95 protein-coding genes (1 of these 95 cut by a window edge) are annotated in these 115,343 nt (G+C 59.6%); 62 read left to right on the top strand and 33 right to left on the bottom strand.

Annotated features, from left to right (window positions below; translation table 11 throughout):
* Positions 1 to 55: the 3' portion of a cation:proton antiporter gene (locus PspCFBP13508_RS11245; RefSeq protein WP_110599748.1), read on the top strand. It extends 1,709 nt beyond the left edge of the window; the window shows 55 of its 1,764 coding nt (coding positions 1,710-1,764); the start codon falls outside the window, past its left edge; the stop codon is at positions 53 to 55.
* Positions 56 to 76: 21 nt separating this feature from the next.
* Here PspCFBP13508_RS11245 and PspCFBP13508_RS11240 read toward each other — a convergent pair whose 3' ends face one another.
* The 3 genes from PspCFBP13508_RS11240 to uvrD all read right to left on the bottom strand — a co-directional run bounded on the left by PspCFBP13508_RS11240 (position 77) and on the right by uvrD (position 3,978).
* Entirely contained in the window at positions 77 to 484 is a 408-nt protein-coding gene (locus tag PspCFBP13508_RS11240; RefSeq protein ID WP_038359443.1) for an SMI1/KNR4 family protein, read from the bottom strand.
* 136 nt (positions 485 to 620) lie between these two features.
* A complete protein-coding gene (locus PspCFBP13508_RS11235; RefSeq protein WP_016772449.1) occupies positions 621 to 1,496 on the bottom strand; it encodes a Tim44 domain-containing protein in 876 nt (291 codons plus the stop codon).
* A gap of 298 nt (positions 1,497 to 1,794) precedes the next feature.
* Positions 1,795 to 3,978 carry a DNA helicase II gene (gene uvrD, locus PspCFBP13508_RS11230; protein WP_137214455.1) on the bottom strand — a complete coding sequence of 728 codons (2,184 nt, stop codon included), beginning with the start codon at positions 3,976 to 3,978 and terminating at the stop codon, positions 1,795 to 1,797.
* Between the two features lie 257 nt (positions 3,979 to 4,235).
* Here uvrD and PspCFBP13508_RS11225 point away from each other — a divergent pair, with 257 nt between their 5' ends.
* The 3 genes from PspCFBP13508_RS11225 to PspCFBP13508_RS11210 all read left to right on the top strand — a co-directional run bounded on the left by PspCFBP13508_RS11225 (position 4,236) and on the right by PspCFBP13508_RS11210 (position 8,538).
* Positions 4,236 to 7,109: a GGDEF domain-containing phosphodiesterase gene (locus tag PspCFBP13508_RS11225; protein WP_137214454.1), complete on the top strand. Its 2,874-nt coding sequence runs from the start codon at positions 4,236 to 4,238 to the stop codon at positions 7,107 to 7,109.
* Positions 7,110 to 7,236: 127 nt separating this feature from the next.
* Positions 7,237 to 8,103, top strand: a complete 867-nt coding sequence (hexR, locus tag PspCFBP13508_RS11220) for a transcriptional regulator HexR (protein WP_007962240.1) — start codon at positions 7,237 to 7,239, stop codon at positions 8,101 to 8,103.
* Between the two features lie 231 nt (positions 8,104 to 8,334).
* The gene (locus PspCFBP13508_RS11210) at positions 8,335 to 8,538 is read left to right on the top strand and encodes a hypothetical protein (protein ID WP_081932351.1); all 204 of its coding nucleotides are present in this window, start codon (positions 8,335 to 8,337) and stop codon (positions 8,536 to 8,538) included.
* On the opposite strand, the gene PspCFBP13508_RS11205 is transcribed toward PspCFBP13508_RS11210, so the two are convergent.
* Positions 8,480 to 9,442: a LysR family transcriptional regulator gene (locus PspCFBP13508_RS11205; RefSeq protein ID WP_137214453.1), complete on the bottom strand. Its 963-nt coding sequence runs from the start codon at positions 9,440 to 9,442 to the stop codon at positions 8,480 to 8,482. The genes PspCFBP13508_RS11210 and PspCFBP13508_RS11205 overlap by 59 nt on opposite strands.
* 190 nt (positions 9,443 to 9,632) lie before the next feature.
* On the opposite strand from PspCFBP13508_RS11205, the gene PspCFBP13508_RS11200 reads away from it, so the two are divergent.
* Complete coding sequence (locus tag PspCFBP13508_RS11200) at positions 9,633 to 11,048, top strand: acetyl-CoA carboxylase biotin carboxylase subunit (protein WP_024014853.1); 1,416 nt, start codon at positions 9,633 to 9,635, stop codon at positions 11,046 to 11,048.
* A gap of 101 nt (positions 11,049 to 11,149) precedes the next feature.
* Positions 11,150 to 12,958, top strand: coding sequence for a sodium-extruding oxaloacetate decarboxylase subunit alpha (gene oadA / locus PspCFBP13508_RS11195; RefSeq protein ID WP_133335561.1), 1,809 nt, complete (start codon positions 11,150 to 11,152; stop codon positions 12,956 to 12,958).
* Positions 12,959 to 13,168: 210 nt separating this feature from the next.
* Here the strand turns inward: oadA and PspCFBP13508_RS11190 are convergent, their stop codons facing one another.
* Positions 13,169 to 15,406, bottom strand: coding sequence for an autotransporter outer membrane beta-barrel domain-containing protein (locus PspCFBP13508_RS11190; RefSeq protein ID WP_241669507.1), 2,238 nt, complete (start codon positions 15,404 to 15,406; stop codon positions 13,169 to 13,171).
* A 368-nt stretch (positions 15,407 to 15,774) separates the two neighbouring features.
* Here PspCFBP13508_RS11190 and PspCFBP13508_RS11185 point away from each other — a divergent pair, with 368 nt between their 5' ends.
* Positions 15,775 to 17,124, top strand: a complete 1,350-nt coding sequence (locus PspCFBP13508_RS11185) for a HipA domain-containing protein (protein WP_137214452.1) — start codon at positions 15,775 to 15,777, stop codon at positions 17,122 to 17,124.
* Positions 17,121 to 17,399, top strand: coding sequence for a helix-turn-helix transcriptional regulator (locus PspCFBP13508_RS11180; RefSeq protein ID WP_122506266.1), 279 nt, complete (start codon positions 17,121 to 17,123; stop codon positions 17,397 to 17,399). Before PspCFBP13508_RS11185 ends, PspCFBP13508_RS11180 begins: the two co-directional genes overlap by 4 nt.
* Positions 17,400 to 17,406: 7 nt before the next feature.
* Here the strand turns inward: PspCFBP13508_RS11180 and PspCFBP13508_RS11175 are convergent, their stop codons facing one another.
* Both PspCFBP13508_RS11175 and PspCFBP13508_RS11170 read right to left on the bottom strand, forming a co-directional pair.
* Positions 17,407 to 18,243, bottom strand: a complete 837-nt coding sequence (locus tag PspCFBP13508_RS11175) for an amino acid ABC transporter permease (RefSeq protein ID WP_016772457.1) — start codon at positions 18,241 to 18,243, stop codon at positions 17,407 to 17,409.
* Positions 18,240 to 19,058, bottom strand: a complete 819-nt coding sequence (locus PspCFBP13508_RS11170) for an ABC transporter substrate-binding protein (protein ID WP_137214451.1) — start codon at positions 19,056 to 19,058, stop codon at positions 18,240 to 18,242. Before PspCFBP13508_RS11170 ends, PspCFBP13508_RS11175 begins: the two co-directional genes overlap by 4 nt.
* Before the next feature lie 113 nt (positions 19,059 to 19,171).
* Between PspCFBP13508_RS11170 and PspCFBP13508_RS11165 the strand changes: the two genes are divergently transcribed.
* Positions 19,172 to 20,074 carry a homocysteine S-methyltransferase family protein gene (locus PspCFBP13508_RS11165; RefSeq protein WP_137214450.1) on the top strand — a complete coding sequence of 301 codons (903 nt, stop codon included), beginning with the start codon at positions 19,172 to 19,174 and terminating at the stop codon, positions 20,072 to 20,074.
* Between the two features lie 120 nt (positions 20,075 to 20,194).
* On the opposite strand, the gene PspCFBP13508_RS11160 is transcribed toward PspCFBP13508_RS11165, so the two are convergent.
* From PspCFBP13508_RS11160 to PspCFBP13508_RS11150, 3 genes are read right to left on the bottom strand one after another with little or no spacing between them, the layout of a single operon-like run.
* Positions 20,195 to 20,866, bottom strand: a complete 672-nt coding sequence (locus PspCFBP13508_RS11160; RefSeq protein ID WP_130911483.1) for a GNAT family protein — start codon at positions 20,864 to 20,866, stop codon at positions 20,195 to 20,197.
* A gap of 12 nt (positions 20,867 to 20,878) precedes the next feature.
* Positions 20,879 to 21,325: a GNAT family N-acetyltransferase gene (locus tag PspCFBP13508_RS11155; protein ID WP_137214449.1), complete on the bottom strand. Its 447-nt coding sequence runs from the start codon at positions 21,323 to 21,325 to the stop codon at positions 20,879 to 20,881.
* 10 nt (positions 21,326 to 21,335) lie between these two features.
* Positions 21,336 to 21,959 (bottom strand): FMN-binding negative transcriptional regulator, encoded by a 624-nt coding sequence (locus PspCFBP13508_RS11150; protein WP_137214448.1) that lies wholly within the window; start codon positions 21,957 to 21,959, stop codon positions 21,336 to 21,338.
* A 93-nt stretch (positions 21,960 to 22,052) separates the two neighbouring features.
* Between PspCFBP13508_RS11150 and PspCFBP13508_RS11145 the strand changes: the two genes are divergently transcribed.
* A complete protein-coding gene (locus tag PspCFBP13508_RS11145; protein ID WP_137214447.1) occupies positions 22,053 to 23,606 on the top strand; it encodes a PLP-dependent aminotransferase family protein in 1,554 nt (517 codons plus the stop codon).
* Here PspCFBP13508_RS11145 and PspCFBP13508_RS11140 read toward each other — a convergent pair.
* The 7 genes from PspCFBP13508_RS11140 to aspA form a co-directional block, all read right to left on the bottom strand.
* Positions 23,563 to 28,167: a DUF6543 domain-containing protein gene (locus tag PspCFBP13508_RS11140; protein ID WP_137214446.1), complete on the bottom strand. Its 4,605-nt coding sequence runs from the start codon at positions 28,165 to 28,167 to the stop codon at positions 23,563 to 23,565. The genes PspCFBP13508_RS11145 and PspCFBP13508_RS11140 overlap by 44 nt on opposite strands.
* A 140-nt stretch (positions 28,168 to 28,307) precedes the next feature.
* Positions 28,308 to 29,402, bottom strand: coding sequence for a polyamine ABC transporter substrate-binding protein (locus tag PspCFBP13508_RS11135; RefSeq protein WP_122705509.1), 1,095 nt, complete (start codon positions 29,400 to 29,402; stop codon positions 28,308 to 28,310).
* A complete protein-coding gene (locus PspCFBP13508_RS11130) occupies positions 29,399 to 30,424 on the bottom strand; it encodes a histone deacetylase family protein (RefSeq protein ID WP_137214445.1) in 1,026 nt (341 codons plus the stop codon). Before PspCFBP13508_RS11130 ends, PspCFBP13508_RS11135 begins: the two co-directional genes overlap by 4 nt.
* 200 nt (positions 30,425 to 30,624) lie before the next feature.
* A complete protein-coding gene (locus PspCFBP13508_RS11125) occupies positions 30,625 to 31,617 on the bottom strand; it encodes an AraC family transcriptional regulator (RefSeq protein ID WP_039757283.1) in 993 nt (330 codons plus the stop codon).
* Positions 31,618 to 31,862: 245 nt separating this feature from the next.
* A complete protein-coding gene (locus PspCFBP13508_RS11120) occupies positions 31,863 to 32,867 on the bottom strand; it encodes an asparaginase (protein WP_137214444.1) in 1,005 nt (334 codons plus the stop codon).
* Between the two features lie 171 nt (positions 32,868 to 33,038).
* Complete coding sequence (locus tag PspCFBP13508_RS11110; protein ID WP_016772471.1) at positions 33,039 to 34,487, bottom strand: alanine/glycine:cation symporter family protein; 1,449 nt, start codon at positions 34,485 to 34,487, stop codon at positions 33,039 to 33,041.
* A 484-nt stretch (positions 34,488 to 34,971) separates the two neighbouring features.
* Positions 34,972 to 36,396 (bottom strand): aspartate ammonia-lyase, encoded by a 1,425-nt coding sequence (aspA, locus tag PspCFBP13508_RS11105; protein WP_016772472.1) that lies wholly within the window; start codon positions 36,394 to 36,396, stop codon positions 34,972 to 34,974.
* 180 nt (positions 36,397 to 36,576) lie between these two features.
* Here aspA and PspCFBP13508_RS11100 point away from each other — a divergent pair, with 180 nt between their 5' ends.
* The 5 genes from PspCFBP13508_RS11100 to PspCFBP13508_RS11080 all read left to right on the top strand — a co-directional run bounded on the left by PspCFBP13508_RS11100 (position 36,577) and on the right by PspCFBP13508_RS11080 (position 40,391).
* Positions 36,577 to 37,485 (top strand): LysR substrate-binding domain-containing protein, encoded by a 909-nt coding sequence (locus PspCFBP13508_RS11100; protein ID WP_073470875.1) that lies wholly within the window; start codon positions 36,577 to 36,579, stop codon positions 37,483 to 37,485.
* Positions 37,486 to 37,819: 334 nt separating this feature from the next.
* On the top strand, positions 37,820 to 38,311 hold the full coding sequence (purE, locus tag PspCFBP13508_RS11095; RefSeq protein ID WP_007920220.1) for a 5-(carboxyamino)imidazole ribonucleotide mutase: 492 nt from the start codon (positions 37,820 to 37,822) through the stop codon (positions 38,309 to 38,311).
* 10 nt (positions 38,312 to 38,321) lie between these two features.
* The gene (locus PspCFBP13508_RS11090; RefSeq protein ID WP_041476593.1) at positions 38,322 to 39,404 is read left to right on the top strand and encodes a 5-(carboxyamino)imidazole ribonucleotide synthase; all 1,083 of its coding nucleotides are present in this window, start codon (positions 38,322 to 38,324) and stop codon (positions 39,402 to 39,404) included.
* 111 nt (positions 39,405 to 39,515) lie between these two features.
* Positions 39,516 to 39,761, top strand: a complete 246-nt coding sequence (locus PspCFBP13508_RS11085) for a GlsB/YeaQ/YmgE family stress response membrane protein (protein WP_016772475.1) — start codon at positions 39,516 to 39,518, stop codon at positions 39,759 to 39,761.
* Positions 39,762 to 39,854: 93 nt separating this feature from the next.
* Entirely contained in the window at positions 39,855 to 40,391 is a 537-nt protein-coding gene (locus PspCFBP13508_RS11080) for a DUF3299 domain-containing protein (protein ID WP_137214443.1), read from the top strand.
* An 83-nt stretch (positions 40,392 to 40,474) separates the two neighbouring features.
* Here PspCFBP13508_RS11080 and PspCFBP13508_RS11075 read toward each other — a convergent pair whose 3' ends face one another.
* Together PspCFBP13508_RS11075 and PspCFBP13508_RS11070 are read right to left on the bottom strand one after the other, a co-directional pair.
* Positions 40,475 to 41,374: a D-hexose-6-phosphate mutarotase gene (locus tag PspCFBP13508_RS11075; protein WP_137214442.1), complete on the bottom strand. Its 900-nt coding sequence runs from the start codon at positions 41,372 to 41,374 to the stop codon at positions 40,475 to 40,477.
* Between the two features lie 57 nt (positions 41,375 to 41,431).
* Entirely contained in the window at positions 41,432 to 41,836 is a 405-nt protein-coding gene (locus PspCFBP13508_RS11070) for an acyl-CoA thioesterase (RefSeq protein ID WP_003229628.1), read from the bottom strand.
* A gap of 377 nt (positions 41,837 to 42,213) precedes the next feature.
* Between PspCFBP13508_RS11070 and PspCFBP13508_RS11065 the strand changes: the two genes are divergently transcribed.
* From PspCFBP13508_RS11065 to PspCFBP13508_RS11030, 8 genes are all read left to right on the top strand, one after another.
* Complete coding sequence (locus tag PspCFBP13508_RS11065; RefSeq protein ID WP_073470879.1) at positions 42,214 to 43,512, top strand: MFS transporter; 1,299 nt, start codon at positions 42,214 to 42,216, stop codon at positions 43,510 to 43,512.
* Between the two features lie 234 nt (positions 43,513 to 43,746).
* Complete coding sequence (locus PspCFBP13508_RS11060; protein WP_016772480.1) at positions 43,747 to 44,745, top strand: phosphate ABC transporter substrate-binding protein PstS; 999 nt, start codon at positions 43,747 to 43,749, stop codon at positions 44,743 to 44,745.
* Between the two features lie 220 nt (positions 44,746 to 44,965).
* Entirely contained in the window at positions 44,966 to 47,251 is a 2,286-nt protein-coding gene (locus PspCFBP13508_RS11055) for an ABC transporter permease subunit (RefSeq protein WP_137214441.1), read from the top strand.
* Between the two features lie 16 nt (positions 47,252 to 47,267).
* Positions 47,268 to 48,938, top strand: a complete 1,671-nt coding sequence (gene pstA / locus PspCFBP13508_RS11050; RefSeq protein WP_137214440.1) for a phosphate ABC transporter permease PstA — start codon at positions 47,268 to 47,270, stop codon at positions 48,936 to 48,938.
* A gap of 93 nt (positions 48,939 to 49,031) precedes the next feature.
* The gene (pstB, locus tag PspCFBP13508_RS11045; RefSeq protein ID WP_016772482.1) at positions 49,032 to 49,865 is read left to right on the top strand and encodes a phosphate ABC transporter ATP-binding protein PstB; all 834 of its coding nucleotides are present in this window, start codon (positions 49,032 to 49,034) and stop codon (positions 49,863 to 49,865) included.
* 111 nt (positions 49,866 to 49,976) lie between these two features.
* On the top strand, positions 49,977 to 50,738 hold the full coding sequence (gene phoU / locus PspCFBP13508_RS11040) for a phosphate signaling complex protein PhoU (RefSeq protein WP_016772483.1): 762 nt from the start codon (positions 49,977 to 49,979) through the stop codon (positions 50,736 to 50,738).
* Positions 50,739 to 50,915: 177 nt separating this feature from the next.
* A complete protein-coding gene (locus PspCFBP13508_RS11035) occupies positions 50,916 to 51,848 on the top strand; it encodes a response regulator (RefSeq protein WP_130910101.1) in 933 nt (310 codons plus the stop codon).
* Between the two features lie 208 nt (positions 51,849 to 52,056).
* Positions 52,057 to 52,953: a M23 family metallopeptidase gene (locus PspCFBP13508_RS11030; RefSeq protein ID WP_122506249.1), complete on the top strand. Its 897-nt coding sequence runs from the start codon at positions 52,057 to 52,059 to the stop codon at positions 52,951 to 52,953.
* 172 nt (positions 52,954 to 53,125) lie between these two features.
* On the opposite strand, the gene PspCFBP13508_RS11025 is transcribed toward PspCFBP13508_RS11030, so the two are convergent.
* From PspCFBP13508_RS11025 to phoB, 3 genes are all read right to left on the bottom strand, one after another.
* A complete protein-coding gene (locus tag PspCFBP13508_RS11025) occupies positions 53,126 to 54,466 on the bottom strand; it encodes a hemolysin family protein (RefSeq protein ID WP_016772486.1) in 1,341 nt (446 codons plus the stop codon).
* A 123-nt stretch (positions 54,467 to 54,589) separates the two neighbouring features.
* Positions 54,590 to 55,876, bottom strand: a complete 1,287-nt coding sequence (gene phoR, locus PspCFBP13508_RS11020; protein ID WP_221264854.1) for a phosphate regulon sensor histidine kinase PhoR — start codon at positions 55,874 to 55,876, stop codon at positions 54,590 to 54,592.
* Between the two features lie 138 nt (positions 55,877 to 56,014).
* The gene (gene phoB, locus PspCFBP13508_RS11015) at positions 56,015 to 56,704 is read right to left on the bottom strand and encodes a phosphate regulon transcriptional regulator PhoB (RefSeq protein ID WP_007896474.1); all 690 of its coding nucleotides are present in this window, start codon (positions 56,702 to 56,704) and stop codon (positions 56,015 to 56,017) included.
* Between the two features lie 151 nt (positions 56,705 to 56,855).
* On the opposite strand from phoB, the gene PspCFBP13508_RS11010 reads away from it, so the two are divergent.
* On the top strand, positions 56,856 to 57,239 hold the full coding sequence (locus PspCFBP13508_RS11010; RefSeq protein ID WP_130910098.1) for a hypothetical protein: 384 nt from the start codon (positions 56,856 to 56,858) through the stop codon (positions 57,237 to 57,239).
* 117 nt (positions 57,240 to 57,356) lie between these two features.
* Here PspCFBP13508_RS11010 and ubiA read toward each other — a convergent pair whose 3' ends face one another.
* Together ubiA and PspCFBP13508_RS11000 are read right to left on the bottom strand one after the other, a co-directional pair.
* Complete coding sequence (gene ubiA / locus PspCFBP13508_RS11005) at positions 57,357 to 58,247, bottom strand: 4-hydroxybenzoate octaprenyltransferase (RefSeq protein ID WP_137214439.1); 891 nt, start codon at positions 58,245 to 58,247, stop codon at positions 57,357 to 57,359.
* A complete protein-coding gene (locus PspCFBP13508_RS11000) occupies positions 58,247 to 58,807 on the bottom strand; it encodes a chorismate lyase (RefSeq protein ID WP_137214438.1) in 561 nt (186 codons plus the stop codon). Before PspCFBP13508_RS11000 ends, ubiA begins: the two co-directional genes overlap by 1 nt.
* A gap of 201 nt (positions 58,808 to 59,008) precedes the next feature.
* On the opposite strand from PspCFBP13508_RS11000, the gene PspCFBP13508_RS10995 reads away from it, so the two are divergent.
* The 3 genes from PspCFBP13508_RS10995 (at position 59,009) to PspCFBP13508_RS10985 (ending at position 60,811) form a co-directional block, all read left to right on the top strand.
* Positions 59,009 to 59,176: a rubredoxin gene (locus PspCFBP13508_RS10995; protein ID WP_003177199.1), complete on the top strand. Its 168-nt coding sequence runs from the start codon at positions 59,009 to 59,011 to the stop codon at positions 59,174 to 59,176.
* 20 nt (positions 59,177 to 59,196) lie between these two features.
* The gene (locus tag PspCFBP13508_RS10990; RefSeq protein WP_137214437.1) at positions 59,197 to 60,345 is read left to right on the top strand and encodes an FAD-dependent oxidoreductase; all 1,149 of its coding nucleotides are present in this window, start codon (positions 59,197 to 59,199) and stop codon (positions 60,343 to 60,345) included.
* 190 nt (positions 60,346 to 60,535) lie between these two features.
* Positions 60,536 to 60,811: an HU family DNA-binding protein gene (locus tag PspCFBP13508_RS10985; RefSeq protein ID WP_003213368.1), complete on the top strand. Its 276-nt coding sequence runs from the start codon at positions 60,536 to 60,538 to the stop codon at positions 60,809 to 60,811.
* 97 nt (positions 60,812 to 60,908) lie between these two features.
* Here the strand turns inward: PspCFBP13508_RS10985 and PspCFBP13508_RS10980 are convergent, their stop codons facing one another.
* The 5 genes from PspCFBP13508_RS10980 to PspCFBP13508_RS10960 all read right to left on the bottom strand — a co-directional run bounded on the left by PspCFBP13508_RS10980 (position 60,909) and on the right by PspCFBP13508_RS10960 (position 67,344).
* Positions 60,909 to 61,265 (bottom strand): hypothetical protein, encoded by a 357-nt coding sequence (locus PspCFBP13508_RS10980; RefSeq protein WP_137214436.1) that lies wholly within the window; start codon positions 61,263 to 61,265, stop codon positions 60,909 to 60,911.
* Positions 61,266 to 61,359: 94 nt separating this feature from the next.
* Positions 61,360 to 63,690, bottom strand: coding sequence for a lipase family protein (locus tag PspCFBP13508_RS10975; RefSeq protein WP_137214435.1), 2,331 nt, complete (start codon positions 63,688 to 63,690; stop codon positions 61,360 to 61,362).
* Positions 63,687 to 64,478, bottom strand: coding sequence for a hypothetical protein (locus PspCFBP13508_RS10970; RefSeq protein WP_137214434.1), 792 nt, complete (start codon positions 64,476 to 64,478; stop codon positions 63,687 to 63,689). Before PspCFBP13508_RS10970 ends, PspCFBP13508_RS10975 begins: the two co-directional genes overlap by 4 nt.
* Positions 64,475 to 65,323, bottom strand: a complete 849-nt coding sequence (locus tag PspCFBP13508_RS10965; protein ID WP_137214433.1) for a DUF4123 domain-containing protein — start codon at positions 65,321 to 65,323, stop codon at positions 64,475 to 64,477. The genes PspCFBP13508_RS10970 and PspCFBP13508_RS10965 overlap by 4 nt, the downstream gene beginning before the upstream one ends.
* Positions 65,320 to 67,344: a type VI secretion system tip protein VgrG gene (locus PspCFBP13508_RS10960; RefSeq protein WP_137214432.1), complete on the bottom strand. Its 2,025-nt coding sequence runs from the start codon at positions 67,342 to 67,344 to the stop codon at positions 65,320 to 65,322. Before PspCFBP13508_RS10960 ends, PspCFBP13508_RS10965 begins: the two co-directional genes overlap by 4 nt.
* 701 nt (positions 67,345 to 68,045) lie before the next feature.
* Between PspCFBP13508_RS10960 and tssA the strand changes: the two genes are divergently transcribed.
* The 33 genes from tssA (at position 68,046) to PspCFBP13508_RS10790 (ending at position 107,786) form a co-directional block, all read left to right on the top strand.
* Entirely contained in the window at positions 68,046 to 69,608 is a 1,563-nt protein-coding gene (gene tssA / locus PspCFBP13508_RS10955) for a type VI secretion system protein TssA (RefSeq protein ID WP_056790892.1), read from the top strand.
* 32 nt (positions 69,609 to 69,640) lie between these two features.
* Positions 69,641 to 70,144 carry a type VI secretion system contractile sheath small subunit gene (gene tssB, locus PspCFBP13508_RS10950; protein ID WP_016772498.1) on the top strand — a complete coding sequence of 168 codons (504 nt, stop codon included), beginning with the start codon at positions 69,641 to 69,643 and terminating at the stop codon, positions 70,142 to 70,144.
* A 28-nt stretch (positions 70,145 to 70,172) separates the two neighbouring features.
* A complete protein-coding gene (tssC, locus tag PspCFBP13508_RS10945; protein ID WP_016772499.1) occupies positions 70,173 to 71,648 on the top strand; it encodes a type VI secretion system contractile sheath large subunit in 1,476 nt (491 codons plus the stop codon).
* Between the two features lie 9 nt (positions 71,649 to 71,657).
* Positions 71,658 to 72,065, top strand: coding sequence for a type VI secretion system baseplate subunit TssE (gene tssE / locus PspCFBP13508_RS10940; RefSeq protein ID WP_007920274.1), 408 nt, complete (start codon positions 71,658 to 71,660; stop codon positions 72,063 to 72,065).
* A gap of 11 nt (positions 72,066 to 72,076) precedes the next feature.
* A complete protein-coding gene (locus PspCFBP13508_RS10935) occupies positions 72,077 to 72,601 on the top strand; it encodes a PAAR domain-containing protein (protein WP_137214431.1) in 525 nt (174 codons plus the stop codon).
* Positions 72,602 to 72,670: 69 nt separating this feature from the next.
* Positions 72,671 to 73,603, top strand: a complete 933-nt coding sequence (locus tag PspCFBP13508_RS10930; RefSeq protein WP_137214430.1) for a DUF6402 family protein — start codon at positions 72,671 to 72,673, stop codon at positions 73,601 to 73,603.
* A gap of 70 nt (positions 73,604 to 73,673) precedes the next feature.
* Entirely contained in the window at positions 73,674 to 74,066 is a 393-nt protein-coding gene (locus PspCFBP13508_RS10925; protein ID WP_137214429.1) for a hypothetical protein, read from the top strand.
* Positions 74,067 to 74,115: 49 nt separating this feature from the next.
* Positions 74,116 to 75,903, top strand: coding sequence for a type VI secretion system baseplate subunit TssF (tssF, locus tag PspCFBP13508_RS10920; protein WP_024014825.1), 1,788 nt, complete (start codon positions 74,116 to 74,118; stop codon positions 75,901 to 75,903).
* Complete coding sequence (tssG, locus tag PspCFBP13508_RS10915) at positions 75,867 to 76,874, top strand: type VI secretion system baseplate subunit TssG (protein ID WP_137214428.1); 1,008 nt, start codon at positions 75,867 to 75,869, stop codon at positions 76,872 to 76,874. The genes tssF and tssG overlap by 37 nt, the downstream gene beginning before the upstream one ends.
* A gap of 11 nt (positions 76,875 to 76,885) precedes the next feature.
* Entirely contained in the window at positions 76,886 to 79,543 is a 2,658-nt protein-coding gene (tssH, locus tag PspCFBP13508_RS10910) for a type VI secretion system ATPase TssH (RefSeq protein WP_137214427.1), read from the top strand.
* Positions 79,544 to 79,553: 10 nt separating this feature from the next.
* Positions 79,554 to 81,074 (top strand): sigma 54-interacting transcriptional regulator, encoded by a 1,521-nt coding sequence (locus PspCFBP13508_RS10905; RefSeq protein WP_122612770.1) that lies wholly within the window; start codon positions 79,554 to 79,556, stop codon positions 81,072 to 81,074.
* Between the two features lie 297 nt (positions 81,075 to 81,371).
* Positions 81,372 to 81,512 carry a hypothetical protein gene (locus tag PspCFBP13508_RS10895; protein WP_003229566.1) on the top strand — a complete coding sequence of 47 codons (141 nt, stop codon included), beginning with the start codon at positions 81,372 to 81,374 and terminating at the stop codon, positions 81,510 to 81,512.
* Positions 81,513 to 81,530: 18 nt separating this feature from the next.
* A complete protein-coding gene (gene tagH, locus PspCFBP13508_RS10890) occupies positions 81,531 to 82,727 on the top strand; it encodes a type VI secretion system-associated FHA domain protein TagH (RefSeq protein ID WP_137214425.1) in 1,197 nt (398 codons plus the stop codon).
* 5 nt (positions 82,728 to 82,732) lie between these two features.
* Positions 82,733 to 83,233 carry a type VI secretion system lipoprotein TssJ gene (tssJ, locus tag PspCFBP13508_RS10885; RefSeq protein WP_016772509.1) on the top strand — a complete coding sequence of 167 codons (501 nt, stop codon included), beginning with the start codon at positions 82,733 to 82,735 and terminating at the stop codon, positions 83,231 to 83,233.
* Between the two features lie 2 nt (positions 83,234 to 83,235).
* Positions 83,236 to 84,567 carry a type VI secretion system baseplate subunit TssK gene (gene tssK / locus PspCFBP13508_RS10880; protein ID WP_016772510.1) on the top strand — a complete coding sequence of 444 codons (1,332 nt, stop codon included), beginning with the start codon at positions 83,236 to 83,238 and terminating at the stop codon, positions 84,565 to 84,567.
* Positions 84,568 to 84,572: 5 nt separating this feature from the next.
* Positions 84,573 to 85,448 carry a type IVB secretion system protein IcmH/DotU gene (gene icmH, locus PspCFBP13508_RS10875; RefSeq protein ID WP_016772511.1) on the top strand — a complete coding sequence of 292 codons (876 nt, stop codon included), beginning with the start codon at positions 84,573 to 84,575 and terminating at the stop codon, positions 85,446 to 85,448.
* Between the two features lie 14 nt (positions 85,449 to 85,462).
* The gene (tssM, locus tag PspCFBP13508_RS10870; protein WP_137214424.1) at positions 85,463 to 89,002 is read left to right on the top strand and encodes a type VI secretion system membrane subunit TssM; all 3,540 of its coding nucleotides are present in this window, start codon (positions 85,463 to 85,465) and stop codon (positions 89,000 to 89,002) included.
* Entirely contained in the window at positions 89,002 to 89,730 is a 729-nt protein-coding gene (locus PspCFBP13508_RS10865; RefSeq protein ID WP_137214423.1) for a PP2C family serine/threonine-protein phosphatase, read from the top strand. The genes tssM and PspCFBP13508_RS10865 overlap by 1 nt, the downstream gene beginning before the upstream one ends.
* Complete coding sequence (locus PspCFBP13508_RS10860; RefSeq protein ID WP_137214422.1) at positions 89,727 to 90,728, top strand: serine/threonine-protein kinase; 1,002 nt, start codon at positions 89,727 to 89,729, stop codon at positions 90,726 to 90,728. Before PspCFBP13508_RS10865 ends, PspCFBP13508_RS10860 begins: the two co-directional genes overlap by 4 nt.
* A gap of 28 nt (positions 90,729 to 90,756) precedes the next feature.
* Positions 90,757 to 92,793 (top strand): type VI secretion system tip protein VgrG, encoded by a 2,037-nt coding sequence (locus tag PspCFBP13508_RS10855; protein WP_137214421.1) that lies wholly within the window; start codon positions 90,757 to 90,759, stop codon positions 92,791 to 92,793.
* Positions 92,794 to 92,833: 40 nt separating this feature from the next.
* The gene (locus PspCFBP13508_RS10850) at positions 92,834 to 95,305 is read left to right on the top strand and encodes a M23 family metallopeptidase (protein WP_137214420.1); all 2,472 of its coding nucleotides are present in this window, start codon (positions 92,834 to 92,836) and stop codon (positions 95,303 to 95,305) included.
* The gene (locus PspCFBP13508_RS10845; RefSeq protein WP_137214419.1) at positions 95,305 to 96,048 is read left to right on the top strand and encodes a hypothetical protein; all 744 of its coding nucleotides are present in this window, start codon (positions 95,305 to 95,307) and stop codon (positions 96,046 to 96,048) included. Before PspCFBP13508_RS10850 ends, PspCFBP13508_RS10845 begins: the two co-directional genes overlap by 1 nt.
* Positions 96,049 to 96,448: 400 nt before the next feature.
* Positions 96,449 to 97,195, top strand: a complete 747-nt coding sequence (locus tag PspCFBP13508_RS10840; RefSeq protein ID WP_137214418.1) for a lysozyme inhibitor LprI family protein — start codon at positions 96,449 to 96,451, stop codon at positions 97,193 to 97,195.
* Between the two features lie 112 nt (positions 97,196 to 97,307).
* On the top strand, positions 97,308 to 98,438 hold the full coding sequence (locus PspCFBP13508_RS10835) for a hypothetical protein (protein ID WP_137214417.1): 1,131 nt from the start codon (positions 97,308 to 97,310) through the stop codon (positions 98,436 to 98,438).
* 56 nt (positions 98,439 to 98,494) lie between these two features.
* On the top strand, positions 98,495 to 99,862 hold the full coding sequence (locus tag PspCFBP13508_RS10830) for a lysozyme inhibitor LprI family protein (RefSeq protein WP_137214416.1): 1,368 nt from the start codon (positions 98,495 to 98,497) through the stop codon (positions 99,860 to 99,862).
* A gap of 204 nt (positions 99,863 to 100,066) precedes the next feature.
* Positions 100,067 to 101,461: a TIGR01777 family oxidoreductase gene (locus PspCFBP13508_RS10825; RefSeq protein WP_137214415.1), complete on the top strand. Its 1,395-nt coding sequence runs from the start codon at positions 100,067 to 100,069 to the stop codon at positions 101,459 to 101,461.
* A 9-nt stretch (positions 101,462 to 101,470) separates the two neighbouring features.
* Complete coding sequence (locus PspCFBP13508_RS10820) at positions 101,471 to 103,921, top strand: alpha/beta fold hydrolase (protein WP_137214414.1); 2,451 nt, start codon at positions 101,471 to 101,473, stop codon at positions 103,919 to 103,921.
* Positions 103,918 to 104,427, top strand: a complete 510-nt coding sequence (locus tag PspCFBP13508_RS10815; protein WP_224796879.1) for a hypothetical protein — start codon at positions 103,918 to 103,920, stop codon at positions 104,425 to 104,427. Before PspCFBP13508_RS10820 ends, PspCFBP13508_RS10815 begins: the two co-directional genes overlap by 4 nt.
* Before the next feature lie 86 nt (positions 104,428 to 104,513).
* A complete protein-coding gene (locus tag PspCFBP13508_RS10810) occupies positions 104,514 to 104,969 on the top strand; it encodes a hypothetical protein (RefSeq protein ID WP_137214612.1) in 456 nt (151 codons plus the stop codon).
* Between the two features lie 4 nt (positions 104,970 to 104,973).
* Positions 104,974 to 105,345 carry a hypothetical protein gene (locus PspCFBP13508_RS10805; protein WP_137214413.1) on the top strand — a complete coding sequence of 124 codons (372 nt, stop codon included), beginning with the start codon at positions 104,974 to 104,976 and terminating at the stop codon, positions 105,343 to 105,345.
* Between the two features lie 18 nt (positions 105,346 to 105,363).
* Positions 105,364 to 106,212 (top strand): tetratricopeptide repeat protein, encoded by an 849-nt coding sequence (locus PspCFBP13508_RS10800; protein ID WP_137214412.1) that lies wholly within the window; start codon positions 105,364 to 105,366, stop codon positions 106,210 to 106,212.
* 2 nt (positions 106,213 to 106,214) lie between these two features.
* Positions 106,215 to 107,288 (top strand): tetratricopeptide repeat protein, encoded by a 1,074-nt coding sequence (locus PspCFBP13508_RS10795; protein WP_137214610.1) that lies wholly within the window; start codon positions 106,215 to 106,217, stop codon positions 107,286 to 107,288.
* A gap of 66 nt (positions 107,289 to 107,354) precedes the next feature.
* Positions 107,355 to 107,786 (top strand): hypothetical protein, encoded by a 432-nt coding sequence (locus PspCFBP13508_RS10790; protein ID WP_137214411.1) that lies wholly within the window; start codon positions 107,355 to 107,357, stop codon positions 107,784 to 107,786.
* Positions 107,787 to 107,843: 57 nt separating this feature from the next.
* Here PspCFBP13508_RS10790 and PspCFBP13508_RS10785 read toward each other — a convergent pair whose 3' ends face one another.
* On the bottom strand, positions 107,844 to 108,215 hold the full coding sequence (locus PspCFBP13508_RS10785; RefSeq protein WP_016985802.1) for a DUF6124 family protein: 372 nt from the start codon (positions 108,213 to 108,215) through the stop codon (positions 107,844 to 107,846).
* A gap of 518 nt (positions 108,216 to 108,733) precedes the next feature.
* Between PspCFBP13508_RS10785 and PspCFBP13508_RS10780 the strand changes: the two genes are divergently transcribed.
* Positions 108,734 to 109,120 carry a helicase gene (locus PspCFBP13508_RS10780; protein ID WP_137214410.1) on the top strand — a complete coding sequence of 129 codons (387 nt, stop codon included), beginning with the start codon at positions 108,734 to 108,736 and terminating at the stop codon, positions 109,118 to 109,120.
* A gap of 153 nt (positions 109,121 to 109,273) precedes the next feature.
* Entirely contained in the window at positions 109,274 to 110,617 is a 1,344-nt protein-coding gene (locus PspCFBP13508_RS10775) for a hypothetical protein (protein ID WP_161984076.1), read from the top strand.
* Positions 110,618 to 110,676: 59 nt separating this feature from the next.
* Here PspCFBP13508_RS10775 and PspCFBP13508_RS10770 read toward each other — a convergent pair whose 3' ends face one another.
* From PspCFBP13508_RS10770 to PspCFBP13508_RS10760, 3 genes are all read right to left on the bottom strand, one after another.
* Positions 110,677 to 112,077, bottom strand: coding sequence for an aminoacyl-tRNA deacylase and HDOD domain-containing protein (locus PspCFBP13508_RS10770; protein WP_071172104.1), 1,401 nt, complete (start codon positions 112,075 to 112,077; stop codon positions 110,677 to 110,679).
* 79 nt (positions 112,078 to 112,156) lie between these two features.
* Entirely contained in the window at positions 112,157 to 114,232 is a 2,076-nt protein-coding gene (recG, locus tag PspCFBP13508_RS10765) for an ATP-dependent DNA helicase RecG (RefSeq protein ID WP_137214408.1), read from the bottom strand.
* A gap of 9 nt (positions 114,233 to 114,241) precedes the next feature.
* A complete protein-coding gene (locus tag PspCFBP13508_RS10760; protein WP_016772533.1) occupies positions 114,242 to 115,171 on the bottom strand; it encodes a hydrogen peroxide-inducible genes activator in 930 nt (309 codons plus the stop codon).
* Positions 115,172 to 115,343: the final 172 nt, after the last annotated feature.

Raw genomic sequence — 115,343 nt, 5'->3', positions numbered from 1 at the left:
GCAGGTGGCCTTGCTGGAAACCCTCGACAACCACAAGGAGTCGTCGGGGCATTGACCACCCGGGGCGTGTGGCGGATCAGCTTTCCAGCCAGACGTCCCGCGCCCAGTGCCACACCGATTCCCAGGTTTCTTCGGCAATCAGTTCTTCTTCGGCCTGCCACAGCACCACGGTGCCGTCTTCTTCGACACAGTAGTAGTCATCGCCGTCCTGACAGATCGGGATCAGGCTGCGATCAACACCCACGTCCCATGCATTGGCCGCCACGTCCGGCAGATAGGTGTGCGATTGCGGATCAGTGACGGTCACCGGCTCGAGGCTGCCGTAGACCACATCGCTGACGGTCAGCAAAAATTCTTTGAAGACGAACGGAATGTCGATGAACAGTTGTTCTTCGATTTCTACCAGTAGGTCTTCGTCAGGCAATTCCAAAGGAACCGGTACGGGTTCGTTGGCTTCGCGCAGTTGTTCGATGATTTCTTCCACGTCCGGGATCCTCTTGCTTGAATGGCGCGGTTTATATGGGCCGGTTTATACAGTAGCTCGCTATAGATGCAACCGTGAAATGAAAAACCCCGGCCGAGGCCGGGGTTCTGTTACCGCAAGTGAAGCGCAGCAGGGATCAGCCGTTCTGGCGGATACCGGCGACCAGCCAAGGCTGGTTGTCGCCCTGCGGACGTTCCATGTTCCAGCTTTCGCTGAACACTTCGCCCTGGTCGAAACGCGAGGTTTTCGACACGCCGGTGAAGGTCAGGGTGGCGATGGTCTTGTCGGCACGATCGTCGACGCCGTCCAGTTGCACCTGCAGGTTGTCGATGTAGGTCGACTGGAAGCCGTCGCCCAGATCCGCACGCTCACGCTTGAGGAACTCAAGCATTTGCGGGGTCACGAACTCGGCGATCTTGTCCATTTCGTTGGCGTCCCAGTGCTGCTGCAGCGACTGGAAGTGGCTGCGCGCGGCTTCAAGGAAGCGCTCTTCGTTGAACCAGGCCGGTGCGTTGATCACCGGACGGGCGGCAGCCGGAGCAGCCGAACCACCGAAGATCGAACCCATGGCGGCAGGCTTCTGCTCGAACACTTCACGCTGCATCGGCGCGCCGGCCGGAGCGAATTGCTCCTGCTGCTTGCGACGACGGGCGGCGATGAAGCGGAAGATCACGAACGCGATCAGGGCCATGATCAGGATGTCGAAGATCTGCATGCCCTGGAAGCCGTCGCCCATGAACATCGACGCGAGCAGGCCACCGGCGGCGATGCCCGCCAGAGGGCCGAGCCAGCGCGAAGCACCGCCGGCCTTGGCCGCGGCGCCAGCAGCACCGGCAGCGCCAGCGGTCGCTGCTGCGCCGCCCACGCCAGGAGAAGAAGGAGCCATCTGGCTGGTCTGGTGCGTCGGCGCAGCGCCGGCGCTTTTGCCACCACCAAAGCGCTTGGCGTTGGCGTCGAGGCTCATCGTCAGGCCGATGCACAACGCCATGGCGATGCTAAGAAAACGTTTCATAAAGGGTATTCCCGTTTTGTGGAGACACGCGCGCCATGTTGCACAGCTGAAGTGTTACTGGCTAGCGAGAGAGTGTTTCGGGCTTTTGCCTGACAGGTTGCGTTCAGCTTGGCGAGGCAATCAGCCGATGTACTTTTGTCTGTAGGAAAAGACGATAGGTTCAGAGGGATTGATGCCTTTGCGCCGCATAATCTGTGGGAGCGAGCCTGCTCGCGAAAGCTGCACCGCGGTGTATCAGATCAACCGCGGTGATTTCATTCGCGAGCAGGCTCGCTCCCACAGAAAAAACAAACCGGCGTCAGATGGCTTCCAGCTTTGCATAGCCGAGCATCAGCCACTTGCTGCCTTCGCTGAAGTTCACCTGCACCCGGGCTTGGGCGCCGGAGCCTTCGAAGTTGAGGATCACGCCCTCGCCGAAGATCGAGTGACGTACGGCCTGACCGAGCACAAAACCGGTTTCCGGAATCTCGCTGCCGCTGAACAGATTGCTGCCGCTCATCGACTGGTTGCCGCCGAACGGTCGGCTGACGCTGTTGGACAGACGCACTTCCTGAATCAGGCCTTTCGGCACTTCGCGGACGAAACGCGACACCTTGTTGTAGGTTTCGCTGCCGTACAGGCGTCGGGTTTCGGCGTAGGTCATCACCAGATTCTGCATCGCCCGGGTGATACCGACATAAGCCAGACGTCGTTCTTCCTCGAGACGCCCCGGTTCTTCCAGGCTCATCTTGTGCGGGAACAGGCCTTCTTCCATGCCCACCAGGAACACGTAAGGAAATTCCAGACCTTTGGCGCTGTGCAGGGTCATCAGTTGAACGCTGTCTTCGTGCTCGTCGGCCTGAGTGTCGCCGGCCTCCAGCGATGCGTGACCGAGGAACGCCGCCAGTGGCGTCAGTTCTTCGTCCTCTTCGGTGTTCTCGAAGTTGCGCGCGGCACTGACCAGTTCCTCCAGGTTTTCCACCCGGGCCTGGCCTTTCTCACCTTTTTCCGCTTCGTGATAAGCGATCAGGCCGGACTGCTCAATGACAGTTTGCGTCATCAGGTGCAGCGGCATCTCGGCGCACTTGGCGGCGAGGTTCTCGATCAGTTCGATAAACGCACCGAGCGCACTGGCGGCGCGACCGGTCAGGCCTTTGTTGGCGACCAGTTGGCGCATCGCTTCCCACATCGACACATCGCTGTGTCGCGCATGTTCGCGAATCGCTTCGACGGTTTTCTCGCCGATGCCCCGGGCCGGCACGTTGATCACCCGTTCCAGCGCCGCATCGTTGCCGCGACCTTCGAGCAAACGCAGATAGGCCATGGCGTTCTTGATCTCCGCGCGTTCGAAGAAGCGCTGACCACCATAGATGCGGTACGGGATACGCTCGCGCAGCAGGGCTTCTTCAAGCACCCGCGACTGGGCGTTGGAGCGGTACAGAATCGCGATATCGCTACGGGCCAGACCGGTTTTCAGCGCGCTTTCGATGGTTTCCACCACGTAACGCGCTTCGTCGTGTTCGTTGAACGCGGCGTACAGATTGATCGCTTCGCCGTCGCCACCGTCGGTCCACAGCTCTTTACCGAGACGCCCGGTGTTGTTGGCGATCAGCGCGTTGGCGGCTTTGAGAATGCCGGCGGTGGAGCGGTAGTTCTGCTCCAGACGAATCGTCTCGGAGTCCGGGAAATCGGAAGAGTACTGATGGATGTTCTCGATCTTCGCCCCGCGCCAGCCGTAAATCGACTGGTCGTCGTCGCCGACCACCATCAGGCTGTCGCCGCCCTTGCCGAGCAGGCGCAACCAGGCGTACTGCACGGCGTTGGTGTCCTGGAACTCGTCGACCAGAATATGCCGGAAGCGCTTTTGGTAGTGCGCCAGCAGGCCCGGGTGATCGCACCACAGATCGAGGGCGCGCAGCAGCAGTTCGGAGAAATCGATCACGCCGGCCCGCAGGCACGCTGCCTCGTAGGCTTCGTAGATGCCGCGCATGGTGGCCAGGAACAGGTCGCCGCTGGCTTGGATGTGTTGCGGCCGCAGACCTTCGTCTTTCTGGCCGTTGATGAACCACTGCGCCTGACGCGCCGGCCAGCGCTGCTCGTCCAGACCGAGCTCGCGGATCACCCGCTTGACCAGACGCTGCTGGTCATCGCTGTCGAGAATCTGGAAGGTCTGGCTCAGGCCCGCTTCCTGCCAGTGCGCCCGCAGCAAGCGGTGCGCGAGGCCGTGGAAGGTGCCGACCCACATGCCGGCCGGGTTGATGCCCAGCAACTGCTCGATGCGATGGCGCATCTCGGCAGCGGCCTTGTTGGTGAAGGTCACCGACAGGATGGAGTGAGGCGAGGCGTTTTCGACCTGGATCAACCAGGCGATACGGTGCACCAGCACTCGGGTTTTACCGGAACCGGCGCCGGCCAGGACCAACTGACGGCCAACGGGGGCTGCTACGGCCTGGCGTTGGGCATCGTTGAGGGAGTTCAGCAGAAGGGAGAGATCATCGCGCATCGGGGCATTCTAGGGTGCGCCGCAGGCCCGGGCAAACCGTGCGTTGCATTAGCCGATGAAAGTGCTGCCGATGACGACCGGTCGGTCACTGGCTGCAGGCTTCGGCCCGTCTCGCCTGAGGCGTTGCAGCGGTGCGCAAGCAGCGGAAAATTTCCCCGCAATTGTGATCCGCAGCAGTTTGGCATCGGGATCGGCTTGTGTATGCTCCGTCCACGTTTCGGGCGCACGCCCTCCTTATAAGAACAAGAACGTTGCCCATGATCCTCAGCGCCGAACTGTCGGGGCCCTCCATGGACCCCCGGGTGATCCGCAAGCACTATGCCGTCGAAATGGCGGTGGAGCGCACGCGTCTGCTGTATCAGGGCTCGTTGTTGCCCACGCTGTTCATGTTGATCAATGGTCTGGTCTGCGCCGCTTTGCTCTGGAGCCCGCAGCGCTACTTCGTGGTCAGCGTCTGGCTGGTGTGGCTGCTGTCGCTGGTCGCGCTGCGGGTGATTCAGGTAGCCGCGTTCGATTCGGCGATTCCCGATCGCCAGGCCCAGCCGATCTGGTTCCGCATGTTCCTGCTCGGTTCGACCATGACCGGCCTGACCCTCGCCGGTGCCGGCATTGCGCTCGTTCCCGCTGACAACTTCATGCAGCAAGCCTGGGTGTTCGGCCTGATCGGCGCGGCAACACTGTCCGCCAGCGTCGCCTACGCGGTGAGCCTGCCGGCGTTCCTGTCGTTTACCTTGCCGTGCCTGCTGCCAGCGATCGGCTACCTGTTCTGGGGCGGCGACGATCAGGCACGAGGCTGGGGCTGGCTGGGCTTGATCCTGCTCGGCTCGCTGAGTGTGGTGGCGTGGCAGGTCAATCGGCTGATTGACCGCGGATTGCTGCGGCGCTTCCAGAATCAGCACCTGATCGAGCATTTGCAGCAAGCGCAAACGCGCAGCGAACAACTCAATCAGGAGCTTGGTAAAGAGATCGAACAGCGCCGCTGTGCCGAAGCGCAATTGCGTGAAGCGCAGGTCGACCTCGAAGATCGCGTGGCCCAGCGCAGCCGCGAACTGGACGCGGCCAATCAGGCCCTGAGCAAAAGCGAAGCGCGCCTGGCGCTGGCGCTCAAGGCCAGTGAGCTCGGATTGTGGGACTGGAACCTGCAGACCGACGAAGTCCATCACACACAGATTCAGGAACTGTTCGGCCTCGCCCCGGAATACGTCACGGCGCTGCTGCGCGACCTCAAGCCGCGACTGCATCCTGAAGATGTGCCGTCACTCAAGTTCGCCCTGGTCGAGCATCTGAAGGGGCGCACCGAGGATTATCAGGTCGAATATCGCCTGCGCCATGGCGATGGCCACTGGGTGTGGATCGAGGACCGTGGCCGCGCCGTGGAGCGCAGCGCCAGCGGCCGAGTGATCCGCATGGTCGGCACCCGCCGCGATATCAGCGCCAGCAAAAGCCTCGAAGAACAGCAGCGGCTGGCGGCGACGGTGTTCGAAGCGGCCAGCGAAGGCATCGTGATTCTCGACCCGGACTACGCGCTGATTGCGATCAACCAAGCGTTCAGCCGGGTTACCGGTTACGAGATCGACGACATGCTCGGGCGCAACGTCGTAGAGTTGCCGTGCAGCCGCGATGCCCGTCGTCACTACGTGACGATCCGTCATGCGCTGGAGCAGCATGGGAGCTGGCAGGGCGAGCTGGTGGAGACGCGCAAGAACGGCGAGCTGTATCCGCAATGGCTGCAACTCAATGCCGTGCGTGATAGCCGTGGCAATGTCAGCCATATCGTCGGCTTCTTCGCCGATCTCTCGGCGCGGCGGGCCTCGGAAGAGCGTATGCGCTATCTGACCCATTACGACGAGCTCACCGGCCTGGCCAACCGTTCACTGTTCCGCGAGCGTCTGCACGAAGCCCATCAGCGGGTGCGCCAGGGCGGGCGCCGCAGTCTCGCATTGCTGCACATCAATCTCGATCGCTTCAAATTGCTCAATGACAGCCTCGGCCATGAAGTCGCCGATCAGTTGCTGCAGAAGATGGCGCGGCGGCTGGTCAATGCCTTGCCGGAAGCCGACACCATTGCGCGCTTGTCCGGTGACGAGTTTGCCGTGCTGTTCGATGCCTACGGCAATCTGTCGAGCCTGGCTCGGGTAGCGACGCGGCTGTCGGCCAAGCTGCGTTTGCCGCTGAGTGTCGACGGGCATGAATTGGTAGTCAGCGCTTCGATGGGCATCAGCCTGTTGCCGGACAACGCGCGGGAAATCTCGGCGCTGGTCAGCCAGTCGAACATGGCCATGCAACATGCCAAACATCTGGGCGGCAACAATTTCCAGTTCTACACCGACAGCCTGCAAGCCAGCACACTCGAACGTTTGCAGCTGGAAAACCACCTTCGCAGAGCTATTGAAGAACAGCAACTGACGGTGTTCTACCAACCGAAACTGTGCCTGCAAACCGGTCGCCTGAATGCCGCTGAAGCGCTGGTGCGCTGGGATCATCCGAGCATGGGCCAGGTGCCGCCGGCGGATTTCATTGGCCTGGCCGAAGAGACCGGTCTGATCGGGCCGATCGGCGAATTCGTTTTGCGTCAGGCGTGCTGGCAAGCGTGCGAATGGCAGCGCCAGGGCCTGGCGCCGATCCGCGTGTCGGTGAACCTGTCGGTGCATCAGCTGCGCCAGGGCAAGCTGGTCAGTCTGGTGCGGCAGGTGCTGGAAGAAACCGGGCTGGCGCCGCACTGCCTTGAGCTCGAATTGACCGAAAGCCATTTGCTCGACAGCGTCGAACACATCATTGCCACCTTCCAGCAGTTGCGCGATCTGGGGGTGAAATTGGCGATCGATGATTTCGGCACCGGTTATTCCTCGTTGAGTTATCTCAAGCGCATCCCGGTGGACTACGTGAAAATCGATCAGGCATTCATTCGCGGCTTGAGCGAGGGCAGTGCGGACGCGGCGATCACTCGCGCGATCATCGCCATGGCCCACGGACTGGCCCTGAAAGTCGTGGCCGAGGGCGTCGAGCGGCAGGATCAGTTGGAATTTCTGCGCGTCGAGCGCTGCGACGAAGTGCAGGGTTATCTGATCAGCCGGCCGGTGGATGCTGCCGGTCTGGCCGGGCTTTTGCGCGATCAGGGAAATCCGCAGTAAGGGCTACATACAGCTCAGCGTGCCTGATGCCGGGACATCGAGTTACGCATTGAGCAGGCAAAATGCCCATTCATGTAGTATAACTACAAGCTTGCTACATCCTTGCCCACAAGAAGAGTCCAGCCCCTTGAATCTGCTGCAACACATCGCCCAGTCACGTCACCTGTTACGCAAGTCGGAGCTCAAGGTCGCCGACCACGTGCTGCTTGACCCTGCGGCAGTGATGCACAGTTCCATGGCCGACCTGGCTCACAGCGTCGGCATCAGCGAGCCGACCATCGTGCGTTTCTGCCGCGCGATCGGTTGTTCCGGCTTTCAGGACCTCAAGCTGAAACTGGCGCAAAGCCTGGCCGCCGGCGCCAGCTTCGGCCAGTTCGCGATCCACGAAGACGACTCCGTCGCCGACTACAGCCTGAAGATTTTCGACACCACGCTGCACACCCTGATGGAAGTGCGCGAAAAGCTCGACCCGGTCGAGTTGCAGCGCGCGGTGACGCTGATGTCGCAGGCGCAACGCGTCGAGTTCTACGGCTTCGGTGCTTCCGGTGCGGTGGCCGCGGATGCACAGCACAAGTTCTTCCGTTTGCTGCTGACCGCGGCGGCATATTCCGATCCGCACATGCAGGCGATGTCGGCGGTAACGCTGAAGCCCACCGATGTGGCGATCTGTATTTCCCAGTCAGGGCGCTCCAAGGATTTGCTGATCACCGCTAACCTCGTTCGCGAAAGCGGGGCATCGCTGATCACCCTGTGCCCGAGTCAGACGCCGTTGGCGGAGTTGTCGACCGTCAATTTGGCGATCGATGTGCACGAAGACACCGAAATCTATACCCCGCTGACCTCGCGCATCGCTCACCTGGTGGTGATCGACGTGCTGGCGATGGGCGTGGCCATGGCCCGCGGGCCGAGCCTGGTCAATCACCTCAAGAGCGTCAAGCGCAGTCTGCGCAGTTTGCGCTTGTCGCCCAAGGCCGTGAAAGCGCTGGACGACTAAGTCCAAGGTCTGCCGACCTCTTCGCGAGCAGGCTCGCTCCCACAGAGTTCTGCTGTAAACACAAATTCTGTGTCTGCCGGAGATCAAAATGTGGGAGCGAGCCTGCTCGCGAAGGCGCACCTGCAAACACCGCACATTTGAAATTTTCATCAGTCTGTAACCCTGACGCAGCCAAACCGTCATCCTCCACGCCTATCGTAAAACTCCCGTACTCGCCCTGGGAGACTCGAAATGGCTCAGCCCTACGAAGAACGCAACAGCGCCGCGAAAACCCGTCGTCAGCAGGAAGACCAGCGCCGCATGGAATTCCGCCGCGCAATCGAGGATCGCTTCGAACTTCGCCAGCTTCAGGCCGAGATCGGCGATTTTCCCGAGATCACTCACTGGCAGGCGACGCCCGCAGCTTCCCGTCGAAACGCTCAACCAACGCAATAATCTGCGCCCGCTCGCTGCGGATAAACGCCAGGAAGGCGTGCGCCACCGGTGACAGCCGCTTGGCTTTGGCCTGCACCAGGCACCAGCTGCGCAGCAGCGGCAACTCTTCGACCGGCAGCTCGATCAGGCCGCCGGTCGCCAGCTCCAGGTTCAGGGCGTGGCGCGTCAACAGCGCCAGGCCCAGACCCGCCACCACGCATTCGCGCTGGGCTTCGGCGGACGCTACTTCCTGGGTCTGGGTGAAATGCACGCGCTTTTCCTTGAAGTATTCCTCGCAGGCCAGACGCGTGCCAGAACCCGGCTCGCGGATCAGCAGCGTATACGGTTCCAGATCCTGCAAGCGCAGCGGGCCCATGTGCGCCAGCGGGTGATCCGGGCGCGCCACGGCGACAATCGGATTGTTGAGAAACGGCAGGAATTCCAGGCCCATGTCCTGCGGCACCATCGACATGATCACCAGATCATCGCGGTTGTCCGAGAGGCGGCGGATGACCTGGCCACGGTTGACCACGGTCAGCTGCAAATTGACTTCCGGATGCTGGCGCTTGAACGCAGCAAACAGATGCGGCACGAAATATTTGGCGCTTGATTCCACTGCCAGTTTCAGCTGACCCTGCAGCGAACCCTGCATGTCCGACAGTTGCATATCGAGGTTTTCCAGCCGCCCGAAAATGTCGCGACTGGCACGCTGAAGCGCTTGCGCCGCCTCGGTCATGTAGAGTTTTTTGCCGACATAGTCGAATAACGGTTGGCCAATCAGCTCTTCAAGCTGACGAATCTGTAGGCTCACGGCCGGTTGTGTGAGGGACATTTCCTCGGCGGCGCGGCTGTAGGAACGTAAATCACACACCTCATTGAAGATCTGCAACTGACGCAATGTCATACGCATCAATGACTTACGCATTTTATTCAGGCTCTCACGGAACACGGATGTTCCGACTATAAGTGTTTACTTATGCCTGACCCAATTTTTATTCATTTTTGTTAATCCCTCAGCAGCGCTAGTGTGGACCTGCGACTGAATTGAAACATTTGGTCACGCGTCGACCTGGCTCCAGCAGGTCGTGGTGCCACCGGCTCAAGGGAATTTCCAAGTGATAAAAAAGATCCTGATCGCCAACCGTGGTGAGATTGCCGTACGCATCGTACGAGCCTGCGCCGAAATGGGCATTCGCTCGGTTGCGATTTTCTCCGACGCCGATCGACATGCCTTGCATGTGAAGCGTGCGGACGAGGCCCACAGCGTGGGTGCCGAGCCACTGGCCGGTTACCTGAACCCGCGCAAGCTGGTGAACCTGGCCGTGGAAACCGGCTGCGATGCGCTGCACCCCGGCTACGGTTTCCTGTCGGAAAACGCCGAGCTGGCGGAAATCTGCGCTGAGCGCGGCATCAAATTCATCGGCCCGTCGGCGGAAGTCATCCGGCGCATGGGCGACAAGACCGAAGCGCGGCGCAGCATGATCAAGGCCGGCGTACCGGTGACGCCCGGCACCGAGGGCAACGTCTCCGGCATCGAAGAAGCCTTGGTTGAGGGCGACCGCATCGGTTACCCGGTAATGCTCAAGGCCACCTCCGGTGGTGGCGGTCGCGGTATCCGTCGCTGCAACAGCCGCGAAGAACTCGAACAGAACTTCCCTCGTGTCATCTCCGAAGCCACCAAGGCGTTCGGTTCGGCGGAAGTGTTCCTGGAAAAATGCATCGTCAATCCCAAGCACATCGAAGCGCAGATCCTTGGCGACAGCTTCGGCAACGTCGTGCATCTGTTCGAGCGTGACTGCTCGATCCAGCGCCGCAATCAGAAGCTGATCGAGATCGCGCCGAGTCCGCAGCTGACCCCGGAACAACGCGCCTACATCGGCGACCTGTCGGTGCGTGCGGCCAAGGCAGTGGGTTACGAGAATGCCGGCACCGTGGAGTTCCTGCTCGCCGAGGGCGAGGTGTACTTCATGGAAATGAACACGCGGGTGCAGGTGGAACACACCATCACCGAAGAAATCACCGGCATCGACATCGTCCGCGAACAGATTCGCATCGCTTCCGGCCTGCCACTTTCGGTAAAGCAGGAAGACATCCAGCACCGTGGCTTTGCGTTGCAGTTCCGTATCAACGCCGAAGACCCGAAGAACAACTTCCTGCCGAGCTTCGGCAAAATTACCCGTTACTACGCCCCCGGCGGCCCGGGCGTGCGCACCGACACGGCGATCTACACCGGCTACACCATTCCGCCGTTCTACGACTCGATGTGCCTGAAACTGGTGGTCTGGGCGCTGACTTGGGAAGAGGCGATGGACCGTGGTCTGCGGGCGCTGGACGACATGCGTCTGCAAGGCGTGAAGACCACCGCCGCCTACTACCAGGAAATCCTGCGCAACCCGGAATTCCGTAGCGGCCAGTTCAATACCAGCTTCGTTGAAAGCCACCCGGAACTGACCAACTACTCGATCAAGCGCAAACCCGAAGAGCTGGCCCTGGCCATCGCCGCCGCCATCGCCGCCCACGCAGGCCTATGAATGAAGCAGCTGCGAGCTTTCAGCTGCAAGCGGCCAGTAAAAGCAGATTGGCTTTTTCTTGCAGCTCGTAGCTTGAAGCTTGCCGCTATGAGGAGATACCAATGACTAAGAAGATCTTCGTTACCGACACCATCCTGCGCGACGCTCACCAATCGCTGCTCGCCACCCGCATGCGCACCGAAGACATGCTGCCGATCTGCGACAAGCTCGACAAGGTCGGCTACTGGTCGCTGGAATGCTGGGGCGGCGCGACGTTCGACGCCTGTGTGCGCTTTCTCAAGGAAGACCCGTGGGAGCGCCTGCGCCAACTGCGCGCCGCACTGCCCAACACCCGTCTGCAAATGCTCCTGCGCGGGCAGAATCTGCTCGGCTATCGCCATTACAGCGACGACGTGGTCAAAGCCTTCGTCGCCAAAGCAGCGGTGAACGGCATCGACGTGTTCCGCATCTTCGATGCGATGAACGATGTGCGTAACCTGCGCGTCGCCATCGAAGCGGTGAAGGCGGCCGGCAAACACGCACAGGGCACCATCGCCTATACCACCAGCCCGGTGCACACCATCGACGCCTTCGTTACCCAGGCCAAGCAAATGGAATCCATGGGTTGCGATTCGGTGGCGATCAAGGACATGGCCGGCCTGCTGACCCCATACGCCACTGGTGAACTGGTGCGTGCTTTGAAAGCCGAACAGTCGCTGCCGGTGTTCATCCACTCCCACGATACTGCTGGCCTGGCCGCCATGTGCCAGCTCAAGGCGATCGAAAACGGTGCCGATCATATCGACACCGCAATCTCCAGCTTCGCCTCGGGCACCAGCCACCCGGGCACCGAGTCGATGGTTGCCGCGCTCAAAGGCACCGAGTACGACACCGGCCTGAATCTGGAACTGCTCCAGGAAATCGGCCTGTATTTCTACGCCGTGCGCAAGAAGTACCACCAGTTCGAAAGCGAATTCACCGCCGTCGACACCCGTGTGCAGGTCAACCAGGTGCCGGGCGGGATGATTTCCAACCTCGCCAACCAGTTGAAAGAGCAGGGCGCTCTGAACCGCATGAGCGAAGTGCTCGCAGAAATCCCGCGCGTGCGTGAAGACCTCGGCTTCCCGCCGCTGGTGACCCCAACCTCGCAAATCGTCGGCACCCAGGCATTTTTCAACGTACTGGCCGGCGAACGCTACAAGACCATCACCAACGAAGTGAAGCTGTATCTGCAGGGCGGCTACGGCAAGGCACCGGGCGTGGTCAATGAAAAACTGCGGCGTCAGGCGATCGGCAGCGAAGACGTCATCGACGTGCGCCCGGCCGATCTGCTCAAGCCGGAAATGACCAAGTTGCGTGCCGATATCGGCGCACTGGCCAAGTCCGAAGAAGACGTACTGACCTTCGCCATGTTCCCGGACATCGGCCGCAAGTTCCTCGAGGAGCGTGCCGCCGGCACCCTCACGCCGGAAGTGCTGTTGCCAATCCCGGAAGCGGGCGCCGTTGCCTCGGCCGGCGGCGAAGGCGTGCCGACCGAGTTCGTCATCGATGTGCACGGCGAGACCTATCGCGTCGATATCACCGGTGTCGGCGTCAAGGCCGAGGGCAAGCGCCACTTCTATCTGTCCATTGACGGCATGCCGGAAGAAGTGGTGTTCGAACCGCTCAACGAATTCGTTGGCGGTGGCAGCAGCAAACGCAAACAGGCCTCTGCGCCGGGCCACGTGAGCACCACCATGCCGGGCAACATCGTCGATGTGCTGGTCAAGGAGGGCGACACCGTCAAGGCTGGCCAGGCGGTACTGATCACCGAAGCGATGAAGATGGAAACCGAAGTCCAGGCCGCCATTGCCGGCAAGGTCACCGCGATTCATGTAGCCAAGGGCGACCGGGTCAACCCGGGCGAAATCCTCATCGAGATCGAAGGCTGAGATAACAGTCGCGATCCAACGCTTTAAACCTCGGGGGAGCATGTGCTCCCCTTTTTTTTGCCTGTGATTTTCGACCTTGTCAGGTCATTGCCAGGGATCACATGTGGGAGCGAGCCTGCTCGCGAATGCGTCAAGTCAGCCAACATCATCTTCGAGTGTTCCACCGCTTTCGCGAGCAGGCTCGCTCCCACAGGAGTGGTGTTCAGCCCGTCAGAACGCCATGCGCCATTGTCCCGCTACGCCATACGTTCGGCTGTCATTGCCCATTTCGCCCGTCAGGCCCACGCCCAGTGTGTGCACCGCCGAAAGACCAAGATCCAGCCCCGCATCTACTGACAGGCTATTCCGATCCAGCGCCGCGCCGGTCACTTCGAAAGGCTTGCCGCCCTTGCGCAGTTGCTGGCGGGTGTCGTTGTCGATCGTGCCGAAGGTATGTTTCCAGCCTGCGCTCAATCGCGGGGTCAAATGCATGCCGTTATCCAGCGAGTTGACCTGCGCTAGCCGCAGACCAAAAGTGCTGCTGAAGTTGTCGCGGGTCTGCCCGTGGATTTTCAGCGCGGCGTCGCCACCTTTTTCGTTGTAACTGTCGCGTTGATAGCGCTGATAGCCGAGGCTGGCGTAGGGCTCGAGGGTTACGCTATCCCGGCCCAGATTGAATCCGGCTTCGGCGAATGCCTGTTGAGTATTGGCGTCGTAGTTGCCCTTGAGGCGATCACTGAAACCCTTGAACGCCACCCGCCGTGTGCTGCTGCCGTGATGGCTGGCGTAGGTCGCGCCGAGGCGCAGTGACAGCGGGCCATCCTGACGCATGGCGTAGGCGCCGAGGTGCCAGCTGTCGAGGTCGCCGTCGTACTGGCGGGCATCGAGTTTGGTCTGCGATTTGCCACCGAGCAGGCCGACATGCCAGTGCTCGTCGAGTCGCCAGTCAGCGCCCATTACCAGACCCTGGGTGGCGTGTTTGAGGCTGCTGTCGAGATCGCGATCCACTTTGCCGCCGTGGCCCAGCGCTTGAATCCACACCCGACCGGAGTCTTTGTTGCCTGCGGCCTGACGAGGTGAACCGCGCGAGCCGTAGGTCGAGGCGGAATGATTGTCCAGCTGCCGCATTGCCGAAAGCATGCTCGCACTTACCGGCGTGATACTGCTCAGCGTGGCTTTGGCGAGATTGGCATTGCTGCCTGCGGCAAGTTGATCGAGGGCGACGGGCGCGGTGGTTTTATCGCTGGTCAGCAGTGCGGCGACGGCCCTGTTGGTGCCGATATCGAAAGCTCGAGTGGAAGCCCCTCGATTATCCATGCTCTGCGCAATCGAACGACCACTGCGCGTTTGGGCCAGGTCTTCGAACCCTACAGCGTTGCGCACGTAGTGCAGCTTCACGGCGTTTGGCTCATAGGAAAGCGTGGGCTTCATGTAGGCCAGATTGGTGGTGACCTCTCCGAACTCGCCATCAATGACGTTTGCAGACAGCAGCCGGTACTCATTGATACGAGCGTAGTCGCCCGGTACGCCGTAAATCTCGACACGCGCACCTCCCAGGCTAGCGGTGCCCTGAACATGCACGGGATCTGATCCGCGGTCGGCAGATACGGCGTAAGAAAACACCGCGTCCTGATGGAGCGTCAGATTGCCCTTGATATTGGGAGAGCCGTGTTGCTGGCTGGCAAGCAGTGTTCCTGCAACATACAGCCCCGTCACGTGTCCATAACCGCCAAACACCGCTCCCGGGTCGACATCGACACCATTGATCGATGCGTAGTTGAGCAGCACTGCGTCCGCTTTGACGTCGGCATCACCCTCGAAAGCGTGACGCAGGGTCCACTGCCCACGTGCGATTCGCATGGCCGAGAAATTGCGTGTTTTGCCGATCTCGCCGCCCTCCGCAGCATTGAACAACAGCCCGTTCGCACCTTCGCCGCCGTCCAGTAGACCGTCCCAACGGGCGCCCTTATTGATCACCAGCAAGTCATCTCCATGGCCCAGTTGCAGGGATACGCCGCCGACATTCTCGAGCGGGCTCGAGACAAAAGAGCGCTGCGTAGTGACCGCCAACATGTCGCGTTCAAACGGGTCGACGAGATCGAATTCCTCATCGCCGGTTTCCTCCACCACGAACTCCGGAAACTCCAACCCTTCATAAAAAGCCGGACTGAAATCCTCGATCGCAACCGTCGCGCGTATGGCATCGACCGAAGGCGCTTCAGAGGCCTGCCCGGGCGACGGAGAAGTGTGCTCCAGCGGGCCGATGAATTCCTTGATCGCAAACAAGTCATCAGGATCCGCTTTCGGCGCGGGTGTTTTCTTCTTTCGAGGCTTGGCGGTTTTGTCTTCGCTGATCTCTGCAGAAACCTGGACGTCAGGTTGCTGTTCGATGGACGCCTCGGCAGATCCGATCGTCAGCGCGATCGCCAGAGCGAGGTGATGGGGACGGTATTTGTGTAGGGCAGGCATCAAGTTCAACCTCCTTGTATGAGAGGCTCAACTCTATTGCTGCCTTGAAAAAAACGATGTCGGTCGGTTCCTGATGCTGTGCAGGCTACGTCGGATCGTTCTGTCGAAAATCCTCACGGGATTTCGCAAACAGAGCTTTTACGCAGCATCGCCGGTTCTTTTTCCTACGGCTTGGTACTGTTGGCGCATTCTTATCGGAATGAGGTCAGGCGCTTACCTGCATTATTTTGCATGCACCTTGCCAATGGCTAAGATAGAACTGCATTTTGTTGCAGAGATCCTGCAGCTGAAACTCCGCGAATGCACTATATTGCGTTTATTGACAGTTTTTTCGCGTTGAGCTGCATTTAAATGCATACGGAATCAACATGTACAACCTGACACTCCAGATCTTCACTGCCGGGCAATGGCACGACGCGATGACTCTTGATTTCGATGATCCGGAAAAAGGCTTCGAAAGCCGCTGCAGTTTTGGCTATGAAGCGGGCTATCTGGTCGAAAATATCGAGTTGATCGGGTCGCCTTTTTCCCAGGCCGTGAGTGCCCTGTATCCGCTGGATTGGGAAGGTCGGCGCGCGAAGACACCAGCCTTTGTCCACGATATCGCACCGGCAGGCGCAGCCAAGCGGTTTCTGCTCGCCCGCCTGGGTCAGGAAAGACCCGCCGAGATCAGCGCCGATCTGTTTCTGCTGGGTCGCAGTACACCGGCTCCCATTGGCAACATGCGAATAAAGGAATCGGCGGAAGCAGTTGATGAGAGGAAGCCGATCGGATTCAAGCGCGAGGAGGTCATTAGCCGCGACAACCGTTTTCTTGAATATGCCTACGAGCTGGGCGCGGCCATTGGTGGCGCGACGGGGGCAGGTGGTGAAGCTCCGAAGCTATTACTGGCAGAGAACAGCGCCGGGTTTCTGTATCCCGATGCGGTATTGGACGATGAAGAAGTGCGACAGCACTGGTTCGTGAAATTCGCCAGAAACAGGGGAGGGCAGACCGACCAGGACATCCTGCGCAGCGAATTCCATTACTACAAAGCGCTGCAGACATTGGGCATCGAAACGGTCGCGGCAGAAGGCCTGGCCTTGGAAGAGGCGAACAAACCGAGTTTGTGGATGCGGCGTTTTGATCGACAAGTGAAAGATGGGGCGGTGTCGCGTTTTGCCGTCGAATCGATTTATTCGCTGGCTGAAGTGACGACGCCAGGCAGCGCCATGAATCATCTGGAAGTGATCCGCATGCTCGCCGGGCTCTGGCGCAAAGCGGGTCAGGCCAGCCAGATTCCCGGCCTCGTCGCCGATTATCTGCGCCGCGACCTGATCAATAAAATCCTCGGAAACTCCGATAACCACGGTCGTAACACGGCGATCATCCGTCAAGAGAACGCTTTCCAGCTCGCGCCGATTTATGACCTCGCCCCGATGGTCATGGATGACGAAGGCGTGACTCGTACGACCAAATGGCCAAGAGAGTTGGAGCGGGCGGGAGATGTCGATTGGCGAGGTGTCTGCCGCGTATTGGCCGATAGCGCAGATCCGCACGATTCGTTGGCGGGGCTGGATGCCTCGGCGCTGTTCGAAGGCCTGCGCGCGGATGCCCGCCGTCTGGCCGCACTGCCGGATATTCTTGCGGCCAGCGGTTTGCCCGCCAGAACCATGAATCACCCGAGCGTTCACCTGAAAAACCTCGAGCAACGTTTGAAAGAGTGGGACCTGCAATGAGTCTGACCGTCCTCGAGCGCACGGCGCTCATCGAAAGCATTCAGCAATCACTGACCCAAGGCACTCTGGAAATCGGTGACGCCGTGCGCCGTTTACGGGTCGAAGTCACCGGTCTGCATCAGACTCAGTTCGCGAAGATGTGCAAGATTTCAGTGCGCACGCTGGTGCATATCGAACATGGCGAAGGCAATCAGACACTGAAGTCGCTGAACGCGGTGTTCCGCCCATTCGGCATGAAAATGGGCGTTGTGCGAATCCGCCGGGACACCGTTTGAATACCCTTCAGCCACGCCGCACATACGCCTTGCCGTAATGCCGCTCCATCCTTGCCTGAATCAGCTCCAGCCCGATCGACATCAGCCAGTAGATGATCGCCGCCGTGGTGAGCATTTCGATGTAGCGATAGCTTGAGCGGCCGTAGGACTGGGCGAGGAACATCACTTCCCAGACGCCCATTACCGAAATCAGCGACGAGTCCTTGAGCATCGAGATGAACTGGTTGGTGGTCGGCGGAATGATTGTGCGCATGGCCTGGGGCAGGGTGATGCGCCAGAAGATCACGCTTTCGCGCAGGCCCAGCGCCAGGGATGCTTCGCGTTGGCCGTGATCGACGCCGAGAATCCCGGCGCGGAAGATTTCGCTCAGGTAGGCGCCGTAATTCAGCGACAGGGCGATGATGCCGGCGACGATGGCGCCGGGCACGATGCCCAGTTGCGGCAAGCCGAGGTAGATCAGCAGGATCTGGATCAGCAGTGGCGTGCCACGGAAGAACGAGGTGTAGAAACTGGCGATGCCAAACGCCACGGCGCTGTTCGACAGGCGCGCCAGCGCGGTGATGAAACCGAGCAGCGACGAGGCGATGATCGAGCAGGCGCAGAGAAACAGGGTCAGCGCTGCGCCTTGCAGGAAGCCGTTCGGCGCCAGCTTCAGGCCAACCAGGTTGGGCAGCTTATCGAGGATGATCGCGAACTTCAGGTCGAAGCTGAGGAAGAATCCGGCGAACAGGCAGAACAGCGCCGCCCACGTCAGGTACAGGCGCGTACGGAAACCAAAGAGCTTTTGCAGGCGTGTTTCAGCCACCGGTTGCGGTGGCTGTGGCGGGGTCGGAAAGGAAGTCATTGGCTGATGTCGGCGCCGATCCATTTCTGCGACAGCTTGCTCAGGGTGCCGTCCTGTTTCAGCTGGGCAAACACCTCGCGCACCTTGGCGTCCCATTGCGGGTCACCCTTTTCGATGGCCACCGAATTGGGTTCCGAGTACAGCGGTTCGCCGGCCAGTTTGAAGCGCTTGTCCTGGTTCAGGCGCGGCTGCGCGGTGACCAGATTGGTGAGGATCGCATCCAGGCGCACGCCGGCGCCCAGGCCCAGATCCTGGAAGGCGACGTTGTCGGTGTCGTACGGAGCGATCTGCACATCCTCGAACGGATACTGCAACTGCGTATCCTCGGCGCCTTCGATGATCAGATTCTTGTTCAGGTAGCTTTCGTAGCTGGAGGCGCTGGTCAGGCCGACCTTTTTGCCGCTCAGATCCTTGGCGCTGTGGATGCGATCGTCCTTGGCGTTGACCACGATCACCGCTGGCGAAGCGTAATACTCGACCGGGAAGTCGAATACTTCGGCGCGGGCCTTGCTCGGGGTCATCGAGCAGATGCAGATGTCATAGCGCCCGCTCCAGCGGCCGGCGGCGATCACGTCCCAGGACGGCGTTTCCAGACGCAGCTTGACGCCGAGCTTATCCGCCACTGCTTTGGCAACGTCGACATCGAAACCGTCGAGTTGATTCTGCTCATTGAGAAACGAGAAGGGTGGATAGCTTTCCATGAGCACGCCGACCAGCTCTTTTTTCTGTTCGATACGGTCCAGCGTCGCGCCGCCGAAGGCTTGGGTGGAGGCCAGAATGGTCAGGCCCAGGGCCAATAGCGGTTGGAATTTCACAGTCGCGTCCTGTTGAAAAAAGAGGTTGTTATTAACCGAGTGGTGCGTATTAAATAGTTATAAGAACGACTCTGATAGTGAGTTATTTTCATAAGCATATGAGTGAAAAGCATATGGGCGCAGCGAACAGGGTCATTCTCGATGGCGGCATGGGCCGCGAGTTGCAACGCGCCGGCGCACCGTTTCGCCAACCGGAGTGGTCGGCACTGGCGCTGAGTGAAGCGCCGCAGGCGGTCGAGGCGGTGCATGCCGCGTACATCAACAGCGGCGCGGACGTAATCACCAGCAACAGTTACGCGGTGGTGCCGTTTCACATTGGCGAGGCGCGGTTTGCTGCTGAAGGCCAGGCGCTTGCGGCACTGGCGGGAGAACTGGCGCGGCGGGCGGTGCAGGCATCCGGCAAGCCAGTGCGTGTTGCCGGTTCGTTGCCGCCGCTGTTTGGTTCGTATCGTCCGGATCTGTTCGAAGCGGATCGCGTGACCGAGCTGCTGACGCCGCTGGTCAAGGGGCTGGCCCCGCATGTTGATCTGTGGCTGGCGGAAACCCAGAGTTCAATTATCGAGGCACGCGCCATTCACGCCGGGTTGCCGAAGGACGGCAAACCGTTCTGGCTGTCGTTCACCCTCAAGGATGAAGACACCGATGAAGTGCCGCGCCTGCGCTCCGGTGAGCCGGTAGCCGAAGCGGCTGCGCTGGCGGCTGAACTTGGCGTCGAGACCCTGCTGTTCAACTGCAGTCAGCCTGAAGTGATAGGCGCGGCCATCGACGCGGCGCGCGCAACCTTTGAGCGTCTCGGCGTCACGATCAATATCGGCGCCTATGCCAACGCGTTTCCTCCGCAACCGAAAGAAGCCACGGCCAACGACGGGCTCGACCCGTTGCGTGACGATCTCGATCCGCCGGGGTATCTGCACTGGGCGCTGGACTGGCAACAGCGCGGCGCCAGTCATCTGGGTGGCTGCTGCGGGATCGGCCCGGAGCACATTGCGGTGCTGGCGCAAGAACTGCGTCGTTAAGAAAAACCCCGCCAATTGTGGGAGCGAGCCTGCTCGCGAAAGCGGTCGGTCAGTCAATATTTCAGTGACTGACACAGCGCCTTCGCGAGCAGGCTCGCTCCCACAGGTGCTTTGTGACGATCAGCTACGGCACTCGGCCAAGCCTTTCACCTGGCCATCAGGCGTCTGGTTTTCATCGCTGAGCCAGCGCTCGAACCCGGCACCAATCGCTGGCCATTCCGAATCCAGAATCGAATACCACGCGGTATCGCGGTTCTGGCCCTTGACCACCATGTGCTGGCGGAACACCCCTTCGAAGCTGAAGCCCAGACGCTCGGCCGCGTATTTGGAGCGGGCGTTGCCGTTGTTGCACTTCCATTCCAGGCGCCGGTAACCCAGCTCGAACGAATACTTGGCCAGCAGGTACACCGCCTCGGTGCTTTTCGGCGAGCGCTGCATCGGCGCACCGAAAGTGACGTGGCCGATCTCGATGCGACCCTGCGCCGGGACGATCGACATCAGGCTGAGGATGCCTTGGACCTGACCAGTCGCACGGTCGATGACGCTGAAGAAATACGGGTCGCTGTTGGCCGCATGATTGTTCAGCCAGTCGTTGAACGCGCTGCGCTCGGGAAACGGCCCGTAAGGCAAGTAATCCCAGAGCTTCGGATCAGCACCCGGCCCTTCGAGGGCGGCGTAAAGCTGCTCGGCATGGCGCGCCGGGTCGAGCTTTTCCAGGCGGATGAAACGGCCTTCGAGCAGGGTGGCGGAGGGGGCGGGGACGCCTTTCCAGTCAGCGAGTGAAGCGGTCATGTGCGCGTCTCCTTAAAGGGCTTTACGAAACTGAATGAATCCCGGACGTTCGGCAATGCGCTCGTAGAGCTGGATCGCCGTTGCATTGGTTTCGTGGGTCAGCCAGTGGACTTTGCAGCAACCATCGGCTTTGGCGGTAGCGTAGACATGCTCAATCAACAGCCGACCGACACCGGTGCCACGGGACTCGGGCACCACCAGCAGATCCTGCAGATAACAGGAGTTTTCGATGCTCCAGTTCGAGCGATGATAGATGTAATGCACCATGCCCAGCGCTTTGCCATCGGCCCACGCGAGGGCGGCGTGGGTCGGTTCATTCGGGTCGAGAAAACGCTGCCAAGTGCTTTGGGTGACAGCGTCCGGCAGTTCCGTGTTGTAGAAGCGCAAATAGGCTTGCCACAACGGCAGCCAAGCGGCGTGGTCGTTGGCGCTGACCGGGCGAATATCGATCTGAGTCATGCGGATTTCCTTAGCGCATCAGGCGGGCGAGGGTTTGATCGTTGGCGTCGGGGCTGGCGGCAAGGCCTTCGCGCACCCCGGCAATATCTTCGGCGCTGCGGTTCTGGCTGAGCTTGCGTTTGCCCTCGAGGCGGTCGATGGGAATGGCAAAACCGACGATGGCCTTGAGCATGGTGTCGATGTAATCGGCCGGCGCATCGTCCACCGACCACGGCTGGGCACGGCCTGCCTCGTGACGGTCGGTGAGGGTGCTGACAATGTCGAGCAACCGGCCGCCGTCGTTGAAGGTTTCAGCGTGGCCGTAGGCGTGCACGGCGATGTAGTTCCAGGTCGGCACGACCTTGCCGTGCTCGGCCTTGCTCGGATAGAAGCCCGGGCTGACGTAGGCGTCGGGTCCGGCGAAAATCAGCATGGCCTCGGCGCCGTCACGCAGGTCTTTCCATTGCGGATTGGCCTTGGCCAGATGGCCGTAGAGCGTGCCGTATTCGCCCTGTTCGCGATGCAGCAGCACCGGCACATGACTGGCTTGCAATCCGCTCTCACCGTGGCTGACCAGAATGGCCAGGCGAGTGGCGAGGATCAGTTCGTGCAGTTGGGACAGGTCTTCGATGGCAAAGGCGCGTGGCGTGTACATGGACAGATTTTCCTTGGCGAATGCCTGCATCGTAGGCAGGCTATTGGTCCGTTGTAAGAGCCATTGTCGAGCCATTTCATAGGTCCATTCGCCATGCCTGATCTGCCACCGCTGTCGATGCCTTTCAATCCGGCCGGGATCGAGCTTGATCGCCGTCAAGGCTTGAGCCGCCAGCTTTATCAAGCGTTGCGCCTGCGTGTACTCGATGGGCGTCTGGCCAGTGGAACAAGATTGCCGGCCAGCCGTGACTTGGCCTCGGCACTTGGAATTTCTCGCAACAGTGTGGTGCGCGCCTACGATCAGTTGTATGCCGAGGGCTTTATCGAGGGGCGAGTGGGTGACGGCACTTATGTCGCGCAACTGGCTCAGGCATCGACACCAAAGAAAAAACTATCCACAAATCCATCCACAGGCTTGTCAACAGGCTTACCCACAGCCTTATCCACAAATTGGCTGGATTTGCCTGTGAATTCATCCAGTAAAGTTATCCACAGTGGCGGTTTTTCTCGTATTGAAAAGCACCATTTGGCCCGACCTCCGAGTGGTCCGCCACGAGCTTTTCGCGTGGGTGTTCCGGCTTTCGATCTGTTCCCGTTCGAGGTCTGGGCCAAGCTGAACGCGGCTTTCTGGCGCAAACCGGATTTGCAGCAACTGTGTTACGGCGATTCAGCGGGTGATGCTCGACTGCGCGGCATGATCGCTGCTTATTTGCGCAGTTCGCGTGGCATGCAGTGTACGGCTGAGCAGATTGTGATCACCAGTGGCGCGCAGCAGGGCATCAGCCTTTGTGCACAGCTGCTGGTCGAGCCGGGAGATGGCGTGGCGATCGAGAATCCGGGCTATCGCGCCGCTGGGCATGCCTTCGCTGTAGCGGGGGCGAAACTGCATGGCGTGGCGGTGGACAGCGACGGTATCGATTGCAGCGCAATGGCTGGACTCACTGACTGCCGCGTGGTCTACGTCACACCCTCGCATCAGTACCCGACCGGTGTGGTCATGAGTCTGGCCCGGCGCCTTGAATTACTCACCTGGGCCGAGCGTGTCGGCGGCTGGATCGTCGAAGATGACTATGACGGCGAATACCGCTACAGCGGCGCACCGCTAGCGCCGCTGGCGTCGCTTGATCGTCAGGGCCGCGTGCTCTATGTCGGCACATTTGGCAAAGTCGCCTTTCCGGCGCTGCGTCTTGGCTACCTGGTCTTGCCGCCAGCACTGGTCGACGCGTTCTCGCAACGGCGCGCGGTGGATGTGCGGCACTCGGAAGTCAGCACGCAAGCGGTGATGGCCGAGTTCATGGCTGCCGGGCATTTTCAGCGGCATATCCGCCGCATGCGCCGGGCTGCGCTGAGCCGGCGCAACTGCCTGCTCGAAGGCTGGCCGACGGCGATCGCCGGTGTCGGCCGGTTGCCTGCCGTGTCTGCCGGGTTGCACCTGACCGTGCCGGTCGGCAGCGTCGAGCGCGAGCAACAACTGATCGCGCAAGCCGCTGATGTCGATGTCGAGATCAACGGCTTGAGCAGTTACTGGCTACCGGATTCGTCCACGGCCATGGATCAGCGCGCGGGACTGGTGCTGGGTTTTGCCGCCGTGCCGGAGCCTGCGATCAGAACGGCGCTGACGCGGTTGCGACAGGCGTGGCGGGAGTGAAGAACAGTGCCTCGGCCGAGCGACTGGAAATCTCGCTGCGATGGATCTGGATCAGCGCCTGATTATCCAGAAGACCCGGCGCGTAAGCGCCACCCATTCGTTGTTGAGCGACTGTTTTCATGTGTCCGCGCACGAAGGCTCCAACGGTGGCGCCGACGCTGCTGTAGTGGAAGTGCGCGTAGCAAAGGACCTTGGCGGTGTGAGCATCACGAACCTCATATTCGTCGAGAAAGTCATGCTCATGGCGGCGCAGACGACGTCGGGTCAGGATTTTGGAGATCTTCACTTCCCCCTTGTCCTTGAGCCACTGGACCCCGGCCGCCGTCGGCGGTTGCTGCTTGACCAGCCGGATACGCGTGCTGGTGCCTTTTTCCTCCAGCGTCTTTGCCGCTTTGTCGAGCGCGTGGTTGAGCGTTTCAGAGGGTTCACGCAGGCTGGCGGTGAGGTTGCTGGCGGTCAGCGCCTCATCGATCGCGGCATTGGCTTTGCGCAGCAGCGCGGCCTGGTTGTGATATTCCTCTTCGACCTCCACGGGAATCCGCGAGCCACGTTTGAGGCGCGCCTCGATGCGCCGGTGAAATGCGGCCAGACCGTCAATCAGCGCCTGACCTTCGGTTACGGCTTTACTCAGGCTTACCGCGACTGTCGGCGGTGTCGCTGGCGCCGTGCGTTGCTCCACCCAGAGACCGGGGGTTTGCTCTTCGAACGTAGCGATGACGCCTGTCAGGCTGGAGCGTACTTCGATCAGATCGGTGTCGTGTCCGTCGAGACTCTTTTTTCGTTCGCCAACCAGCGTACCCCTTGATCGGGTCTGAATGATCCGTCGATTCGAGGATGACGCCGAGGGTCGCGACGAGCCGGCCTGCGGCACTAGCAGATGCCGGTAGCGCAGCAGCTCGGCCAGTTTGCTGTCAGCGCTGGCCTTGAACGCGAGCACGCGCGTCTGCACTCGCTTGAGTCGGTCCAGGTAAATGTGTTCAGGGTACTCGATGAGCAGATCATCGAAGCGCCGGTCGACGGCGGAGAACTGTTCGCTGACGTTACTCAGGGCGTCGATTCGATCTCGCAGATTGCTCAGGCTTTCATCAGCGCTCAGGTCAAGCGAACTCTGGATATTGAGCGCGGCATCGGCGATCACGTTGGCCAGTGCATGATAGGCGTCCGTGTGGAGCTGGGTGTCGCCGGGCTTGATGCAGACTTCCTGACCCAGACTGATCTGCAATTGCTTGAGCTCGGTCACCGAGTAATCCGGCCAGGCGTCCTTATAGTCGCGCATTGCCTCGACGGCTTCTTTTCCCAACAGGGTCATGTCATTGAAGCAGCTCTGTGCCGCCTCCATTTTTTCGATGATGCCTTCGGTGATATCAGACATTTCCAGGTAAGGCCGAACAGATGCATCTGATCCTGATCCGGTGTCGACGCCGGCCATGGTCTGCATCGCCAGGACGCGCCGCTGAAAATCCGTTGAATGCTGCTCAAGCCACTCATGCCCAATGAGCAGCTGCATCTGCAGGCGCTCGCTCATCACGGTGCGATAGTTGGGAATGGGCTCCTTGAGATTGAGCTCCTTGATCAACTGGATGTTGGCTGCGTATTCCTTGTGTTGCGCTTCCAGGGTGTCGATATAACGGCTGCGAGCCTCTACCTGATCCTGTGAGGACGCTTCGCGCAGAGCGGTGCGATCCGCTTCGAGACGGGTTTGCCTGGTTGGCAGGATTTTTTCGAACACGATGTTTTTGTCGTATAAAGCTTTCGCATCTTTCTCCCGGCTTCCTCGCGCTACCCGGCGAACGCTCTCCAGACCACCAGCACGCAGGCGCAGACGCAGATCTATGACCCATTCACCGCCGGCGGTACGCGCCAGTGTCGGGCCGGCACGTTGTGGTTGCCGGCCTGAATCGATGATCTGTACCTGACCCTGCTCATTGCGCGTGACTTCGAACCACCGCTCGCCAACCTGTGCGAACCATTTTTTCTGGAGTTCATACAGGCCTCGATGCGCACCTTCGCGGGCGGCTGCGCCCAGGCCTTTGGGTTTGTCGACCTTGAACGCGTCGAGAAGCGCGGCAAGCGCTGCCGGGGAACGTTTCAGTGCGGTGACGATGTCGATGGACGTGGTGTGGGCGCTGGGCAACTCGCCGCTGCCCAGGTCTGGCAGGCGCAACGCTTTGACAACCTTGCCGACGGGATTCACCGTGGTCGTTGGTTCCTCTATCGCAGCGATGGATTTCAATTCCGGTGCGGCGCTGACCGCCGCACGGTGCGCCAGGACCATGCCCAACGCGAGAAGGATGTCGGCAATCGCAGTCCAGGCGATCTTGCCGGACGATTCATTGGCCACGTCAGTGACTTCCTGCAAATCGTCCATGATCTGCCAGATCCACGCTGCCGCGCCGACGCTGCGGCCCAGGAATGGCAGGGCGGCGTTGAGCATCAACCAGCCGCCCTGTTTGAGCGTTGCCCAGCGAGCCTCGGCATCGGAGACCGATTGCCGGTCGGCCTGCGTAATGAGGGCCTGTACGTTGTTTTCATGCAACGTCGCCGGTACATCGCGGGCTATCACCTCAGTGCCCAGCTCGACGGGGCCGGACATATCGAGCGCGGTGGTGGGATTGACCAGTAATTGCGGGATCGTCCACACCGACGGCAGCCTCGCGGTAAAGACGAACTGGCTGTAGTTGAAGCGTACGTCTTCCGGCAGCCAGGCCAATACCGAGTCGCGCAAATGCCGCGAGTGCTGGATCGCATAGAGCAGATTGGCGTGCCCCGGATATTGCAGCAGTGCCATGTCGAACAACGGGCGATAGAGCACGCATGGCCCTTTGTTCGCTTCGCGCGGACCGATGACGTACATGTTGGCGACGCGGTCAGCGGTCGAGCTGCTGCGACGAGCAATGAACGCCAACGGCCGAATGACGATTTCCTCGCCGTCGACATGGCGTTCCGCATCCGTCGTGGCCAGTGCTGCCACTACGTATCGATAACCCGTTTCATCAATGCCGGCCTTGTGCTGAATCTTGTGTTGCAACGCCAGCAGCGGCAGCTCGATGCGCAGCTGGCTGGTGTACAGCGTTTGCAGCGCCGATGCTTGTTCTGCGTCGTCGATCAGCAGCGCCTTCAAGTGCGCCGGGTAGGTCTTGCCAATGTCGACAGTGCTGACCAGCTTTTCCAGGCAGGCCACCGTCATCCAGTCGGGCAAGGCGCCGCCGCTCTTGTAGCGCACGGTCTTGTTGCCCAGTGGCAGTCCTGCGAGGTTTTGCAAGGCCAGTTCCAGCAGGGTCAGGGTTTGCGTCTGAGTGTGACCCGGCAACACGAACGTGCCCCAGACCACCAGGCTGGTGATGGTGATTTCAATGTCATCGATCTTGATGTCTTTCGCGCCTGGCTGTTCCTTGAGCAGCTGCTGCTTGAGGGCGTTACGGGCGAAGGTCTGCAGGCTGACGACCTCATCCTGAAAGGACTTGCCGTGGTTTTCGTGATGCACCGTTGTCAGGTTCAGCAGGTGTCGGCTGTAGCGGGTCTGGTCCATGGGCAAAGCGTCGTTCAGCCAGTCCGGCAGCATCGGACGCAGACGTTCGAAGTGTGGTTCCAGGCGCGCTGGCGGTTGCGCGGGTTTGCCGGCCGTGCCGGTATGCGGATAGACCCGGTTGAGCGGCGAATCCTGGAAAAAACTGATCTCGCCCAGAGCGTCGGCCTCCAGTGAAATCAGGGCGCAGGCCTGATGGTCGAAGAAATTGCCCTGCGGTTCGACCAGTCGCCATTTGAGGTCTTCGCCCGCTGTAGTTGAACCGAAACGTTGCAGCAGATCTGCGCCGAGCTCTTGCAGCGAGTCGAAGTGCTGAAAACCCTGGGTCACGGCGTAGGTGAGGATCAGCGTGCGCTGTGCAACCGTGCCGATCAGGACCGCTGTGTCGAGCAGGGCACAGTGCTCCCGCTGATCGCCGTCTCCCCGGTCAAGATCAATCAGGCATGCTCGGACCGCATATGGGGCGGGCGCCAGCCGCTGTTGCGGATCGGGTTCGGTGTACACCGCCAGAGCCATGGCGATCTGATCGGCGTCCCAGCCAAGGCTTGAATCCGGCTGCCACAAGTTGCGCAACGCTTGCGACAGCTGTTGCCAGCGCGGCTGCCCGGGATAGGTGAACTCGTCCCAGTAATCAACGTGCTGTTCCTTGTAAGCAATGAACAGTAGCGGTGCCAGTTCATTGAGCAGCAACCCGATGGCATCGATCCGCACCGGCAGTTTCACGGCTGCCGGCCAACCGGGTTGCTGGGTCAGATAATCTTCACCATCAAGGTACGTTACGGTCGTGCCGGACAGACCCAGACGCACCAGTGCATCGGTCAGCGATTCGACCTTCGGGCGACCGGAGACGACTTCCTCGCCCTCGATGATCCACGCAGGCTGCACGACCATGGTCAGGCGCGGGTCAATGTCCAGGTTCGGATACAGGGTTCTGAGGGACTGGCGCAGCGTTTTCGTAGCGACTTCGCGAAGCGAAGGGCCGGTGACCAGTTGGGTGACGATATCGACGGCACTGGCTTTAGGGATTTCGGGCATGGCGATTCCTGCTCTGTCGGCGCGCCGGAAGGGCGACGGATCAGCGCAAGGTAAAAGGCGCGCCGCTTGGGCGTGCGGTACATAGATCTGTCAGGCAAAAAAAGACCCGCGTGTGCGGGTCTCCGTGCAAGGGGCGGGTGTCAGGTCCCGGATTTGATTTTGGTCCAGGCCCGCGTGCGCGCCCGTTCGGCATCCCGCGGCAGCGGCTGCAAGGTGTAGAGCGTGCTCATTGCCGCATCGGTCGGATACAGGTTCGGGTTGTTGCGAATGGCTGGATCGACCAGCCCGGTGGCGTCCTTGTTCGGGTTTGGATAACCGACAAAGTCGCTGACCGGGGCAATCACCGCAGGTTGCAGCAGATAGTTGATGAAGGTGTAGGCGTCTTCGGTGTTCTTCGCGCCCTTGGGAATCGCGAGCATGTCGAACCAGATCGGTGCGCCTTCTTTGGGCAAGCGCATATCGACCACCACGCCGTTTTTCGCTTCCTTGGCGCGGTTGGCCGCTTGCGAGAAGCTGCCGGAATAGCCGACGGCCACGCAGATGTCGCCGTTGGCAATGTCGGCCATGTACTTGGAAGAATGGAAGTACGTCACATAAGGGCGGATTTTCATCAGCAGCGCTTCGGCCTTGGCGTAATCCGCTGGCTTCTTGCTGTTGGGGTCGAGGCCGAGGTGTTGCAGAGCCAGCGGCAGAATCTCCGACGGCGAGTCGAGCAGGGCGACGCCACACTGCTTGAGCTTGCTGATGTTTTCCTCTTTGAAGATCAGGTCCCAACTGTCCACCGGCGCGTTGTCGCCCAGGGCCGCCTTGATCTTGGCCGGGTTGAAACCAATCAGGATGGTGCCGTACATGTACGGCACGGCGAACTTGTTCCCCGGATCATTGGCCTCGATCAGCTTCATCAGTTTCGGATCGAGGTGATTCCAGTTCGGCAATTTGCTGCGATCCAGCGGCTGGAACACCCCGGCCTCGATTTGCTTGGCGAGGAACACGTTGGACGGCACCACCACGTCATAGCCTGAGTTGCCGGTGAGCAGCTTGGCCTCGAGTGCTTCGTTGGTGTCGAAGATGTCGTAGATCAGTTTGGTCTGGCTGTTCTGTGCCTTGAAGTCGTCCAGCGCCTTGGGCGTGATGTAGTCGAACCAGTTGTAGACGCGCAGCGTGCGTTCTTCGGCGTGGGCGCCAGCGCTTAGCAGAGCCGCGCACAGCGCCGAGGCGATCAGTCGCTTTTTCATTGTTCAAAACCTTCCAGCACGTTCACCGCGTTGATGCCGATCTCTTCTACCGCGTAGCCGCCTTCCATGACGAACAGGGTCGGTTTGCCGAGGGCGGCGATGCGCTTGCCCATGGCCAGGTAATCCGGGCTGTCGAGTTTGAACTGCGAGATCGGATCGTCCTTGAACGTGTCGACGCCGAGGGAGACGACGATGATGTCCGCGCCGTAACTGTCGATCTCGTCGCAGGCCTGATCCAGCGCCGCGCTCCACACATCCCAGCCGGAACCGGCCGGCAGCGGATAGTTGAAATTGAAACCTTCACCGGCGCCTTCGCCGCGCTCGTCGTCGTAACCGAGGAAGAATGGAAACTCCGCTTCCGGGTGCCCGTGGATCGAAGTGAACAGCACGTCGCTGCGTTCGTAGAAAATCGACTGGGTGCCGTTGCCATGGTGGTAGTCGACGTCGAGGATCGCGACTTTCTTGTGGCCCTGATCGAGGAAGGCCTGAGCGGCGATGGCGGCGTTGTTGAGGTAGCAATAACCGCCCATCAAGTCGCTGGCGGCGTGATGTCCCGGCGGACGGCAGAGGGCGAAGGCTGCGCGTGCGCCACCCTGGATTTCAGCTTGCGCGGTGAGCGCCACTTGCGCCGCGCTGTAGGCTGCTTGCCAAGTGCCGGCGGTAATCGGCGCGCCGCCGTCGAAGCTGTAATAACCGAGCTGGCCATGCAGGCTGGTCGGTTTGATCGCACGCAGCGTGCGCGCCGGCCAGGTGTAGGGCAGCAAGTCGCCGTCAGTGTTGAACTCGGTCCAGCGTTGCCATGCACCTTTGAAAAATTCCAGATAGTCACGGCTGTGAATGCGCGCGATCGGCTCCACCCCGAAATCCTTCGGCGCTTCGACCGCACCGAGGTTTTGCTTGTACACGCGTTGCAGCACATGGTCGGCACGCGACGGCATCTCGAAGCACGGCTTGAGCTGGCCATCGATAAGTTCGCAACGGCCATGGTGCAAGTGGTGATCGTCTGAGTAGATCGTCAGCATTTGTTGTTCTCCGCAAGGCTGATTCGGTGGTCTTCAGTGTTGCGGCGCAAGTTGAATCGGAGAACGTCGGGAGCGGCCAAAAGGGGATCGATATGGCCAAAAGCTCTGACCGAAATTCGCCCCTAACAACCGAAAGATCGCAGCCTTCGGCAGCTCACCGATCCCTGTAGGAGCTGCCGAAGGCTGCGATCTTTTGATCTTCAGGATCTGAACTGACTCGGCGCCACGCCACTCCAGCGCACAAACGCATGGCGGAAACTCGCGGTCTCGCTGAAGCCCAGCGTCTCGGCGATCCGGTAGATCGGCAGCTGATCTTCACACAACATCTGCTTGGCCCGTTCGAAGCGCAGTTCATCGAGCAGTTCCTGATAGCTGCTGCCCATGTCTTTCAAATGCCGACGCAGGGTGCGCGGTGAGCACTTCATCTGCTGCGCCAACCCCTCCAGGCCCGGCGCGGCATTCAATTGTGCGCTGAGCAACTGCCGAATCCGCCCCAGCCAGGCCTGGCGTCCGGTGAATTCCAGATTCTGTTTGCGGCAGCGCTCGGCCATGGCCTGATGGGTGATCGCGTCGGCCAGCGGCAGCGGCTGATCGAGCCAATGGCGGTCGAAGGCGAAGGCGTTGTCCTTGGCCGAAAAGTGCAGCGGCGAGTTGAAGGGTTCGGCGTAGCTGGCGCGATAGTCCGGCGCTGCATGTTCAAAGCGCGTGGCGCGTAGCGGCAGCGGATGGCCGAGCAAGTCGTCGCAGATGACTTTCAGGGACACCAGACAGAATTCGGCGTTGAACACCGCCATCGCCGCGCTTTCACGGTAATCAGCAGCGACGAACCACACCTGCTCGCCATCGTCTTCCAGGCTCAGTTCGAACAACGTGCCCAGCAGCGCCGGATAACGGATCGCCAGACGCAAAGCGTCACCGAAGGTGGCACAGGTCAGCAGGGCGTAACCGAGCATGCCGTAACAGGACACGTGCATGCGTCGGCCCAATTCGAGACCGATGTCACGCTTGAGCGCGACCGCGTTGGTGCAGACCTGCATCTCTTGATGGGTGGTGATGCGCGTATCGGCACGCTGCAGATCCGCCGCCACGATGCCGCTGCCAGCCAGCAGCGCCTCGCTCGACAGACCTTCGGCCTTGAACGTGTTGAGGATCAGCGAGACCGCGTTGAGGGTGGTGAGGTGGGAGTGGAGCATGGGATCTTCCAGCCTGGAGGTGGCTGGAACGCAGCAAGTTGCATGCCGCAGGCCCTCACCCCAGCCCTCTCCCAGGGGGAGAGGGGGCCGAACGGGGGATATTGCAGAAATACACCGACGTGAGACACCGCCGCCGAATCCATAATCGACACTGTTCATCAGGTCGGTGTATAGCGCAAGACACTACGATCAGTTCCCTCTCCCTCTGGGAGAGGGTTAGGGTGAGGGGCAATCCAGCGCCGTGCTCAGATCAACTCACCACACAAATCCAGTTCGATCAATCGTCGCACTTCAGCCGTTTCCAGCCCGGCCCCCAGCAAGCCATGCAACTTGCCGAGCGCCGCCTCGCGCGTCATACCGCCACCGGACAACACGCCGACACCGCGCAAACGACTGCCCGCTTCATACACATCCAGCTCAACGCCCCCTTCATGGCACTGCGTGACCGCGACCACCACCACGCCGTTATCCCGTGCGCGGCCAAGGCTGGCGAGGAATTGCGGGTTGTCGCTCGGCCCTGTGCCGCTGCCGTAGCATTCCAGCACCAGACCTTGAATGCCGCTGTCGAGCAGACCATCGAGAACCTCGGCACTGATCCCGGGAAACAGCGGCAACACCGCCACTTTTGCCAGTTGCTTCGGCTGGTTGTAGTTCAGCGCGACTGGAATCGACGGCGCCTTCACACCACCGCCCTGACGCTCCAGGCGTTTGAACGGATGGCGGCCGAAGCTGCGCACTTTCGCGCAGCGGGTCGGCGCCAGCAGTTCGCCGTGGAAGTACAGGTGCACGCCCGGCGCCAGGCCTTGGCCGAGGGCGACCAGCGCGCCGCCGAGGTTTTCCCAGGCATCGCTGTCGGTCACGCCCGCCGGCAACATCGAGCCGGTGAAACACACGCGGGCATGCAGGCCGAGCAACTGAAAACTCATCGCCGCCGCGCTGTACGCCAGCGTGTCGGTGCCGTGCAGGATCAGCACGCTGTCGCAGCCTTGCACGTCCACGGCATCGACCACCGCTTCGCGCAGTTGCTGCCAGTAGGCCGGGGTCATGTTGGCGCTGTCGATCAGCGGCGACATTTCCCGAAAATGCCACTGCGGCACTACCAGCTCAGGCTGGCTGTGCAGGTAGTCGCGCATCCGCGCTTCGAAACCGGACGCCGGGGCCAGCCCGTTGGCGCTGGCCTGCATGCCGATGGTGCCACCGGTGTAGAGCACCATGACGTGTTGAGCGGCGGGATAGGTCGACGAGCTCATAGGATTCTCCGAAACGATGAGGGTCCTGTGGGAGCGAGCCTGCTCGCGAAAGCGGTGTGTCATTCAACAATGATGTTGGTTGAAAGTCCGCCATCGCGAGCAGGCTCACTCCTACAGGTTATTGCATCACAATAACTGACGGGCGCAGGGGATGCGCCCGTCATTCACCTGTCAGCGTTGCGCTGCAGGTACGCCTTGCGGCGCAGTTTCAGTCTGGCCCGCCGCTGCTGGCGGGTTGACCGGCCAGGCGTTGCGATCCAGATCCAGGTCGGCGAATTTGCTCGAGTCGAACACTGGCTGTTTGACGCCGGCGCGACGCTGCTCATCGTAGTCGCGCATCACCCGCAGGCCGACCTTGAACAGCATGGCCAGGGCCACGAGGTTGACGAAGGCCAGGCAGGTCATGGTGATATCGGCGAAGGCGAATACCGTCGTCAGGTCCTGCATCGAACCCCACACCACCAACGCCAGCACCAGGCCGCGGAACAGCATCAGCAGGGCGCGGTTGCGGCTGAGGAACTGCAAGCTGTTCTCGCCCAAGTAGTAGTTGTAGAGGATGCAGGTGAAGACGAACAGCGACAGCGCGACGCTGACGAACATGCGACCCCAGTCACCGACCACGGCAGCCAGCGAGTTCTGGGTCAGGACGATACCGTCACCTTCAAAGCCCGGGGTGTAGAAGCCCGACAGCAGGATCAGCAGCGCGGTGCAGGTGCAGATCACGAAGGTGTCGAGGAACACGCTGAAAGCCTGGACCACGCCCTGCGCGCCCGGGTGCTTGACGGCGGCCACAGCGGCGACGTTCGGCGCACTGCCCAGGCCCGCTTCGTTGGCGAACACGCCACGCTTCACGCCCATGACAATGGCGCTGCCGAGCAGACCGGCAAAGGCCGGGTCGAGGCCGAAGGCGCTCTTGAAGATGGTTTCCAGCATGGCCGGTACGTGTTCGATCTGGGTGCCGATCACGTACAGGGTCACGCCGATATAGGCCAGGGTCTTGATCGGTACCAGCAGGTCGGAGACCGAAGCGATGCGCTTGATCCCGCCGATAAAGGTGATGGCCAGCAGCACCGCCAGGACGATACCGGTGTGTTGTGGGTTGAAGTCAAAGGCGTTCTGCAGCGAGTGGGTCACGGTGTAGGACTGCAGGCCGATGAAGGCGAAGCCGTAGGTGACCAGCAGCAGAACGGAGAAGACTATCGCCATGCCTTTGAGCTTGAGCCCGTGCTGGATGTAATACGCCGGGCCACCACGGTACAGGCCGTCGCCATCGGCGCGCTTGTAGACCTGGGCCAGGGTGCACTCGAAGAAGCTGCTGGACATACCGACCAGTGCGGTCACCCACATCCAGAACACCGCACCCGGACCACCGAGGGTCACGGCGATGCCGACACCGGCAATGTTGCCTGCACCGACGCGGCCGGCGAGGCTGAGCATCAAGGCCTGGAACGAGCTGAGTTGCCCGGCGCTGCCTTTGAGGCTGTCGCGGAACACCGCGAACATGTGGAAAAAATGACGCAGTTGAACGAAACGCGAGCGAATCGTGAAGTAGCTACCGAGCCCGACAATGAGCACGATCAGTACTTTCCCTGAGAGGAAGTCGTTGATGACTTCGAGCATGGATTTATCCTCGCTGTTTTTTGTGGGTGCAAATGCTGGATCGGAGAAACATCGTGTTACACCGGTCTGCGCGCGGCACGACGGGTGAGGCGAAGGTTTCGTCCCGGATCCATATCGCGGGTTTTGTTATTAGTTCGGGTTTCGCATGGGTTATGGCCTCGTTACCGACGACCGCTCACGCGAAGAGGGGCGGCACTATACCGATCAGTGGCGCGCCCGTCTGCACGGTAGTGGTGCAAGCGACGAAACGAGGTTGCTGCAAATCAAAAGATCGCAGCCTTCGGCAGCTCCTACAGGTGCACGTCAATCCTGTAGGAGCTGCCGAAGGCTGCGATCTTGGCGGTATCGAATACACAAAGCATCTAACGTCCTGCCCGCAAAGAAGTTAAAAAAAAGGGCTCGGGGACAAAATCCCCAAGCCCTCAAAAGGTGAGAGGTGTCTAGTCCCTCGACCTGGTGAGCGGTGCTACAAGTTCGCGTCGGCTCAGGCTTTGAGCGGAACCAGACGCGGGGCAATCATGTTTTCCGGGCGCAGGATGTCGGCGAGCATGGCTTCGTCGAGCAGACCTTCTTCGCGCACCAGTTCCAGCACGCCACGGCCGCTTTCAAGGGCGATACGGGCGATGCGGGTGGCGTTTTTGTAGCCGATATACGGGTTCAGTGCGGTGACCAGACCGATCGAATGCTCGACCAGTTCACGGCAGCGCGCTTCGTTGGCGGTGATGCCGACGATGCAGTGCTCGCGCAGCATGTCCATGGCACGTTGCAGCAGGCGGATCGAATCGAGGATCTTGAAAGCGATCAGCGGCTCCATCACGTTCAGTTGCAGCTGGCCGCCTTCGGCTGCCATGGTCAGCGCCAAGTCGTTACCGATGACCTGGAACGCGACCTGGTTCACGGCTTCCGGGATCACCGGGTTGACCTTGCCGGGCATGATCGAGCTGCCTGGCTGACGCGCCGGCAGGTTGATTTCATTGATGCCGGTGCGTGGGCCGCTGGACAGCAGGCGCAAGTCGTTGCAGATCTTCGACAGCTTGACCGCGGTGCGCTTGAGCATGCCGGAGAACAGCACGAACGCGCCCATGTCGGAGGTCGCTTCGATCAGGTCGGCGGCCGGTACCAGCGGTTGGCCGCTGATCAATGCCAGACGTTGAACAGCCAGTGCCTGATAACGCGGGTCGGCGTTGATGCCGGTGCCGATCGCGGTGCCGCCCAGGTTGACTTCGGTCAGCAGTTCCGGGGCCAGCGTCTTCAGACGCGCGAGGTCTTCGCCCATCGTGGTGGCGAACGCGCGGAATTCCTGGCCGAGGGTCATCGGCACGGCGTCTTGCAGTTGGGTACGGCCCATTTTCAGGACGTGGTCGAACTCTTTGCCCTTGGCCGCGAAGGCCTGGATCAGGCTGTCGAGACTGGCCAGCAGCGCGTCGTGACCCAGCAGCAGACCCAGACGGATCGCCGTCGGATAGGCGTCGTTGGTCGACTGCGCCATGTTCACGTCGTCGTTTGGGTGCAGGTACTGGTATTCGCCTTTCTCGTGGCCCATCGCTTCCAGAGCAATGTTGGCGATCACTTCGTTGGCATTCATGTTGGTGGACGTGCCGGCGCCACCTTGAATCATGTCGACCACGAACTCTTCGTGGTAATCGCCGCGGATCAATCGGGCACAGGCTTCGCTGATGGCAGCGTGCTTGGCTTCGCTCAGGTGACCCAGCTCGCGGTTGGCGTCAGCGGCGGCCTGTTTGACCATCGCCAGGCCCACAACCAGTTTCGGGTAATGCGAGATCGGAACGCCCGAGAGGCGGAAGTTGTTCACCGCTCGCAGGGTCTGGATGCCGTAGTACGCATGGGCCGGTACTTCGAGGGCGCCAAGCAGGTCGGTTTCTGTGCGGAAAGATGCAGCGGAGGACATGATAGAAATCATCTCGATAAGGACCCGGTCTGTGCCGGAACGCTGCGAATGCTAGGCTTGTGGGGATTTTTGGGCCAATGCTGTTCAGCACTGCCCTATGCACATTCGGCATAATGCCCATGTGACGCCGCCTGTGCGGCAGACGTGTGACCTGTTTTGGTGCGTGTCCGGGAGGACGTGATGAATCTGGAAAGCAAATGGCTCGAGGACTTCAGTGCCCTGGCCGCCACCCGCAGCTTCTCGCAGGCAGCCGAACGGCGCTTCGTGACTCAGCCGGCGTTCAGTCGGCGGATCCGCAGCCTCGAAGCGGCGCTGGGGCTGACCCTGGTCAATCGCTCGCGCACGCCGGTCGAACTGACGGCGGCGGGGCAGTTGTTCCTGGTGACCGCGCGCACCGTGGTCGAACAGCTCGGCGAAGTGCTGCGCCATCTGCATCATCTGGAAGGCGGGCAGGGCGAGGTGATGCAGGTGGCGGCGGCACACTCGCTGGCGCTGGGCTTTTTCCCGCGCTGGATCGCCCAGTTGCGCAACGAAGGGCTGAACATCGCCACGCGGCTGGTGGCGACCAACGTTGGTGACGCCGTGCACGCTTTGCGTGAAGGTGGCTGCGATCTGATGCTGGCGTTCTATGACCCGGATTCGGCGATGCAGATGGACCCGGAAATCTTCCCGTCGCTGCACTTGGGCCAGACCGAAATGCTGCCGGTGTGCGCGGCAGATCTGGATGGCAAACCGCTGTTCGATCTGGAAGGCGAGGCGAGCGTGCCGTTGCTGGCGTACAGCGCCGGGGCGTTTCTCGGCCGATCGGTGAACGGCTTGCTGCGCCAGCGCCAGTTGCGCTTCACCACGATCTACGAAACCGCGATGGCCGACAGCCTGAAAAGCATGGCGCTGGAAGGCCTCGGCATTGCCTGGGTGCCGCAACTGAGCGTACGCGCAGAGTTGGCGCGCGGTGAGCTGGTGGTGTGCGGCGGCCCGCAATGGCATGTGCCGCTGGAGATTCGTTTGTACCGCTGCGCCCTGGTACGCAAGGCCAACGTGCGGTTGCTGTGGCGCAAGCTTGAAGGCGGTGCTGCCCAAAACGCTTGAAGCTGATGAAGATCGAATGTGGGAGCGAGCCTGCTCGCGAATGCGCAGCGTCAGGCGCTGAGGTACGGCTGACACAACGCTTTCGCGAGCAGGCTCGCTCCCACAGGGGGATTTTTGCGCTGTTCTTTCGCTGACCTCAAGGTCAATAAAACCGGGCCTTTCGCTCATTTGACAGATGGTCGTTTCGGGGGCTGTTTATTGCTTTCTTTGCGGTATACTGCGCGGCCTTCGGCCGGCACGTCCGGCCATTTTTCGTACAATCAAGCCACGCAACCTGCGTGGCTTGTTGTTTTATGACGCGCCTGCGGGCGCTCCAGAGAGAAGAGGCGCGACGATGAGTGCACTGGTTGGCGTGATCATGGGCTCCAAGTCCGATTGGTCCACCCTTAGCCACACCGCCGATATGCTGGAAAAGCTCGGCATCCCGTACGAGGTCAAGGTGGTTTCCGCCCACCGCACCCCGGATCTGCTGTTCCAGTACGCCGAAGAGGCTGAAAGCCGCGGCATCGAGGTGATCATCGCCGGTGCCGGTGGCGCAGCCCACCTGCCAGGCATGTGTGCGGCCAAGACCCACCTGCCGGTGCTGGGCGTGCCGGTGCAGTCGGCCATGCTCTCGGGCGTCGATTCGCTGCTGTCGATCGTGCAGATGCCGGCGGGCATTCCAGTTGCCACCCTGGCCATCGGCAAGGCTGGCGCGATCAACGCCGCGCTGCTCTCGGCAAGCATCCTCGGCGCCAAGCACCCGCAATTTCACGCGGTACTGAAAACCTTCCGTGCCGAGCAGACAGACAGCGTCCTGGACAATCCAGACCCACGTATTGCCTGAGGTTGTTGAGATGAAGATCGGTGTAATCGGTGGCGGCCAGTTGGGTCGCATGTTGGCCCTGGCGGGCACTCCGCTGGGGATGAACTTCGCTTTTCTCGACCCTGCGCCGGACGCTTGCGCCGCTGCGTTGGGCGAACACCTGCGGGCCGATTACGGCGATCAGGATCATCTGCGCCAACTGGCCGATGAAGTCGATCTGGTGACCTTCGAATTCGAGAGCGTCCCGGCCGAAACCGTGGCGTTTCTTTCGCAATTCGTGCCGGTCTACCCGAGCGCCGAAGCCCTGCGCATCGCTCGTGACCGCTGGTTCGAAAAGAGCATGTTCAAAGACCTCGGCATTCCGACCCCGGCCTTCGCCGACATCCAGTCGCAAGCCGACCTGGACGCCGCCGTCGCTTCGATCGGTCTGCCGGCCGTGCTGAAAACCCGCACCCTGGGTTATGACGGCAAGGGCCAGAAAGTCCTGCGCAAGCCGGAAGATGTTGCCGGTACGTTCGCCGAACTGGGCAGCGTTGCCTGCCTGCTGGAAGGCTTCGTGCCATTCACCGGCGAAGTGTCGCTGATCGCCGTGCGTGCCCGCGATGGCGAAACGAAGTTCTATCCACTGGTGCACAACACCCACGACAGCGGCATCCTCAAGCTGTCCGTCGCCAGCACCGATCACCCGTTGCAGGCGCTGGCCGAAGATTATTCCAGCCGTGTGCTCAAACACCTCGACTACGTCGGCGTGATGGCTTTCGAGTTCTTCGAAGTCGACGGTGGCCTGAAAGCCAACGAAATCGCCCCGCGCGTGCACAACTCCGGGCACTGGACCACTGAAGGCGCCGAGTGCAGCCAGTTCGAAAACCACCTGCGTGCCGTGGCCGGCCTGCCGCTGGGTTCGACCGCCAAGGTCGGCGAGAGCGCGATGCTCAACTTCATCGGCGTAGTGCCGCCGGTGGAAAAAGTCATCGCCATCGAAGACTGCCATCTGCATCACTACGGCAAAGCTTTCAAGGCCGGACGCAAGGTCGGCCATGCCAACCTGCGCTGCGCCGACATGGCCACGCTGCAGGCGCAGATCATCAAGGTCGAAGCGCTGATCGCCGAGTAAACCAGTTTCATGTGGCAGCGGCGGAACCATTCAGGGGCCGCCGTTCTCTCATGGCAGGATGCCAAAGTCTGTCTAGGCTTTGGCATATCTACCAAATCAGAGGGAAATGCCATGGGAATTATCGGAACCATCTTTATCGGCTTGATCGTCGGCCTGCTGGCTCGGTTCCTGAAACCGGGCGATGACAGCATGGGCTGGATCATGACCATCCTGCTCGGTATCGGCGGTTCGCTGGCAGCCACCTACGGCGGCCAGGCTCTGGGCATCTATCAGGCGGGCGAGGGCGCGGGTTTCCTCGGCGCACTGGTCGGCGCTGTCGTGTTGCTGGTGATCTACGGTCTGATCAAAAAGAACTGATCGAAAGCGACAAAGCCCTCTCGGCCAGCGCGGCCGGGAGGGCTAGAATGCGCGGCGACTCACCGTCCATTCCTTTGCCAGCCGAGCACCTTCATGCGCCGTCTTCTGTTGACTCTCCTCTTGCTGGGCAGCGGTCTCGCCCACGCCGGCGAACTGCCGGAAACCGACTGGCTGGAACTGATGCCCAAGTCGGATCAAAAGGCCCTCGAGGCCATGCCGGAAATCGACCACAACACCCCCGAAGCCACCGGCACCTTCACCGAGAAGGGCGGGATGAAACAGGCCAAGGGTCTGCCAGCGGTGATGTATTCGACGAAAACCGTGGCGTCGATGAATGACAAACACATCCGCATCGGTGGTTACCCGGTGCCGCTGGAGTCCGATGCCAAGGGCCGCAGCACGCTGTTCTTCCTCGTGCCGTATCCCGGCGCCTGCATCCACGTGCCGCCACCGCCGCCCAATCAACTGGTGCTGGTGCGTTATCCGAAAGGGTTGAAGCTGGAGGACATCTACACACCGCTATGGGTGACCGGCACGCTGAAGATCGAAAAGGTCAGCAATGATCTGGCGGATGCAGCGTATGCGCTGGAGGCGGAGAAGGTGCGGGTGGTGGAGGAAGCTGACCTCTAAAGCAAAAGATCGCAGCCTTCGACAGCTCCTACATTGGAATGCATTTTCCTGTAGGAGCTGCCGAAGGCTGCGATCTTTTGATCTTAAAGCGGTTTGCTGGCCACGCTAACGCCCAAGGTATGGCTCTCCCCCGGCGTCAGCGTGACGATGTCATCCATCACATTGGCCGTCTCGATGCACAGCATGCGCTGCCAGCCATCGTTGTCCATGTCCGGCAGGGCGGCGGCGCGGTCGATCCACGGGTTCCAGATCACCGCAGTGCGCGAGCCGGTAGAGGTCAGCACGATGCGTCGTTCCCAGCTCGGATCAACGATGCTCAATTGCGGCGGAGCATTGAGGTAGATGCGGTCGGTCTCGCCGGCGAAATGCAGATCGCCGCTCTGGCTGGCCGTGTTCCAGTCATCCAGGGTCTCGATGTAGTTGAGCCCGGCCACGCCGTCGACATGCACATTGCGCGCGTCACTCACGGCGAAATAGGTGTGCAGCGCCTGACTCAGCGTAACGCTGTCAGTACCCCGGTTATGGCTGGTAAGGCTGTAATGCAACTGATCCGCCAGATGCAGGGTCAGGGTCAGGTCGACCTCGTGGGGCCAGCCCGGCAGGCCACCTTCCGGGTAGGGCAGCTTGAACTCGACCTTGATGCCGTCAGCCTCTGATTCGATGCCGCCCAACTCCCAGTCCATCGCCCGTACCAGACCGTGCGCGGGGGCCGGTTGCGCGCCGGTGTACATCGCCTGCACGCTGCTCGGGTTGCGTTCGAATTTGCCGAACCACGGCCAGCACACCGGCACGCCGGCGCGGATGCTTTTGCCGGTCCTGAACTCGGCCTTGTCGTTGAGCCAGATGATCGGCGGCTGGCCGTCGATCTGATAACTGAGGATGTGCGCGCCTTGCTGGGCCACCAGCACTTCGGCCTTGCCGTGGCGGATGCGCCAGCAGTTCAGTTCATCCTGTTTCACGGCTTCAACGTTGGGCGTGTTCATGGGCAACTCTCGATCAGACACTGGGGACGACTATCGACCGCAAAACGGCCGCGAGGTTTAACGTGCGCGTGGCGGCACCGAGCGGGTGCGACCGCTGCCGTCGATGGCGACGAAGACGAAAACCGCTTCGGTGACCTTGCGCCATTCGCTGGAGAGTGGGTCATCGCTCCACACTTCGACCATCATCTGGATCGAGCTGCGGCCGATTTCCAGGGTCTGGGTATAAAAGGACAACTGCGCGCCGACCGCGACCGGGACGAGAAACGCCATGCGGTCGATGGCGACAGTGGCAACGCGGCCGCCGGCCACCCGGCTGGCCATGGCAGTGCCGGCCAGATCCATCTGCGCGACCAGCCAGCCGCCGAAAATATCGCCAAAGCCGTTGGTTTCGCGGGGAAGTGCGGTGATTTGCAGGGCCAGGTCGCCCTGTGGGATCGGATCTTCTTGTTCGAGCTCTATCATGCCGAGGGGCCTCTGACCCATGACTCTTCGTGGGTATTGCGAGTGGTAGCCGTCTTCAAGAAAAACGATTCAACACCGAACACACTGCGTTCGTCACGTTTTCCATCAGGCGCCTAAAGGGAAACTCTGCGAAAAAGGCTAAATCCCGAGCAAAGGACGGGCCAACAACGTTTTCGCACAGCAATCTCTTACAAATCCTGCGCAGGTGGCGAGTATATCGGTCGATAGACCCCGCGACGACCACCCGGTTCTGATTTCGACCGTCAATTACGCGCCTCTATGTGCTTTTTCGAACAATTTGCTATGGTGCCGAACCTGTCCAAGCCACCGCCAGCGTTGTTGTGGCGACAGATTCGACTATAAGAGAAGCCCTTGCCATGACCACAGCGCCTTCGAGCCTCGCGCAGCCCGAGCAACCCGCACGACCGTTGACCCGCAATGACTACAAGACTCTGTCGCTGTCCGCCCTCGGCGGGGCGCTGGAGTTCTACGATTTCATCATCTTCGTGTTCTTCGCCACCGTCGTCGGCAAGCTGTTCTTCCCGGCCGACATGCCAGAGTGGCTGCGCTTGATGCAGACCTTCGGCATCTTCGCCGCCGGCTATCTGGCGCGGCCGCTGGGCGGCATCGTCATGGCGCACTTCGGCGACCTGCTGGGGCGCAAGAAAATGTTCACCCTGAGCATCTTCATGATGGCCGTGCCGACGCTGATCATGGGCTTGCTGCCTACTTACGCGCAGATCGGCATCTGGGCGCCGATCCTGTTGCTGCTGATGCGGGTGATCCAGGGCGCAGCGATTGGCGGTGAGGTGCCGGGGGCGTGGGTATTCGTTTCCGAACACGTACCGCAAAAGCACATCGGTTATGCCTGCGGCACGCTCACCAGCGGCCTGACTGCCGGCATCCTCCTCGGCTCGCTGGTCGCCACGGCGATCAACAGCATTTATACGCCAGCCGAAGTGTCGGATTACGCCTGGCGGATCCCGTTCCTGCTCGGCGGCGTGTTCGGCCTGTTCTCGGTATACCTGCGTCGCTGGCTGCACGAAACTCCGGTGTTCGCCGAACTGCAACTGCGCAAGGCACTGGCCGAAGAAGTGCCGTTGCGCGCGGTGCTGCGTGATCATCGCGGCGCCATCGCGATTTCGATGCTGCTGACCTGGCTGCTGTCGGCCGGCGTCGTCGTAGTGATTTTGATGACCCCGACCGTGCTGCAAACCGTCTACCACTTCTCGCCGACCACGGCGCTGCAAGCCAACAGCCTGGCCATCGTCTTCCTCAGCCTCGGCTGCATTGGTGCCGGCGCGCTGGCCGATCGCTTCGGCGCCGGCCGTGTATTCGTGTTCGGTTGCCTGGGCCTGCTGATCAGCTCCTGGACCTTCTACCACAGCCTCGCCGACCACCCGGACTGGCTGTTCCCGCTGTACGCACTGACCGGTTTGCTGGTCGGCACCATCGGCGCGGTGCCGTACGTGATGGTCAAGGCGTTCCCGCCGGTGGTTCGCTTCAGTGGCCTGTCGTTTTCCTACAACGTCGCGTACGCGATCTTCGGTGGCTTGACCCCGATGGTGGTGAGCCTGCTGCTGAAGGAAAGCGCGATGGGGCCGGCTTACTATGTTGCGGTGCTGTGCGGGATGGGGATTGTGGTCGGGGCGTGGCTGTGGAAGAAGGGGCGCTAAAGCCCAGGATCTACTCCACCAATACCGGCCACTTCGCGAGCAGGCTCGCTCCCACAGTTGGAATGCATTTCAATTGTGGGAGCGAGCCTGCTCGCGAATGGGGACGCCACAAATCATCCAGCAAAACCCGATGCTGGCCTTTCATCCAATTGTCATATTTCAGCCATAGAGTGTTCACACGGCCTGCTGATACTTGGCCCCGACTTAACACACCCTATCTGCTAGGAGTAAGGCATGAAACTGAAGCGTTTGATGGCGGCAATGACTTTTGTCGCTGCTGGCGTTGCGACTGCCAACGCGTTCGCCGCTGTTGACCCTGCTATCCCGAGCTACACCAAGACCACTGGTGTGTCGGGCAACCTGTCCAGCGTCGGTTCCGATACCCTGGCCAACCTCATGACCCTGTGGGCTGAGAACTACAAAAAAGAATACCCGAACGTCAACATCCAGATTCAGGCTGCCGGTTCTTCCACCGCGCCACCTGCGCTCACCGAAGGCACCGCCAACCTGGGCCCGATGAGCCGCAAGATGAAAGACAACGAGCTGCAGGCTTTCGAACAGAAGTACGGCTACAAGCCGACGGCGATCCCGGTTGCCGTGGATGCCCTGGCCGTGTTCGTGCACAAGGACAACCCGATCAAGCACCTGACCATGGCCCAGGTCGATGCGATCTTCTCCTCGACGCGCCTGTGCGGTGCCAAAGCTGACGTCAAGACCTGGGGCGACCTCGGTGTGACCGGTGACCTGGCCAACAAGCCAGTCCAGCTGTTCGGCCGTAACTCGGTGTCCGGCACCTACGGCTACTTCAAGGAAGAAGCCCTGTGCAAAGGCGACTACAAACCAAACGTCAACGAACAACCAGGTTCGGCGTCGGTGGTGCAGTCGATCAGCAGCTCGCTTAACGGCGTCGGCTACTCGGGTATCGGCTACAAGACTGCCAGCGTGAAAACCGTTGCCCTGGCCAAGAAAGAAGGTGGCGAGTTCATCGAAGACACCGAAGAAAACGCCCTGAACGGCAAGTACCCGCTGTCGCGCTTCCTCTACGTTTACGTCAACAAAGCCCCGAACAAGCCTCTGGCCCCGCTGGAAGCCGAGTTCGTGAAACTGGTGCTGTCGAAGCAGGGCCAGGAAGTGGTAGTGAAAGACGGCTACATCCCGCTGCCAGCCAAGGTTGCTGCAAAAGCACTGGCTGACCTCGGTCTGCAGGAAGGCGGCGCTGTCGCCAAGAAGTAACACCTGAGGCCGGCCTGACGCCGGACTCCTGTGGGAGCGAGCCTGCTCGCGAAGGGGGCGTCACATGCACCATCGATGTGACTGACCCGACGCTTTGACGAGCAGGCGCGCTGCCGCAACCACCAAATTTTCGACTCCGCTGCCGGACCTTCCGGGTGGCGGATTTGCTGCGTCACTGCATTGTCATCTTTCTGTCATACAGGATCGCTAGGGTGTGCGCATGAATGATCTGGCCAATTCCCCAATGACTACGACTTCCCCTCCCAAGCGCATTGATTTCAATACGCCTGAGCTGCAACGCAAGCGCCGAATTCGCGCGCTCAAGGATCGCTTCACCCGTTGGTACGTCCTCGTCGGCGGCCTGGCGGTGCTCGCGGCCATCACCCTGATCTTCTTCTTCCTCGCTTACGTTGTTGCGCCCCTGTTTCAAGGTGCCGACCTGACCGCGAAAGACTCGATCACCCCGGCCTGGATGCAGGACGCCGGCAAGCCGCTGATGATCTCGCTCGAGGAGCAGAATCAGGTGGCCATGCGTGTGTCCGACAAGGGCCAGGCGCTGTTCTTCGATCTCGACAGTGGCGCTGAATTGAGGCGTGTCGATCTGCCGCTGCCTGCGGGTACCACCGTGACGTCGATTGGCGAAGACCAGCCGGGTCATCCGCTGGTGGCCGTGGGCCTGTCCAACGGTCAGGCGCTGGTGTTCCGTCACACCTATAAAGTCAGCTACCCCGATGGCAAGAAAACCATCAGCCCGGCCATCGAATATCCCTATGGCGAGGCACCGATCGCACTGAACGAAAGCGGCGGCGCGCTGGAGCATGTCAGCCTCAACGCCACCGATTCGACGCTGATGCTGGTCGGCTCCACCGGCTCGCAACTCAATGTGCTGTCGCTGACCAGCGAAGAAAACATGATGACCGGCGAAGTCACCAACGAGCAGACGCGCATCGATCTGCCGCAAATGACCGAGCCGGTGAAAAACATCTTCGTCGACCCGCGCCAGCAGTGGCTGTACGTGGTCAACGGTCGTGCTCAGGCCGACGTATTCAGCCTGCGCGACAAGAGCCTCAACGGGCGCTACAAACTGCTGGAAAACGCTGACGCCCAAGTCACCGCCACCGCGCAGCTGGTCGGCGGTATCTCGCTGATCATCGGCGATTCCAAGGGCGGTCTGGCCCAGTGGTTCATGGCCCGCGATACCGATGGCGAGCAGCGTCTGAAGCAGATCCGCACCTTCCAGATGGGCACCACGCCGATCGTTGAAATCGCTGCCGAAGAACGCCGCAAAGGTTTCCTCGCCCTCGATGCCAGCGGCAAGCTCGGCGTGTTCCACAGCACCGCGCACCGTACGTTGCTGGTCGATCAGGTGGTTGAAGGCCAGGGCCTGTTTGGTCTGTCGCCGCGCGCCAACCGAGTGATCGTCGAAGCCGGCGGCAAGCTGCAACCGCTGCTGCTCGACAACCCGCACCCGGAAGTATCGTGGAGCGCGCTGTGGAGCAAGGTCTGGTACGAGAACTACGACGAGCCTAAATACGTCTGGCAATCGACCGCCGCCAACACCGATTTCGAACCGAAACTGAGCCTCTCGCCGCTGACCTTCGGCACCCTGAAAGCCGCGTTCTACGCCATGCTGCTGGCCGCGCCACTGGCCGTCGCTGCGGCGATCTACACCGCGTACTTCATGGCCCCGGGCATGCGCCGCAAGGTCAAACCGGTGATCGAACTGATGGAAGCGATGCCGACGGTGATCCTCGGTTTCTTCGCTGGTCTGTTCCTCGCGCCATACGTAGAGGGCCATCTGCCGGGCATCTTCAGCCTGCTGATGTTGCTGCCGATCGGCATTCTGGTCGCCGGTTTCACCTTCAGCCGTCTGCCTGAATCGATCCGCCTGAAAGTCCCGGATGGCTGGGAAAGTGCGCTGTTGATTCCGGTGATCCTGTTTGTGGGCTGGCTGTCGCTGTACATGAGCCCGTTCATGGAGAACTGGTTCTTCGGCGGCGACATGCGCATGTGGATCTCCCACGACCTGGGCATCACCTACGACCAGCGCAACGCTCTGGTGGTCGGTCTGGCCATGGGTTTTGCGGTGATCCCGAACATCTACTCGATCGCCGAAGACGCCGTGTTCAGCGTGCCGCGCGGCCTGACCCTGGGTTCGCTGGCCCTCGGTGCGACGCCGTGGCAGACCATGACCCGCGTGGTGATCCTGACCGCCAGCCCGGGGATTTTCTCGGCGCTGATGATCGGCATGGGCCGTGCGGTCGGCGAAACCATGATCGTGCTGATGGCCACCGGCAACACCCCGGTCATGGAGATGAACCTGTTCGAAGGCCTGCGCACCCTGGCCGCCAACGTCGCGGTGGAAATGCCCGAGTCGGAAGTCGGCGGCAGCCACTACCGCGTGCTGTTCCTCTCGGCGCTGGTGCTGCTGCTGTTCACCTTCGTCATGAACACCCTGGCAGAACTGATTCGTCAGCGTCTGCGCAAGAAATACTCGTCGCTTTAAGCAAAGGTAGAAGTCTGTGAAACAGAACTCCCTGAAAGGATGGTTCAAGAGCGGCGCCCCGGGCGTCTGGATCAGCGGTGGCGCGGTGTCCATCGCGGTCATCATGACCATTGGCCTGTTGGCGGTGATTGCCGTGCGCGGTCTCGGTCACTTCTGGCCGGCGGATCTGATCCACGCGCATTACGACGTGCCGGGCCAGGCCAATCACCTGGTGATCGGCGAAGTGGTGCAGAAAGAAGAAGTGCCGCGCGCACGTCTGAAGAGCGCCGGACTGCCGGTGCCTGACGAAGGTCCGGAATTCATGACCCGCGAGCTGATCAAGGTCGGCAACCGTGACCTGAACGGCAACGACTTCACCTGGATCGTCGGCGAGTGGCTGACCAAGCAGACCACGCCGCCGGAGTTGATGGCGATCGAGCGTCGTGAATGGGGTAACTTCTACGGTTACCTGGTCAACGTCAAACAGGACGGCAAGGTCATCGCCGAGGGCGAGGCCGCATGGCCTGAACTGCAAGCGCGCATCGAGCGTGTGAACGATCTCGCGGCTCAACTGAAGACGCTGGAAAAAACCGACATCGGCGCGATCAACGCCGGCCTCGAACGCATCCGTCTGCATGGCCGCAAACTCGAGCTGGAAGGCAAGCTCGACGCCACCGCACAAGCGGACATGGAATCCGAGCGCGCCGAGCTGGACGCGCGCTACAAGGACATCGAAGCACGTCTGTCTGATTTGCATGCTCAGTTCAACCGCGACGCCTTGACCGCCCGTGACGCCAACGGCAAGGAAATCGAAATCGGTCTGGGCAAAGTCGTGCATGCCTACCAGCCAAACGGCATGAGCACGCTGACCAAAGTCGGTTTTTACTTCAGCAAGATCTGGGAATTCCTCTCCGACGACCCGCGTGAAGCGAACACCGAAGGCGGGATCTTCCCGGCGATCTTCGGCACCGTGATGATGACCCTGATCATGGCGATGATCGTCACCCCGTTCGGCGTGCTGGCGGCGGTGTACCTGCGCGAATACGCCAAGCAGAACACTCTGACCCGGATCATCCGCATCGCGGTGAACAACCTCGCCGGCGTACCGGCGATCGTCTACGGCGTGTTCGGTCTGGGCTTCTTCGTCTACGTGCTGGGTGGCTCGGTCGACCGCTTGTTCTTCCCTGAAGCTCTGCCGGCGCCGACCTTCGGTACGCCGGGCCTGCTCTGGGCTTCGCTGACCCTCGCTCTGCTGGCGGTACCGGTGGTGATTGTGGCGACCGAAGAAGGTCTGGCGCGGATTCCGCGTACCGTGCGTGAAGGTTCGTTGGCCCTCGGCGCGACCAAAGCGGAAACGTTGTGGAAAATCGTTATCCCGATGGCCAGCCCGGCCATGATGACCGGCATGATCCTCGCCGTGGCCCGTGCCGCCGGTGAAGTGGCGCCGCTGATGCTGGTAGGGGTGGTGAAGCTGGCGCCGTCGTTGCCGGTGGACGGCAACTACCCGTACCTGCACCTGGACCAGAAGATCATGCACCTGGGCTTCCACATTTATGACGTCGGCTTCCAGAGCCCCAACGTCGAAGCAGCCCGCCCGCTGGTGTACGCCACCGCGCTGCTGCTGGTGCTGGTGATCGCAACGCTGAACCTGTCGGCGGTGTATATCCGCAACCACCTGCGTGAAAAATACAAAGCACTGGATAGCTAAAGCCATTAGCCACAAGCGGCAAGCTACAAGCCGCTTTTGCTCAAACTTGCAGCTTGCAGCCAGAAGCTTGCAGCTACGAACGGAGTGAGAACCATGCAGCACGAAACACACAGCCACGGCATCAACATGTCTGCCCTGGGCCGCGACAAGCAGAGCCTGGACCTGGCGCAGGAAACCGTCGCCATCGAAGTGCCGGGCCTGAGCCTGTACTACGGCGAGAAACAGGCACTGTTCGACGTCAGCATGAACATCCCGAAGCAGCGCGTGACCGCGTTCATCGGCCCGTCCGGCTGCGGTAAGTCGACGCTGCTGCGTACCTTCAACCGGATGAACGATCTGGTCGACGGCTGCCGCGTCGAAGGCGCGATCAACCTGTACGGCAACAACATCTATCGCAAGGGCGAAGACGTGGCCGAACTGCGTCGTCGCGTCGGCATGGTGTTCCAGAAGCCCAACCCGTTCCCGAAGACCATCTACGAAAACGTGGTGTATGGCCTGCGCATTCAGGGCATCAACAAAAAGCGCATCCTCGACGAAGCCGTCGAGTGGGCATTGAAAGGCGCGGCGCTCTGGGATGAAGTCAAAGATCGCCTGCACGACTCGGCCCTCGGCCTGTCCGGTGGTCAGCAACAGCGTCTGGTCATCGCCCGCACCATCGCGGTTGAGCCTGAAGTGTTGCTGCTCGACGAGCCGTGCTCCGCTCTCGACCCGATCTCGACGCTGAAAGTCGAAGAGCTGATCTACGAGCTGAAGTCCAAGTTCACCATCGTCATCGTTACCCACAACATGCAACAGGCGGCACGGGTGTCCGACTACACCGCGTTCATGTACATGGGCAAACTGGTGGAATTCGGCGATACCGATACCCTGTTCACCAATCCGGCGAAGAAGCAGACCGAAGACTACATCACCGGTCGCTATGGCTAACCGTGCAGCTGCAAGCCGCAAGCTTCAAGCGGCAAGTAAGAGCGGTTCGAGTACGACACAAATCAGCTTGCGGCTTGTAGCTTGCAGCTCATGGCTTTTGCGGAGCAAATCATGATTTCGAAGGAAGGTTTAACCCATCACATCTCTGCGCAGTTCAACGCTGAACTGGAGGAAGTGCGCAGCCACCTCCTGGCCATGGGCGGGCTGGTCGAGAAGCAGGTCAACGACGCGGTGACCGCGCTGATCGAGGCCGATTCCGGCCTGGCTCAGCAGGTCCGTGAGATCGATGACCAGATCAACCAGATGGAACGCAACATCGACGAAGAATGCCTGCGCATTCTCGCCCGTCGGCAGCCGGCGGCGTCTGACCTGCGTTTGATCATCAGCATTTCCAAGTCGGTGATCGACCTTGAGCGTATCGGCGACGAAGCCACCAAGATCGCCCGTCGTGCCATCCAGTTGTGCGAAGAAGGCGAAGCGCCGCGTGGTTACGTCGAGGTTCGTCACATTGGTGACCAGGTACGCAACATGGTGCGCGATGCGCTGGACGCCTTCGCCCGTTTCGATGCCGATCTGGCCTTGTCGGTGGCGCAGTACGACAAGATCATCGACCGCGAATACAAAACCGCCCTGCGTGAGCTGGCCACCTACATGATGGAAGACCCGCGCTCTATCTCACGGGTGCTGAGCATCATCTGGGTCCTGCGCTCGCTGGAGCGTATCGGCGACCATGCGCGCAACATCTCCGAACTGGTGATCTACCTGGTGCGCGGCACCGACGTGCGCCACATGGGCCTCAAGCGCATGAAGGAAGAAGTTGAGGGCACAAGCGCTGAAACCGCTAATGTTCCGGGCGAAGCTGACGATAAGTAAGATTGCCTGAGAAAAGCGCCCGGCCCTCTGGCCGGGCGTTTTTGTTTGTGCTTTTCACAAGGCAGATCGAATTAAAAAGCAGCACCCGCGAACGAAAAGTCCCGGCGTGACTGAAGAGTTTTGGCAATGTGCCATCAGCCAGCGTTATGCTTGCCGGGATTTTAATAGGGGTGTTGGATGAGCAAGATCAGTGTGTTGGTCGTGGACGATGCTTCGTTCATTCGTGACCTGGTGAAAAAGTGCCTGCGTAATTACTTCCCGGGGATCCGCACCGAGGACGCCATCAACGGCAAAAAGGCCCAGGCCATGCTGGCCAAAGAGGCTTTCGACCTGGTGCTGTGCGACTGGGAAATGCCGGAAATGTCCGGCCTCGAACTGCTGACCTGGTGCCGCGAGCAGGACAACCTCAAGACCATGCCGTTCGTCATGGTCACCAGCCGTGGCGACAAGGAAAACGTGGTCCAGGCGATTCAGGCCGGCGTTTCCGGCTACGTCAGCAAGCCGTTCACCAACGAGCAGCTGCTGACCAAGGTCAAGCAGGCACTGAACAAGGTCGGCAAGCTCGACACCTTGATGAACAGCGCGCCGACCAAGATGAATTCGGCGTTCGGCAACGATTCCCTGAGCGCGTTGACCGGCGGCAAGCCTGCCGTGGTTGGCGGCGCTGCGGCCAGGCCTGCCGCTGCTGCCCCCGCTCCAGCCGCTGCACCGTCGCGCGGTTTGCTCAACAGCCCGCCAGTTCAGGCGCCCGGTGCATCCAAGGCGCCGGTGGGCGGTCGTGGGCAGGGCCAGCTGCGGTTGCCGAGCGGCAATCAGCAATGCGTGATCAAGGCCTTGAGCATCAAGGAAGCCCTGCTGGTAGTGAAGCGCACCGAAACCCTGCCGCAGATCCTCGACAGCGCCGTGCTCGATCTGGAGCAGGGCGATAACGCCGAGATCGCGCGCCTCAATGGTTACCTGCACGCCATCGTCGCCCACGAGCAGAAAGCCGACAGCGACTGGCTGCAACTGACCTTCCGTTTCGTCGACCAGGATGCGCAGAAGCTCGACTACATCTCGCGCCTGATCGCCCGGGGCACGGCGCAGAAGCACTTCGTACCCGGCGCGTAAGCTTCGTCGCCCGATAGGCCGCCTTCGCGAGCAGGCTCGCTCCCACCCTGGAACGCATTCCAAATGTGGGAGCGAGCCTGCTCGCGAAGGGGCCAGCCGAAACACCACCCATCTCCCGCGCTGGGCAATTTGAAACATCTGTCGACTAGCCTGGTCTGTCTCAGCTGCTAGGCTGATTCCCAGGCCTTCCTTCGACAGACTTTTGCCCATGCTCGCGCGCCTGCTGTTTTTCTGCGGTCTCTGCCTGGCCTCCCAGCTGGCGATGGCCATGACCATCTACAAATCCACCGATGCCAATGGCGTGGTCTCGTACAGTGACCGCCCGAGCAAAGGCGCGAAGGTGTTCGTGTTTCAGGATCGCATGGTCGAGCGCCTCGACCGCCAGGTGTACCTGGACATCAAGAAGCAGAAGGGCGTTGATGTAGTGTTTGCGCGCAACGATCTGTACGCGCCGGTCGAGGTTGCCCTGGCCTTCATCGGCACGAGCAATGTGCGTGGCGCGCCAGCGCAGGCGATCCGTCGCGTGCTGCCACCGCGCAGCAATACGCGGCTGGCGCTGCTGACGGCGATCAGCCGCGACCAGCCGCTGGTGTACTCGCCGCAGTTCCAGTATTCGCTGGGCGACCCCGCAGGCACCGCGCAGAGCTATCGCTATCCGCTGCCCTGGCGTGGCGGGCCGTTTCGCCTGAGTCAGGGCGCCAACGGCCAGTACAGCCACTATGGGCCGAAGAACCGCTACGCCATGGACATCGCCATGCCGGTGGGCACGCCGATCATCGCCGCGCGAGCGGGAGTGGTGGTCAAGACCGAGAACTCCCAGAGCGGACGCGGCACCGATGCCTCCGGCAATTTCGTGCGGGTGCTGCACGACGACGGCACCATGGGCGTGTACCTGCATCTGAAACAGGGTTCGGTGAGTGTGCGCGAAGGACAACGGGTCAAGGTCGGCAGCCCGCTGGCGCTGTCCGGCAACACCGGCAACAGCAGCGGCCCGCACCTGCACTTCGTGGTGCAGCGCAATACCGGAGAGGGGCTGGTGTCGATTCCCTATCAGTTCAACCAGCCGCTGGGGGCGTTGCCCAACTTTGCGTTGGGCAAGCAGTAGGCGCGATAGGGTGTCGAGGGTTTTTGTGGCGAGGGGATTTATCCCCGTTGGGCCGCGAAGCGGCCCCAAATATTGCGACTCTGTACTAACTGACTGCATTCAATGGTTTTGGGACGGCTGCGCCGTCCAACGGGGATAAATCCCCTCGCCACAAGAGCTCCCCAAACTCCCATCAATCCAGCATCAACACCTTGGCCAGGACAATCTTCGGCCCTTTCATTTTCTTGATGATGATGCGCAGGCCTTCGACTTCCAGCACTTCTTCCTCTTCCGGCACCCGTTTCAGGGTTTCGTAGACCAGCCCGGCGAGGGTTTCCGCTTCGATGTGATCCAGATCGATGCCGAGCAGGCGCTCGACCTTGAACAACGGCGTATCGCCACGCACCAGCAGCTTGCCCGGCTGATAGGCGAGGATGCCGCGCTCTGCCTTGCGGTGTTCGTCCTGAATGTCGCCGACCAGCACTTCCAGCACGTCTTCCATGGTCAGATAGCCGATGATGTTGCCGTCAGCCTCCTCGACCACGGCGAAGTGCGAGCCGCCCTTGCGGAACTGCTCCAGCAGTTGCGACAGCGGCATGTGCCGCGATACGCGCTCCAGCGGGCGGGTCAGCTCGGCCAGGTTGAACGACTCGGGAATGTGGTCCAGTGCGGCCAGTTCCAGTAGCAGATCCTTGATGTGCAGCAGGCCGACGAACTCCTGGCGCTCGCTGTCGTACACCGGATAACGGCTGAACTTGTGGCGACGGAACATCGCCAGGATTTCCTTCAGCGGCGCGTTGAACTCCAGGGTGATCAGGTCTTCGCGGGAGTTGGCCCAGTCGACCACTTCCAGCTCGCCCATTTCCACCGCCGAGGCCAGTACGCGCATGCCCTGATCGCTCGGGTCCTGGCCACGGCTGGAGTGCAGGATCAGTTTCAGTTCTTCGCGGCTGTAATGGTGTTCATGGTGCGGGCCGGGTTCGCCTTGCCCGGCGATACGCAGAATCGCGTTGGCGCTGGCGTTGAGCAAATAGATCGCCGGGTACATCGCCCAGTAGAACAGGTACAGCGGCACCGCCGTCCACAGCGACAGCAGCTCGGGTTTGCGGATCGCCCACGACTTGGGCGCCAGCTCGCCGACCACGATGTGCAGATACGAAATGATGAAGAACGCGGTGAAGAACGACACGCCTTTGATGATCTCGGGCGAGTCGACGCCGACTGCGCTCAGCAGCGGTTCGAGAATGTGCGCGAACGCCGGTTCACCGACCCAGCCCAGGCCAAGGGAGGCGAGGGTGATGCCGAGCTGGCACGCCGACAGGTAGGCATCGAGCTGACTGTGCACGGTGCGCAGGATGTGCCCGCGCCAGCCGTGTTGTTCAGCGATGGCCTCGACCCGGGTCGAGCGCAGTTTGACCATGGCGAATTCCGCCGCAACGAAAAAGCCGTTGAGCAACACCAGGATCAGAGCAAAAAGGATCATGCCGAAGTCGGCGAAAATAGTAGCGAGGGACAAGCCAGGGGAAGGGTCCATGATGGAGTTTTGCGGGTTCCGTGTGATTCGAAAGTAGGGAGTAACAGCGCCTGAAAGGCAGGCACAAGTCAGCCAATGTAGCGGCTGACCGTGCGATTGCCTAGTGGCGTGTGCCGGGCGGCATCACTCGGTGGCGCTGATCGCCCGTGCGCTGGCCACCTGGGCCGGGGCGAAATGGCAGGTGAAGGTGCTGCCGTGACCGGGCACGCTGCTGATCTCCATGCGTGCGCGGTGGCGCAGCAGCACGTGCTTGACGATGGCCAGGCCGAGGCCGGTGCCGCCGGTGTTGGAGTTGCGGCTGGAGTCGACGCGGTAGAAACGTTCAGTCAGGCGCGGCAAGTGTTTGCTGTCGATGCCGATGCCGGAATCCTGCACGCTCAGGTGCGCGCCCTGATCGTCGCCCCACCAGCGAATGCGGATGTTGCCCTCGGCCGGGGTGTACTTGACCGCGTTGAACACCAGATTGGAAAACGCACTGCGTAGTTCGGCCTCGCTGCCCTTGAGCAGCACTCCGGCATTGGCCTCGAGGCTGATGCGCTGGTTCTTCGCTCCCGACAACTGCTGCGCATCGCTGGTGATCGATTGCAGTAGCGTGTCGATCTGCACCGGCTGGTTGTCCGACGGGTAGTCGGTGGCTTCCAGTTTCGCCAGCAACAACAGGTCGTTGAGCAGCGTCTGCATGCGCCCGCCCTGTTGCTGCATCTGTTGCAGGGCTCGGCTCCAGCGCGGGTTCACTTCCTCGACATTGTCGAGCAGGGTTTCCAGATAGCCGCAGATCACCGTCAGCGGTGTGCGCAGCTCGTGGGAGACGTTGGCGATGAAGTCCTTGCGCATCTGTTCCAGCTGATGAATGCGCGTGACATCGCGCACCAGCATCAGGTGTTCATTGTTGCCGTAGCGGGTCAGGTACAGCTGAATGCGCACGCGATCGTTGGTCGGCGAAGGGATTTCCAATGGCTCGGCGAAGCTGTCCTGCTCGAAGTATTCCTTGAAGCGCGGATGGCGCACCAGGTTGGTCACCGGTTGGCCGCTGTCCTGCGGAGTCTTCAGGCCGAGCAGGGTTTCGGCGGCGCGGTTCCACCATTCGAGGTTGCCGTCGCTGTCGAGCATGATCACCGCGTCTTTCAGCGCGGCGGTGGATTCCTGCACCCGGTCGATCACCGCTTGCAGACGTCCGCGCACCCGTTGGTCGCGGCGTTGCAGGTGATAGATGCTGTCGAACACCTCGCCCCACAGACCATAGCCATCGGGCGGTGCTTCGTCGGGTTGATGCTGGCGCAGCCATTCGTGCAGACGCAGCAGTTGCTTGAGCGTCCAGGCCAGATAAAGCCCCAGACCCGCTGCGAGGCTCCAGCCGTAATAGCCGGTGATCAGGCCGATCACCAGGCAGGCGGTGACCAGCAACAGCATGTGGCGAATCAGGGTGCCATGCCAGTTTTGATTCACAGAGGCGTCCTTAGCCGCAGTTTCAAGTTTCAAGTCGCAAGCACCAAGCTAACGCGGATCGGCTTTCACTTGCCGCTTGTAGCTAGAAACTTGCAGCAGCTTTTATGCTTTTGTGGAGAACCGATAACCGGTGCCGCGCACGGTTTGTACCAGATTTTCGTAAGCGTCGCCGAGGGCCTTGCGCAGGCGGCGGATGTGCACGTCGACGGTGCGCTCTTCGACATAGACGTTGCCGCCCCAGACCTGGTCGAGCAACTGGCCACGGGTGTAGGCGCGTTCCTGATGGGTCATGAAGAATTGCAGCAGGCGGTATTCGGTCGGGCCCATCTCGGCGGGTTTGCCGTCGATGGTCACGCGGTGGCTGATCGGGTCGAGCAGCAGGCCGCCGACTTCGATCGGCGCTTCGCCATCGGTCGGTCCGGCGCGGCGCAGCACAGCCTTGAGGCGGGCGACCAGTTCACGCGGCGAAAACGGTTTGGTGATGTAGTCGTCGGCGCCGACTTCCAGGCCCTGGATCTTGTTGTCCTCTTCGCCCTTGGCGGTGAGCATGATGATCGGGATGTCCCCGGTCAGCTCGTCACGCTTGAGGCGCCGGGCCAGTTCGATGCCCGAGGTGCCGGGCAGCATCCAGTCGAGCAGGATCAGGTCCGGTTTGCGGTCGACGATGATGGCGTGGGCCTGCTGCGAGTTCTCTGCCTCGAGGCAGTCATAGCCGGCCATTTCCAACGCCACGGCGATCATTTCGCGAATGGGCGCTTCGTCGTCGACGATCAGAATGCTCCTGCCAACCATGCCTTAATCCTCTTGTCATTTAACTGTCTTGCGCCGCATTAGATAACGGAATTATTGCAGTCGTGTGACAGTATTTCAGAGTGGCGGCGTTTGTGCTGATCCTGAACTAAGCTCCAAGTCCGAATCCTGACAACCACAAAAGAAGGTTTCCATGACTCAGATGACTGCTTCTTTCAAAGCCCTGCTGATGGCCGCCGCCCTGACATTGCCGGGGCTGGCCATGGCCGCCGATCCGGCGATGGAGAAGGACGGCATGTATACCGACCACAAGGGCATGACCCTGTACACCTTCGCCAAGGACTCCGCTGGCAAGTCCGCGTGCAATGACACGTGCGCGGCAAACTGGCCGCCGCTAATGGCGACAGCGAATGACAAGTCGATGGGGGACTGGACGGTAATCACTCGTGATGATGGCAGCAAGCAATGGGCCTACCAGGGCATGCCGCTGTACACCTTCGTGATGGACAAGAAGGCAGGCGACATGACCGGCGACGGCAAAATGGACGGCGCGTGGAAAGTCGCCAAGGCCAAATAACCACGACGCACAAGACTGTGGGAGCGAGCCTGCTCGCGAAAAGCGGTGTGTCAGCTATTGCAGAGGTGACTGACATGACGCCTTCGCGAGCAGGCTCGCTCCCACAAGTGTCATGCATCAGCGCAGCGCGTAATCCAGCACGATCCCGACAAATATCGCCAACCCTGCCCAGTGGTTATGCAAGAACGCCTTGAAGCAACGCATGCGGTCGCGATCGCGGGTGTACCAGAACTCCCACGCATAACATCCCGCAGCCACCAGCAAGCCGAGGCGGAACCAGATCCCCAGCTCGAACTTCGACCCGGCCAGAATCAGGCAGGCCAGCGACAATGCCTGCAAGCTGAGGATGATCACCCGATCCGCTTCGCCAAACAGTATCGCCGTGGATTTCACGCCGATCTTCAGGTCGTCATCCCGATCGGTCATCGCGTAATAAGTGTCATAACCCACCGTCCACAGCAGATTGGCGATCCACAGCAGCCACGCCGCCGCCGGCAATTCTCCGGTCTCAGCGGTAAAGGCCATTGGCATGCCCCAGGAAAACGCCGCGCCCAGCACCACTTGCGGGTAGTAGGTGTAGCGCTTCATGAACGGATAAGTGAATGCCAGCGCCAGCCCACCCAGCGACAGCCAGATCGTCGGCGCGTTGGTGCACAGCACCAGCAGAAAACTGATGCCCATCAGCACGGCAAAGAACACCAGCGCTTCCTTCGAGCTGATCCGGCCAGCGGCGAGCGGCCGTTGCGCGGTGCGTTTGACGTGGCCGTCGACCTTGCGGTCGGCCCAATCGTTGATCACGCAGCCGCCGGCACGGGTCAGCACCACGCCGAGGACGAAGATGACAATGTTGGCCAGCGACGGCGAACCCTTGCCGGCAATCCACAATGCCCACAACGTCGGCCACAGCAGCAGGTAAATGCCGATCGGCTTGTCCATGCGCGTCAGCTGAACGAAATCCCAGGCGCGCGGGTTCAGACGGTTGAGGGACTTGAGCAGGCTCTGATACATCAGCAGTTCTCCGGATGGGCGCGGGCGGCGTCCCACAGGCTCGGCAGGAAGATTTCCGCGACCAGCACGCTCAGCGCGCCACGGTCGAAACGCGAACGCCGGCCCCACAGCTCAGGGGCTTGCACCACTGGCGGCAACCATTGCTCGGGGTAGCGGCAGACTTCAATGGCGCGGCGCTGAAATGCGCGATCACAAAACAGCAATTCGCCCAGCGAGCGGCTGCCCAGTTCATCCATGTGCAAGCCATCGCCTTGCAGGGCCGCCCGCGAGGCAACGCTGCGGGCAAACACCCAGGCCTCGCCGTGGCCGCGCAAATACACCTCACGCACCCAGCCTTCGCTGCCCTCGGCCAGCTCCAGTGCCGCGCATTCATCAGCGCGCAGGGTGTCCCAGCCTTCGAACAGCGGCGACACGCTGAAGCCGTCCTCGGACAACCGGGTCAAACGGCGGGTCAGCGAGCCTTCGTCGAACAACCAGTCCAGCGTCAACGGATCGGGGCGGGGCGTCAGGCGGTCTTGGGTCAGCCAGAGCGGGGCGGGGCAGGCATTTGAATGTTGCACAATGAGTCATTATTGGCCGCAAATGAGGCGGCGAGCTTACCATGGCAGGCGACAGGATTGAGCGGCGCCGGCCGCCGTTGCGCCGAACAGGCTTGCATCTGCGCGGCACCCTCAGTACAAAACGCCCTGAGCCGGATGGCAACGCAGCACCCATCGACCGTCCGCGCCGGCACTACGCCTGAACCCTGAGGAAGTACCTGAATGAAGAAGTGGCAATGTATCGTCTGTGGCCTGATCTATAACGAAGCCGATGGCTGGCCGGATGACGGCATCGCGCCGGGCACCCGCTGGGAAGACGTACCGGCAGACTGGCTGTGCCCCGACTGCGGCGTCGGCAAAATGGACTTCGAAATGATCGAAATCAACTAAGCAAATCAGAGGAGTAAGGCATGAGCGCACCAGTCGTCATCATCGGCACCGGGCTTGCGGGCTACAACCTGGCCCGCGAGTTTCGCAAGCTCGACAGCGAAACCCCGCTGCTGCTGATCACCGCCGATGACGGCCGCTCTTACTCCAAGCCGATGCTCTCCACCGGTTTCGGCAAGAACAAGGATGCCGACGGCCTGAGCATGGCCGAGCCCGGCGTCATGGCCGAGCAGTTGAAGGCCGAAGTGCGCACCCACACGCGCATCAGCGGTATCGACGCCGGCCACAAACGCTTGTGGATCGGTGAAGAAGCCGTGCCCTATCGCGACCTGATTCTGGCCTGGGGCGCGGAAACCGTGCGCGTGCCGATCGAAGGCGACGGCGCGGAACTGGTGTTCCCGATCAACGATCTCGAAGACTACGCGCGCTTCCGTGCCGCAGCGGCGGGCAAGCGTCGGGTGTTGTTGCTCGGCGCCGGGTTGATCGGCTGTGAATTTGCCAATGACCTGATCCTCGGCGGCTACGAAGTGCAACTGGTCGCGCCGTGCGAACAGGTCATGCCGATGCTCTTGCATCCTGCCGCTGCGGCGGCCGTGCAGGCCGGGCTGGAAAGTATCGGGGCGAAGTTTCACCTCGGCCCGGTGCTGACCCGCCTGGAGAAAGTCGCCGATGGCCTGGAAGCGCACCTGTCCGATGGCCAGATCATCCCCTGCGATGTAGTGGTCTCGGCGATCGGCCTGCGCCCGCGCATCGATCTGGCGGCAGCTGCCGGCGTGCAGGTCAATCGCGGCGTGATGGTCGATCGTTACCTGAAAACCTCCCACGCCAACATCTACGCCCTGGGCGATTGCGCCGAAGTCGACGGGCTCAATCTGCTCTACGTGATGCCGCTGATGAGCTGCGCCCGTGCATTGGCGCAAACCCTCGCTGGTAACCCGACCGCGGTCAGCTACGGGCCGATGCCGATCACCGTGAAAACCCCGGTGTGCCCGCTGGTGGTGTCGCCGCCGCCACGGGGCAGCGAAGGCGTTTGGAGCGTCGAAGGGCAGGGCGCCGACGTCAAAGCGCTGTGCCACGGTGCCGACGGTCAGTTGCTCGGTTACGCCCTGACCGGCGGGGCGGTCATGGAAAAACTGGCCCTGAACAAACAGCTGCCGCCGCTGCTGGCGTAAATGCCGGTCGTTCTGTCGCAAACACCGCTCTTTTGCCCCGACAAAGGTCTTGGGGAGACTGGCGCCGCCGTTGGCGGCGTGCCATTCTCACTCCCGTCTGCCGCAGAGTAGAGCCTGCGGCGCCTTGGGCGCTGTTCCAACGAGAACAGCACGGACATAACAACAAAAAACCGTCAAAGGGGCTTCACTAATGCGTAAACCAGAACTCGCCGCTGCAATCGCCGAAAAGGCAGACCTGACCAAAGAACAGGCCAACCGCGTCCTCAACGCCGTCCTCGAAGAAATCACCGGCGCCCTGCACCGCAAGGACAGCGTGACGCTGGTTGGCTTCGGCACCTTCCTGCAACGCCACCGCGGCGCCCGCACCGGCAAAAACCCGCAGACCGGCGAACCGGTCAAGATCAAGGCCAGCAACACCGTGGCATTCAAGCCAGGCAAATCGTTGAAAGACAGCGTCAATCCTTGATGGCGGCGTGCTCCCCTGAATGACGGGGAGAACCGCAAATGAGAAATGGGCACACCGATTGCGGTCGGGTGCCCATTTTTTGTGGCTGTCTGTTGGCTTACTGGCGTCGGAAGCAGGCCTTGCCGTTGCCGAAATCCACGGCCAGGCAGTTTGGCTCGATCGCCAGTTGCAGGTCCTGGAACAGTCCGCCCAGATCGCTGTTGGAGGCAGGCTTGGTTTTGCTTTCCAGCACTACTGTCTGGTTCTCGACTTTCCAGGTGCCTTTGGCAAAGCCATCGGCGCTGCCATACGCCACACCGGCATCAAAGGTGCCGTCCTTTCGCAACAGCAACTCGGCGCCCATTTCCATTGCGCCGGTCAGGTAGTAATGGCCGTCCAATGGTGGGGTTTCCGCTGACGCGTGGGTGATGGGCAGCCACATGAGCGCGGCGAGAAACAGTGGTTTCAATTCCATGAAATGAAGCTCCTTGGCAGTTGTAGTAGAGGGATCGCATTTTCGAGCGTTGGATTCTGGCACAGCCATGTTTTGCCCGCCCGTTGTTCAGGCGCTACACAATCGAATCAATATCCAGCTGAAACGGCGCGCCAACCGCATGCCCTCCGGTCATCGCGGCGATAGCGGCGTCGTGGTCTTCAGCGGCTGGCGGGATCATCGCCAGTTGCTCCTGAACCAGGTTTTCAGGGTGGGCGTTCCAGCGCAGCAAACTTTCCTCGACCCATTCGGGCTGGTCGGCATAGCTGCCGTAAACGTCGACCTCGGTGACCCGTTGACTGCGCAGCGCTGTCAGGCGGGCCTTGGTCATGCTGATCTTGTCTATTTCCTGATTGAGCATCAGCGTCTTGTGCGCGCGCTCCTGCTCTCGCACGTAAGAACGGTGGTTGTTTTGCAGATCGCGCTTAACGGCCCGCAGCTGTTGCTGAATATTCTCCAGGGCGCTGCTGATCCACTCGAATTCGCGATTGGTCACCAGCGAACGCTTGCGCTGCAGTGCTTCCTGCCAACGGCGCAAGCTGGCCCAGCAGCCGGGGATGTAGCTGCCGACCATTGAGTGGTGACCCCGGTCGAACAACTGCCGCAGAAACGATCCGCGTTCGGGCAAGCCGTTCGTAGCGCGCAGGGCCTTGGCGCAGCCGTGATCGACGATCGTGCTGCAACCCGGCTCCCAGAGAAGGGAGGATCGGTGGTCCTTGTCGAACTCAACGGGCATGAAATGGCGCAAAGCACCGTGATGCCCATAGTCGTCGCCAAAGAAATTGATGATTCCCCAGATCAGCAGGCCGAGGCCGGCGACCGGGTTGAAGCCCAGCACCACGGCGTTGGTTGCGTACATCGGCCCAGGCTTGGCGAAAGTATTCATCCATGTGGCGGGAACGCTCGGAACCGGGTCGTTCTGATTGACGATGCGGTGGTGGGCCAATGCTTTGGCGCTTTCGATGAACGTGGTGTCACCAGCGCGGGGGGCGCCGTAGGTGTAGAGCACGATTTGCGGGGAGAACTCCAGGTTGCGTCTCAGCATCTCGGACAGGATCAGTGCAACTGCACCGCCCAGACTGTGACCCGTGATCAGCAGCTTTTGCCCGCTGTAGAATTTTTCCAGATAAGTCACGATGAATGGATAAGCCGCCAAAGCGCCACCGTAGAAACCGCGGTGCACTTTGCCTTCGCCTTCGGCAAAGGGAACCTGATAGGCATCCCCGTCACGCCGGCCGTCGGGCCAGATCTCACTGGTACCTCGCACGCTGATCAGGATCAACTCGTCATGGTGGCAGATGAAAGCTTGGGTATCAGTACTGTTGTCTTTGTTACGGTCATCGAGACAGTGCAACTTGGCCGGGTGTTCTTGTTCGTCGCCCAACGCGGGGTCATTCACTTCGGGGTAAAGGTTCGGGTCGAACGGCACCACTTCCAAGCGTTTCGAATACGGCACGTCTTCGTACAGTGGGTAGTATTTCTGCGTTTGCGAGTCATCGACCTTCCACAACTCGTCGAACTGCGGTAGCGCGTGGCCGAACCAGTTGCCGCTGCTGGGCTGTACCGGAAAGCTTACCGTGTCGGTCTGCACCGGTTGAGTGTTGGGTTCCTGTCCGAAATCGGTGTAGCTCAGCGTCGCCATCACCGACAGCTGATAAAGGTTGAGCGCGCAGAACGCGTCGCCTGTCGACAGCATTGGCCGTAGCGCTCTCATCGGCCGTACTTCCAGCACATGGTGTTGGTTCGGCAGCAGTGCGACGCCCTTGGGCGGCGGCGGGGAAAACCCCAGTTCGACGGTGGCCATCTCCGCCGCACTCAAGATTGTGTGCAGTCCGCCATCCGCAGAAGTTTTATCGACGAGCGTGAAGTCTCTGGACTTCGCCGCCGATCGCATGAGCTTGTGCGCCGCCCTCTTCGGAGGGTCGCGACGAGCAACCAGTGGTGGCAGGTGGGCGATGTGCTTTACCAGTTCACTGACTTCGACCTGACAGTACGCGTCGGTTTCGGGCAGGTCCCTGGCGGGGTTTGCCTGGGTGCGAGTGCCTGTTTTGTGGAAGAAGCGGGTTTTTTCGGCGCGGACTTGGAGTTCGGTGATGGGAAGGGGGTAGTCCAGTCTTTTTCTCAAGTCTCGATACAGCGCTTCTGCTCCTTGAAAAGGCTTATTCAGCTTGAGCACTACCGGGCCACAATGGTGGTTGTTTACCTTTGCCCAGCCTTTCGCATCCAGTTTTCCAGTATGAACGGTATCTTCGTAGTCGGTGATCTCATATGCCAAGCCGGCGTAGGGTGTGCCATCTCCGAACTCATTCACCAATTGAAAACTGGTCGAATGCCCGCGCATCGGGCAGGCGTGGATATCACCTTGCATAAAGGTGGTAACGCTTGTCGGTAAGGATTCAGCGTTCATGGAGTCTCGTCCGTGTTTTCGTTGCAACTTGGATAGATGGTGCAAATCCGTCCATCCACCATTCTGAAGGTGCTGAAGTCTTCATAATTTCCATTGCAATAACCACGCTGGTCCTCATAGCCTTCCCCCATACAGCGCTTCCAGCCACCAGGAACCTGGACCCAAGTGTCCCCCCAACCAGGTTGCTCTTCATTCGCTAGGTTTATTTTCAACCTCACGGTTTTTCCTGGGAGTTGATCCAGTGTGTACGCGCCATGAGGGCGGCTCCGGGCTACATTTCCTTCTTGATCCATTCCTTTACATCTCAACATTTTTATTAGGTTACGCTTGGGGCTGACTGTCCGAAAAAACCACATGCATTCGCCTGTAAACTCACCCAGGCCGTCCTCGTTGAATGTGCCCTTTATTCGTTTCAGCAACTCTGGACGCACGAAAATCGAGGCGTAATCCATGCTGAAGTTGCTTCGGCCTTTTCCATAAAAGCCGATGACCTTGATTTCCACTTTGTTGAGCGCCAACGGACAATCGCTGATGGTTTTGTACAACTCGATTTCCGCAGTGTTTACATATTCCATGGTGGGTTTATTGAAGCTCACCCAGAAATCCGGCTTTCCTGGCACGCGGCAGGTTTCACCCGCTGCGGGCAGGTAGATAGCCTTCAGCTCATATTTGAATCCAAGTGGAAAATCCGGAACAAACGTAAACGTGTTCGGGGTCTTCACCGTCGTACAACCCACCAGCAATCCCAGGCAACCACTCAGCAGCAACCCTCGTTTCAAGTTCCTCATCGACCTACCTCTCCCTGCCAATACAACGCTTCCTGATATACCCGCTCAAAATGCATCGCCGGATCTTCACCGGGTTTGGGCAGCCATGATTTGCCTGGCCGATATCCCGGTAACTGCAAACTGCGGGTCAGCAAGAAATGCACTTGCTCCGGTTGTTGCCAGCCCCACAAGTGCGTCAGTTGAATCAGGCCCCACAGCCACTCATCGACGTCGAGCTGTTCGGCCAGCGTGGCCATGGCTTCGGTGTGTTCGCCGACCAGGTAACGGCGGGTGTTGTCGAACAGCACGTTGGCGTAGATCAGCTCCGGGGTCGGCGTGTGCAGCCACGGCGGATCCATCGGCAGCGGGTGGTGGCCGGGGTCCGGGTTGTCGATGGCGTTCCATCGCTCTGCGTGCCAATAGCAGACGCTGTTGAATGGCCCGAGAAACGCCGCGCGGTGCTCGGGTTGCAGGTGCGCCAGCGCACGGCCCAGAACCCGGTTGTCATGCACGCGGTACACCGCCTGATTCGGGCGTTCGCCGGTTATCAGGCGCTCGCGCCAATGCGCCGCCAGCAGATCAAGTTCGACGTGACGGGCACTGGCCAGCCAGCCCCAATTGCGCTCGGGCGTGGCGAGCAAGGTCTGGATGGCGGGATGCTGCGCCGTATCGATTTGCAACAGCAGCGGGCCGATCGGCACCAGCGACTCGGCCGGCGTGCCGCTGTAGAGCGGACGAAACCGCTCGGTGCCGAGGTCGCGGGTCAACGCAGCGTGCTCTGCGCTTTGGCCGTCGGTGTCGAGCATCAGATACAGTTCGCAGCCGGCGCGGGACTGAGCGTGCAACCATTGTTCGACCGGGCTCATGCGACTTCTCCCAGCTCGCACAGACCCGCCGCGCAGGCTTCGCACAGCGGGCAAAAATCCGCTGCCTGCTGGCGGGCGCTGTTGATGATCGACAGCGGCGTGGCGCTGCTCGGAAGAACCAGGCCAGCCTCTGCCTGTAGCGGCTGTAGCGGTGCGAGCCCCGGTAGTGGCGCTCCGCCCTGAACGATGGGCACGCTGCTGAAAATCCCGCCGGCATTGATCACGATGTGATGACCGCCCGCTGACAGCGTCAGGCTCATGCCGGCATCGATCACCACGTTGCTTGCCGTGACATGCGCCTGCTGGCCGGCCTGGATCACCAGAGCGCCCAGGGTCTGGCTGCTGGTGCCGCTGACCTGCAACAAGTCATCGGCGTTGATCACGGTGCTGCGCAGCCCTTGATGAGTGCGCGAATCCCTGCCCTCAATGAGGCTGGTGCTGTCATTGCCGACATGCTCATGGCGGTCGCGAGTGATCAGGCTGCGGCTGTCGTTGAGGATCAGTTGCTCGAGGTCGCGCTGCGCGCGCAGGTAGATCTTCTCCTGCCCGGCGCGATCCTCGATCGACAGTTCGTTGTAGCCGCCATTGCGCGGTGAGCTCTGGCTGCGTAATACCGTGCGGGTTTTACTCGCCGGCAAGGGATGGGCGACGGCATTGACCTTGTTGGCGATGCAGCCGGTAATCAGCGGTTGGTCCGGGTCGCCTTCCAGGAAGGTCACGACCACTTCCATGTCGACCCGGGGAATGGTCACCGCACCGAATCCGTCACCTGCCCAACTGGACGCTACGCGTAACCAGCAGCTGCTTTTTTCGCTGTTGCGTTCAGCGCGATCCCAAGGAAACTCGACACGAACCCTGCCGTACTCATCGCAGAAGATCTCTTCTCCGGGAGGCCCGGTAACGCGCGCGGTCTGGCAGACCAGCAAGGGCCTTGGCGCGGGCAAAGGCGGACGGTAGACCACCTCTGCGGGAATGGCCCTGAAGGTATTGCGATAGCCCTGGGAAAAACCATCGGCAGGTTTCGCCTCGCTGCTGAAAGCCTCTTCGAGCACTGCCGGTTGCTTGCCTTCGTGACTGAGACTGACCAACAGCCACAACTCGTTGCACTCGGCCCTGGGATGTTCGCTCAGCTCGAACAGGTGACCGCTGCGCAAAATCGCCTGATCGCTTTTGCCTTCAATCCATTGGTAGTCGCTGCGATGGCGCTCCAAGGCCTGACGCGCCAGCTGTTTGCCGTGCTTCTCGGACTTCAGCAACAGTGGATAGCGATAGTCCTCCAGAGCCGGCGTGAATTCTGCGGTGAAGCGGCTTTCCAGCAGCAGGCTTGGGCGCTTGAGATCATAGTCACGGCGGGTGACCGTGCTGGTACGGGTGTTGAAGCCCATGGTCAGGTGGTTGACGACCGGGTGTTCGGCAACCATGCCGCTATCAACCCGAAAGTCTGTCGTACCCAATTTGCGTGCGAACACCGGGCTGTCGCTGAATACCAGTAAGTGCCCGTCGAGCGAATGTTGATGGTGCCAGGCAATACCCTCTTCGGCGCACAGGCGCTGGATGAACAGGAAGTCGCTTTCGCCGTACTGCGTGCAGTACTCGCGAGGCTCACCGGCGGCGACATTGAACGTGAAGTCATCGGCCTGGATGCCATGCCCTTTGAGCACTTGCGCGATGATCTGCGGCACGGTCAGTTGCTGGAAAATCCGCTGGTCGTGGCTCAGTTGCAGATAATGCAGCGCCGGTACCAGTGTCAGTTCATAACGGGTCAGGCGCTTGCCTGAATCGCCGAGCATGACGTTTTCGATCCGCCCGTGAATGCCTTCGCCCGCTGATCCGAACTGCAGAAACGCAGGTTGGCTGAGCAAGCTTTCCAGATCGAAATCCGCGTGCTCGCTCACCAGCTCGATGCGAAATGCGTACAGCTGACTGATGGCTTCAGTGCCCGTGAACGCGAGCACCTTGAAGTCGTGACGAATGGCCGGGATGTGCAATGAGAATGGCGCGCAGTGGCCTTTGCCGAACATGGGCTTGTCCTTAAGCAAAGTGAGTCAAAGCGCGATGCCGTCCTCCCTGATCGCCGCGCATGAAAAGTTGCCAGGGCAAGCTAGCGGCGCGGCAAATTAATTGATGTAAGAAGTATCCCTGACATTTGTCAGAGTATTCCGGGTGTGAAAGTGTCGTCCGGAATGAAGGAAGTGTCCGTAGGCAGGTGCTTCGATAACTATCGAGTTTGCAATGTTTGAAGGATTTCGGAAGTTTTCAGAAATATGAAATGCCATCATTATAGTGGCACTTTCTGCGTTGATCGTTGTCACGGAGAACTTATTGAAGCAAACCAGTCATTTTCGGAAGTGTCCTACTTCTATTTTTTTTTGAATTTGGCATGCTGCACGCCGCTTGGGGGTACGAGCGTAAGGTAAACTCGCCCGGCCGTGGCGCAGGGCTCTGGGTCAAGGGTTTGACAGGGTCATGGAAAATTCGTCGTGTATTAATCGGCCTCAGGGAAACCCCTGCGACATATAGGGCGATCTCCTACAGACCTCAATGAACAGTTCGTCTTGTTGTTTAATCAGATGCTTGCTAGTGGCCATCATTGTGATTACGATGCGCCCACTTGAAAGAGCACATCTCAATTGGATGAGTCGCTGAACTGCTCTTCGGTACTGTCCCGCGTTGCTGAAACTCCATTCGCGCGCATGACTGTAATCCTTAATAAAGGCCATGGATGTCCTACTCAAGCAAACTTTCCGCCCATTACCTCGAACTCGCAAAAGTCTCTGTTTCCAAAGAGAATTTCGCGGGCGAAGACGTTCGTTTTTCTAGCGAATTCGAGGCGCTGGAAAGTGAGCTGGCCAAGGCTTCGTCGATGCACGAAAGCGGGCAGATCGACTGGCTGAAAATCCGCGAAAACAGCGAAAATCTGCTGCGTACCCAATCCAAGGATCTGCGTGTCGGCGCCTGGCTGACCTGGTCGCTGTACCAGCGCGAATCCTTCCCCGGGCTGCTCGCCGGCCTCGGTCTGCTGCACCATCTGTCGGAAAACAACTGGGCCGACGTCCACCCGCTCAAACCCCGCACCCGTGCCGCCGCGATCGGCTGGCTGGTGCCGCGTCTCGAGCAGGTCATCACCGAAAATATTGCGATCAAAGAGCAGTTGCCGATGTTCCGGCAGCTGTCCGAGCACCTGGCCGGTCTTGAGGCCGCGTGCACTGAACACCTGGGCGATGACGCGCCGCTGCTGCTGCCGATCTCCCGCCGCCTGAAAACCATGATTCAGCGCGCCGCCGACAACCAGCCGGCGCCCGGCGTGGTGGGCGCGGCGGTGGCGCAGGTCAAGCAGGCCGCGACCCAACTGCTCACCCCCGGCGCGCCGATCGACAACGAGCGGGATGCGCACAAAGCCCTGCGCGCCCAGCAGGACAGCGCCCGGCCATTGTGTGCCTGGTGGCTGAAACAGAAAGCCACCGACCTGCGTGCCCTGCGCCTCAATCGCACGCTGTTGTGGATGACCATCGACGCGGTGCCCGAGCGCAACGCCGAGCAGATCACCGTGCTGCGCGGTCTGCCGCTGGAAAAGCTCAAGCTCTATCAGGACCGTTTCGATCAGGGCAAATACGCCGACCTGCTGGTGGAACTGGAGGCGAGCCTGGCGAAGGCGCCGTTCTGGTTCGATGGCCAGAGGATGGTCTGGGAATGTCTCCAGAACCTCAACGCCGAGCTGGCCATGCGCGAAGTGGAAATCCACTTCGCGCTTTTGATTCAGCGCCTGCCGGGCATCATCGAGTTGCGCTTCCATGACGGCGCGCCGTTTGCCGATCCGTCCACCCGGGCGTGGATCGCCGCCAACGTCATGCCGCACCTGCAAAGCGCCAGCGCGCCGCGCAAGGTCGAAAGCGAGAACGTCGAAACCCAGCCGGCGTGGGAAAAAGCCCTCGAGGAAGTCCAGCCGATCCTGCGCAAGGAAGGTTTGAAGCCGGCCGTGCAGATTCTCAAGCAGGGTCTGCAATCGGCCCACGGTGGCCGCGAACGCTTCTTCTGGCAGTTCACCCTCGCGCGGCTGTGTTTCCTGGCCAAGAAATACGAACTGGCCAAGAACCAGCTCGAAACCCTCGATCAGACATTACAGGACTCAGGCCTGCACGCCTGGGAGCCCGATCTTGCATTGCAAGTGCTGCACCTGCTGCACAGTTGCTGCGAGTTGTTGCCGCAGAACCACGCCGTACGTGAAAGCAAGGAAGAGATTTATCGCAGGCTGTGCCACCTCGACCTCGAAGTGGTACTCGAATAGGCCCCAGGGCCACAACCGCAAGGAGAAAAGCCATGGCCAAAGAAGGCTCGGTAGCCCCCAAGGAACGCATCAACGTCACCTTCAAACCCGCCACCGGCGGAGCTCAGGAAGAGATTGAACTGCCGCTGAAGCTGCTGGCAATCGGTGACTACACCCACCGCAAGGACGATCGCAAAATCGAAGATCGCAAGCCGATCAGCATCGACAAGATGACCTTCGACGAAGTGTTGGCCAAGCAAGAGCTGGGTCTGACGCTGAGTGTGCCGAACCGTCTGCAGGAAGATGGCGAGGCTGAAGAGCTGGCCGTGCAATTGCGCGTCAATTCGATGAAGGACTTCAACCCGGCCAGCCTGGTCGAGCAAGTGCCTGAGCTGAAAAAACTGATGGAACTGCGCGATGCGCTGGTGGCCCTCAAAGGCCCGCTGGGTAACGCACCTGCGTTCCGTAAAGCGATCGAAGGCGTGCTCGCCGACGACGAATCCCGCGGTCGCGTACTCGGTGAGCTGGGCCTGAACGCCGCAGCCCCGGACGCCTGAGACTCCAGTAGCCAAGGAAGCCAACACAATGAGCACTAGCGCAGCACAAGAGAAGAGCGCCGCCAGCGGCGAATACAGCATTCTCGACAGCATCATCGCCGAAACCCGTCTGACCCCGGACGACGAAGCCTACGACATCGCCAAGCGTGGCGTGTCGGCGTTCATCGAAGAGCTGCTCAAGCCGCAGAACAACGGTGAGCCGGTCAAGAAAGCCATGGTTGACCGCATGATCGCCGAGATCGATGCCAAGCTCAGCCGTCAGATGGACGAGATCCTGCACCACCCGGATTTCCAGGCTCTGGAATCGTCGTGGCGTGGTCTGCAGCTGCTGGTCGACCGCACCAACTTCCGCGAAAACATCAAGATCGAAATCCTCAACGTCTCCAAAGAAGACCTGCTGGACGATTTCGAAGATTCGCCGGAAGTCATGCAGTCGGGCCTGTACAAGCACATCTACACCGCTGAATACGGCCAGTTCGGTGGTCAGCCGGTGGGCGCGATCATCGCCAACTACTACATGTCGCCAAGCTCGCCAGACGTCAAGCTGATGCAGTACGTGGCCAGCGTTTCGTGCATGTCCCACGCGCCGTTCATCGCTGCCGCCGGGCCGAAATTCTTCGGCCTGGAAAGCTTCACCGGCCTGCCGGATCTGAAGGATCTGAAAGACCACTTCGAAGGCCCGCAATTCGCCAAATGGCAGAGCTTCCGTACCTCGGAAGATTCTCGCTATGTTGGCCTGACCGTGCCGCGTTTCCTGCTGCGCAACCCGTACGATCCGGAAGAAAACCCGGTGAAATCGTTCGTGTACAAGGAAACCGTTGCCAACAGCCACGAGCACTACCTGTGGGGCAACACCGCTTACGCGTTCGGCACCAAGCTGACCGACAGCTTCGCCAAATTCCGCTGGTGCCCGAACATCATCGGCCCGCAGAGCGGTGGCGCGGTTGAAGATCTGCCTCTGCACCATTTCGAAAGCATGGGCGAAATCGAAACCAAGATTCCTACCGAAGTACTGGTTTCCGACCGTCGTGAATACGAACTGGCCGAGGAAGGCTTCATCTCCCTGACCATGCGCAAAGGCTCCGACAACGCGGCGTTCTTCTCCGCAAGCTCGGTGCAGAAGCCGAAGTTCTTCGGCATCAGCGCAGAAGGCAAGGCGGCAGAGCTGAACTACAAGCTCGGCACCCAACTGCCGTACATGATGATCGTCAACCGTCTGGCTCACTACTTGAAGGTGCTGCAGCGCGAGCAACTCGGTTCGTGGAAAGAGCGTACCGACCTCGAGCTGGAACTGAACAAGTGGATCCGTCAGTACGTTGCCGACCAGGAAAACCCGAGCGCCGAAGTCCGTGGCCGTCGTCCGCTGCGCGCTGCGCAAGTGATCGTCAGCGACGTTGAAGGCGAGCCGGGCTGGTACCGCGTGAGCTTGAACGTGCGTCCGCACTTCAAGTACATGGGGGCCGATTTCACCCTGTCGCTGGTTGGCAAGCTGGACAAAGAGTAAGAGCGACTCATGGACGGATACGGCAGCCTGTTCGAACGCCTCAACGGCGACGCACAACTACGCAAGGGCAACAGCCTTGAGGCTTGCGCCATGGCGTCAGTGGCTGCCCATCTGGCCAAAATGCTCAGCACCCGGGCCGGCAGCGTGCAAACGCTGGCCGACTACGGGTTGCCCGATCTCAATGACATGCGCCTGAGCCTGCACGACTCCCTGAGTCAGGCCCGCCTGGCTATCGAAAACTTCATCGAAGCCTACGAGCCACGCCTGAGCAACGTGCGTGTCATTTCCCTGCCGCGTGACCACGATCAACTTCGCCTGGCCTTCAGTATCGAAGGCCTGCTGGAAGTCGAGGGTTTCAAGCGTCAGGTCAGTTTCTCCGCGCGCCTGGATGGCAGCGGTCAAGTCAAGGTCACCTAAGGAGATCCCCGATGTCTGGCAAACCCGCAGCACGCGTATCCGACCCCACCGCTTGCCCGCTCCCCGGCCACGGCACCAACCCGATCGCCGCCGGTTCCGGCGACGTGTTCTTCGACGGCCTCGCGGCCGCCCGCCAAGGCGATGTCTCGGCGTGTGGTGGTGCGATGGTCGGCGATCTTGCCACTACCGTGTTGATCAACGGAAAACCGGCCGCCACGGTCGGCTCCGTTGGCTCTCACGGGAACAAGGTTACGGCGGGTTCAGGGACGGTGATTATCGGCAATTCGCATACGCCAGCGCCATTTGTGCCGCCGTTGCCCGTCGAAATCCAGTGGCCGTTCAATGAGCATTTCATAGTCAACTGTGAAGAAACCGGACAGCCATTGGCAGGGGTTGAATACACGCTGAAGACCGCTTCGGGAAAGGTTATCAATGGGGTTACCGACAACGATGGAAAGACACAGCGTGTTTTTTCCATGACAGCGGAAGCCATTGAATTGGTGATTGAGCAACAAACAAAGGTTGCGATTGCGTAAGCAACCACGGTTGCTCGGTGAGTCGACAGTCCTTGGGATTGCTCGAATTATTTATGCAAGGATTTTGAGATGACGAAGACAGCGGTGACTGCAAACATGACTCCAGCGAGTAACAAGGCTGGGCAGTGTGCGATTGCAAAGCGCAAATTCGGTATTTCAGACATCCCGGCAGCCATGGACAAAATGAAGTGGCCGACATCTGCTGCGCTGATGCGCCGATGGTTTGCTGGTAAGCCATGGGCCACCGAAAACGGTGGAATGGACGCGGCTAGCAAACTCCACCAAAAGGAGATACCTGAGCAGTACATCGACGACTCGATCGTAAAGATGAGCTGGCTCCTTTCCTTTGAGCGCGTGCAGAAAGATTACGCATATCTAAAGTCCATGTGGAACAGTCCGAATGCGCAGAAGCAAATACGTTTCGCGATAATCAAGAAATATAAAGATCACGCCGACGGTAAGTATCCAGTTGTGTTCAATAGCGCCCGCGAAGCTGAAGAGTTTGGCTACAGCAATACCGTTTCCGTCACCATGGCGCAATGGCGTATGGACGTCCTTGACGACTTGCGTGGGGCGCTCGCCAACTACAATCTACGAGTCATAGCGCAAGGGCAAGTTGTCATTGCTGCCAAGAAAATAGAATTCCTAGTCGATGGGCTTGGATTTTACGTTGAAGACAGTTATGACTTTGGTGACGGTTCTGACTTCATTAGTCAGCCTCTCGGTTTCTGGAACTTTAACGGCACGGTTATTCCTCCGGAAGCCGCTGCACGTAACGTCAGTATCAATTCCAACCAGACTGCCATCATGGAAACAGGTGTTTTGGACGCTGCCGACGTGGCGGAAGTGTTCAAGGAGCTTGAAGGTGAGCGTTTCTATCTGATTCAAAACAGTGACTTTGTCGAATACAGGCAGTGCCATGGTAAAGGCGGGGATTTTCGTGTGCTGTCCGATATCAAGTATGAGGCCGTCCCGCCATTCACTATTTCAATTTCAAGCTGATCGTGCGGCGGAAGGTGGTTGATAAATTATGTTTGTGAAGACTAAAGCGTTTCCGGGCCGCAGGAAAAAGATGTTGCGTATTGCAGCGTTGTTGATCATTTGCATCGCTGTTTTATTTCTGGTAGTTAACAAGATGCTTAACTTTCCGGCCAATGTGACGACTGTCGATACATCCGGGCGCTATCTTCTGGAAAATGTTCCAGTTGGCGGGATTCCTGGGTTTGCTGGAATGGCCTACCTTCGAGTCATTGACAAAAAACACCCGGAAGAAGTTTATCGCACTCCGCTTTACTCAACACAGTTGCTGGATATGCGCCTGACCGAGGATCAGAGCTCAGTGGGTGTTTATTGGATGTACTTCAACAAAGATAAAAAGACATTCGATATTGCTATGCCGCAATGGGAGTGGCATTGGATGAATATTTTTATCAGCAACACGCCCTATGTGCATCTGGAAAATTGATGAGCATTCGTGATGGATCGTAGAACCACTACCACCAAGCAGGTACCCCGTGTCCTTTAACCACTACTACCAAAGCGAACTCACCGCACTGCGCCAGCTCGGTCGCCGTTTCGCCGAGCGTAGTCCGGCGCTGGCGCCGTATCTGGGGCAGGCCGGGCGGGATCCGGATGTGGAGCGGTTGCTCGAAGGCTTTGCATTCCTCACCGGGCGCCTGCGGCAGAAGCTCGATGACGAACTGCCGGAGCTCAGCCATTCGCTGATGCAGCTGCTGTGGCCGAACTACATGCGCCCGCTGCCGGCGTTCAGCATTCTGCAGTTTGATCCGCTCAAGCGTTCCGGGCCGGCACTGCTGGTCGAGCGCGATACGCCGATCGAGAGCAAGCCGATCGAAGACGTGCGCTGCCGCTTCCGTACGTGCTACCCGACCGAGGTGTTGCCGCTGGATCTGGCCGCGCTGAATTACTCGGTAAAGGGCGATGGCTCGCTGCTCAGCCTGCGCCTGGAAATGAGCGCTGACGGCCATCTCGGTGAGCTGGAGCTGAGTAAATTGCGCCTGCACTTTGCCGGTGAGCGCTACATCAGCCAGATGCTCTACCTGAGCCTGCTGCGCAACCTCGACGGCATCGAACTGATCCCGCTCGACGGCGCCGGCAAGCCGATCGATGGCGTCAGCGGCAAGCCGATGGCGTTCAAGATTCCCGGCGACCGGGTGAAACCGGTGGGTTTTGCCGAAGAAGAAGCGTTGATCCCGTATCCGCTGAATACCTTCCGTGGCTATCGCTACCTGCAGGAATACTTCGCCTTTCAGGACAAGTTCCTGTTCGTCGACGTCAACGGTCTGGACATTCTCAAGGCCTTGCCGGAAGACACCCTCAAGCAGATGCGCGGCCTCGAATTGCGTTTCGACATTCGCAAGAGCGGCATCATGCGCATGCGCCCGACCCTCGATAACGTGAAGCTGTTCTGCACGCCGATCGTCAATCTGTTCGAGCACGACGCGCTGCCGATCCGTCTCGATGGCAAGCAGGACGAGTACCTGTTGCTGCCGGCGGAATACGACCTGGAAAACTGCGGTGTGTTCTCGGTGGAAACCGTCACCGGCTGGAAGCCCGGCGGTCTCGGTTATCAGGAATACGTGCCGTTCGAGTCCTTCGAGCACGACCCGAGTTTCGACGTGCCCAACAGCCGTCCGCATTACAGCATTCGCCAGCGTTCGTCCTTGCTGCATGACGGCCTCGACACTTACCTGAGCTTCGGCATCCGCCACACCGAAGCCCACGAAACCCTGTCGATCGAGCTGATGTGCACCAACCAGAACCTGCCGAAAAAGCTCAAGCTCGGCGACATCTGCATGGCCAGCGAGCAGACCCCGGAATTCCTCAGTTTCCGCAACATCACCCCGGCCACTCCGAGTTTCGCGCCGCCGCTGAACCGTGACTTCCTGTGGAAGCTGATCAGCAACATGTCGCTTAACTATCTGTCGCTGGCCGACGTCAATGCGTTGAAGGTGATTCTGGAAACCTACGACCTGCCACGCTACTACGACCAGCACGCGGAAAAGGTCAGCAAACGCCTGCTCGGCGGCCTCAAGCACATCAAGCATCACCACGTCGACCGACTGCATCGCGGTCTGCCGGTGCGCGGTTTGCGCACCGAACTGACCATCGACCCGGAAGGCTATATCGGCGAAGGCGACCTGTTCGTCTTCGCTTCGGTTCTCAACGAGTTTTTCGCGCTTTACGCCAGTCTCAATTCATTCCATGAGCTGCGGGTAAAAAGCACACAGGGAGAGGTGTACCAATGGACACCACGTATGGGCCTGCAGCCCCTGCTTTAAGCGGGCTGACCAAGGTAATACGCGAGTACTCGCTGTTTCAGGCCGTGCTGCTGGTGATCGACCGGCTGCGCGAGGCACACCCGCATCTGAGCGAAGACGATCTGTACGATCAGGTCGAGTTCCAGGCCAACCCGAGCCTGGGCTTTCCGCGCAGCGACGTCGATCGCGTGGAGTTTTTCGAAGAGCACGGCAAGATGCGCGCGCGCATGCGCTTCAACCTGATCGGCCTGGTCGGCTCCGGCTCGCCGCTGCCGGCGTTCTATGGCGAACAAGCCCTGGGCGACAGCGAGGACGGCAATCCGACGCGCAATTTCCTCGACCTGTTCCACCATCGCCTGCAACGGCTGATGCTGCCGATCTGGCGCAAGTATCGCTACCGCGCGAGCTTCCAGAGCGGCGCGATCGACCCGTTCTCGGCGCAACTCTTTGCCCTGATCGGCCTGGGCGGGGACGAGATCCGCAAGGCCAAGGAACTCAACTGGAAACGCTTGCTGCCGTACCTCGGCCTGCTCAGTTTGCGGGCGCACTCGGCGGCGCTGATCGAAGCCGTGCTGCGTTACTACTTCAAGCACGAAGACCTGGTCATCGAGCAGTGCATCGAGCGCCGCGTGGAAATCCTCAACGAGCAGCGCAATCGTTTGGGCCGCGCCAACAGCGTACTTGGCGAAGACCTGGTACTGGGCGAGCACGTGCGCGATCGCAGCGGCAAATTCCGCATTCACATCACCGAACTCGACTGGCAGCGATTCCATGAATTCCTGCCGATCGGTTTCGGCTACCAGCCGCTCTGCGCGCTGGTGCGGTTCACCCTGCGTGACCCGCTCGATTACGACATTCGCCTGGTCCTGCGCCAGGAAGAAATCCGCGAACTGCGCATCGGTGAGCAGAACGCCTGTCGCCTCGGTTGGACCAGTTGGCTGGGCCGCGAAAAAGCGGACGGCGTGGTGACCCTGGGCAGCAAAATTCATTAAGGACGTGAGCCATGATCAACGTAGACCTGCAACAACTCATCCAGGCGCTGGACGCCGAAACCCGTCGTGATCTGGAGCGTTCGGCCGAGCGTTGCGTCGCCCGTGGCGGCAGCAAGATTCTTGTCGAAGATTTGCTGCTGGGCTTGCTCGAGCGTCCGAACGGCTTGCTGTCGCGCGCGTTGCAGGATGCTGACGTCGACGCCGGTGAACTGACCGCTGCACTGCAATCGCGGGTCGAACACAGCGCCTCGCGCAACCCGGTATTCGCTCCGGAACTGGTGCAATGGCTGCAAGACGCGCTGCTGGTGGCCAACCTCGAGCTGGGCCAGACCCAGGTCGAAGACGCCGCGCTGATCCTGGCGTTGCTGCGCAACCCGATGCGTTATGCCGGCAGCCGCTATCAACCGCTGCTCGCCAAACTGAATATTGATCGCCTGAAGGAATTTGCCCTGTCGCAACAGGAGCAACCGGCGGCCAACGGCAAACCGGCCGCACAGGGCGAATCGCTGTTGCAGCGCTTCACCCACAACCTGACCCAGCAGGCCCGCGACGGCAAACTCGACCCAGTGCTGTGCCGCGATGGCGCGATCCGGCAGATGGTCGACATCCTCGCCCGTCGCCGCAAGAACAACCCGATCGTCGTCGGTGAGGCCGGTGTCGGTAAAACCGCGATCGTTGAAGGTCTGGCCTCGCGCATCGCTGCCGGTGAAGTGCCGCAAGTGCTCAAAGGCGTTGAACTGCTGTCGCTGGACATGGGCCTGTTGCAGGCCGGCGCCAGCGTCAAAGGTGAATTCGAGCGTCGTTTGAAAGGCGTGATCGACGAGGTCAAAGCGTCGCCGAAACCGATCATTCTGTTCATCGACGAAGCCCACACGCTGATCGGCGCGGGCGGTAATGCCGGCGGTTCCGACGCGGCCAACCTGCTGAAACCGGCGCTGGCCCGTGGCGAACTGCGCACCATCGCCGCGACCACCTGGGCCGAGTACAAGAAATACTTCGAGAAAGACCCGGCGCTGGCCCGTCGTTTCCAGCCTGTGCAATTGCACGAACCGACTGTCAGCGAAGCAGTGACCATTCTGCGTGGTCTGGCTCAGGTCTACGAGAAGAGCCACGGCATCTATCTGCGCGATGACGCGGTGGTGTCCGCTGCTGAATTGTCCGCGCGTTACCTGGCCGGTCGGCAACTGCCGGACAAAGCTGTCGACGTCCTCGACACTGCGTGCGCTCGCGTGCGCATCAGCCTCGCTGCGGCCCCGGAAAGCCTCGAGCGCCTGCGTGGCGAACTGGCTGAAGGTGGCCGTCAGCGTCAGGCCCTGCGCCGCGATGCCGAGGCCGGTCTGCTGATCGACCACGAAGCGCTGGAAGCACTGGAAGCGCGTCTGGACGAAGCCGAAAGCGAGATGGTTGCGCTCGAGACCTTGTGGACTGAGCAAAAAGCACTGGCCGAGCGTCTGCTGGAACTGCGTCAGCAACTGGCCAAGGCCCGCGAGGCTGCAGCTGTCGAGCCGACCGTCAGCGTGGAAGAAGACGCCGAAGGCACCGTGATTGAAACCGTGGTCGCCGAAGTTGAAGAAGGCCAGAGCGTCGAAGCGCTGGAAGCTCAGCTCAACGAAACCCACAGCGCCCTGACCGCCGCCCAAGTCAAAGAGCGTCTGGTCAGCTTCGAAGTCTGCCCGCGTCTGGTCGCCGAAGTGATCAGCGCCTGGACCGGTGTGCCGCTGGCGCAACTGGCCCGCGAGCACAACGCCAAGGTCGCCAGTTTCGCCACCGATCTGCGCACACGCATCCGTGGTCAGGAACAAGCCGTGCACGCGCTGGATCGCTCGATGCGCGCCACCGCTGCCGGTCTGAACAAGCCTGATGCACCGGTCGGTGTGTTCCTGCTGGTCGGCCCGAGCGGCGTCGGCAAGACCGAAACCGCGCTGGCCCTGGCTGACCTGCTGTACGGCGGCGACCGCTTCATCACCACCATCAACATGTCCGAGTTCCAGGAAAAGCACACCGTCTCGCGTCTGATCGGTGCGCCACCGGGCTATGTCGGTTACGGCGAGGGCGGCATGCTCACTGAAGCCGTGCGTCAGAAGCCGTATTCGGTGGTGTTGCTCGATGAAGTCGAGAAGGCTGACCCGGACGTGCTCAACCTGTTCTACCAAATCTTCGACAAAGGCGTGGCCAACGACGGCGAAGGTCGCGAGATCGACTTCCGCAATACGTTGATCCTGATGACCTCGAACCTTGGCAGCGACAAGATCAGCGAACTCTGCGAAGACGGCGCGCGGCCGACCGCCGAAGTGCTCGAAGAAACCATTCGCCCGGTACTCAGCAAACACTTCAAGCCGGCGCTGCTGGCGCGGATGAAAGTGGTGCCGTACTACCCGGTGGGCGGCCCGGTGCTGCGCGAGCTGATCGAGATCAAACTCGGCCGTCTCGGCGAGCGCCTGAACCGTCGTCAGCTGGACTTCAGCTGGTGCCAGAACCTCGTCGATCACCTGTCCGAGCGTTGCACGCAAAGCGAAAGCGGTGCGCGCCTGATCGATCATCTGCTCGATCAACACGTGCTGCCGTTGGTGGCTGATCGTCTGCTCGATGCGATGGCGACCGGCGAAAGCCTCAAGCGTGTGCATGCCACGCTCGACGGCAACTCCAGCGTGACCTGCGAGTTCGTCTGAGGTGGGCGTGATGTTCACTCAAGTGCCGCAGCCACTGGTCTATGCCGAAGCGTTGCTGGCGCAGTTCGCCAGTCTGTCGCGGGCGGCGGACAGTGCTGCGCTGCTGGGTGAATTCGTCCGTGGTCTGGCCGAGCTGAGCGGCTGCGAACTGACGCAGCTGTACCTGCTCGACGCCACCCACACCTGCCTGGGGATGAATGCCGAGTGCCTCGACGGCGCGCTGCAACCGCGTCAGGCGGCGAGCCTGCCGGCGGATTACAACGGTGAACAACTGCTGCAATTCGCCCTGTGCCAGAACCGCGTGGTGTGTCTCGACGACCTGACCGGCAGCCTGCACGAAACCAGTTTTCTGCCAGCGGCGAGCACGCCGTGGCAGTCGCTGTTGTGCGTGCCGCTGGTCAATCAGCACAAGTCGGTTGAGGGCTTGCTGCTGTGTGCCAGTCGTCGTCGCACCGACTTGCAAGGTTTCGCCGACTCCCTCGGCCAGCTCGGCTCGTTCGTGCTCGGCCAACTGCATCTGCTGCAACGCCTGCGTCAGCCAGCCGCCGAATCGGCCACCGCCACTCGCAGCGTGCCGAGCATCAGCGGCTACGGCCTGATCGGCAAAAGCGCGGCGATGCGCCAGACCTACTCGCTGATCAGCAAGATCCTCCACAGCCCGTACACCGTGCTGTTGCGTGGCGAGACCGGCACCGGCAAGGAAGTAGTGGCGCGGGCGATTCACGATTGCGGCCCGCGTCGTTCCCAGGCCTTCATCGTGCAGAACTGCGCGGCGTTCCCGGAAAACCTGCTGGAAAGCGAACTGTTCGGCTATCGCAAGGGCGCCTTCACCGGCGCCGATCGAGATCGCGCAGGGCTGTTCGACGCGGCCAATGGCGGCACGCTGCTGCTCGATGAAATCGGCGACATGCCGTTGTCGCTGCAAGCGAAGATTCTGCGCGTGTTGCAGGAAGGCGAGATCCGTCCGCTGGGTTCCAACGACACGCACAAGATCGACGTGCGCATCATCGCCGCGACGCACCGTGATCTGGCGGCGTTGGTCAGCGAAGGCAAGTTCCGCGAGGACTTGTACTACCGCCTCGCGCAGTTCCCGATCGAGCTGCCGGCCCTGCGTCAGCGCGAAGGCGACATCCTCGATCTGGCCCGGCATTTCGCCGAGAAGACCTGCACGTTTTTGCAGCGTGATCCGGTGCGCTGGTCGGATTCGGCGCTGGAGCATCTGTGCGGCTACAACTTCCCCGGCAACGTTCGCGAACTCAAGGCACTGGTCGAGCGCGCGGTGTTGCTCTGCGAGGGCGGCGAGTTGCTCGCCGAGCATTTTTCCCTGCGCCTGGAAGCGATGCCGGAAGACAACAGCGGCCTGAATCTGCGCGAACGGCTGGAACAGGTCGAGCGCACTTTGCTCCTCGATTGCCTGCGCAAGAACGACGGCAACCAGACCCTCGCCGCCCGCGAACTGGGCCTGCCACGGCGCACGCTGCTGTACCGCCTCGGGCGCCTGAATATCAATTTGGGTGACTTTGATGGTTGAGCTACAGCACTTCTTCGAACCCAACACATACCCTGTGGCGAGGGGATTTATCCCCGTCCGGCTGCACAGCAGTCGCAGTCCGGTCCATACGGTTTCACTGAGAGACCGCGCTGGCAGGTGTTGGGGGCGCTGCGCACTCCAACGGGGACAAGTCCCCTCGCCACAGGAGGTCGCCGTACCTCCAGGCTATGGCTCAAGGCGCCGATCTAGAGCCTTCGAGCCCACCTCAAAAACTTATTTCAGCGCCGCCCGCAAGGGTCGGCGCTTTGTGCTTTGTCTACACCTGGAGACCCTCTGATGTCTGTTCGTCACTGGCACGCTGTCCTGCTGACCCTCGTCGTTCTATGCGGCCTTGGCGGCTGTAGCGGCAATTACAAATTCAACGACAACGACTATCGCCCGTTGGGTGATCCGCAAGCGGTCAATCGCGGCAAGTGACCGCAAGGAGCATCAAACATGGAATTGGTTTTCGAAATGCTGAACACCAAGCAGTTCGTGCCCACCGAGCTGTGCCAGCGGACCTTCAAACAGGCCGGCGGCGTGATCGGGCGCGGCGAGGACTGCGACTGGATCATCCCTGACCGCAAGCGGCACCTGTCCAATCATCACGCGATTGTCAGCTACCGCGAGGGCTCGTTCTTCCTTACCGACACCAGCAGCAACGGTGTCCAGGACGGCAGCAGTGGCGCACGCCTGCACAAGGGCGAGCCGGTGCGCATCGAGCACGGCAGCACCTACATTCTCGGCGACTTCGAGATCCGTGCGCGGCTGGTCCGTGACCCGGCGACCTTCGACGGCGAAGTCGGCCGTCCGCGCGCCGCTGGCAGCATCATTCCGGACGACGCGTTTCTTGACCTCGACCCGCTCAACGCCCTCGAACAGCAAGAGCGCGTGTACTCGGAAATCGACGAACTGCTGTCGCCCACCGCCAAGCCGGAAGATTCTCGTCAGCGTGCCGACTACGCGCGCATCGACATGGAAAGCCTGATGGTCCCGGAGCTGATTGCCGCCCCGGTCGAACCTGAGCCGGCGCCTGCACCGAAAGCCGTCGAGCGTCAGAGCGAAGGTTTCTGGGAGCACTTCGGCGCGGCGCTCGGCGTCGACGTCAAAGGCCTCAGCCACGACGAACGCGAAGCGTTGGCGCTCAACACTGCGCGCCTGCTGCGCCAGAGCATCGGCGGTTTGCAGCAAAGCCTGCGTACCCGCTCCGAGCTGAAAAACGAATTGCGTCTGGCCCAGACCACCGTGCAAGGCACCAACAAGAACCCGCTGAAATTCGCCGTCGATCCGAGCGAAGCACTGCAGATTCTGTTGCAGCCAAGCAAGCCTGGCCATCTGCCCGCCGAGCAAGCGATCTCCCGCGCATTCCGCGACCTGCAGGCGCATCAAGTGGCACTGCTGACCGCCAGTCGCGCTGCTGTGCGTGGCACGCTGGAGCACTTCTCGCCGGAGCAGCTGACCCTGCGTTTCGAGCGTGACAGCAAGCCATTGATCGCCACGTCGGGCGGGCGCTGGAGAGCATTCGGCCGCTACCACCAGGCACTGCGTCAGGACGATGACTGGAGCGAGCGTCTGCTGGCCCGCGACTTTGCTCAGGCTTACGAAGAACAGATTCGTCTGATCTCCACCCTCCACACCGACCACCAAGGATGATGCGCATGTCTCGCCGCTCGACCGCTTTTTTCAAGACGCTGACTGCGCTCACCGTGCTGGTGCTGCTCGCCGGTTGCTCGTCGCTGTCGCCATACTCGAAAGTGACCAAGATCAACCTCAAGCTGACCGGCAGCGATCAGCTCAACCCGGACCTCAATGGTCGGCCGTCGCCGATCGTCGTGCGTCTGTTCGAACTCAAGCACCCGGTGACCTTCGAGAACGCTGATTTCTTCAGCCTCTACGAACGCGCCAAGGAATCCCTCAACCCGGATCTGGTGGCCAGCGAAGAACTCGAACTGCGCCCGGGTGAAACCGTGGAACTGAAACTCAGCGTGGAGGAGGGCAGCCGTTACGTGGGCATCCTTGCTGCCTATCGCGACCTGCCGGATACGCAGTGGCGGCACACCGTGCAGATCACTCCGCTGGAACTCACCGAGGCTGATCTGACACTCGATCAGGCCGGTATCCGCAATACCCAACAAGTGCTCGCCAAGGCGGATGACTGATCATGAACACCCATAAAGTCATTTGGCAGGAAGGCATGTTGCTGCGGCCGCAGCACTTCCAGCACAACGATCGTTACTACGATCACCAGATGAAAACCCGCACGCAATTGCTCGGTGGCTACACCTGGGGTTTTCTCAATCTGGAAATCGACTTGCAGTTCCTCAACATGGGCAAACTGGTGATCAGTGAAGCCTCGGGGATTCTGCCGGACGGCAGCCTGTTCGAGCTCGGTGGCAACACCGAGCCGCTGGCGCTGGACGTGCCGCCGAACACCGGCAACACGCCGATCTATCTGGCGCTGCCGCTGGTCACCGGCAACCACATCGAGGCCCGGCGCCCGGAGCAATCCGACGTGCTCGCACGCTACACCGCGTATGACGCGGAAGTTGCCGACTCCAACGCCGGCGATGATTCCGCCAGTCAGGTCAGCTGCGGTCGCCCGGACTTCAAACTGTTGCTCGGCGAGCAGCAGAGCGATCAGGCCTACGTGAAGCTGAAAATCTGCGACGTGCTCGACACCACGCCCGACGGCGTGATCAGCCTCGACCCGGATTTCGTCCCGACCTACATTCAGGCCCACGCCTCCAGCTACCTGCTGTCGTGCCTGAAAGAAGTCATCAGCATGCTCAGCCACCGTGGCGACACCATCGCCGAGCGGATTCGCTCCAACGGCAAGGTCGGCGGCGCTGAAGTCGGCGACTTCATGATGCTGCAACTGATCAACCGTACCGAACTGCTGCTGCGCCATTACCTCGGTCTGGAACAAGTGCACCCGGAAGAGTTGTACCGCACGCTGCTGACCATGCTCGGCGATCTGGCGACCTTCTCCGGCGAGAGCAAACGCCCGCGTCTGGACAGCCGCTATTCCCACGCCGATCAGGGCGCAAGCTTCCGCAAACTGATGGAAGCGATCCGTCAGGTGCTGTCGATGGTGCTCGAACAGCACGCCATCGAACTGATCCTGCAGGCGCGTCAGTACGGCATCATCGTCTCGCCGTTGCACGATCACAAACTGCTCGGCTCGGCCTCGTTCGTGCTGGCAGCCAGTGCCAACTGCGACTCCGAAGAACTGCGTCAGCGTTTGCCGCAGCACCTCAAGGTCGGCCCGGTGGAGCGCATCCGCCAACTGGTCAACCTGCACTTGCCGGGGATCAAGGTCAAACCGTTGCCGGTGGCCCCACGGCAAATCGCGTTCCACTCGAACAAAACCTATTTCATCCTCGAACTCAGTTCCGAAGACCTGGCACAACTCGAGCGCTCCGGCGGTTTCGCGTTCCACGTGTCCGGCGAATTCGCCGAGCTTGAACTGAAATTCTGGGCCATCAGGAACTGACCGACATGATCAAGGAAACGGATTACAACCAGGACGACAAAACCGTCCTGCTCGACCGTCAGGGCCACGGACCGGCATCGAGTCCGCTGACCGACTTCGCCGCGCCGCCGCGTTTCGAGCAACTGGAAGAACGCATGATCTACGCCGCGCGCCTGCGTCCGGCAGAGGCCTTCAACATCAGCCTCAATTCGTTGGTCGCGGCCTCGTCCGACCTGCTCTCGGAAGTGGTGCGTCTCAAGCACAGCGAGACCCGCGAAGACCTGTACGCGCTAAATGAGCGGCTGACCGCCGGGCTGAAATTGTTTGAAGTGCGCGCCCTGCACAACGGCGCCGAAAGCAGCCAGGTGATGGCCGCGCGTTACGTGCTCTGCACCGTGGTCGACGAAGCCGTCGTGACCACGCCGTGGGGCAACGAAAGCGAGTGGTCGCAGATGAGCCTGCTGAGCAGCTTCCACAACGAAACCTTCGGCGGCGAGAAGTTTTTCCAGCTGCTCGATCGGCTGTCGAAAAACCCGGTCAAGCACCTGCCGATGCTCGAACTGATGTACCTGTGCCTGTCCCTTGGTTTCGAGGGCAAGTACCGCGTACAGGCACGCGGCATGCTTGAGCTTGAAGGCATCCGCGACGCCTTGTACCGGCAGATCCGTCAGTTGCGTGGCGACGTGCCGCGCGAGTTGTCGCCGCACTGGGAAGGTCTCAACGATCAGCGCCGCAACCTGGTGCGCATCGTGCCGGCGTGGATGGTGGTGCTCTTTACTCTGGTCTGCCTGGTGGTGATGTATTCGGGCTTCGCCTGGGTCCTGAGCGAACAACGCGACACCGTTCTGCATCCTTATCAGCCGCTTGATCCAGCCGCGGTGCAACCGCAGGCGCAGCCGTAAAACAGGGACGTGTGATGAAAAAGTTTTTCAAGAAAGTCGGCGCCTTCTTGCGCCAGACCTGGGTCTGGACTCTGCTGCTGGTGCTGTTCGTGGCGCTGCTGGTGTGGTTCGTCGGCCCGTTGTTGGCGGTCGATGATTACAAGTTCTGGGAAAGCGCGACCTCGCGCCTGCTGACCATCAGCGTGCTGTTCCTGATCTGGGGCCTGACCATGGTCTTCGTCAGCTGGCGCGCGGGTATCCGCAAGAAAGCCGAGGAGGAAAGCGAGGACGGTCAGGACCGCATTCGCCGCGAAGAGCTGATCGACGAAGAACAGAAAGAGTTGAAGGCGCGTTTCAAGGACGCGCTGAAAACCCTGAAGACCTCGAGCCTGTATCGCGGTCGCAGCGAGCGCTGGCGCAGTGACTTGCCGTGGTACCTGCTGATCGGTCCGCAGGCCTCGGGCAAAACCAGCCTGCTGGATTTTTCCGGTCTGGAATTTCCGATCAACAAGATCGACCGCAAGCTGACCCGCGACACCCTCGGCACCCGTCATTGCGACTGGTATTTCGCCGATCACGGTGTCCTGATCGACACCGCCGGGCGCTACACCACTCAACCGGACGCCGAAGTCGACGGCAACGCCTGGACCACCCTGCTGGAACTGCTGCGCAAGCGTCGTCGCGGCCGTCCGTTGAACGGCGTGCTGGTGACCATTCCGGTGGAAACCCTCACCGGCGGCAACGAGCAGGACATCGAGACCCTCGCGCGCCAGGTGCGCAGCCGTTTGCAGGACGTGCATCAGAAACTCCACGTCGATGTGCCGGTGTATCTGGTCCTGAGCAAGGCTGACAAGCTGCTCGGCTTCGACGAGTTCTTCGATCAACTGACCCGCGAAGAAAGTGATCAGGTGCTCGGCACCAGTTTCCGCAAGGATCAGGTCGGCACCGACGTCACGGTCCTGCGCAACGAGTTCGAAGAGCTGCTGCGCCGCCTGAACAGCCAAGTGATCATGCGCATGCACTCCGAGCGCGACACTCAGCGCCGTGGCCGCATCCTCGACTTCCCGCATCAGTTGGGGCAGATCGGCGAGCGTCTATGCCTGTTCGTCGACATGGCGTTCACCGGCAACCGTTATCAGCGCGCCACGCAACTGCGCGGTTTCTACCTGACCAGCGCGCCACACCTGACCCAGGAAATGGATTCGACCACCGCCGGCATCGGCGCCAGCCTGGGCATGAACGCCGGCGTGCTGCCAACTCTGCGCAGCGGCCGTTCGCGGTTCATCCACCACTTGCTCAGCCAAGTGATTTTCCCCGAGGCCGATCTGGCCGGTCTGGACAAGCGCGAGCGCAGCCGCATTCATTGGGGCCAGCGTGCGCTGTACGTCGGCGCTCTGGCGGCACTGGCACTGTTCGGCATGCTCTGGGCCGGTGGTTTCTCGGCCAACTACGAGCGTCTGGAAAACCTGCGCACGCTGGCGCAGAACTGGACCCAGCAACGCTCGGCCGTGACGCCGCGCGATGACGCCATGGGCGTGCTGAAAGTCCTCGACACCAGCTACGCCGCGACCCAGGTGTTCCCGAGCAAGGGCGACGTGTCGTACCACGAGCGTGGCGGCCTGTATCAGGGCGAAGAGATCAACCCGGTGGTGAAAACCGCCTACGAGCGTGAGCTGGAAGCGCAGTTGCTGCCACGGGTGGCGACCATGCTCGAAGGGCAGATCCGCGCCAACATGAAGGATCGCGATCGCCTGCTCAACAGCCTGCGTGCGTACCTGATGCTGAACATGAAGGATCGTCGCGACGCGGCGTGGCTCAAGGACTGGGTCGCCACTGACTGGTCGCAGCGCTACACCGGCAACACCGCGGTGCAGAACGGTCTGAACACGCACCTCGAGCGCTTGCTCAAGCAGCCGTTCATTTATCCGCTGAACGATCAACTGGTCACGCAGGCGCGTCAGGTCCTGCGCAGCGAATCGTTGGCCAACGTGGTTTACCGCATGCTCCGCGAGCAGGCGCGCAACCTGCCGGACTATCGCTTCAGCCAACACCTCGGCCCGCAAGGCTCGTTGTTCATCGGCACTGAATATGTGATCCCGGGTTTCTACACCCAGCAGGGTTATCAGCAGTATTTCTCGGTGCAGGGCGCGGCGCTGGTCACCGATATCCTGCGTGACAACTGGGTGCTGGGCGAAGGCGCAGGCATCAGCGACATGGACTTGCGTCGCCTGATGGTCGAACTCGAGCAGCTGTACTTCCGCGACTACGCCAACTACTGGAGCGAAGCCGTTGGCCAGGTCGCATTGCCGCCAATCAGCGACGCTGGCGAAGGCGCCGAGCAACTGGCGGGCCTGACTTCGGCCAACTCGCCGGTCCTCGCATTGCTCACCGAAGTGCGTGAAAACACTCGCTTCGAAGCCGCGGCTGATCCGGTCGATGAAGCCGGCGAAGCCGCCGATGCGCTGGCCGGACAGAAAGGCAAACTGGGCAAGGTCGGCAAACTCGCTGCGGCTGCCGCCGACAAGGCTTCGGCGCTGAACGTGGCGAAGAATCTGCCGGACACCGCGAAGAAATCCCTGCAACGCCGCTTCGAACCGCTGCATCGTCTGCTCGATGACAACAACGGCCCGGGCGCTGACCTGACGCCAGCGTTCAGCGCGCTCAACGACCTGCAACTGCAACTGGCCGGTCTGGCCCGTTCCAGCACGCCGGAGCAAGCCGCGTTCGAGATGGCCAAGACGCGCATGAGCGGCCAGCGTGATGCGCTGACCAACCTGCGCAATGCCTCCGGTCGTCTGCCGCGTCCGCTGAGCGTGTGGTTCAACGTGCTGGCCGAAGACTCGTGGCGTCTGGTGCTCAACGATGCCTATCAATACCTGAACGGCCGTTATCAGAACGAGCTGTACAGCGTGTACGGCAAAACCATCAGCAAGCGCTATCCGTTCAGCGCCAGCAGCACCAGCGACGTGGCGATCAGCGACTTCCGCGAGTTCTTCCGTGCTCAAGGTACCGTCGACCGCTTCTTCGACAGCTACATGCGTCCGTTCGTCAGCGGCGATCCGGGCAACTACCGCATGCGCAGCGTCGACGGCCACAGCCTGCCGGTATCGAAGGTCTACCTCGATCAGATGGCCGCGGCGCAGACCATTCGCCAGAGCTTCTTCTCGATCAACCCGGCCGAGCCGACCGTGCAGTTCAAGCTCGAGCCGTACACCCTCGATCCGGCGGTCAGCCGCTCCGAATTCAAGTTCGGCGACAAGACCATGGAATACCGTCACGGCCCGATCCTGCCAATGACCTTCAAGTGGCCGACCGATGCTGAAGACGGTCGCACCAGTCTGGTCATGGACAAAATGGCCGGGCGTCCTATCGGGATCGAGAAAAACTCCGGCCCATGGTCGCTGTTCCGTCTGTTCGACCTGATGCAGACCGAGTACCTGAACGGTCGCGACGTGCTGGTGCTGAAGGCGGACGTAGGCGGTCTGCGCGCCAACTACCTGCTGACCAGCCAGCGCACGCCGAACCCGTTCGATATGGGCGTCCTGCGTACCTTCCGTATGCCGGTGCAGCTCTGATGCTGGTGGCCAGTCCCTGGCGCAGCGCGGCGCGTACCGACCCGGGCAAGGTGCGGGCGCGCAACGAAGATGCCTTCCTCGACTCGCCGCAGCACGGGCTGTGGGTGGTCGCGGACGGCATGGGCGGTCATCAGGGTGGCGACATCGCCAGCCAGTTGATCGTCGCCAGCCTGGCTGAGTTGCCGCAACACGAGGACTTCGACGAACGCCTCAAAGCCATCCGCCAGTGCCTGCACTGGCTGAACCGGCGTTTGGGGCAGGAGTTGACCGTCACCGCCGGGCGTCACGACAGCATCATGGGCAGCACCGTCGTCGCGCTGCTGGTGGAAGGCAATCGCGCGGCCTGCATCTGGGCCGGCGACAGTCGTTGCTACATGTGGCGCGGGCAGCGGTTGTATCAGCTGTCCAAGGACCATTCGCTGCAACAGCAATTGATCGACGAACAGCAAATGAGCGTCGAACAAGCGGCAGCACACCCGGCGGCTCAAGCCTTGACCCGAGCCGTCGGCGCCGCCGAACAACTGACCCTGGATGTGCTGGAACTCGAGGTCTATCCGGGCGATGTGTTCTTGCTCTGCAGCGATGGTTTGTATCAGGGCCTGAGCAGCGATGCCCTCGGCAACGCCCTCAGCCTCAGCGCGCCGCATGTCGCGCTGGAACGTTTGTTCGACGGCGCTCTGCGGGGCGCCGCGCGGGACAACCTGACTGCCGTGGTGATCCGCCAATGAGTGAACTCGAATCGCCCATCGATGACCTGCTGATCAGCGAAGAGCAGGCCAGCAACCTGACCTACTTCGCCTTCGCCAAGGGCAACAAGGCCGAACCGTTGCTGGCGCCGACCAAGGCCAGCATCGGTGCGCTGCCGGATGTACTCGCCGGTCGCTACCACCTCGAGCGTCTGCTCGGGGCCGGTGGCATGGGCGCCGTTTACCGGGCGCGGGATCTGCTGCACGAACAGTTCGGCGATCCCGATCCTTACATTGCGCTGAAAATCCTCAGCGAAGAATTTGCCGAATCGCCGGACGCCAGTGCCTTGCTCTACAGCGAGTTCGCCCTGACCCGACGCCTGCGCCACGACAACGTCGTGCGTGCACACACCTTTGAAGTCGACACCGACTGCCAGCGGGCCTTCATCACCATGGAATACATGCGTGGCCTGACCCTGGACAAATTGCTCTGCGAGCGGCCCCTCGGCCTGCCGTGGCAAGAATTGCGTGACATCGTCCTGCCGCTGCTCGACACGCTGGCCTACGCCCACCGTCGCGGCGTGCTGCACGGTGATCTGAAACCGAGCAACGTCATGCTCAGCGAAGACGGCCTGCGCCTGTTCGACTTCGGTCTGGGGCAGGCAGAGGAGGGCATCTTGCCCGGCCTGCCGCACCTGAGCCGCGAGCGCTTCAATGCCTGGACCCCGGGCTACGCCGCCCCCGAACTGCTTGAGGGCCAACCGTTGTCGGCCAGCGCGGACGTGTACGGCGTGGCCTGTGTGATCTATGAACTGGCGGGCGGCAAACACCCGTTTCGCCGCTTGCCCTCGACCCAGGCCCGCGACGAGCACCTGGAGCGCGAGCTGCGCGCCCCAGCGAACCTACCCCAGCACGGCTGGCAAGCGCTGCGAACCGCGCTGAGCTTCAACCCGGCAGAACGCACCATCACTGCCCAACAATTGCGTGACGCCTTGGGCGCCACTTCGTCCTGGCTGCAACGTCTGCGACTTCGGGCGTAACGGATGACATTCGAACAGGGAGCACACGATGTTCAACTCAGCTAACGAAACCCACTTCAGCCTCAAGGTCGAAGACTACGTCGGCGACCTGCAAGTGCTGTCGTTCACCGGCACCGAAGGCATCAGCCAGGCGTATCGCTTCGACCTCGAACTGGTCAGCGAAAACCCCGATCTGGACCTCGAACAACTGCTGCACAAGCAGGCGTTTCTGGCATTCGATCCACAGGGCTCGGGCATTCACGGGCAGATCTACCGCGTCGCCCAGGGCGATGCCGGCAAGCGCCTGACCCGCTACAAAGTCTCGATCGTGCCGCAACTGCAATACCTGCATCACCGCACCAACCAGCGCATCTACCAGCAGATGTCGGCGCCGAAAATCATTGCGCTGATCCTCGAAGAGCACGGCATCAAGAGCAACGCCTACAGCTTCCAGCTCAGCCAGCCGTGCCCGGATCGCGACTACTGCGCGCAGTACGACGAAACCGACCTGCATTTCGTCCAGCGTCTGTGCGAAGAAGAAGGCATTCACTACCACTTCCAGCACAGCGAAAAGGCCCATCTGCTGGTGTTCGGCGACGACCAGACCGTGTTCCAGAACCTTGGGCAGCCCACCGCTTATGTGCAGGGTAGCGGCATGGTCGCCGACGAGCCGGTGATCAAAGCCTTCAAACTGCGTCTGGAAACCCGCACCACGCGCACCACGCGCCGCGACTACGATTTCGAAAAACCGCGCCTGCGAATGGAAGCCGCATACAAACCGGACGGCGACAGCACTGAGCCGGATCTCGAAGATTACGACTACCCCGGCCGCTTCATCGACCGCGCGCGCGGCAAGTTCCTCAGCCAGCGCGCCCTCGAACGCCATCGCGCCGACTACCGCCAGGCCGAAGGTCGCGGCGACCAGACCAAACTGGTCAGCGGCCACTTCATGGAAATGTCCGACCACCCGCGCAGCGAGTGGAACGACCTCTGGCTGCTCACCGAAATCTTCCACGAAGGCAAACAACCGCAAGTCCTCGAAGAAGGCGTGACCAGCGACACCACCGACAACAAGGACGACTTCCACCAGGGCTACCGCAACACCTTCCTCGCCACCCCGTGGGACGTGTTCTACCGCCCGGCCCTCGAACACCCGAAACCACGCGTGCTCGGCAGCCAGACCGCCATGGTCACCGGCCCCAAAGGCGAAGAAATCCACTGCGACCAATACGGCCGCATCAAAGTCCAGTTCCACTGGGACCGCGAAGGCCTGGCCGACGACAAAACCAGCTGCTGGCTACGCGTATCCAGCTCCTGGGCCGGCGACCGCTACGGCGCCATCAGCATCCCGCGCATCGGCATGGAAGTCCTCGTCACCTTCCTCGAAGGCGACCCCGACCAACCGCTGGTGACCGGCTGCCTGTACCACAAGGAAAACCCGGTGCCGTACGCACTGCCGGCGAACAAGACGCGCAGTGTGTTCAAAACCCTCAGCTCACCGGGGGGTGGTGGGTACAACGAACTGCGCATTGAAGACAAGAAAGGTGCGGAGCAGATCTACATTCATGCCCAGCGCGATTGGGATGAAAACGTTGAGCACGATCAGAAGATTCGGGTCGGGAATGAACGTCACGACACCGTGGTGAAGAACACCTACACCGAGCTGAAGGCCGAAGAACACCGCACCACGATTTCCGACCGCAAGATTGAAGCGAAGCTGGATGATCACCTGACGATTGGGCAGAACCAGCATGTGAAGTTGGGGACTGCGCAACTGACCAGCGTGGGGAAAGAGATACACCTCAAGGCTGGGGACAAGATTGTTATCGAGGCGGGGACGGAGCTGACCGTATTGGGTGGCGGGAGCTTTATCAAGCTTGATGGCGGTGGGGTTACGGTGGTTGGGCCGGTGATCAAGATCAATGCGGGTGGCTCGGCTGGGTCGGGGACTGGCATCGGGATTAAACCGCCGGTGCTGCCGGGGGCGGCGGATAAGGATAAGGCGGGGAGTTTGATGGATCAGGCGTTGGGGAATGCGGTGCCTGAGAAGGTTAAGCCGACAGTTGATTACCCTTTCTCGCTTTGAGCGGACGGACTAGCGTCAATATGAACAAGGAATTTTTTGAATGATCATTAGCCCTCCCTTTCTTCCTGCTCCGGTGGCGGGTGAAACCGACGATGCTTATCTTGCGCGTGCCATGGTTGGTGGTATTCCCGGTGATGGTGGTTATCCGTTGAGCTTTGATCTCAATTGGCATGGCGGCATTCATTTGACCGCGCCGCAAGCAAACGGAAAAGCTCTGCCAGCATGTGCAATTTCCGACGGAACACTAGTTTACTTCCGCCAACCTACTCCTGAGGCTGAAGCAGCCCCAGACCATGCTCTTCGTTATCGTGAGCAATGGACAGATGATGGCTGTGTTGTCATCAAACATGAAACAGATATAGGCGAGGGAGAAAAAGGAAGAATAATTTTTTATTCGATTTATATGCACTTATCTAAAATCACCTTGGCCGCGCCCGCAAAAGGAAAAAAAATATACCGTAAAGAGGTGCTTGGTGAAGCAGGTAAGATTTACGGAAAACAAGACAGAATTCACTTTGAAGTAATTGCTGACGATAGCAAGATCGAAAATATAGTTGGGCGTAAAGAGAGAGATCTGAACTTCAAAACTAGTGATGGGAGAAAAGATAGCTGTTGGGGGGATATTTATTTCTTTATACCTCCTGAGGTTTATGGGTATGAAAGTCAGCCTTCCATTCCTTTGTCTGCAGTTAACAACTCTCAAATTATTTACCGTTGCCCTGCTATGCCCTCGGGTCCAGCCCCTATCGAAGAGGCGGGATCTACAACTCCCGCTCCTGCAACATCAAATACAGTAGATGGCTATGAATGGGCTTTGGCAACGCAGCTGCAAGAAGGCATTTTTGTGAGGATGAGCTTCGCTAGAGGGGGATGTAAGCTGACGAGCTTTACTCATTCAGGATTTGAGCTGGGTACTGTCGAGGAAAAAAGTGAGTACGAGTATTCGCTTTTTAAAACCGCCAGCGACTTATACCCTCAATCACCAAGCGCTGGCTTTGAGTTATTACGCTTTGGCAGAGTAATTGGTGAGGAACCACTACAGCCAGTTGAAGCTGCTCACTGGCGGAGAATAAAATTTCCTGGAAAAAATGGCGGAGAAAGCAGTGCTGCTTGGGTTAACTTAAACTCACCCACAGTAGGAAAGTTTAGTGATGCTGACTTTCCACACTGGCAAGGTTGGCAGCTAGTAAATGACGACAAAGATAAGGATAGTCATTGCCAATCGCCATTCATTCGGGCGTTGCTCGCTTTGGATGTAGGGAAAGTTGTCTCGGATAACACCGACGCTGTAGGTATAGCTACATCTCCTGCATATACCTCTCTGCCGGAAGAAGAGAAACTGAAACTCTCTGAGCGCTATGTCTCTGAGAGAGATATTAGCAAGAAAAAACTAGAAGCCGCTGATACTCAATCCCGAATTAAGCGCTTGGTATGTTTTTTTCCAAGTGAGTGGTGTAAGAACGATTTTGACGCACGCTATGATTGGCTAAAGAGGGTCGCCGAAAACGGCCCAATGCCTCAAGAGAGCTATGACAAGTTAAAAAGGCATCAGGTGGCTTTGGGGTTTTGGGAAGATGCAGCTATTGAAGGTGTCGAAAGTAAACACTGGCACTTTCCCCCTAAAGAATTTATCGCGATGTTTCGAAAGTGCAGCTGGTTAAGCCGAAACGAACTAGTCCAGCTATTGCCAATGAACTCGCTACGAAAGGCTTCAACATGGCAGTGGGAATCGATCAGTCTGCCGAATGCTGGAATAATTCTTGATGGCTCAAGTACGGAAGCCTTAACGCGCAGAAATGATTTGAATAAAGCACTGCGTAAGTTTTTGGTAGTTACTCCTGCCCGATTGGCTTGTTTTTTTGGAAACGCCACTCAAGAAACTCAATGGTACCAGAAGTTTCATGAGGCAAGCCCTTATTGGTATAAGCCTTGGGATGGTAGAGGTTTTCTTCAATTGACGCATGCAAGTAATTACATAAAATATTGGGAGTTCAAGGGCGAAGCTGTTAGCCCTCAGGTGAAACAAACTCTAGCTACTCATACTACAATGGCAAATAATAATCGGCCCATTGTAAATGGGAAGAAGTTGATGACTGACCCAACAAACTCATTAAGTGATGCTTCAACCGGGATTCCGCAGGCCATAATTGCAAAGCGTGATGCAGTGAAAGGCTCATATGATGCTGCCAATAGTGCAGGTGCTTATTGGGCGTGGTCTGGTGCCTCCAAACAGGCCGATGGATACTATGGTAGCCCAGCCAGTGTGCTAAAAACACTGACTACCAATGCACAGATCAAGCACTATTATGAGAACTCTGCATTTGGAAATGTTGCAGCAACAGTCAATCTCGGATCTCCTTCATCTAATTTCAGTTCAATTTGGGGGGTGCAGGCGAGGTTTATGGCTTTTGCGAACGCTCAGATGATTTTAATGGATGCATTGAGATATCCAACCTCGCCTGAGGTATTTTCTGACGCCCCATTAGATTTTGTTTATCGGAGACCTTACTAGTGAAAAAAATGATGAGGCTTTATCTATCCCTTGCTGCATGTTTGATTTCAATGTCGGCGGCTTCCTCCGAGGGGAATTCGAGTAGTGCGGCTCTAAAATTAGGAAATGAACCAGGTTACTCTACGTTGGCTTCTGGTGCTTCGGTTGTAGAAATACATCAGGGTAATTGTAATTATTCTATTGATCTTAAAGCGAGCCAGTACGTAAAGTTTAATACCCCAGACGTAGTGTTTCTGGAGTCCGAGACGCCTCCAAAAGAAAAAGATTGGCCCTATCTCGAACAAGCCGAGATGTCTGCAGGTTATGATTGGAATTTTAAAAAAGATGATAATTTAAAGTCAAAATGGTTCGGGTTGATGTGTGACGGCATCGGGAATTTTGATTTTCAGTCTAACGGTGGCGTTGGTTCAGAAGAGGATAGCCCGGAACTACAGGATGTTAAACAAAGCAATGGTTTTAAATGTCCCGCAACTCTTACGGACAACGGTTGGGTGCCAAACAAAAATGCCGGTCGTCCTGATAGTTACTTTTTTCAGAAGCTGTCAGGGGCTGGTTGGTCTGGATTTGTTCTCGGGTTTAAGGGGGGGGGAGGAAAAAATATTGCGAGAGTTAGTTTCTGTATAGTGCAGGGAGAAAATGTCTTGGTGGGGGCAGCAGAAAACCAACCTCGCTCTTTGAGTTTGAGTGAAGAGTCCTTTGATGGCATGAAATCTGTTTTGGAGTCTATACAGTTTCTTAAATAGAAAAGGCGACCGGTTTATTTGTGATGTTGCGCTCAGCGGCTTTGATTTTGGTGTGGCATTTTAATGGATCTGTTCCATATGGCTAACGGAACAGATTTATTTTTATGTTCAGTTGATTCGATATTAGTAGGGTGTTCAAATAGATCTGTCACGTGTGTTCCTTAGAAAAACCTGACGAACTGAACGAATCAAGGATTGAATACGGTGAGCGTTTTGCTTTTTGTTTTATCTGGACAGTGTAGCTACCGGTTTCAACAATTTTGGACGGATTGATTTCGTGATTTTCGGAGAACGAATAACGATCTTTAGATTGGGTGGCTATAAATTACGATGAGACCGTACAAGAATTTATCTATCTTGTGTCTTTTGTAGTTGAATTGGTTTTCTTACAATTTTTTAAATGGAATTAATGCTTGTGATTAAAAATATTGTTCTGCCTTTTTGTGTCGCGACTCTTACGTTTTTTAACGGCGCGGCCCAAGCGGAGCCGTTCTACTCCGCGAAGATACTGCAAGCCGATTATTCTGCAGTTCCTGACATAAAACTGTTGATTAGAATTCAAGATGTTGAGTCAAGTAGTGATGAGGCGAGCGGCTCTAGCCTGGCCACTTGCATGAAGGCCAGTAACTCAGCTACGCAGCCTGGCCCCAACCCTTGTTTCAGAATTCAGTTAGATGAAGGCGAAGGCAATGTGAAAGTGACGAGCCAGACATTGCTTAATGACCCTCAGCGAGCAAGCGATCCGGTATATATAGAGTTGGTCTATAAAAGTGGGGCAACAAAAAATCAGTATGGATATTATGACAATAAAACAGTGTTGCTAACTGTTGAGGATAATAATGGATTGAATAATTGGGATTCGGATATCCCGCAAAGCCTGCCTCAAGTAAAGATTGAAAAAGATCGAGGGATTTATCAGTTGGTTCTTGCGGACGCCGATGCTCTGCTCAATTCTGCCTACCGAGATAAAGCGAGTCGTTTGAGTCAAGACAAAAGAGATGTTTTTCGTGAGGTTCAAAGAGCCTGGATGAAAAACAGAGATCTTGAATGCAATAGCGCAATATTTGGAGAGTATTCGGAAAGCTGTTTGATTCGGTTAACAATTGATCGTGCCAGACAGATCGCGGTTGCGCCTTTGGCTAAATAGCCAAGCTGTCAGAGCTTAGAGTGAAATCGAATGGAAGCGAGAAAAAATCGCCAGGCTCCTTTGCGCGCATTACCAAGTATTCTGTTGGTAAAGTAATTCTGAAGGTAGGGTCATGAGAAAAACTCTTTTGCATATTAAAATTATTTTTTGCTCGTTAGTGGCATTTAGTTCGTTGGCACAATCTGCAAGTTTCGATTGCAGTAAAGCCTCGTCGGATGTTGAAAAAAAGATCTGCAATACGCCTTCTTTGTCAAAGCTGGATGAGCAGCTAAGTGAAGTGTTCAAGCCTCTAAAAAAACAACGTACTTTCCAAGTGCTTGAAAGTGAATGGCTAGAGAATGTGCGCAACACCTGTGAGTCAGTTGAGTGTCTAGAAGATGCTTACAATGAGCAAATTGGATTTCTGTCACCGTTACCATTGCCTGGGGCCAGTGCTTCAAATGAAGTCAAAATTTTGCCCGCTGATAAAATTTATGCTCAATCCAGTCGTCCTTGGAAAACTGTTGAACTGGCGGGCCTTCCGAATGGCAAAGATGTCGTTGAGCGTTTCTTGATTTCAGCGGAAGTAATATCTGGAATGTTGCACGTTGTAGCATTCGAGGGGCATTACGATGTTCCTAATTCTATCTATAGAGGTAGTTTGTATGAATACAATGATAGGCATCCGATTGTGCAGCCAATCACGTACACGATAGCAAAGGACATAGGATTTCAGGGGGCGTTCAACTTAGGAAACAATGAAGAAGGGGAGCGATACGCTGGAATTATGGGCGGCACCTTTTACTATCGCGAAAAAATAGCAAGAAACCAGCTAAGAGGTATGGCTTATAAAGTTGGGTCAGGCACTCAACCGCAGGAAACCAGTTTGCTACTTCAGCAATGGTCGAACACTTTCGAGAATGCCAAAAGTGGTTTGCTATTTCAGGGTGATGAGGTATTTGGAGAGCTGAAAGCTTATTATCCAAACACTCCTGGGTACGAGACTATTGCACCAGTCGATAGACCCGAGGTGGGTTGGAATATTTTCAGCCCGATTTGGAGCAAGTCGCGTCCTATTTTGTATTTCAAGAATGGTGATGAAACGATTTGGCGTGCCAGTGTAGTGGATAAAACACTAATTAAAATTGTTAGTGCAAGTGATCGATTCGTTATTAAAAATCCTACTCCTGTTGATTTGAATGGTCGTGAAGCTGTTGTGTATCTCGAAGATTACATACTTAAGATAGCTATTGCGCCCGAATAAGTAGGGCATGATTTCAATAGGCAGTATTCAGCTTTTTAATGTGTAGGGATCTTGCTATGGCTAAGCTCATGGTGCGTATTTCTTTTTACGTGCTGATAACTTCTTCATCGTTACTCACGCATGCAGCATTTGCTCAAGATGCATGTGCCGATATCACTACGAACTCTCAGAGGGAAAGATGTTCTGTGAGTGCCAAGGTTGCTGCAGATAAGCAGTTGAATACCAGTTATCAAGAACTGATGGTTCGGCTCGAGGGTGGGTATCAAACCGATCCAGTTCTTGCGGCGAGCCAAAAGGCAACGGTCCAGAAGGCTCAGCGCGCCTGGATCAAACTGCGCGATACCGATTGCCAGGTCGATGCGTTGGAGACGGAACCGGGCTCTTCGGCGCATGTGGCAGCGGTGAACAATTGCATCGCCAGTATGAGTCGTGACCGTTCAGTGTTTTTGGACAATATCGCGTCCGATACCGGAAGTGGCCCGACAATTGGACGTGGCTCGTGCCCTACGCAAGACTTTGCACAGTTTCTTCCAGCATTCTCCGCTAATGCCGAATCGCAGAAGCGACTAACTGCGCAGGCCGTGAAGCTGCTGGTATTAAAGGGGACGTCGGATATTGGGCGGATTGTGACTTACGTTACTGCGGAGGTGGGACGCGATATGGCGTTTCCCTTAATGGTGGCTGTGCCCGATGGGAAAGTGGAAGGAATAGAGATCGAGAAGGTGGATGACCGCCACGTTAACGTTGTGGATAAACGCGCCGGTAACAGCAACATCAAGTTTTTCAACTTTTCGCGGAAGTCCTGCTGGACGCTTGATGGGGTTGAGGACTGGTCGATTCCTGAAAAAGAGCTTTCTGCAGCCAGTACGCGGAAAATGAGTCGCGCGGAGAATTTCTGTTGGCAGCGCGGACAAGGATTTGCTGGCTTGGGCGGCCTTGAGCAATACCGACTGACAGGAGAACTTTTTGAAGCGACTTTGGAAAATTACCTGTGCGCGGCCGCTTCAGGTGATCCTATATCTAGTTCGGCTGCGGCCGGGCTGAGTCTGTCGGGTATGGCCCCGCAATTGGAATACGACAAAGTTGAGGCTCTTTTCAAAGCAGCAGCCGTTGATTCGCCGAGCGGTGCTGAGTCGTTGGCTGGCTTCTATTGTTTTGGCAATGAATTGGCCGGTTCAGGACCCTGCCAGCGCCCGCTGGACGTTGAAAAAGAGTTGATTCGTGCTACCACCATGGGATCAACGCATGCATTCGTTTCGTTAGGCGATTATTGGAAAAGCGGCGATCTAGGAAAGAAAGATACTCCTCGCGCCTTGGCCTGTTATCAGCTTGCCGCCGAGAAAGGTAACGACTCGGGCAACAATGCGATTAAGCGACTTCAGTCCGAAGTGGCCGAACCGATAGTGGCCAGCAGCTGCTTTTAGTGCGGTTAAGTGAAGAAGGGCGTTTACAGCGCCCGACGCCTTTTCACCGCGATGTGATCAAACGCGTTCCGCCATCATGGCTAACGCGTTTTCATATGCGCTGAGCCAGAATCCGCGGCGCTTAAACGTTTAATACTTGAGCATCTGACGACTGCGATTTTCCTTTAAACTCCCCACCCCCAAGGAATGCGCTCAGGACACGGAATGCCAGCCCCCTCGACCTCCCTTCGCCCAGCGCTAGTGCTCTGGCTATACGCCGCCGCGATCGTGCACATACTCGCCGGTCTCACCCTGACCTGGGCCGGGCATTCCGGTTTACTCGACGGCTATCTGCAAGTTCTCGAACTGGCATTCTGGGGCGCCGACGCAGTACCCGCCGCCGGCCACGAACAACAGGTCTGGTGGCTCGCGCTGTTCGGCGCGACGCTGCAAAGCTATTCGCTGTACATGCTTGCGCTGGTGCACATCGGCAATCGTTCGAAAGCGTCGAGTGTGTGGGGCTGGTTGATCGCCGGCATCCTGTTATGGGCACCGCAGGACATGTGGCTGTCAGCGCAACAACAGGTCTGGTCGCACCTGTGGCTCGACGGTTTTGCGCTGTTGCTGCTGTTGCCGCCGCTGGTCTGGCTGTATCGCCATGACCGTCGAAAATCCCCTCGAGTAAAGACTCAGAGCACGTCCAACCCGTTTGCCGGCAGCGCCCACACGCGTGTGCTGATCACCGGCGGTACCGGGTTTATTGGTGAGGCCGTGATCAACCAATTACTCGACGCCGGCCACACCGTGAGTGTGCTGGCACGCGATCCATTAAAAGCAGCCAATCTGTTCGACGGTCGCGTTCGCTGCGTGCAGTCCCTGAGCGAATTCAGCCACGACGAAGCCTTCGACGTAGTGATCAATCTCGCCGGCGCGCCCGTCGCCGGCCCACGCTGGACTCCCAAGCGTCAGGCGCAACTGCTCGCCAGCCGAGTCGGCACCACCGAAGCGTTGATGACCTGGCTGAAGAAAACCAAGCACAAACCCGCGCTATGGATTCAAGCCTCGGCCATCGGCTTCTACGGCGTGCGCGACGCCAGTGAAAACCTCGACGAACACGCCAGCAAGGGCGACGGTTTCATGGCCGAACTCTGTGCGCGTTGGGAAGCCGCCGCGCAACCGGCCACGGAATTTGGCGTGCGTCAGGTGGTGCTGCGCCTCGGCGTGGTGTTCGGCCCCGGCGGTGCGTTGACGCCGTTGCTGCTGCCGTTCCGCCTGGGTTTCGGCGGGCGCATGGGCGATGGTCGGCAGATCATGAGTTGGGTGCATCGCGACGATGTGCTTCAGGTGATCGCGCGGGCTTTCAACGATGACAATCTGCGCGGCACCTACAACATGGTCGCGCCCGAAACGGTCAGTCAGGCCGCGTTCGCCGAGCAGGCCGGCAAGGTCCTCAAGCGTCCGGTGTGGTTGCACATTCCCGCCGCGCCAGTGCGTGCAATGGCGGGGGAGATGGCGCAGCTGTTTTTCGATGGTCAGCGCGTGGTGCCGCAGCGTTTGACCGAGGCTGGCTACACGTTCCGCTATCCAACCCTCGACGCTGCTCTGCGCGATCTGACCTGAGGATCGTCCATGAGCAAGCCGTTGATGTACCTGCTAGCCGGCAACGGTAGCGCTGCCGATTGGTGGGACGACGCGCTGCCGCACTTTCAGCGCTACGGCGTGGTGCCGCTGGAGTTGCCGGGCTTCGGCGCCAATCCGCTGCCACCCTGCGAGGATCTGGCGGACTACGCGCAGACCTTGTTGGCGATGACGCAGAAGGGCAGCGCGATCATGGCTGTCGGGGTCAATGCGTTGCTGGTGCTGCACGCGTTGCAGCGTCGGCCCGGGCACTTTTCGCGCAGTGTTCTGTTGGCGCCGGTTGGGGCATTTTTGTGGCAGCGTCGATTGCCGGCGCTGATGTCACCGCTGCCGATCCGCAAGACCATCCACTGGCTGCTGTCGAACAAACCCACGCTGTTCGCGCGCAAGTTCTCCAACCATACCTGGACGCCCGCGCAGTACCAGCGCATGGGCGCCGGTTATGCGCGCTGCCGTGCGTTTGTGCCGCACTGGGATCTGATTCGCGCCGACACCGCGTTGCCGCTGCTGGAGTGGATCACCGATCCGGTCGAGTTGGTTTGGGGCGATCAGGACGCGGTGCTCGGTATCGAGCAAGCAGCGGCGTGGTCGGCGATTCTCGCCCGCGCCGATCTGACCATCAGCCTGAAACCCGGCTGGGGTCATTACCCGTGGATCGACTCGCCCGCCGAATTCGCGCAGTGGCTGGAGTCGGGCGAGCGCGGGTTTGTTGCGCACACCAAGGGCGGGCGTTTGCGCCTGGCTGAACTGGCGCGGCAAGCGGTGCCGGCGGCGCTGACGCTTAACGATTACACCGACCCGCGACTGCCGGCATTTCTCGCCGCCCAACCTGATGTGACCTGGGCGGTGCGCTCCTCCAGTTATGGCGAAGATCAGGCCGACTCGGCGAATGCCGGTTTGAGCACCACCTATCTGCGCGAGCCGTCCGCCAATGTGCCGAAACGCATCGCCGAACTGACGGCCGAAGGTGTCGAGGAAGTGGTGGTGCAACGCTTCATCACCCCGGTAGTTTCCGGGATCGCCTTCGTGCGACATCTCTCGGTAGAACTGGAATGGGTTGAAGGCCATCTCGAATCGCTCGCCGACGGTCACGTCAGCCCCTCGCGGGCAACCCTATCGCGGCTCGGCGATGCGTGGCGCAGCGGCACGTTCACACCGTCCCACGGCTTGACCGAAGACCTGCTCTGGCGCTTTCTGCAAGACGTGTTGCGCGTGTTCCACTACGTGCCCGGCGACGTCGAATGGGCTTGGGATGGCGCGCAATTGTGGTTGCTGCAATACCGGCCGATCAGCGATTACGGCTGGCGCCGGCACCTCACCGCCGCCAACATCGCCGAGATCCTGCCGCCGCAACCGAGCGTGCTGGTGGAGTACGCCCAGCGCCGCGCGGCAGCGAGCATCCCGGCGATCATGGCGCGTTGGGATGCGCGGGTGCTGCAGGACAACGAGCCGTTCACCGCAGTGTTCGGCGGCGCGTCCTACATCAACAATGATCTGTTTCTTGCCCGGCTGGCCGACTGGGGCATCAGCGCCGATAACTACGCTGGTGAAGTTGGCGGTGCGACGCCACATCTGCCGTGGCAACCGCTGAAGATGCTGCATTCGTTGCCGCTGTTTTTGCGTATGCAACGCAGGGCTCGCGGGCATTTGCTGAACCTTGAAAATGGTTTGCAGCGCTTCAATCGGGAACTGGCCGAACTCGTCGCCCAAGCTGCCGATGGTCAGCAATTGGCAGACTGGTTCACCCGGTTTTACGTGTTCGTGGTGCAAGGCAATCTGTGCATCGCCACAGCGCTGGCGAGCAGCGGCGGCGATTGGCTGGGGCGCCCGCCGACCGCTTACGACAATCTTGAAAACAGTCCGCATCGATTGCCGTGGGAGACCGATCCCGCTACGCCTCGACCTACGGCGACTGAGCTGCCGTTACAGGCATTCCCGCAATGGTCAGGGCTCATCCGCCTCGCGCATTCGAGCGGCCTGCCGGGCCTGCGCGGCTACTACCTGCAAGTACGCGAGTGGTATCGCGACAACCTGATGCGCATCTTCTTCCGTCTGCATCACGCCATGCCGCTGGCGGATCGCGAACATTGGTTTGCACCGCATCCGGACGTGCGCACCCGCGACGGCAGCTTCTGGCAGGACGGTCGCGAAGGTGCTGAGCTGGCCACCGGGTTCATGATTTATCCGGGGCAGGTGCAAGGCATCCTCGGCGCCGACATCCTGCTCGAAGACACCCTCGATCCGGGGCGGCACGCGCACTATCAAGCCGCGCGGGCGGTGATTGCGCGGATGGGCGGACGGCTGTCGCATGGCTCGACGTTGCTGCGGGAGCTGCGCAAGCCATCGGCGGTGATGCCGCAGGTGGATCCGGCGTGGGTGGGGTGTGAGGTGTTGTATCGGGATGGTGAGTTGGAATTGATCAATTCGAAGGATGCGAAGTGAAACGACTGTTGTTGATGTGTTTGGCCTGGTTGCCGATGGTGAGCATGGCAACGGATCTGTGCAATTCGGAGACCGATACGAAGAATTTTCTCTCGCAATGGGTGGAAAGACCCGATTACGTCCTGGACATACATTCAAGTTTTCAAACTGATGGATTCAGTCTGGAGGAGGGCAAGGTGGTGTATCGCGGCGATCTCAACGGCGACGGTCAGGAGGACTTCATTTTCACCTCCTACTCAAGCCGTGGTTCAGCGGGTGACTCGACCTTCGCCTTCCTTATCCAGTGCCACGGTTACTTGAAGCATGTAGGGGGCGATTACTTCGCCGAGGTCAAGGTACTGGACGGACCGCCCAAGAACGGCGGCGATGTAAAAGACATCGAGATCTACTCCTACATCCGCGATAAGCGCGACCAGATCCGCTACAAGGGCAAAGAGGCCATGACCCGGCCCCATCTGTGGCAATTCAATCCGCAGACACAGCTTTATGAAGGGCAGTCTGAGTAAGTCGACGGTCCCCACTGCATTTACGGAGTTATTACGTGAAAGGATTTTCGGTTCTTCTCGGCAGCTTGATATTGGCTGCCGCGTCCATGGCATTCGCTGCCGATCCAACCTTCAAGGATTACACCGTCACGCCAGTTTTCACCGGCCCCAACCATAAACTGGTGCCGCAGGAAAACAGCAGCCCAATGATGGATCAGGCACGGGTGCAAGCCCTGAAAGGCAAGGTCAACTTCGCCGGTCATTACATCCTTCAAAGGCTCGGCTGTGGCGGCAGCGCCATTTGTGGCGAAGTGCTGGACGCCCAGACCGGTGAAGTGGTTGGCGGTCTGCCGAATGCTTACGACGGCAGCACGTTCGGCATGGTTTACCAGCCCGACAGCCGCTTGATCATCGTCTCCGGCATCACGCTCGACGGTGAAGAAGATGCGCAGGGGAATGCTTTGGAAAGTGGTAACCGGGACCGTTACTACGAGTTTGTGAACAATGAATTTCGACTGCTGAGCATGATCGACGTTGAATCGTCGCCGATGGATGAGGAGTGAGTGGATGAACTGGTTTTTCATTCGGCCTGTGCTGATTGCGCTTTTGCTCTTGTCTCATTCACTGCCCGCGACTGCCAGCGAAGGGAGTTGCTACGGCTACCTTACTGAGCTTGTCAGGAGCAGCGATTTTCCGTTTCGTTATGTCGGCAAGGACAAGGTCAATTTGCTGATCGACGAGGACGACGGCGAAGCAGTGCGCGCCCAGCTGTTCTTCGATACTGACGGCACCGGCACGATTGGCTGGATCAAATACACCCCGGCTACTCACGAATTGCTCAACACCTCGGCCGAGCTGGATGAACCGGTGGCGTTGTCATTCGACGCCAGGTTTGCGGACGGCTATGCAAAGTGCCTGACAAAACAAAAGGCCGGCTAACGGCGAAAAGGATTTGCTATGACCAGCCTTAAGTGGATGTTGATGATCGGCAGTTTGTTCAGCGCTACCAATGTCTTTGCCGTTGACCCGCCAATAGTGGGAGCCGCCGGAAACACAGTTACGTTCCAGGCAAAAAAATGGACATCACCCGTCGTGGAATCTGCCACTGCCTGGTTCAACGCGAATGGAAAAACTTTCCCGTTGTTTCATGCCGGCATTGGTGCCCAGGCTTATCCTGAATGGCTCAGCCCTGACAAAAAATTTCTACTGGCGACTGCGGTGGAGTACGGCGTAGTCATAGGTGAGAACGGTGAGGAAATAGCGACATCACAAGGGCATTGCGATGTGATCTCGATGGAAACCGGTTGCGTGCTTGCTGAGAGTTACGAGCGGTTTTGTGAGGGAAAATGGGTAGGCAAGCAATGGGTTTCCGAAGAGGGCGGGGTGCTCAATCCTGTCTTGGAGACTAAGTCACCCAAGGACCTGCTGAAATATGCTTCGAGTATCGAGCCGGTACAGTCCCGAGCAGAGTCCATCGAATGGAGCCTGAGCTTTTTAAGCCCGGAATCCTACATGGCCTGTCATCCCCCGGCGCAAAATGTTCAGGCTTACAACGACCTCGGTTTCTACTTGGCCGAGGGCGGCAACGATGAGTTGGCGCTGAAGTTTTATCGAGGCGTTGAAGCTGTCGGCAAACGCACAGTGCTGATGCTGAACATGGCTGATTCGCTATGGCGACTTGATCGCCAAGAGGAAGCGCAGCGTTATTACCGCGAGTACCGCGACGCGATGAGTGCCGCCGGTAAAGCGCAGAAGATTCCGCAACGCGTTGTTGAGCGATCTGAAATTCAGGGACTGAGACAGTGAATATGTTCTTCCGCTTTATCGTGTTGAGCCTTGGGCTTCTATCCACTTCCTACGCATTTGCTGCCCCGCAAGTCCTCAAGGAAATTCCGGCTAGCTTGCTGGGTGATGCATCACGGCAAAACGTATTTGTTCTGGCAGGAGATGCGGACGAGGCCTCCAACCGGTTGTTGATTGCGCCGGTGCAGGCACGTAATGAGGACATATTGCTCGATACGTCAAAGGCGCTGCCTCTGATCAAGAGTCAGTACTCGTCCGCTCTTCAGGGTGTCTTCAGCGTCCATGTACTCAAAGGTCGCCCTGGCGTCATGACCGTCATTGATCCACAGGCTGAGGAAGCTGTGGTCAAGCAACCGTTCGTTGAGGCTGGGGATTACATCGCGCTGGTAACCAGCGAGGAAGATAACGCGGTTTACAACTTCAACCTGTTGTTCGCCTTCAACAAAGGTTCAAAGCAGTTTGAGCTGAAAGCTCTGCTGGAAGTGGCGAACAACGACTCCTGTGACCGGTCGCTTGTTAGCGTAGTGGAGCTGCCGGTGCAGACACTGGGCCCCATCACTCTCGCTTCTTTCGATGGGCGTGAAGTGCTGCAGAAGCTGCAGGTTGCTCGTACTGGCAGTATTGAGGGCGTTAGAAAGAAATTGATGACCGTCGATTCGGCTGATTTGCTGGATATGGCGCTGGCAGCCTACCGAAAGGGTGATGACTCTTCCTTCAAGGATGCGATGAGCTACGCGTTGATGGGCGGTGGTTCGCATGACACTTGTCCCCCGGATAGCTATATCGTCGCAAAGTACTACTACCCGCAGCGTCCCGGCTGGTCCAACGACCTCGGTTTTCTGCTCGGCGAGGCGGGTTACTACGCTGAGTCGATTGAGTTGCTCAATGCAGTGATTGCCAACCACCCAAACAGGACGGTTGCTTACCTGAATCTCGCTGACAGTTATTGGGCCGTGAACGATAAAGAGCGGGCGGTGGCGGCGTACAAGCAATACGCATCGCGAATGTCTGAAGCGGGAAAAGCTTCGAAAATCCCGGCGAGGGTGGGTGAGCGCAGCGCTGTGGCGCCCGAGGCGTGACAAGAACTCGTTGAGTTGCTGTAACTGTGTGTTCTGTACCCATGAACCGCTAAAGGAATATTCGGTTTGAAATTTTCGTCTGCATTGTTTTCCGCGTTGCTCGTTTTCGTTCCTCTGGCGGCTCATAGCGAGGTCACGACCGAGGTATTTTGCTTCCGTTCCTACGAAGGCAAACCCATAAATTTTGAATTTAGAACCTATTACGACTCTGTCGCCAAGTGGAGCGGTGCTGGCGTCAAGTACAGCAAGTCGAAGAAGGCCATCACTCTGGTTCATCGCAATACTGAACAAGAGGAATTGGTCTATGGCCGGCCCTACCAGTACACGACAAATTGGGTTGAAGTAGTTGATGGCGCACTGACAGGTGAGTATCAGATGGTCACTCAGGGTGGCCGGGTTGATGCGATGACGTATACGAATTACAAATCTGCAAAGAAGTATTCGTTTGAAAACGATTACAACGTGGATTCGAAACCTGAAACAGGTTGCCAGTGGTGAAGCAGGGAATATTCAGAAAGGGGACTTAACGTCCCCTTTTTTCATCCACAGACTTCGCTACGGCTTGGCCGCCACGCTTCGCACTTCAATCTGGTCGAGCGTCCCTTCCACCATCAATCTCACCCCGTCCGCCATTCTGCTCAGGGCCAGTGCCACCGAGCGGCGGGAGCCGTGGAGGTCGTCGGCGAGGTCGCAGGCGATGACGCTGATGGACAGGAGGTCTTCGGAGGCGTTGGCCATGAGGGCTTCGGCGTCGGTGCCGGGAGAGAGTTTGAAGAGGCCGTTTTCACGTTTGGGATGTGGTTCGACGGCTGGTTTGAAATGGTGGTCGAGGGCGCGTTCGGCGGCTTCGTGGAATTTCTTTGATTCCAGAGATTCGTAGGGCGAAATATCCGGGTTTTCTGGGGGGTTAGGTGTTGGTTTGATCATTCGGTCTTACTCCAGTTTAAGGAGCCGACACCGTTTCGCTCGCACTTCGAAAGTGGTGGCAGCTGTGCATAGGTGTGCAAGACCGGTGGAGTAACCCGGCAGACCCGAAGGCCTCCCATACACAGCCGCCATAACGATCCGCGAGCATAGGAAAACGCTCGGCGAATTGCCATAACCAATGTGTACTCCAACCGGACTTGCACGTCCGTATCGCCAATCTGCGGCGACACACAGAGCCTATCGATAGCCAGCCAACTCGCCTAGTTCATGGACAGCACCGCACTTTGCAGGAAATTTCCCATAGATTCGCGCGCCGGAAGATCAAAAGATCGCAGGCTTCGCCAGCTCCTACAGGGATGTGTTTCAACAGGTGTAGGACGTTGTTTTCGGAATCGTGACTTGGCAGTCATCGTGCGCGAAATGGTCTGCATCCTCTTCCAATAGAGTCAGATACTGGCGTTATCGTCCGAATCCCTTACACTGCCCCGGCCGTTCATTTTCCTTTTGAGGCTGTGCGCATGAAATTTCGTTTTCTCCTGTGGATGATGGGTTTGTTGATGGGTAAGGCCAGCCGGACCAATCCTGCGTTCCAGCAGCAGTTGGGTGACAAGGATCTGGTGTTTCAGCTGCAGACGCTGGATGCGAAAGTGGCGCGGCATTTCGTGGTCAAGGATCAGCGCATCACCAGCAAATCTGGCGTGGTGGCGGAGCCGGCGTTTGCGATTGCGTTTAAAGACGCCGGTTATGGCTTTGCCACGATGCAGGCGAAGAACAAGCAGTTGGCGTTTATGCAGGGGATCCAGGACAAGTCGATCCAGCTCAAGGGGAATCCGGCGCTGGTGATGTGGTTTCAGGGGTTGATGAAGTATTTGAAGCCGCGCAAGGTTAAACCGAAAAATGACTGACATTAGCTGGTGCTGGCTCGCCAAGTCAGTCATTTGTCTCTAAATGCCATATGTACCTGTCAGAAGTGACAGGTGTTTTTATTAGCGTCGTGGTGCTTCATGACGAGGTGGTCCAGCGGTAAAGGGACTGAACCCGTTTGGAGAATAACTATCATGACTACCAAGCCTGGCACACCCGATATTGAGTTTGGTAACAACGGAGCACGCATTTGGGATTTTCCTGAATTTGCCAGCATCGCTCCCCATGCCATTGTTTCTCTGCCCGATGGCAGGCTGGTTGCGGTGGCGAATGAGCCGGGTTATCCCCGCGGCTTCGTGATCGTGCGACTCACTGAAAAAGGGCAACTCGATGCAGGCACCGGCTTCGGGGAGGAACAGCTAGGTTTTGCGCGCATTACGATTCCTGAAAAAAGCGTTGATGGCATTTTAGGTTCCAGCCTACTGAGGGATGGCGGATTCCTGATTGTCTTGGAGTACTCATGGCGACCTAATGAAAACGGTCTTTTGGTTGTTCGACTCCTGGACGCTGGCAGTCTCAACGACAAGTTTGGCAAGGGCGGTGTCCTTGTTCTTCCAGACCGTGTTGTGCCAACTCTCAGCACAGGAGCGTTGCGTGCTGCACGGCGAAGTGCGGGCCAGGATGCCGAGTCGGTTGTTCAGGGCGGCGACAATTCTGGGGTGCGCAGCATCGAGTTGCCAAGCGGCAAAATTATCTTGGCTACTTTTACTTATGATCCTTCTTCTTCGCAGACCAAAGGCTCGGTTATACGACTCAATCCTGATGGAACATCAGACAAAACCTTTAACGAGACCGGTTCGACCTGGGTTGAGTTGGGAATTGCTGGTGATAATGCCGCGCGTGGAGTGGCTGCACAGGCGGACGGTAGTTTAGTGGTATTTGGCAGTTACTTTGATGCAGGTACCGCTGGTACTTACGTTGTACGTTTCAAAGAGGATGGAGTGCGAGACGAAGAATTTCCCGCTGTGATGCTTTCGTCCCGTTATATGCCCCGTTTTCGCGATATTGCCGTTAGAAAAAAGGACGGGATGATTGCCATCGTAGGAGGTCAGTTCGAAGACAATTTTCCCGAGGGTACAGGTGTAATTGTCGTGCTCAACGAGGACGGGTCTCCGAATCTAGTTTTCAACGAAGGTAAACCGTTGTATTCCAAGCTATCACCTGAGAAAGGTCAGCAGTGGCAATCTTGCGCGTTTGGCGGAGCGGAGGACAGTAAGTTGATCGTTGTCGGCACAAGTGGCAGCGGAGATATTTTTTACGATACGCAGGCAGTGTGCGCACGTTACTTACTCACCGGTACGCTCGATAAGTCATTCAACACTGATAAGGGCTGGTTGGCTTTCGGTCAGCCCGATCGAATGGCGTCTGCCTTGGATGCAGTGATCACGTCGCAAGGCAAAATTGTCATCTGCGGTGAACTTTATAAAGACGAGCTTAGCCTTCCTGTTGGCGGGTGGATAGCTCGCTACTTTTCTTGATAACCACTGATGAAAGCCCGCTCTCACCGATTTGAAATGATCCAGTGAGAGCGGTTTTTTTATGCCTGGCTGAATTGCGAAGCCAGTTCACGCAACAGCACTTCAGCCTCAAGCACTTTGCTGACGACATCGTTAGCTTTTTCACGGCTCAGGCCGACGCGTTCAAGCAGGGCATCCGGAATATCTTCATCCGGCCCAGAGCCAATCCCGCGACTACGCAGCAGGCGCACGGCCAGGCAGACGAGGTTCGGGTATTCGGCGTAGGCGCCGTCGTAGCTTGGGTCGTGCTGGAAGCGCAGGGCGGTGGCCAGCTCATCCGGCATGTCCCAGTAGCGCATCAGCCACGAGCCGATCTGTTCGCGGCTGATACCCAGCAGGTGTTGCTCGATATAGCTGTGGCACAGATGCGGATTGACCTCCAGGTGGCGGCAGATCAGTGAGAAGTGCGGCGGAAAGACGTGGGCCAGCAACAGGTAACCGAAGTTGTGCAGCAGACCGGCCAGATAGGTCAGGCCGGCTTCCGGGCGCTGGGCGCGCGGCATGGCGCGGGTCAGGCCTTCGATGACGGCGGCGGTGTAGATCGACTGTTGCCAGTACGGCGTGGTGTGTTGCGGGTGGTCTTTGGGCAGGCTCAGGGTCTTGCCGAGGGCCAGGCCCAGTGCCAGGTTGATCACCAGATCGAAGCCGAGCACGCGGACGATTGCGTCTTCCACCGAACGAATCTTGCCCGGCGAGGCGTAGTACGGCGACGCCGCCCAGCTCACCACTTGTGCGGCCAGTGCCGGATCGGTTTCAACCACGCCAGTGATGTCGTCGATTGTGGCGTTCGGATCAACGCGCAACTTGATGATTTTTTGTGCAGTCTCGGCCAGCGGCGGAATCTCGATGGTCGCCTCCAGACGCTGCTGAATGCGCCGCGCGGTGAACGCCTGCACGGCCTGGGTGATTTCCTCGCGGTCATCGTCCGGGCGGTCGAGGTTCGGGCGGATGCTGCTCAGGGCTTCGCCGAAGTTGGCGGCGCTGGCTTTGGTCAGCATCGATTTGAAGTCTTCGCTGCTGATTTCCAGCAGCAGGCCCGGCTCGCCGGAGTTGATCAGCAACTTCGGCTCGCGCAGCAGGCTTTCTTCGTAGAGGCACGGCGAACTGGTCAGCGCCGGCAGGCCCGGCAGCAGGCTCAGATTGTGTTTGCCGAGCATCTTCTCCAGGCGCTCGGTGGACACGGCTGTGAGGCGGCGGCCAGTGAGTTCGGCGAGACGATTGAGATCCAGCAACTGGCTCTGTGGAAACAGCACCATCAACGCGCCCACGGCGTCATCCAGCAACACGGCCTGCACTTTGCGCGAGGCATTGAGGCCGTGGTGGTCGAGCACTTCTTCGTAGGCAACGCCCAGCTTGTTGAGCAGCAGCCGAATAACAGACGGAGCTTGCGGAGATTCGGGGACGAGAGCAGCTTCGGTCATGGTCTGTATCCGTTTTTGAAACAATGGCAGGAGTATAACCAGCTCTGTAGGAACGATCCTGCACAAACTGCGACGGTGCTCACACTTGGCCGTATTGCTGCCCATGGCGCAGCCAACGGTCAAGCAATGGGCTGACGTGAGTCGGCCAGCGCTCCAGCAAAGCCTGGGCGGCGTCGCGCACGGCGGGCAGCAGGTCGGCGTCGCGCATCAGGTCGGCGACCTTGAATTGCAGCAGGCCGGTCTGGCGGGTGCCGAGCATTTCCCCGGGGCCGCGCAGTTCGAGGTCCTTTTCGGCGATGACGAAACCGTCGTTGGTCTCGCGCATGATGCCCAGGCGCTGGCGACCGATCTGCGACAGCGGCGGATGGTAGAGCAGTACGCAATGGCTGGCGGCGCTGCCCCGGCCGACGCGACCACGCAACTGGTGCAACTGTGCGAGACCAAGGCGTTCAGGGTTTTCGATGATCATCAGACTGGCGTTGGGCACGTCGACGCCGACTTCGATCACTGTAGTGGCGACCAGCAGTTGCAGGTTGCCGGCCTTGAACTCGGCCATCACCGCAGCCTTTTCGACCGGTTTCATGCGCCCGTGAATCAGCCCGACCTTCAATTCGCCGAGGGCGGCGGTGAGGTCTTCGAACGTGGTTTCGGCGGCCTGGCAAGTCAGCTCTTCGGATTCTTCAATCAGCGTGCACACCCAATACGCCTGACGCCCTTCGGCACAGGCGCTGCGTACTCGCTCGATGACTTCGACGCGGCGGGTGTCGGTGACCAGCACGGTGTTGACCGGCGTTCGCCCGGGCGGCAGTTCATCGAGGATCGAGGTGTCGAGATCGGCGTAGGCACTCATCGCCAGCGTCCGTGGAATCGGCGTGGCGGTCATGATCAGTTGGTGCGGGCACATGCGCCCGCCGACGCCTTTCTGCCGCAATGCCAGACGCTGTTGCACGCCGAAGCGGTGCTGTTCGTCGATGATCACCAGCGCAAGGTTCTTGAACTGCACTTCGTCCTGAAACAGCGCGTGGGTGCCGACCACCATCGGCGTGCCGCTGGCGATCTGCTCCAGTGCGGCTGCGCGATTCTTGCCCTTGAGCTTGCCGGCCAGCCACGCGACTTCAATGCCCAGCGGTTCGAGCCAGCGCTTGAAGGTGATGAAGTGCTGTTCGGCGAGGATCTCGGTCGGTGCCATCAGCGCTACCTGATAACCGGCCTCCAGCGCTTGCAGCGCAGCGAGGGCGGCGACCACGGTTTTCCCCGCGCCAACGTCACCCTGAATCAGCCGCAGCATTGGTTCGTGCTGGCTGAGGTCGTAGGCGATTTCGTTGCCGACTCGCTGTTGTGCGCCGGTGGGGTTGAAGCCGAGGTTTTTCAGGTATTTCGGCGGCAGCCTGGTGGCTTTCGGCATCGCTGGTGCGCGCAGTGAACGCATGCTTTCGCGCAGACGCTGCTGCGACAGTTGATGGGTGAGCAGTTCTTCGAAAGCCAGGCGATGCTGCGCCCAGTGATGGCCGAGGGCGAGTTCATCGACATCGGCATCGGCGGGCGGGTTGTGCAGGTAGCGGATCGCATCGGCCAGCGGCGCCAGTTGATAGTCGCGGGCGAGTTCGGTCGGCAGCCAGTCGGGCAGGGTGCTCGGCTTGAGCAGCGTCAGGGTCTGCATGCACAACTGGCGCAGGCGCTGCTGGGTCAGGCCTTCGGTGAGCGGGTAGACCGGGGTCAGGGTTTCGTCCACTGGCGGTGGTTCATCACCGGTGATCGCGCGGTATTCCGGATGATAGATTTCCAGGCCTGAGGCGCCGGGCCGGGCTTCACCGTAGCAGCGAACCCGCGTGCCACGCTTGAGCCCTTCCTTCTGCGCGTTGCTGAAATGGTAGAAACGCAGACTCAGGCCGCCGGTACCGTCCTGCAAGCGCACGACCAGACTGCGACGGCGACCCATGACCACATCGGCACCGCTGACGGTGCCTTCGACCACGGCGTCCTGCCCCGGCCGCAACGCGCCGATCGGCACCACACGAGTGCGATCCTGATAGCGCAGCGGTAGGTGGAACAGCACGTCCTGCAGATTCTCGAGGCCGACCTTGGCCAGTTTCTCGGCCATGGCCTCGCCGACACCCTTGAGTGCCGTCACCGACACTTGCGACAGCTCCGTCATGACGCTCGCTTAACCGGCCGTAACCGGCGCCGTTGGCTTGGCCACCGAGCACAGGCGAATGGAATCGGCGAGGATCTCGATGGCTTTCGGCCGTGGGAAGCTGGCGCGCCAGGCGATCGCCACGGTGCGGAACGGCACCGGCGCGGTCAGTGGGCGCACTTCAATCACGCCCGGGGCGTAGTGATGGCTGTCCACTGCCGACAATGGCAGGATCGAGATGCCCAAGCCGGAGGCGACCATGTGGCGAATGGTTTCCAGCGAGCTGGACTCGACCGTGGTGTGCTTGGCGCCGTCGTTGCCTTTGGTCAGGGTCGGGCAGGCCTCGAGCACCTGATCGCGGAAACAGTGGCCTTCACCGAGCAGCAGCAGGCTCTTGTCGTTGAGCAGGCCGGCGTCGATGGATTCTTTCTTGGTCCACGGGTGCTGGGCCGGCATCAGGACGTAGAACGGCTCGTCGTACAGCGGCAGGGTCAGCACGTCGGCTTCGTTGAACGGCAGGGCGATGATGATGGCGTCGAGTTCGCCGTTGCGCAGTTTGTCGCGCAGCACGTGGGTAAAGTTTTCTTCGATGTACAACGGCATCTGCGGGGCGACCCGGTGCAGTTGTGGAATCAGGTGCGGGAACAGGTACGGGCCGACGGTGTAGATGGCGCCGACTTTCAGCGGTGCGGTCAGCTGGTTCTTGCCGGCCTGGGCCAGTTCGCGAATGCCTTGGGCTTGTTCGAGGACTTTTTGTGCCTGGGCGACGATGCCTTCGCCGACCGGGGTCAGGCGCACGGCGCTTTTGCTGCGCTCGAAAATCAGCACACCGAGTTCGTCTTCAAGTTTCTTCACGCCCACCGACAGCGTCGGCTGACTGACGTGGCAACGCTCGGCGGCATGGCCGAAATGCTGCTCTTGGGCGAGGGTGACGATGTAGCGTAATTCTGTGAGGGTCATAGCAAGCGTCCATGAAGATGCGCGCCAAGCATACCGGCTGCAATCGATAGACGCACGTTATCAGACTGCGGGTTGAGTGCGACACCGGTCGAGGTCGGTTTGCCGCTCGTTAATAAGGCGAAAAGCAAAAGATCGCGGCCTTCGGCAGCTCCTACAGTTGGAAATGCGATTC

This window comes from Pseudomonas sp. CFBP13508 (genome assembly GCF_005233515.1).
GTDB lineage: Bacteria > Pseudomonadota > Gammaproteobacteria > Pseudomonadales > Pseudomonadaceae > Aquipseudomonas > Aquipseudomonas mercuritolerans.
This window is presented reverse-complemented; position numbering and strand designations above follow the sequence as displayed.

What these genes read in the sequence shown, in the direction of transcription:
- PspCFBP13508_RS11130 (WP_137214445.1), bottom strand. Translation starts at nt 30,424, where the DNA reads ATGCTGACGATCTACTCAGACGATCACCACTTGCACCATGGCCGTTGC.
- PspCFBP13508_RS11165 (WP_137214450.1), top strand. Translation starts at nt 19,172, where the DNA reads ATGGGCGCAGCGAACAGGGTCATTCTCGATGGCGGCATGGGCCGCGAG.
- PspCFBP13508_RS11100 (WP_073470875.1), top strand. Translation starts at nt 36,577, where the DNA reads ATGAATCTGGAAAGCAAATGGCTCGAGGACTTCAGTGCCCTGGCCGCC.
- PspCFBP13508_RS10935 (WP_137214431.1), top strand. Translation starts at nt 72,077, where the DNA reads ATGTCTGGCAAACCCGCAGCACGCGTATCCGACCCCACCGCTTGCCCG.
- PspCFBP13508_RS11035 (WP_130910101.1), top strand. Translation starts at nt 50,916, where the DNA reads ATGAGCAAGATCAGTGTGTTGGTCGTGGACGATGCTTCGTTCATTCGT.
- tssG (WP_137214428.1), top strand. Translation starts at nt 75,867, where the DNA reads ATGGACACCACGTATGGGCCTGCAGCCCCTGCTTTAAGCGGGCTGACC.
- PspCFBP13508_RS10770 (WP_071172104.1), bottom strand. Translation starts at nt 112,077, where the DNA reads ATGACCGAAGCTGCTCTCGTCCCCGAATCTCCGCAAGCTCCGTCTGTT.
- PspCFBP13508_RS10905 (WP_122612770.1), top strand. Translation starts at nt 79,554, where the DNA reads ATGTTCACTCAAGTGCCGCAGCCACTGGTCTATGCCGAAGCGTTGCTG.
- PspCFBP13508_RS11210 (WP_081932351.1), top strand. Translation starts at nt 8,335, where the DNA reads ATGGCTCAGCCCTACGAAGAACGCAACAGCGCCGCGAAAACCCGTCGT.
- PspCFBP13508_RS10830 (WP_137214416.1), top strand. Translation starts at nt 98,495, where the DNA reads ATGGCTAAGCTCATGGTGCGTATTTCTTTTTACGTGCTGATAACTTCT.
- PspCFBP13508_RS11185 (WP_137214452.1), top strand. Translation starts at nt 15,775, where the DNA reads ATGTACAACCTGACACTCCAGATCTTCACTGCCGGGCAATGGCACGAC.
- PspCFBP13508_RS10825 (WP_137214415.1), top strand. Translation starts at nt 100,067, where the DNA reads ATGCCAGCCCCCTCGACCTCCCTTCGCCCAGCGCTAGTGCTCTGGCTA.
- PspCFBP13508_RS11060 (WP_016772480.1), top strand. Translation starts at nt 43,747, where the DNA reads ATGAAACTGAAGCGTTTGATGGCGGCAATGACTTTTGTCGCTGCTGGC.
- PspCFBP13508_RS10990 (WP_137214437.1), top strand. Translation starts at nt 59,197, where the DNA reads ATGAGCGCACCAGTCGTCATCATCGGCACCGGGCTTGCGGGCTACAAC.
- tssA (WP_056790892.1), top strand. Translation starts at nt 68,046, where the DNA reads ATGTCCTACTCAAGCAAACTTTCCGCCCATTACCTCGAACTCGCAAAA.
- icmH (WP_016772511.1), top strand. Translation starts at nt 84,573, where the DNA reads ATGATCAAGGAAACGGATTACAACCAGGACGACAAAACCGTCCTGCTC.
- tssK (WP_016772510.1), top strand. Translation starts at nt 83,236, where the DNA reads ATGAACACCCATAAAGTCATTTGGCAGGAAGGCATGTTGCTGCGGCCG.
- PspCFBP13508_RS10980 (WP_137214436.1), bottom strand. Translation starts at nt 61,265, where the DNA reads ATGGAATTGAAACCACTGTTTCTCGCCGCGCTCATGTGGCTGCCCATC.
- PspCFBP13508_RS10760 (WP_016772533.1), bottom strand. Translation starts at nt 115,171, where the DNA reads ATGACCCTCACAGAATTACGCTACATCGTCACCCTCGCCCAAGAGCAG.
- PspCFBP13508_RS11160 (WP_130911483.1), bottom strand. Translation starts at nt 20,866, where the DNA reads ATGACCGCTTCACTCGCTGACTGGAAAGGCGTCCCCGCCCCCTCCGCC.
- PspCFBP13508_RS11235 (WP_016772449.1), bottom strand. Translation starts at nt 1,496, where the DNA reads ATGAAACGTTTTCTTAGCATCGCCATGGCGTTGTGCATCGGCCTGACG.
- PspCFBP13508_RS11055 (WP_137214441.1), top strand. Translation starts at nt 44,966, where the DNA reads ATGAATGATCTGGCCAATTCCCCAATGACTACGACTTCCCCTCCCAAG.
- PspCFBP13508_RS10960 (WP_137214432.1), bottom strand. Translation starts at nt 67,344, where the DNA reads ATGTTCGGCAAAGGCCACTGCGCGCCATTCTCATTGCACATCCCGGCC.
- PspCFBP13508_RS11010 (WP_130910098.1), top strand. Translation starts at nt 56,856, where the DNA reads ATGACTCAGATGACTGCTTCTTTCAAAGCCCTGCTGATGGCCGCCGCC.
- PspCFBP13508_RS11150 (WP_137214448.1), bottom strand. Translation starts at nt 21,959, where the DNA reads ATGTACACGCCACGCGCCTTTGCCATCGAAGACCTGTCCCAACTGCAC.
- tssJ (WP_016772509.1), top strand. Translation starts at nt 82,733, where the DNA reads ATGTCTCGCCGCTCGACCGCTTTTTTCAAGACGCTGACTGCGCTCACC.
- tssE (WP_007920274.1), top strand. Translation starts at nt 71,658, where the DNA reads ATGGACGGATACGGCAGCCTGTTCGAACGCCTCAACGGCGACGCACAA.
- PspCFBP13508_RS10840 (WP_137214418.1), top strand. Translation starts at nt 96,449, where the DNA reads ATGGAATTAATGCTTGTGATTAAAAATATTGTTCTGCCTTTTTGTGTC.
- PspCFBP13508_RS11025 (WP_016772486.1), bottom strand. Translation starts at nt 54,466, where the DNA reads ATGGACCCTTCCCCTGGCTTGTCCCTCGCTACTATTTTCGCCGACTTC.
- PspCFBP13508_RS10795 (WP_137214610.1), top strand. Translation starts at nt 106,215, where the DNA reads ATGTTCTTCCGCTTTATCGTGTTGAGCCTTGGGCTTCTATCCACTTCC.
- recG (WP_137214408.1), bottom strand. Translation starts at nt 114,232, where the DNA reads ATGACGGAGCTGTCGCAAGTGTCGGTGACGGCACTCAAGGGTGTCGGC.
- PspCFBP13508_RS11145 (WP_137214447.1), top strand. Translation starts at nt 22,053, where the DNA reads ATGCCTGATCTGCCACCGCTGTCGATGCCTTTCAATCCGGCCGGGATC.
- PspCFBP13508_RS10855 (WP_137214421.1), top strand. Translation starts at nt 90,757, where the DNA reads ATGTTCAACTCAGCTAACGAAACCCACTTCAGCCTCAAGGTCGAAGAC.
- purE (WP_007920220.1), top strand. Translation starts at nt 37,820, where the DNA reads ATGAGTGCACTGGTTGGCGTGATCATGGGCTCCAAGTCCGATTGGTCC.
- tssB (WP_016772498.1), top strand. Translation starts at nt 69,641, where the DNA reads ATGGCCAAAGAAGGCTCGGTAGCCCCCAAGGAACGCATCAACGTCACC.
- tssC (WP_016772499.1), top strand. Translation starts at nt 70,173, where the DNA reads ATGAGCACTAGCGCAGCACAAGAGAAGAGCGCCGCCAGCGGCGAATAC.
- tagH (WP_137214425.1), top strand. Translation starts at nt 81,531, where the DNA reads ATGGAATTGGTTTTCGAAATGCTGAACACCAAGCAGTTCGTGCCCACC.
- PspCFBP13508_RS10775 (WP_161984076.1), top strand. Translation starts at nt 109,274, where the DNA reads ATGACTACCAAGCCTGGCACACCCGATATTGAGTTTGGTAACAACGGA.
- PspCFBP13508_RS11030 (WP_122506249.1), top strand. Translation starts at nt 52,057, where the DNA reads ATGCTCGCGCGCCTGCTGTTTTTCTGCGGTCTCTGCCTGGCCTCCCAG.
- PspCFBP13508_RS10985 (WP_003213368.1), top strand. Translation starts at nt 60,536, where the DNA reads ATGCGTAAACCAGAACTCGCCGCTGCAATCGCCGAAAAGGCAGACCTG.
- PspCFBP13508_RS10925 (WP_137214429.1), top strand. Translation starts at nt 73,674, where the DNA reads ATGTTGCGTATTGCAGCGTTGTTGATCATTTGCATCGCTGTTTTATTT.
- PspCFBP13508_RS11180 (WP_122506266.1), top strand. Translation starts at nt 17,121, where the DNA reads ATGAGTCTGACCGTCCTCGAGCGCACGGCGCTCATCGAAAGCATTCAG.
- tssH (WP_137214427.1), top strand. Translation starts at nt 76,886, where the DNA reads ATGATCAACGTAGACCTGCAACAACTCATCCAGGCGCTGGACGCCGAA.
- PspCFBP13508_RS11120 (WP_137214444.1), bottom strand. Translation starts at nt 32,867, where the DNA reads ATGAGCTCGTCGACCTATCCCGCCGCTCAACACGTCATGGTGCTCTAC.
- PspCFBP13508_RS11155 (WP_137214449.1), bottom strand. Translation starts at nt 21,325, where the DNA reads ATGACTCAGATCGATATTCGCCCGGTCAGCGCCAACGACCACGCCGCT.
- PspCFBP13508_RS10835 (WP_137214417.1), top strand. Translation starts at nt 97,308, where the DNA reads ATGAGAAAAACTCTTTTGCATATTAAAATTATTTTTTGCTCGTTAGTG.
- PspCFBP13508_RS10785 (WP_016985802.1), bottom strand. Translation starts at nt 108,215, where the DNA reads ATGATCAAACCAACACCTAACCCCCCAGAAAACCCGGATATTTCGCCC.
- pstB (WP_016772482.1), top strand. Translation starts at nt 49,032, where the DNA reads ATGCAGCACGAAACACACAGCCACGGCATCAACATGTCTGCCCTGGGC.
- PspCFBP13508_RS10780 (WP_137214410.1), top strand. Translation starts at nt 108,734, where the DNA reads ATGAAATTTCGTTTTCTCCTGTGGATGATGGGTTTGTTGATGGGTAAG.
- PspCFBP13508_RS11090 (WP_041476593.1), top strand. Translation starts at nt 38,322, where the DNA reads ATGAAGATCGGTGTAATCGGTGGCGGCCAGTTGGGTCGCATGTTGGCC.
- PspCFBP13508_RS11135 (WP_122705509.1), bottom strand. Translation starts at nt 29,402, where the DNA reads ATGAAAAAGCGACTGATCGCCTCGGCGCTGTGCGCGGCTCTGCTAAGC.
- phoR (WP_221264854.1), bottom strand. Translation starts at nt 55,876, where the DNA reads ATGCTGTTGCTGGTCACCGCCTGCCTGGTGATCGGCCTGATCACCGGC.
- PspCFBP13508_RS10965 (WP_137214433.1), bottom strand. Translation starts at nt 65,323, where the DNA reads ATGAGCCCGGTCGAACAATGGTTGCACGCTCAGTCCCGCGCCGGCTGC.
- PspCFBP13508_RS11205 (WP_137214453.1), bottom strand. Translation starts at nt 9,442, where the DNA reads ATGCGTAAGTCATTGATGCGTATGACATTGCGTCAGTTGCAGATCTTC.
- PspCFBP13508_RS11190 (WP_241669507.1), bottom strand. Translation starts at nt 15,406, where the DNA reads ATGCCTGCCCTACACAAATACCGTCCCCATCACCTCGCTCTGGCGATC.
- ubiA (WP_137214439.1), bottom strand. Translation starts at nt 58,247, where the DNA reads ATGTATCAGAGCCTGCTCAAGTCCCTCAACCGTCTGAACCCGCGCGCC.
- PspCFBP13508_RS11085 (WP_016772475.1), top strand. Translation starts at nt 39,516, where the DNA reads ATGGGAATTATCGGAACCATCTTTATCGGCTTGATCGTCGGCCTGCTG.
- tssM (WP_137214424.1), top strand. Translation starts at nt 85,463, where the DNA reads ATGAAAAAGTTTTTCAAGAAAGTCGGCGCCTTCTTGCGCCAGACCTGG.
- PspCFBP13508_RS10975 (WP_137214435.1), bottom strand. Translation starts at nt 63,690, where the DNA reads ATGAACGCTGAATCCTTACCGACAAGCGTTACCACCTTTATGCAAGGT.
- PspCFBP13508_RS11140 (WP_137214446.1), bottom strand. Translation starts at nt 28,167, where the DNA reads ATGCCCGAAATCCCTAAAGCCAGTGCCGTCGATATCGTCACCCAACTG.
- PspCFBP13508_RS11080 (WP_137214443.1), top strand. Translation starts at nt 39,855, where the DNA reads ATGCGCCGTCTTCTGTTGACTCTCCTCTTGCTGGGCAGCGGTCTCGCC.
- PspCFBP13508_RS10970 (WP_137214434.1), bottom strand. Translation starts at nt 64,478, where the DNA reads ATGAGGAACTTGAAACGAGGGTTGCTGCTGAGTGGTTGCCTGGGATTG.
- PspCFBP13508_RS11070 (WP_003229628.1), bottom strand. Translation starts at nt 41,836, where the DNA reads ATGATAGAGCTCGAACAAGAAGATCCGATCCCACAGGGCGACCTGGCC.
- PspCFBP13508_RS11175 (WP_016772457.1), bottom strand. Translation starts at nt 18,243, where the DNA reads ATGACTTCCTTTCCGACCCCGCCACAGCCACCGCAACCGGTGGCTGAA.
- PspCFBP13508_RS10820 (WP_137214414.1), top strand. Translation starts at nt 101,471, where the DNA reads ATGAGCAAGCCGTTGATGTACCTGCTAGCCGGCAACGGTAGCGCTGCC.
- phoB (WP_007896474.1), bottom strand. Translation starts at nt 56,704, where the DNA reads ATGGTTGGCAGGAGCATTCTGATCGTCGACGACGAAGCGCCCATTCGC.
- PspCFBP13508_RS10850 (WP_137214420.1), top strand. Translation starts at nt 92,834, where the DNA reads ATGATCATTAGCCCTCCCTTTCTTCCTGCTCCGGTGGCGGGTGAAACC.
- aspA (WP_016772472.1), bottom strand. Translation starts at nt 36,396, where the DNA reads ATGTCCTCCGCTGCATCTTTCCGCACAGAAACCGACCTGCTTGGCGCC.
- PspCFBP13508_RS10805 (WP_137214413.1), top strand. Translation starts at nt 104,974, where the DNA reads ATGAACTGGTTTTTCATTCGGCCTGTGCTGATTGCGCTTTTGCTCTTG.
- PspCFBP13508_RS10995 (WP_003177199.1), top strand. Translation starts at nt 59,009, where the DNA reads ATGAAGAAGTGGCAATGTATCGTCTGTGGCCTGATCTATAACGAAGCC.
- PspCFBP13508_RS10865 (WP_137214423.1), top strand. Translation starts at nt 89,002, where the DNA reads ATGCTGGTGGCCAGTCCCTGGCGCAGCGCGGCGCGTACCGACCCGGGC.
- PspCFBP13508_RS11075 (WP_137214442.1), bottom strand. Translation starts at nt 41,374, where the DNA reads ATGAACACGCCCAACGTTGAAGCCGTGAAACAGGATGAACTGAACTGC.
- PspCFBP13508_RS11065 (WP_073470879.1), top strand. Translation starts at nt 42,214, where the DNA reads ATGACCACAGCGCCTTCGAGCCTCGCGCAGCCCGAGCAACCCGCACGA.
- PspCFBP13508_RS11110 (WP_016772471.1), bottom strand. Translation starts at nt 34,487, where the DNA reads ATGCTCGAAGTCATCAACGACTTCCTCTCAGGGAAAGTACTGATCGTG.
- PspCFBP13508_RS11225 (WP_137214454.1), top strand. Translation starts at nt 4,236, where the DNA reads ATGATCCTCAGCGCCGAACTGTCGGGGCCCTCCATGGACCCCCGGGTG.
- phoU (WP_016772483.1), top strand. Translation starts at nt 49,977, where the DNA reads ATGATTTCGAAGGAAGGTTTAACCCATCACATCTCTGCGCAGTTCAAC.
- uvrD (WP_137214455.1), bottom strand. Translation starts at nt 3,978, where the DNA reads ATGCGCGATGATCTCTCCCTTCTGCTGAACTCCCTCAACGATGCCCAA.
- PspCFBP13508_RS10800 (WP_137214412.1), top strand. Translation starts at nt 105,364, where the DNA reads ATGACCAGCCTTAAGTGGATGTTGATGATCGGCAGTTTGTTCAGCGCT.
- PspCFBP13508_RS10810 (WP_137214612.1), top strand. Translation starts at nt 104,514, where the DNA reads ATGGCATTCGCTGCCGATCCAACCTTCAAGGATTACACCGTCACGCCA.
- PspCFBP13508_RS10930 (WP_137214430.1), top strand. Translation starts at nt 72,671, where the DNA reads ATGACGAAGACAGCGGTGACTGCAAACATGACTCCAGCGAGTAACAAG.
- PspCFBP13508_RS11125 (WP_039757283.1), bottom strand. Translation starts at nt 31,617, where the DNA reads ATGCTCCACTCCCACCTCACCACCCTCAACGCGGTCTCGCTGATCCTC.
- oadA (WP_133335561.1), top strand. Translation starts at nt 11,150, where the DNA reads ATGACTAAGAAGATCTTCGTTACCGACACCATCCTGCGCGACGCTCAC.
- PspCFBP13508_RS10895 (WP_003229566.1), top strand. Translation starts at nt 81,372, where the DNA reads ATGTCTGTTCGTCACTGGCACGCTGTCCTGCTGACCCTCGTCGTTCTA.
- PspCFBP13508_RS10860 (WP_137214422.1), top strand. Translation starts at nt 89,727, where the DNA reads ATGAGTGAACTCGAATCGCCCATCGATGACCTGCTGATCAGCGAAGAG.